We start from the raw sequence: 115343 nt of genomic DNA on the forward strand, positions 1-115343 counted from the left end.
ATAATTCCTAAGAGACCCTTCGGCTCCAAGGCTACGCCTTTGCGCTCAGGGTGACATTTGGGTTTTGATTTACATCTTGAATAAACATTCTAAAAAAAACTGCACTATCTAGCTTTACTATTATTTTTTAAAAACCAAGCCTGTCATCCTGAGCAAGTGAGCATAGCGAACGCGTCGAAGAATCTCATAGGTTAATATTATCTTCGGATAAAAATAGTACTACTCTAAAAGACCCTTCGACTCCAAGGCCTAGCCTTTACGCTCAAGGTGACATTTGGTTTTTGATTTACATCTTGAATAAACATTCTAAAAAAAACTGCACTATCTAGCTTTACTATTATTTTTTAAAGACAAAGCCTGTCATCCTGAGCAAGTGAGCATAGCGAACGCGTCGAAGGATCTCATAAATTAATATTAACTCCAGTTAGAAATTAGCAGTATCACAATCCTTTTCGGCTCCAAGTCTATGCCTTTGCGCAGGGTAACATTAATATTTTTAGATTTTTATTTTAATTCTATTTTTTTTACCTTTAAAGAGCCAACTGATTAAAAACCTCATCCTCATACTTATTCCAAATTATAAATCCTTGGGTCTTATCTTCTGCCATATCTTCTTTTTTATAATTATTATCAAGCCTACTATTTTCATTAGGTAGCAAAGAAGCCGGAGTACCTGGAATATATAAATAATAATCCGCATCAGGCTTTATCCCTAGAGCAAAGTCTACATTAAAATAAATATCATCATAACGCCCATATTCTGAAGTTATTTCAAAATTATCAAGCTTCATCTTATAAACATTATCATTTACTTGCTCAACAATATTAAATTTTCCTTTAAAGGCAGAAGTATGGATTTCCTCACCCCTATGCCAAATCCAAGCATATTCAGTAAGTCCTGCATCGAATCCATCATTTTTAACTTTTCCAAAATATGATCCCGTAAAGTTTCCATCTTCAGTAAATTCTAAATTTGTCCATCCAGTATCTTCACCATAGTTTCTAACTAATTGCTGCCCGTTTAGCTTTTCAAAAAGAAATTTTTGAAGTTCTTCTAAACTAGGTCCTTTTCCTTCTTTTTCTTCTAAATTTACAACTTCTGGAGTTTCTTTTTTTTCTCCTTCACAACTAGTTAATAAAAATATAGACATAAGCAATATAATTATTCTACTTCTATAAATTTTTAATCTTCCCATTAATTTTCAATTTCCTTTTGTACTAAATCTTGATGCCAAAGGCAACAAGCCTCCTTTATCTATCTTAAAATGTATTATACTATAATAAAAATATAAAATATCCTTGCAATTTTTATAACTATGTTCTATAATGTAGATGAAGCTAGGGGTGCTTCATAGCTGAGAGACTTTGGTCAACCCTTAAAACTTGATGCGGCTAATACCGTCGAAAGAAAGCTAACTATAAAGCTAAGTTTTAAAGACTCTCTCAATAGGAGTCTTTTTATTTTATAAATTTTTTAAGTCTCTTAGACAATTAAATATTTTTTAAAGTTGAGAGTGCACTAGGCGCGAAGGGGCATACCACCACGGGTATGGTATTTCCTTCGCGCTTTTTTAATAAGGAGGTGAAAAAAATGATAAAAGTAAACGCTAAAGAACTTTCTTTTATAGAAAATGAAAGTCTATATGACTTATTAGAACGTGCTAACTTTAACCCAGATTTTGTAGCTGTAGAAGTTGATGAAAAGTTAGTAAAAAGAGAAAACTTTAAAAACTTTCTTTTACAAGACGGCGCAAAAGTCGAGGTATTTTCATTTGTTGGAGGAGGTTAAAAATGGATGATATCAGAAAAAAAGTTTTAGGAAGACAAAATCCTATAGTAAACGAAAAGCTAAAAAATGCTAAGGTTTCTGTATTAGGATGTGGTGGTTTAGGGTCAAATATAGCTATGACCCTAGCCCGCGCTGGTGTGGGCGAGCTTTACCTTTATGATTTTGATACGATAGAGTATTCTAATCTAAATCGCCAAAATTTTACCCTTGATGAGCTAGGAGGAGATAAGGCTCTGCTTACTAAAAAGAAAATTGAGTCCACCCTACCTTATGTAAAATGCCACAACCAAAATATTTATCTAACAACTGAAAATATGGATACTATAGCCCATAATACAGATATATTTATAGAAGCCTTTGATAATAAGGAATCAAAAACTATGCTATTTGACTACTTTGTAGGCAGAAAAGATAAATATCTCATCTCAGGTACAGGAGTTTCAGGTCTAGGTGAGCTTAGTGATATAAAAATAAAGCAAATAGATAATGTAACTTTGATAGGTGACTTTACTTCAAATCCAGACCAAGGATTATACCTTGCCTATGTAGGAATTATAGCAAGTCTTGAGGCCTTAACAGCTATAAAAATTATAACAGGAGATTATAATGGAAAATAAAGACTACTTAGAGCTTGGTGGTAAGAAATTTAGATCAAGATTTATTCTAGGAAGTGGAAAATATTCGCCAGAACTCATAGACGCTGCTATAAAAAGTGCAGAAGCACAAATGATTACAGTGGCACTTAGACGTGCAAATACAAAAGATGTAGCAAACATTATAAACTATATCCCAGATGATATAACCATTATCCCAAATACATCTGGAGCTCGTAATGCAGATGAAGCTATCAGAATTGCAAGACTTGCCAGAGAGATGGGTTGTGGTGATTTTGTAAAAATCGAAATCATGAGAGATAGTAAATACTTGTTGCCAGATAATGCAGAAACCTTAAAAGCTACAGAAGTTTTGGCTAAAGAAGGCTTTATAGTCCTTCCTTATATGTATCCAGACTTAAACTATGCTCGTGACCTAAGAGATGCTGGAGCAGCAGCAGTTATGCCACTTGCTAGTCCCATTGGATCAAATAAGGGACTAGCTACAAAAGATTTTATAAAAATAATTATAGATGAAGTTGACCTACCAATTATCATAGATGCTGGTATAGGAACTCCATCTCAGGCAGCAGAAGCAATGGAAATGGGAGCTGCAGCAATAATGGCAAATACTGGTATAGCAAGTGCAGGAGATATAACAATGATGGCAGAAGCCTTTAAATATGGGATAAAAGGCGGCAGACTTGCTTATTTATCAAAACCAGGACGTGTCCTAGAAAAGGGTGCAGACCCATCAAGTCCATTAAGGGATTTTTTTGAGTAGTATGAATATAAAAAGTGTAGAAGAATATTTTCCAGGGATGGATATAATCGATTCAGATATAAAAGAAAAAGTAGATGCTATCTATGAAGAGGTAAAAATTTCTAAGGTGACAAATGCTGATATCCAGTCGTCTTTAGAAAAAGATAGCCTATCCTACCAAGATTTCTATAATATATTAAATGATAAAGATGGTGTATTTTTAGAAATTATGGGGGAAAAGGCACATAAAAAGAGAATGAGATACTTTGGTAACAATGTTACCCTCTTCTCCCCTCTTTATATAGCAAACTACTGCGAAAACTCATGTAAATATTGTGGTTTTAGGGTCCAAAGCGATATCAAAAGAGCAAAGCTTGACTTTGATGAAATAGAAGCAGAAATGGCAGCCCTTGCCGCAACAGGTATAGAAGATGTGCTAATCCTTACAGGAGAAAGCGCAAAATTTTCATCCATCGATTATATAGCAAAGACTTGTGAAATAGCAAAAAAATATTTTAAAGCAATAGGTATAGAAATATATCCTGCAAATGTCGATGATTATAAAAAAATAAGAGAAGCTGGAGCAGACTTTGTAACAGTATTTCAAGAGTCCTACAACAAAGAAACATATGACTTTTATCATCCAGCAGGACATAAAAGGTCTTTTAATTATAGGATAGATACCCAAGAAAGAGCAATAATGGGAGGTATGCGAGGAGTAGGATTTGGAACCCTATTTGGTCTAGGAGACCCAATAGAAGAAGCCTTTAAACTAGGAATCCACGCAAGCCTAGTTCAAAAAAAATATCCAGAAGCAGAAATAGCCATATCCTTACCAAGGATAAGGCCAGCAAAGGGTGCAGATGATAGTCTAATCTTTAAAAATATAGTAGAAGATAGGGAATTTTTCCAAATTATGCTAGCAATTAGGATATTTTTACCATACGCATCCATCACCCTATCCACTAGGGAATCCAGAGACTTTAGAAATCTAGCAGTAAAATACGCAGCAACCAAAGTCTCTGCATCAGTAGATACATCCATAGGCCACAGATCGAAAAATAACCAGCATAGCGGTGGTAGCCAGTTTGAGATAGATGATATGAGGACTACAAAAGATGTAGTAGATGATTTAAATAGTATAGGTATGACAGCTGTGTTTACTGATTATATAAATGTATGAAAAAACTCCCCTATCTTTAAGATAAGGGAGTATTTATTTGCGAATTATTTGTTTTTCTTGTATAGATTATAAAATATTATAATCATAACTATATTTATAATAAATACAAATATACTACCTTCCATTTTAAATATACCGCCTGATATAATGGTATTTCCTGTAATTTCAATATTATATAGATGAGGATAGTCTTCTGCTAAAGATACTGTGCCAAATATTATCCCACCCATAACGTTCCATATAAAATGCATAATTATAGGTATCAGCAAAGAATTAGTGTATTCTAAAATAATAGTCATTAGTAAAGACATTGTAAGAACATTTATAACAGCTATTGGACCTGCCTCAAATGCTCCTCCGTGCATAAAAGTAAATAGTAAAGTGCTTACAATTGTCGCAATCATAATACTATATTCTTTTTTTAATAATTGATAAATATATCCACGAACCAGTAATTCCTGCATAATAGTATTTATAAGTGCAGAAACCATCCAAATTCCTAGCATATTTATGTAGTTCTTATCAGTTATTTCAAAATATCCTAGACTATTAAGCAATAAGAATGGTATAAAAAATCATATTAATCCTAGAAATATTCCTGCTAAAGTTTGTTTAGATGGTTTTTCAAAGTGTATTATAGATAATCGATCTTTCTCAAATTTACTAAATATATATGTTAGAAATACTATAGCTAAAAATGGAACTAGTTCCGCTAAAAATCTCCACCAATTATCGGAAATACCATTAGGTATTGGAATTACTACAGCTAAAACCAGCCATAGTATAAAAAATATTAATGTTTTCAAAATAATTTTAATAGATTTTTTCATATCATAATTATACTTTTAAATTAATTAATTAAAATTCTAATTTCTTAATATTTCCAGCATTTATTTCAACCCATGGCAAGTTAAATTGTAAATCTTATCAAAAACTTGGTCTATAAACTCTCTATAGCGAGAACTGCTATAATTGTTCTTAAAGATTAAATCAAATAACCGATGATATAGCTATTTTCACAAATATAACCACCTAGCTTTCGTTCTTTTTTACAATAGACCTGTCTTCCCGTTGTCTTCCTCACCTATTGCCCCACCTTGTCTCCATCATTTAAAACAAAGTCAAAATCTTTTAAAATAAATCTATCATCTTCTCTTAAATTTATAGTTAAATTTTTTATATTAAGCATAATTCCTCCTCAAGGAAGTACACCATATCAAAAATAAAATATAAAAAAAAGGCCTAATCACAAAAGTGAATAGACCTCTCCTAACGTGAACGCAAAAATCTTATTCACAATATGGCATACTAAAACTAGCCTTAATAGGCTAAAAATAGTATCAAAATTTCCATATTGCTTATAAAATCAATGTACATTTACCTCCGTATTTTTTATTCAGTTATAGTATACCATAATTTTCTTAGAATACTTATTTTCTTTGAGTTGATAATTGAATTTGTTCTACCTTTAAATTTTTATCTGAATTATCATCATTTAACTTTTCTAACTCAGAGTTTCTAATATTTACAATAATTTCATCCCCAGCTTTTAAGTCAGAAAAGTCTATCTCACTCACTTTTCCAGTTTTGTAGTTACAATAAATAACAGGTGTATCTTTAGCATCTATTACAGAATGATTGCCAAAAATCCCATCCTCTGGATTATCCTTAACAGTTAAGATTTCTTGTTTTTCATCAATTTCAGTAATTACAGCATTTAGACCAATACTTAAATCATCTTTAGCTTGATTAGCACATGAAGATAAAAATAGTACAAATGATAATAATAAAATGATTTTAAATTGCTTTTTCATAAACCTACTCCTGAATTATTAGTTCTTTATTCAAGTTTTTTCGTTTAAGTTAGCTAAATAAAACTTACGGACTATTTTAATTCAAAATTTATCCATTACATACTAAATATGGCACTATAAGATAACCTACAACATACAGAACATTTGGATAAAGTTAAGGCGATATTGTTAAAATCTTCGATTTTTTCGTTTTAACATTTACTTTTATGCTTCTAATGGTACATTCAATAGCAAATATTTTTCAATTTTATCTTATTATAATCTTCTACAGAAACCTTTTTACTTGGTATAAATAACTCAGACTCCTTCCTATTAATGTTTGCCGAATAATTTAAAGTATAAAGATATTGTTTATATTCGTCGTACATCTCAGAAATTTCTATACAATTATCATAAGTAAGAACCCAATGATATTCGTTTAAGGTATCTATCTGATTTTTAAGACGATTGTGCTCTTCATATTTATAGTAATTTTTATAAAGATTTTTTCCTTGATTATAATATGGTGGATCAAAAAATATAAATACCTTATCGGGAGAGTAATTTAATATTACATCATTTATGAAAGTATTAGCCTCTAAGTTATATAATTTAATCTTGCTTTTATTTGATTCAATCTTTAGAATCTTCTTAATTAAATCAGACTTATTGAATCTGCAATCTATTAAGTACTTTCCATTTTGTGAAACTCCCCCAATAGGTCCACCAGATATAATTCCCGAAACATTTGTTCTATTCAGATAAAAAGTTGCAAAAGCTAGATTATAATTATAATTTTTTGAATCACGTAAACTTTCGTATATTTGCTTCTGTTCACGCCACTCATCGATAGTTATCTGGGTCTTTAAAATATCTTTTATAAATCTATCGGTATCGTATAAAATAGCATACCATACAGAATAAATAGCTACATCCAAATCATTTATAATAATTTCCTTTACATTACTTTTAAATAATAATTTAAGGCCAGCACCACATCCTCCAGCAAAAGGTTCAGCATACGACATATCATTTAAGTTATTTATATTTAAGAGATTAGAAACAAAATCAGCCATCTGTGTTTTCCCACCAGGATATCTTAAAGGTGAATAAGTTATTGGCATTGTTATCTCCTTTACGTTATAGCTGCTTTCATCCTTGTATCTATTATATTAAATACTTGAAGCGTTTTTTCTTTAAAATTTTCGAGTTCTACAATATTAACACTATAAAAATAATTAAATACTTGTGTATCCTCAATGAAAGCCTTAATATACCTCTTAGTTTGATCATCGAACACTTTCTTTATATTTTCATTACTTATATATCCGTCTTCGTCACTTTTTACTTTATCCAGTATATCTATTATTCTTTTTGAAGTGTAATCACTATTTAAATTAAATTCATCTAATTTAGTCCAAAATTTTCTATCATCTTTTATACTATTTAATATATAATAGTAGTATGATTCAGGTGCTAAGAATGTAGGTAGCGATAGCACATTATCCGCTAGATCTTTTGAATTTAAGCCTTGTACATCTTTATTAATGTAATTCATAAGTAAATTCTTATTCCCTTTCCCTTTTGCATCACCATCAACTAATATAACCACTCTCTCAAAGTAATCATCAAATTTTCTTAGTCCTTCTAATTGGGTGTGTCCAAGAGATAGGTTAAATATCTCATAATATGGTAATTTAAAACTATCACTTTTATTCATTACTTTTATTAGCTGTTCAAATATAAATTTTGTTTCCTTATCCTCACAATATACTTTTATCTTAGGTACATAAAATGAATTCATTTCGTATAAATCAGCTTTTATATCATTAATTGATACTATATTCTTTTTCAACCTAGGAATATTTGGATCTAGTATATAGTTTAATTTGTATGCTTGTGGATCTTTATTTTGTTTCTTAATAATTTTTTCGAGAATTGTCATCGAGTGAGTTGTTAAGAATATCTGGAGATTTAACTCATCTGATAATTCATCTAGTAAATTAAACAACTCATTTTGAGCACTAGGATGTAGTGAAGCATCCACCTCATCTATAAAAAGTATTCCACCATTATATTCTCTAGATGATTTTTTCTTTAAGTAATAGAAATCAGTCAAAGCAGAAATAATTGACCCCAAATTATCTTCACCAATTGATTGAGTTCTTGCACTTGAGTTCTTTAGTTCGACAAATAATCTACCATTTCTATTTACATCTTTTTTTATTTTGCTCTGTACTGAATACGATTCACTTATGGATCCAGACAATACTCTATTGTAATAAGATATGTATTGGTCAATAATTTTGTCGGTAACAAGCTTATTAAAATTAGTTATATTTGACTCCTCGATATCAGTTTCTCCCATAGGGAATAACCTAGATAAAGAAATAAAAATCGCTGGGACTGGTATTCTACTAGAATCTCCAATATCATATTTCGACTTAATATTCTTAGTGACTTCGCGTACTGTCTTTTCTGGGGTATAAAAATTAGTTGACCTAGGGAGTACTCTTATTCCTCTACCAATACTAGAGTCATTTTTTAAACCAATACGTTTCTGAATAAATCCACCTTCATCTGTTTCCACTTTTATGTATGCCTTATATTTAGTATCTTCGGCTTGGTCTTGGTTTAGAAATTCATCTTCAGTAATTATAAAATATTCATCAAATTGAGGTACAAAGTTACCTTTTGCTATTCTAGTTCCAGATGTTCCAAACATCATGGCAATTAAAGACATTATATTGGATTTCCCCACCCCGTTTATACCCGAGAAAACTGTTATCTTATTACCCAAGTCCAATTCTAAATCTGAAATCATTCTGAACTTATCTATGTAAATTTGCTTAGCCAAAAACCTCATATTATTATCCTTTCATAGATTTAAAATCAGTTGAAAACCATATTATAAAAATATAGCGTCACCCCTACTAATACGAGTTCTTGAACTCATTTTAACAAGTAAAGACAACGCTGTTATAAGTGTAGTTCTGCCTGATAGCTAGTTTTTTGTATCTTTATAATAAACTTCAAACTCTTTTTCAAAATCATTTAGTAATTCAACTAATTTTTATTGATTTCAATATAATCAAGTTTAGTTTGGGGATGCAGGTTGTTTAAACCTTTTAATGATAGTTTACTACTATTATCACTGCCATACCATAAATCTCTTAACGGTTGTACTTCTGGATCATGTAAAGTTAGACCCGTCCCTCTAACAACTAGCAGTCAATTAGGCTGTCTGTAGTTAGTTATAATGTGATTTTTTAACATGTTAAATTCTGTGATGTATTCCATTTTTAAACCTCCTATGTTGATAGGATTTTGATAGGGAATAAGATTAGTTTATATGGTTTTAAGTGGTTTTATGTTTGTTTAAATCGTTGAAAAATGGCGCTCCCCCACCTAGTCATATTATACTTTTACTCCCACTCAATAGTCCCAGGTGGCTTAGAAGTGATATCATACACTACTCTACCTACTCCAGCGACTTCGTTTATCATTCTGCTTGATAGGGTTTGTAGTAGTTCGTATGGTAGGTTGCTTGCTTCTACTGTCATGGCGTCTGTGGATTCTACTGCGCGGATTGCTATTACGTTTTCGTAGACTCTGGCATCTCCTTTTACTCCTACGGTTTTGATTGGGGTCCATACTGTGAAGTATTGCCAGATGTCTTCATTTAGTCCATGATTTTTTACTTCTTCTCTTAGGATTGCATCTGTTTCTCTAACTACTTCTAGTCTTTCTTCGGTAATTTCACCGATTACTCTTATAGCTAGTCCTGGTCCTGGGAATGGTTGGCGCCATACCATATCGTGTGGTACGCCTATTGCCTCTCCTAATTCTCTTACTTCATCTTTAAATAAATCTCTTAATGGTTCTACTAGGCCTTCAAATAGCATATTTTCTGGCAAACCACCTACGTTGTGGTGAGATTTTATTACACTTGACTTATCTTTTCCTGATTCTATTACGTCTGGATAGATTGTTCCTTGGACTAGGTATTTTGCTTCACCAAATTCCTTGGCTTCGCGTTCAAATACTTCTACAAAGTGGTTACCTATGATTTTTCTTTTTGTTTCTGGATCTTCTACACCCTTTAATTTTTCTAAAAATTCAGCGCTTGCGTCTACTTTTTTGACATTTAGTCCTAGGTTTTTGTAGGTTTGCATTACTTCATCTGCTTCATTTTTACGAAGAAGTCCATGGTCTACAAAAATACATTGAAGGTCATCGCCTATTGCTTTTGAAACTATGGTTGCTGCTACAGAGCTGTCTACTCCGCCTGATAGCCCGCAAATCATTTTTTCGCCAGCATATTTTTCTTTTATATCTGCTATGATTTTTTCTGCAAAATCATCCATTTTCCATGTTTTTTCTGCATGGCAGATATCTAGGATGAAGCTTGCTAGCATCTCTTTACCATAGTCTGAGTGGACTACTTCTGGGTGAAATTGGACTGCATAGATATTTTTTTCTTTATTTTCCATACCTGCTACTGGACAGTTTAAGGTCCAAGCAGTTTTCTTAAATCCATCTGCAAGTTTGCTTACCCTATCTCTGTGGTTCATCCAGATAGTGGATTCTTGTGGTACGTTTTTAAATATCTCGCTTTTATTATCTACTAATAATGGAGTTTTGCCGTACTCTCCATTTTTTGGAGTTTCAATCTCTCCTCCATAATAACTATTAATATATTGTAGGCCGTAACAAATTCCTAGAATTGGTACGCCTAGGTCAAATATTTTGCTATCTGCTTTTAAAGAATTTTCATCATTTACTGATTGAGGTCCACCTGTTAGGATTACTCCTGCTAGTCCTTCTAAATCTAGGCTATCAATATCAACATCGCATGGATGTAGCTCTGCATAAACTCCTAGTTCACGCACACGTCTTACAATAAGTTGATCGGTTTGTCCGCCAAAATTTAGTACAATAATTTTGTTTAAACTCATCATCTGTCCCTTTAATTTTCCTCTCCAAATTTGGATTTGTAGTATTCTACTATCTGTGTAGCTGTTTGTTCTATAGTATTGTTTGTAACATCTATGACTTTGCAATCGAGGTCTTTATAGACTTCTTTGGCATATTCTAATTCTGCTTGTATGCGATTTTCTCTAGAGTATACAGATTCGCCTATAAGTCCTAGTTCCTTTGAACGATCTTCCCTAATATTTACTAATTTTTCTGGATCAATTAATAGTCCTATAAGCCTATCAGAGTCTACCTCAAAAATTTCTTTGGGTAATCTTGATTCAGGCACTAGGGGTAAGTTGCTTACCTTATAGTTTTTGGTAGCTAAAATCATGGTTGTTGGAGTTTTACTAGTTCTACTTACTCCAAGCAAAACTATATCTGATTTTAAAAATCCCCTAGGGTCTTTGCCATCATCATATTGGATGGCAAATTCTATAGCCTCTATCATAGAAAAATAGTCTTTGGATAGAGCACGGGTAAGGCCAACTTCTCTAATTGCTTTTTGGCCAGTTACTTTTTCAAAAGTTTCTATGCCCTTTTCTAATATTGGTAGAACTTCTATATTTCTTTCTTCTGCTTTATTACAAATATAATCGGCCAAGTCCTTATCAGCCATAGTTGGAACTATTATAGAATATTCTGTTATACCAGTAAAAATTTTATCGATTTCTTCTATTGTTGTTACATCCGGTCTTCTTATTATCTTTGTTTCTAAGTCTGGAAACTGGGTTGTAACTGATTTTAAATAAGTCTGGGCGGTTTCTCCAGTGGAGTCGCTGACTATGACAATAGTTAATGGATTATCCATAATTGTCCCTTATTTAACTATTTGACTTACATCAAAGACTTTTTTAATTCTTTGAGCAAGCTCATTTAGCATTGCTAGCCTATTATTTTTAACTGCCTGATCTTCTACATTTATCATTGTATTGTCTAAATATTCGTTACCCACGCTGGCAGTATCGGCTACATTTTTTAACTCTTGTTTATAGTCTTCACTAGATTGGAAAGCCCTATCTTCTATACTTGCTATTTGGTTATAGAAGCTTGTTTCAAGGTCATTTTCAAATAAATCACTATTAATCTCTCCAAGGCTTTCTTCTTTTGCAAGATTATTTATCCTATTAAAATAGCTTAAGCAATCTTCATCTTCTTTTAAGAACTCACTTACTGCTGCTACTCTTTGGTGAATTCTAAATATATTTGCACTCTCGCTATTTATTACAGAGTTTACAATATCATATCTAAAGCCTTCGTCAATTAGCATATTCTTTAATCTATCTTTGATAAATTCTATAGTTTTTGCCATAGTTTGGTCATAGTCAAAAGGCAAGCCATTTTCTTCTGTATAGACTATTAGTGAGTCATTTATTAGATTTCTTAAGTCTACATCGATATTATTTTCTAAAATAATATTAATAAGTCCTAGGGCTTGACGACGTAAACCAAATGGGTCTTGGCTACCTGTTACGTATTTTTCAATAGCATATAAACCAACTATGGAGTCTATTTTATCAGCAATGGATAAAACTATACCTGTAATAGTTTTTGGAAGAGCGCCTCCTGCTGAAGTTGGCATGTATTGTTCTTCTATAGCATTTGCTACTCTTTCATTTTCACCAGAATTTAGGGCATAAATTTTACCCATAGTTCCTTGTAGCTCTGTAAACTCAATTACCATTTTTGTAACTAAGTCTGCTTTTGAAAGATAAGCTGCACGTGTTAAATCTTCCTTGATATCTTTGCCAAGGTTTAATTCTTGTTGGTATTTTTCGCTTAAATCTACAAGTCTTTGAGTTTTTTGATACATGGATCCCAGACCTTCAAAGAATGTTAGAGTTTTTAAGTCTTCTACATACTCATCTAAGTCTTTTGCAGTATCTATATCATAGAAGAATTTTGCGTCTTCTAGTCTTGCTACTAAAACTTTTTTGTTACCTAAAACTACATTTTCGCCATGGTTGCTATCACCATTGCGCACTAAAAGGAAATATGGCAATAAATTTCCATTTTCATCTAGAACTGGGAAATATCTTTGGTGGTCTTTCATAGGAGTGATGATAACTTCTTTTGGAAGCTCCAAATATTTTGTATCGATATCTCCTGCTAAAACTGTAGGATATTCCACGATGTTTATTACTTCATCAAGTAAGTCTTCATCGTGCATGTACTCCCCGCCTTTTTCCATGTTTATTTTATTTAGTCCACGGATAATGATATCTCGGCGGTCTTTGTATGGTAGGATTACATAATTTTCTTTTAATAGGTTTTCGTAATCATCAATTGAATTTATTACTATTTTATCTTCACCTAAGGTTCTATGACCGCGAGTTACATTTGAAACTGTGATTCCTTCTGCATCAAATTCTAAGATTTCATCATCTAGAATAGAAACAAAGTATCTAATAGGTCTTGCCCAACGGATAGATTTGCCACCCCAGCGCATAGATCTTTTAAAGTTTATTGATTTTACTAAATCATATACATTTTCTTTTAAAACTTCTGCAACTGATTTGCTTTCTTCTTTTTTTTCTACAAAGACATAATCAGATCCATTAAAATCTTTGATGACTACATCAGATAACTCTGCACCTTGGCCTCTTAAAAATCCTAATAATGGTTTGTTTGGATTGCCATCCTCATCATAGGCAATGGCAGCACTAGGTCCTTTTACAGAAATTAGAGAATCAGACTGGCTAGCATTTACATTTTCTAAAAATATCGCAAATCTTCTAGGTGTTGATTCTACTCTGATTTCATCTACTGTTAGTTTGTTTTCATCGATTAATTTTTGAAATTTTTCTTTTAATTGTCTTTTAGTTGATTCAATATAGTCTGAAGGTATCTCTTCTACACCGATTTCTAATAAGTATCTACTCATCATTATCCTTTCTTAGAAGAGGAAATCCTTGCTCTTCTCTTTTTGCAATATATTTTTCAGCTACTTTTGAACTTACATCACGTACTCTTTTGATGTAATGGCTACGTTCTGAAACAGAAATAGCTCCCTTGGCATCAAGTGTGTTAAAGGTGTGGCTTGTTTTTAGTACATTGTCATAGGCTGGATAAACTAAGTCAAGCTCGATTAGTCTATTGGCTTCTTTTTCGTAAATATCAAATAAATTCATCAAAACTTCATTATCAGCATCTTCAAAAGAATATTTGGAATTTTCGTACTCTGCAAGTTTAAATACATCACCGTAGGTTAGATTTTCTGACCATTTGATATCATAAACATTGTCTACATCTTGGAGATACATAAAAATTCTTTCAAGACCAATAGTAATTTCTCCACTTTCAATCTCACAGTTGATACCACCTACTTGTTGGAAATAAGTAAATTGGGTAATTTCCATCCCATCTAACCATACTTCCCAACCAAGTCCCCAAGCTCCAAGGGTTGGTGATTCCCAGTTATCTTCTACAAAACGAATATCATGCTCTTTTGGGTCAATGCCAATTCTTTCTAGACATTTTAAATAGATATCTTGGATATTATCTGGGCTTGGTTTTAGTAAAACTTGTAGTTGGTGGTGTTGGTAAAGTCTATTTGGATTTTCTCCATAACGACCATCTGCTGGACGTCTTGATGGTTCAACATACACCACTGACCATGGCTCTGGTCCTAAAGCTCTTAAAAAAGTGTGTGGATTCATAGTTCCTGCACCTTTTTCTGTATCATAAGAAAACATTACAGAACATCCCTGCTCTCTCCAGTAGTTTTCTAAAGTTAGTATTAAATCTTCAAAATACATACTAATTCCTTTCCTTAGCGTTTTTATAAACCCACTCTATGGATGAAAATCTCTTTATCTCTAGCCTTTCTAGGGTGTAGTCTATAATTAATCTTGTAATTTTATTATAATTTTCTGGTGGTCTTAGATTTTCTAAATCTTCTGATTTGGTATATAAAAGGGCCTTAAAGTAAGCAAATTCTTCTTTTGTCAAAAATATCCTATCACGTACCAAGTTTTTGTCCTCATCACAAAGCAAGGAAGCCTGGCTATTTGAGAAGAAAACTTCATTACTCTTTACTTTTTTACCGCAAATACCGCAAGTGCTCAAATTTGGTTTAAAACCTGAAAATGAAATATATTTTAATAAAAATGCCAAAAAAATGTTTATTTGATTGCTACTTGCAGTTTCAAAGGCTTCAAAAGTATTGTCTACTAATTTGTAGACTGTTTCTATTTGAATTTGGTCAAGAGTTCTTAGAAGCAAATCCGCGATAGCTGACTTATAAAGAATAACATCAAAATTTTTATTTGACTTGCTATATGATTTTATAAGGCTTGCTTCTTTTATCCCATAGAATTCCTTACCAGACTTATAAAGGCTGTAAGAAGCTTTTACAAATCTTTGGGTAACTCCCATGGTTTTGCTTTTCTTCCCTAGAGCCCCCTTGGCTATTATCGAAATTCTGCCTAAATCTTTGCTAAAAACTTCTATAATTTTACTAGTTTCTTTGTAGGCAAATTCCCTTAGGACAAAGCCTGTTATATCAGAAAGATCATTTGTAGCCAAACCTATCCACCAATTTTTCTTTTTTGCGCCAGTCTTTTTCGACTTTGACCCAAAGTTTTAAGTTGACCTTACTATCCAGAAATGTTTCGATTTCTTTGCGGGCTTCGATACCAATTTGTTTGACCATAGACCCGCCCTTACCGATTACAATTTCCTTGTGAGAATTTTTCTCAACTATGATAGTAGCATCGATATCGATTAGATTTTTATTTTCTCTTTGCTTAAAGTTATCTATACGAACTGCAATCCCGTGTGGCACTTCTTGGCTAAGATTATTTAAGGCCTTTTCACGGATGATTTCAGAAACGATAAATCTTTCTGACTTATCGGTGATCATATCCCTATCATAATAAGCTGGGCCTTCATCTAGCATTTCTTTTATGGTCTTTAGGTACTTATCTATGTTCTTATCTTCTAGAGCTGAGATGCCTATGATATGCTCAAACATATCCATGGACTCGTATTTTTCTCTGATTTGGTCAAATTCGCCTTCACTTAGTAAATCTGTTTTGTTGATTAATAAAATTTTTGGAACGTGGATGCCCTTTAGCATTTCAATAATTTCGTTATCTAACCTGCCTATTTCTAGAGAATTGTCCACTATAAAGGTTACTATGTCAGATTCTTTTAACGACTCTTCACTAAACTCGAAAAGTTTTTCTTGCAGCTTATTTTGAGGAGTTTGGATACCCGGTGTGTCGATAAATATAATCTGGCTATCTTCGTCGTTATATATTATTTGTATCTTGTCTCTAGTTGTTTGAGGCTTGTTGGAAATGATAGAAATCTTCTCTCTTAAAATCTTCTCCATCAAAGTAGATTTACCAACATTGGCCCTACCAACAACTGATATAAATCCTGATTTCATTAATTTTCTAAATCCTTACTTGAAAAACTGTGAGGCAAAAGATCATCAATGGTAAATATCTTGTAGTCATTTACGCTATTTGCTATCACAATTTTAGTTTCATCATCAGCAAATTCTTTTATAAACTGCCTACATACTCCACAAGGGAATGTATCCTGGCTATCTCCTGTTATTACAATATAGACAAAGTCCTTTTCTCCCTCGCTAATTGCAGTACTCATAGCTGATCTTTCTGCACATAGGCAAGGAGAATAGGCTGCATTTTCTATATTTACTCCCTTATAAATAGCTCCTGTTTTAGTTTTTACAGCACAGGATACCTTAAAGTTTGAATAAGGTGAGTAAGAGTTTTTCTTATTTTCTATTGCTATTTCAATTAAATTTTCTATTTCTTTCATGAAAATATCCCAAATATGGCCATAGCCATGGATGTACCAAGGATGGCTCCTCTAATTATTTCTGGTATGGAGTGGATGTCTGCCTCATACCTACTTTCTGCTATTATTAAAGCTAACAGTAAAAATAATAATTTTACCAAAACCTCTTGGCTTTGCATAATACCTATAGTTGCCAAACAAAATGCCAGTGAAGTGTGGCCACTTACAAATCCACCTTTAAAGGCTGTTCCGTGACCTTGATAAAATACACCCTTTAAAAATATTGTAACTACAATTACCAATGAAAGGGTGATGACTGCAAGGTGAGATGGTTGCTTAGTTATTCTTACAAAAACCGAATTATAAAAATCGATAAATTTATCAAAAAATATCAAATATGCTACAAAAAGCGCATTAAGGGCTGATATAAAAACTGCAGCTGCAGCCAAATCCTTACTTGCTTTTGCAAAAGGAGAATACTTACCCCCACTTGCTAAGTTTACTGCTTGCTCTAAGGATGTGTTTAAAAGTTCAAAGCCCAGTACAAAACAAACTGCAAATACTAGGCTAATCATCTCAACTCTTGATAGATTAAAAAATAGAGAGGCTATTAAAAGAATGGCTAGAGCAAGTAAATGAAATTTCATATTTTTTTCATGGTTTATCGCCCAAACTAGGCCCTCATAGGCGTAGTCAAAGCCTTTTAGAAATTTTTGCCCATGAGATAACTCTTCTTTTTCAAAGTTTCTGTCATTTAATTTCTGCTGGGCAGCTTCCTTACGCTCTTCTTCTCTTTTCCACTCTTCTAAAACTTCTTTTTTTATCTCTTCTTTTAGGACTTCTCTTTCTGTTTTGTCAGTCATTTTTAAAGACTCCAAGGACTTTCATAACTTCTTTTTCTCTTGCTCGCATTTCCGATTTTTCATCTTCTTCCATGTGGTCATAACCTAGTAAATGAAGCATAGAATGGGCGGTAAGATACATAATTTCACGATCTAGAGAATGACCAAAATCTTTGGCTTGATCTCTTGCTACATCCATGCATATTACAATATCACCAAGCATAGTATCCACACCTTCTATAGAAAAGTCCTCATCCATAGGAAAAGATAGGACATCAGTTGACCTATCTACATTCCTAAATTCTTTATTAAGCTTATGAATCTCATCCTTATCTACAAAAGTAATGGAAACTTCGTAATCTAAAGGCAGTCCTTCTGTTTCTAGGACTGTTTTTACAACACTTTCTAACTTTTCATCCATATCAATCTTTTGGTCTGTTTGATTTGCTATTATGAGATTCATATAATTTCCTTAGTTTTCTTTAGTTTCTGCTTCTTTTAATTTTCTTTCTTCTTCTCTTTTGGCATCTTCCTTGTCATAAGCATCTATAATTCTTTGAACAAGTGGGTGTCTTACCACATCTATTGATGAGAAGTTTTGAAATTCTATGCCGTTTACATTTTTTAAAATACGTTCAGCAGTTCTTAGTCCACTGTTTTTACCTCGTGGTAGGTCTACTTGGGTTTTATCCCCCGTAATAATGGCCTTTGATCCATAACCTAAACGGGTTAGGAACATTTTCATCTGCTCACTAGTTGTATTTTGTGCTTCATCTAGGATTACAAAAGCATTGTCTAAAGTACGACCTCTCATGTAAGCTAAAGGAGCTACTTCAATCATGCCTTTTTCTACTAATCCTTGGTAGGTTTCAAAACCTAATATTTCAAAAAGTCCGTCATAAAGTGGACGTAAATATGGATCTACCTTATCTTGTAAGTCTCCTGGTAAAAATCCTAGGCTCTCACCTGCTTCAACTGCTGGACGAGTTAGGATTATCCTATTTACCTCACCTTGTTTAAAGGCTCTAACTGCCATAGCAACTGCCAGATAAGTTTTACCAGTACCTGCTGGACCAATACCAAAAACCACATCATTATTTTTTATTTTTTCGATGTAGGCTTGTTGGCCTAGGGTTTTTGGTTTGATTGGTTTACCAGTTGCAGTTGTGATAACGGCATCATCTAGGGCTTGTTTTATTACATCTTTATTTTCACGCTCTAGCATATCTGCATAATATTTTATCTTTTGAAACTCAAGGTTGCCGTTTTTATCAACTTCATTTAAAAGCTCTATTAAAAGTTCTTTGGTAAACTCGGTATTGATACCTTCACCACTTACTTCTAGACTTTCTTCCTTAAGTTTAATTTTTGTATTAAAACGTTCTTCTATATATTTTCTGTTCTTGTCAAAATTTCCAAACAAAACTCTTACATTATTTGGATTTTCAATTTGTATAATTCTATTAATATCAATCCCTCCGATTGTTTTTTGTTTATTTATTATACCTTTTTTAGAATTTTTTTCTTTTAGCCAAAGGAGGGGCTTGGATTTCTGACATAATAATAGCTTTTCTAAAGCTTTCTTTATTTTTTAGTGTAGATTTATAAGAGGCAACTTTGGCATGTTTTTCTTCATCTCTTTCATTTTTTCTCTTATAATGAGCATCTCTTTTGTATTCTTTTTTAATTCTAGACTCTCTAAGCTCTCTTCTCTTTTTTTCTTCAAGCCTTCTCCTAAGGTCAGGGTTTATAGGGTCACCTTCCCTGCCCATGGCAGGATTTCCCTTAATACTTCCTCTTGAATTTACCTTGCCCTCATGGGATCTTTTATCCATTTGGCTTTGCTTTTTATTTTCTGGTCTAGGAAATTTTTCATCTACATCTTTGTTGTCAGAAATTTTTCTAAATACTGTTGGCTTTTTTTTACTCTCATAGGTAGTTTTTTTATTTTCTTCCTGTTTTCCATCTTCCATTTCCTCTAACTTTTTAAGAGTATCATTAGCCCAGTCTTCAAATGACTTGTATTTTGATTCTTGGTTATTTTTCTTATTTCTAAACATCATAATCACCCGCATCTACATCTGATAGGCTTTCGCGCATTTTTGTATCTGCGTTGATATTTTTCATATTGTAATAGTCCATGATTCCTAGGTTGCCACTTTCAAAGGCATCTGCAATGGCTTCTGGGATTCTTGCTTCTGCTTCTACTACTTTTGCCTTGTTTTCTTGTTCTAGGGCAATCGCTTGAGCACGGCGTTCTTCAGCTTTTGCTTGGGCAATATTTTTATCAGCTTCTGCTTGATCACGTTGTAGCTCTGCTCCTACATTTCTACCAACATCCACATCTGCAATATCAATTGATAAAATTTCATAAGCAGTTCCAGAGTCTAATCCTTTTAGTAAAACTGTTTGAGAAATATTGTCTGGATTTTCTAAAACTTGAGCGTGGGATGCTGCTGAACCTACTGTAGTTACAATACCTTCACCAACACGGGCTATGATTGTTTCTTCTCCTGCCCCTCCAACTAATCTATCTATGTTTGCTCTTACTGTTACTTTTGCAATTACTTTTACTTCGATACCATTTTTTGCAACTGCAGCTATTACTGGTGTATTAATTACTTTTGGTGTTACTGAAACTTGGACAGCTTCAAAAACGTTACGACCAGCTAGGTCAATTGCCGCTGCTTGTTCAAAAGGCAGGTCAATATTTGCTCTTTCTGCTGCAATTAGGGCATCAACTACTTGGTTGATATTTCCTCCAGCTAGGTAGTGACTTTCTAAGTCTTCTGTTCTAATTGGAATACCTGCTTGATGAGACTTTATTAGTGCATTTACAATTACATTTGGATTTAGTCTTCTAAAACGCATGGCAACTAATGATGCCATTGAAATATTTACTCCAGAAAACCTTGCTGTTATCCAAAGTCCTATTGGTACCATAGTGAAAAATACTATAAGTACAATTATAATTATTGCTGGTGCTAAGAATTCCATATTTTCTCCTTTACTATTATGTGGCCATCTTTTATGGCAACTACTTCTACTTCTTTGTCTTTACCTATAAAGTCACTTTCTGATTTTGCATCATAGCCAATACCGTCTACTTCAATTCTACCTGTTGGTCTTAAAATAGATTTAGTAAAACCACTTTTACCAAGTAGATTGCTGTGATCACTTTTGCTATTGTAGCCTCTAGTTGCTGAATTGGTATTTTTTAATATAAATCTGTCAAAAAGATTTCTATCAAAGCCTAGTTTTACATATATAGTTACTGTAAGAACTATAGCTAAAGCGCTAACAATTAAGATTATAATACCCATTTGACTATCAGCAAAACTATCCATTACCGAATATATCGTAAGAATTATTCCGGCTACACCTATTACCCCAAAGCTTGGAATAAATATTTCTAAGGCTAGGAGGGTAATTCCCATCACAAAGGTTATAATTGTCATATTATCAGCCACATTGTAAATGGAATTTTGGTAGTAAAAAAATCCAAACAGTAGCAGCGATAATATGCCAAAGAAAACCTTTTTATCTGTAAACAATATTGATATTACAGATATAACTGCCAAGACAAAGCTTAAGGCAATTATCAAATCATTTGCAAGCATAATTTCCGCCTTTCTTTTTCTCACCTCAATTATCTAATAAATTATTTAAAAATGCAATATTTTGGACAAAAAAAGACTAGGAAATCCTAGCCTTCTATAAGTTCTTTTAGCTCTCCTACTAGCTTATAATCAACTTCTTTAAGCTGATCAATAGTTCTTACTCCTAGGAGGGCCATAATTATTTTAATTTTTAGATTTATTTCTTTAAGGAAACTTTCACAGGCATCATAGCCTCCATGTAATAGGTAATTTAAGACTTCCCCAGACATAGCTGCCATATCAGCTCCAATTATAATTGATTTTACAACATCCATGGCAGTTTTGATCCCACCAGAAGCTATAATAAATGTATCATGTGATACACTTCTAACATCAATTATTGATTTTGCCGTTGGTATTCCCCAATCATAGAGGTCTGAGTAATCCACTTCAAAATCTCTTAAATCTTCTATTTCTATAAAGTTTGTCCCACCTTTACCTGCAACGTCGATGTACTTTACACCAGCATCCACTAGTTTTTTGGCAACTGCTTTTGAAATACCCGATCCAGTTTCTTTTACAATAATTGGATAAGGAAATTCTTTTACAAGTCTAGTTATTAAACTTAGAGATGAATGATAAGAATTATCTCCCTCTTTCATTACTAGCTCTTGGGCAAGGTTTAAGTGAACTTGCATGGCATGAGCTTCTATCAAATCTCTTGCAAATACAAAATCATCAAAGTCGCGTTCAAAACCTAAGTTTCCAACCCTAAATAAATCTTCTTTGTATTTTACAAGTTCAAAGGACTCGCGGGATTCTTCATCAGCTATAGCAATGGATTCGCTGCCTACTGCCATAGGTATATTTAAAGTTTCACAAATGGAAGATAAATCTTCATTTATAGAAACAGATGAGCTACCGCCACCTGTCATTGCATCTACCATAAGAGGCATGGCAATTTTTTTGCCCATAAAGTCAATACTTGTATCAATCTCATCAAGGGAAACATCAGATATGGCGTTATGCTCGATATAAACATTATCTAGCAGAGTAGATTCTTTTGATTTACTCCTTAAATAATTTTCTATATGGGCGTCTTTTCTTTCGCGTCGTTGACTATTCATCAGCTTTCTCCTCATCAGCTTCTTCTTTTAATGATTCATCTAGCATGTCTTGGCTGTGGTTCATATCGGGATCTTTAATAGGTTCTGGTTTTGGTTCTTGCTTGTAATTTATATTTTGATTCGGATTTACTTTTTCTTGATTTTGCTCAATTGTTTTTGTTTGAGGTAGAGGGGCTTCTTGTTTTTGCTCTTCTTCCTCTTTTTTCTCATCTTCAATACCTCTGTCGGATGATTCATCCTTTATTTCTTCTATATGGTCGTATTCCATGTAGCCAGAATCTTCTTTTTTCCAATTTTCTAACTTAAAGTTTGGGAAAACCTCATACACTATTTGCCAAGTTTTTTCATAATCAGGAATATAATAGCTTGTTCCATCTATAGTTTGCTCCATACCCGGAACTATGTGTGTATCCATCTTATCTGATGAAAAATTATTTATATTTCCTGCTAAATCCATAATAGCTGTCATTGGTAGGTTAGTTTTTACATATTTGAGGTAGTTGGTAATAAAAGTCATCAAATTCATATTTTTTGATTTTTTAACCATTTCATCTACCATAGCCTTTACGAAACCTTGTTGGGTATTTACCCTACCTATATCACCGTTATTATAAATATTTCTTGTTCGTAAGTACCACATTACTTCATTTCCATCTAAGTGGTTTGGACCTGGTTTTATTTGAACTTTACCTTTATCAATAGTAATGCCTTCTGGTACATCGTAATCTACTCCTCCTAGGGCATCTACAATATTTATTAGAGCTTGGTAATTTATTTGCACATAATAATCTATATCTAGTCCTAGAAAGCTTCTTAAAGTTTGCATAGTAAGCTCTATGCCGCCAAAGGCATGGGCATGGTTTACCTTATCAAACTTATCACGGATTTTTATACGGCTATCACGCGGAATACTCATCAAATCCATTTTCCCAGTTTTGGTATCCGCCTTTAAAAGCATGATAGTATCTGTACGAGTAAAGTCGGTGTTATCATCATCATCCCCATTTTTGTCTACTCCAACTAAGAGGATAAGATACTCTCCGTCTGCTGTTTTTACTGCATTATCATTATAATTTGGTATGTCTTTGTAGGCTAAGTCTGCTTGATTGGCATTTAATCTATCTAGGATAAATTTTGTTCCAAAAAATCCTACGATTATAACCAATAAACTTATAAAAAATCTTTTTGCTTTCATTAATTCTATTCTCCTAGTAACCTATTATACCAAGTTTTATGTATTAAAAAAGAGAGAAATCAATCTCTCTTTTATCTTATATTTTTTCTGCTAAGTTTCTTTGTTTTAGATTATCACGAGCTTGGCTCATCATTAGTTTGACACGGTTAATTTGGTTTACTTCACTAGCGCCTGGGTCATAGTCTATGGCTACTATATTTGCCTCAGGATATTCTTCTCTGATTTTTTTCATAACACCCTTACCTGTGATATGGTTAGGCAAGCATCCAAATGGTTGGATACAAACTATATTTGGTGCGCCAGCGTGAATTAATTCTACCATTTCACCTGCAAGTAGCCAACCTTCACCCGCCTGATTTCCTAAACTTGTTACTTCATCAGCGTATTCTACAATTTGGTCTATATATTCTGGTTCATTAAATCTTTTTGATTCTCTTAAAGCTTTTCTTACTGGTTTTCTATATTGTTCTACAATGTTTATACCAATTTTACCAACAGTAGCACTCATTTTGCTTTTACCATATAAGTCTGCTTTAAGCTCTGAGTTTTTCATGCAGTACATAAAGAAGTCTGTTAGGTCTGGTAAGATTACCTCAGCTCCTTCTGCTTCAAGAACTTTTTGTAAATTATTGTTAGCTTCTGGCAAGAATTTTACAAGAATTTCTCCCACTATACCTGCTTTTGGAATTTTGATATCTTTTACTGGTAAATGATCAAAATCTTCTACTATTTCTTTAATAGCTTTTTTATATGCCCTATCATTCATAGTTGGAGCTTCTTTTTCTAACCTAGAAATCCATTCTTCTTTCAGTCTATCTGTAGCACCTTTTTCTACTTCATAAGGTCTAGTAGCATTAGCAACTCTATTTATAAGGTCACCAAAAATTATTGCCCTAAATCCTCTTTTTAAAAATGGAATGGTAGATGGTTTTCTTAAATCAAGGCCTGAGTTTGATTCTATACCTTGAGCAGAAATTGCAATTACTGGAATATCTGGATATCCTGCATCTCTTAGACCCTTACGTATATATCCTACATAGTTACTTGCACGGCAAGCCCCACCTGTTTGTGTCATAACAATTGCAAGTTTATCTGTATCATATCTACCAGAATTTACTGCTTCCATAAATTGTCCCACAACTGTAATTGATGGGTAGCAAGAGTCATTGTTTACATATTTTAACCCTTGGTCTAATACTTTATCATCTACTGTATCTAAAAATTCTATATTCATCCCATAATGATGGAAAACTGGGCCTAGGATTCTAAAATGTTCTCTAGCCATTTGTGGAGCAAGGATTGTATAGCCTTCTTCTACCATTTTTTTTGTAAATTCTGGTGTTGAATAATCTAGGCGGTCCAAGTCTTTTTCAAAGACAATTCCTTCCATTTTCTTTTGGTTAAGGGCTTGGAGCAAGGACCTTATTCTAATTTTAATAGCTCCCAGATTTGAAACTTCATCTATTTTAAGAAGAGTATAAATCTTTCCGTGAGCTTCTAGTAAATCTTCTACCTGGTCAGTTGTTACTGCATCTAGACCACAACCAAAGGAATTTAATTGAATTAATTGCAAGTTTGGATTATCTGCTACGTATTCTGCTGCACGATAGAGTCTAGCATGGTAGGACCATTGGTCAAGCACACGGACTTCACTAGCTACATCTTCTATGTTATAAGCAACTGCATCTTCAGAAATAACTGGGATTTGCATTCCTTCAATTAGTTCTGGTATCCCGTGGTTTACTTCTGGGTCTATATGATAAGGACGACCTGCAAGGACAATGGCATTTAAGTTATTGCGATTTACATAATCAATTATTTCCTTACCACGGATTCTTATTTGATCATGGTAGTCTTGCAGCTCTTGCCAAGCCGCAGCTGTAGCATTTTTAATTTCTTTTTTAGTTAATATATTGCCATTATGGTTATAACCTTCAAACTCTTCTATAAGTCTTTTTGCAATAATTTTTTCACTTTCTAAAGATACATAAGGGTTCATATATCTTTTTTCCGCTAATGATTCTACGTTATTTTTTATTACATCAGGATACCCTGAAACAACTGGACAATTCATGTGGTTTTGGGCCTTGTCAAATTGCTTGTATTCGTAAAAGACTGCTGGATAGAAAATCAAATCTAAATCATCTCTTGCTGCTAAGTCTTCTATATGACCGTGGGCAAGTTTTGCAGGATAGCAAGCAGTTTCTGATGATATAGAAGATATACCTTTTTCATACATTTCTCTGTCAGATTTACCTGATAAGACCACATCAAAACCTAAAGATGTAAAGAATCTATGCCAGAATGGATAATCTTCATACATATTTAAAACTCTAGGAAGACCAACTTTACCCATACGAGCGGCATCGCCCAAAGTTTTTCTATTAAATAGTAGGTCATTTTTAAACTTATACATATTTAAGTCTGCTGCAGTTTCTTCTTTTTTAACTCCAGCCCCACGCTCACATCTATTCCCAGTTACATAGCGAGTTCCATCTGGGAAAACATTGATGATTAGTGCACAGTTGTTGGTACATAAACCACATCTGGCATTTTTTTGCTCATAGGTGAAGCTTTCTAATTCTTCAATATTAGATAAGGTTGATTGGCCAGTAGAATTGTCACGGGAAATAAGGGCCATACCCATAGCTCCCATTAAACCTGCAATCTCTGGTCTAGTGGTCTTTCTACCTGTAATATTTTCAAAGGCTCTTAAAATTGCATCCCCGTAGAAAGTCCCACCTTGAACTACGATATTATCTCCAAGAGATTTTGGATCACGAACTTTGATTACCTTTTGAATAGCATTCTTTATTACTGAATAGCAAAGACCTGCTGCAATATCAGCTACTTCTGAGCCTTCTTTTTGAGCTTGTTTTACCTTTGAGTTCATAAAAACTGTACAACGGCTACCAAGGTCTGCTGGTTCTTTGGAAAATAATGCTTTTTCTTGAAATTCTGCTGCAGACATACCTACACTTGCTGCAAAGGTTGATAAAAATGATCCACAACCTGAAGAACAAGCTTCATTTAATTGGATAGAATCTATTATCCCATCTCTTATGTGCATGGCTTTCATATCTTGGCCACCAATATCTAGAATAAAATCAACTTCTGGATTAAAAAATTTAGCTGCACGGTAGTGGGCAATAGTTTCTACTTCACCATTATCTATATGGAGGGCATTTTTTATAAAATCTTCTCCATAACCGCAAATACCAGAAGATGCTATATAAGCCTTTGGATTTTTCTTTGCGTAAGCATCTTTTAACATGCTTATAACAACTTCTAGGGGACGACCTAGATTCATCCTATAATCTTCATGGATAATATGAGCATCTTCTGTTATCCAAACCATCTTGCTAGTTGTAGATCCAGCATCGATTCCTACATAGATTGGCCCCTCATAAGTTGCTATATCATCATAAACTACTTCATCAGTTTTATGGTTTTTGACAAAGTCTTCGTACTCTTCTTTACTAGTAAATAGAGGTTCTAGTTTTTTTGTCATTTCCATATCTTCAGGTGCATCTTTTTCTAGTTCTTTTATCAAATCACTGTATAAAACGTAATCATCATTTTCAGCTGATAGGATAGCTGCACCCTTGGCAACGTAAAGTTGGGCATCTTCTGGAGTAGTAAATGTATTTTCATCCTCTCCTAAAGTTTCTACAAACCTATTTCTTAAGGCTGGTAAAAAGTGAAGAGGTCCACCTAAAAATGTTACATTGCCACGAATAGGTCGACCGCAGGCTAAGTTTGAAATAGTTTGGTTAACAACTGATTGGAAAACAGAAATTGCAATATCTTCACGACTAGCCCCTTGGTTCATCAAAGCTTGGATATCTGTTTTTGCAAACACACCACAGCGACTAGCTATTGGATAAATTTTCTTATAATTATTGCTTAAATCATTTAAACCAGAAGCATCAGTATCTAAAAGAGCTGCCATTTGGTCGATAAAAGCTCCCGTACCACCGGCACAAATAGAATTCATTCTTTGTTCTACTGATCCTGATAAATATGTAATCTTAGAATCTTCTCCCCCTAGCTCAATAACTACATCAGTATCTGGAACAAATTTTCTGATGGCAGCTGTTTCTGCAATAACTTCTTGGACAAAATTGATGCCCATATATTTTTCAAGGAACATCCCACCAGATCCAGTTACATTTATAGTTATATAATCATCTTTAAACTGGTCATAGGCTTCGTTTAAGACGATTTTTACAGTTTCCTTAACATCTGATTTATGTCTTCTATATACTTGATATAGGGTATTGAAGTTTTCATCTGTAATAACAATTTTTACAGTAGTAGACCCAACATCAAGTCCCATATGTAAATTCATAAAACACCTTTCTATATCTGAAATTTATCTATTAAATAAATATATTTTTTATATACGTAACACTTATATTTTACCCCAAAATCGAATTTAAAGGCAAGTAAAAAAGTAGGAATAATTTTAGTTATAAATTAGTTATTTTTTATTTTTATAATTGAGGTATAAACGGGAGGTATATTATGAGAAATATAATTGAAACCAAAAACTTGTCTAAGCAATTTGAGGACTTTAAGGCCCTTGATGATGTATCTATAAATATCGAATAAGGAAAGGTCTACGGACTATTAGGCCCAAATGGAGCTGGCAAGTCCACTTTACTTAAACTTATCACTCAAATAATAAAACCAACCTCAGGTAAAATATTTTATAAGGACCATCAGATTTCTCAAAAAGATTTAGCTGAAATTGGGTCTATTATAGAAAATCCAGCTATTTACCCAAATCTCACAGCTTATGAAAATTTAAAAGTACTTACTACCCTTTTAAATATTGAAGATGAAAAAATAAATGAGGTTTTAAAAATAGTTAGCCTGACAAACACAGGAAATAAATTGACCCGAGAATTTTCCCTAGGAATGAAACAAAGACTAGGAATTGCAATGGCTTTGATAAACAGTCCAAAACTTTTAATATTAGATGAGCCAACAAATGGACTAGATCCAGTTGGCATAGCAGAGCTTAGAGAGCTTATAAGATCATTTACAAATAATGGAATAACAGTTCTTATCTCTAGTCACATCTTAAATGAAGTTAACCAAGTAGCTGATAAAGTTGGCATACTTGTAAATGGGAGATTAGCCTATGAAGGTAACAATGATAAAGGAAGCAATTATTTGGAAAATCTTTTTATGGATATTTTAAGAAAAGAAGGTTATTAATATGAACAAATTTATAAAAACAGAATTTTTAAAGGAAAAAAGATCTGCTAATGGGAAACTTACAAAATTAGTCCCACTTATTTACGTGATTTTCACTAGTTTAGTTGTACTAGTGATGGTTAGGAGCATAGAAGGCAAGAGCTATCTTCTGGCTGCTGCTTATAACTGGTATCCAATCTTAATTCTCCCAATAGTTTTAAGCACTTTGGTAGTAAATATTATTACAAAAGAAAAAAATCACCATATTAATTTTTATAAAAGCCTTGGCTTAGATCAAGAAAAAGTTATTTGGGCAAAATTTATAGTGGTAATCTTTCATTTACTTATAATATTACTAGCCTCTGGTCTACTTTTATTTATAGTTGGCAGTTTTATATTAAATGATACTGTAAGATTGCTAGATATATTAAAAGCCACTATCTTAACGTTTGTAGGATCCCTACCAATAATTAGCTTTTCATTATTATTGATGATAACTTTTAGTAAATATTTCCTAGTGTATATTATCAATTTTATCCTATCCATCATTGGGCCAGTAATTGCTATCAAAAATCTTTGGATAATTTATCCCCATTCCTATACCTTTAGAATGCTTGCACCTGCTGTTGGTATTAATCCAAACGGTACATTTTTAGAGGAAGGATCCTATCTAGCTAATCCAAGCGCTATTTATATCGGAATAATATTAAGCCTTATAATTTCCTTAATATTTGTAGGGGCTAGTAGTAAAATTTATGGGAGAGCTAAAAATGATTAGCATCATAAAATCAAATTTTATTAGAAATAAAAGAAATACTCTTATTTGGGTTACTCTCCTAGCTCCTCTTATTTATAGTTTGCTTTTTTCTATGTATATAGCTGCTACAAATACCTTAAAAAATCAAGAAATTTTTACTTTTTTTGGATTTTTCGTAATTCTTGCTACATTTTCCTTAAGTTTTTTTGTACCAATGGCGTATGAAGCTGACAAAGAGGCAGGATACTATGTAAATGATATAAAAATTTATATATCTAGAAAGAAGACTTTTTTGGGGAAATTTTTGTTTATAACAATTTTATATGCACTAATTGTCGTCCTAGCAAGTTTAATAATTTTTACAGCTGCGAGAATAATCGGGATCTATATACCAAATTATAAAACAAACCTAACTCTACTTGCTACAAGTTTTCTAACCTTACTCCCATTAATACCAATCTACCAATATTTAACTCTAAAATTTGGTAAATCCATTAGTATATTAGCTGGGATTTTTTTCACCCTGGGAGCAATTTTATTTGGAACTACCGGTCTTATTGACCTTATCTGGCCTATTTTTCCATTTATCTGGCCAGTTAAACTTATTTTCTTATATAGTAAAATAAGTATAGAAAGTATAAGAATTTTTTTAAGTCTTGCCATCCTTCTTACATTAATATTTTTAATTTTCGCTATGGCATGGTTTAATAAATGGGATGTATATGCAAAAACGGAGGATTAGATGAAAATCTTGCTAATCGACGATGATGAAGATATCACAAAATTAATAAAAAATACTCTTAAAAAAGAATACCAAGTTCAAGTTTTTAATGATGCGTCAATTATTGATCCAGGTATCTTTAATCAATATAATTTAATTATCCTAGATGTTATGATGCCTAATATGAGTGGTTTTGAATTTTTAGAGAAATATAGGGATATGATTGATATTCCTATCCTAATTTTAACAGCCAAAGATTTTGAAAATGACAAGCTAGAAGGCTTTGCCCTTGGTGCTGATGATTATATAACAAAACCATTTTCTATAGAGGAATTGCGAGCAAGAGTAGCTGCCCATCTTAGACGAGAAAAAAGAGAAAAACACAATCGCTTAATTGATTATCCAGCTTCATGTGACCTTCTAGCAGAAAAATTTTATTGCTATGATTATGAAATGCCGCTTACAAAAAGTGAATATGACATTTGCCTCTTACTTCTAAAAAATAAGGGCCAAGTCTTTACAAAAGAAAATATTTATACTTCTATCTATGGATTTGATGCTGAAGGAGATAGTCAAACTTCCATAACTGAACGCATCAAATTAATCAGAAATAAGTTTGGAAAATATAAAATCAATCCTATAAAAACTATTTGGGGAGTGGGATATAAATGGGAAATAGAAAATCTTTAGGTAGACTTATAACAAAATATGCAATTTTGGAGATAATTTACACATTCTTCATCCTCCTAATTTCATACATTATATCAACCCTATTAATATATAATGGATATGTTTATCCAGCAAATTTTGCAGAACACAACATATCAAGAGTTGAAGATGTATTTTATGGGGATGACTTTGAAACAAGCAAAATCCCTTACTACTACGACTATATTTATAAGGTAGATGGGAAGATTAAGAAATATACTATAGATGAGAAAGATAGGGATGAAGTAAGAGAAGCTATCAAAGAACAAACAAATATGACTAGTAGTCTTTTTGATCCAATCTATATTACGGTGCTAGAAAATAACAGAGAAACGTTGATTCTAACCTACAGGGTAAAACCTATACTTTCAAACTCAGACTTATATAGGAGCTTTCCAAACATAGAAACACCTTATATAGTCATAACATTAGCCATTTGGTTAATTGGTTTTATGCTGATAGTTAGAAAATCTATAAGGATAATTAGAAGAGAGATTGATAAAATTACCCAGACAAATATGGAGATTAAAAATAAAAACTTGGATTATAGGCGAAAAGCATCTGCCTACGCTGAAATAAATGAAGTTCTAGACTCAATCGATCAGATGGCAGGAGACTTAAGAGAATCTTTGCGTGAGCAATGGCAGATAGAAAATAAGCAAAAAAATTTAATAGAATCAATAACCCACGACATTCGCACACCTATCACCCTAATAAAAGGAAATACGGAGCTTTTAAAAGAAGAAATCAACCCTGACCAAGTAGAATATATAAATGATATAGAAACTGGTATAGAGCGCTTAGATATTTATATTGAAAAGTTAACCAATTTCTCAAAAAATATGGCAAATAATCCACAATTAGTAGATGAAAATGTACTTAATTATTGGATAAACATTGCAATTTCTATATGTAATGGTGCAAATATAAATCTAATAGTTACAAGATCAGAGCCAGCAACAATAAAGTTAGATAAAGAACAAATAGCTGTAGCTATTCAAAATATAATAGTAAATGCTACAGAGCACAGTCCCAAAAATAGTAATATTTACCTAACATTTGAAAACAAAGAAAATTTCTACCAAATAACAATAAAAGACCAAGGCACAGGTTTTAAACAAGAAATCCTAAACCATTTTCCCAAAAAGTATCTAACCACAAAAAAAGATACAACAAACCACGGTCTTGGTTTAGCTATGGTAGATGAGCTTTTAAAAGCCAATAATGGAAAACTCAAATTGGGTAATTACCATAACGACGATAATAGCGGAGCACTTATAAGAATGATTTTTTATAAATAGATAAATAGTAGCTAAAAATTTAATATAATAAAAAAAGAGCCCTTGGGCTCTTTTTTTATCTTGCTCTCATTTCTTTCACAAGACCTGATATAAATTTAAAATTAGGATCTTTGGAGTCTCTTGCTAGGTCAAATAGGAGAGTTTCTGTTTCTGTTCTTACTGCACCCATTTCTCTTAATGTTTTAAGAGCCTCTTCTTTTTGATTTTCTTTAAAGCTTGCTAGGGCATCTTTTGCTAAAAATACATCTATACCTAAATTTAATAGGCTTCTTGTTGTTTGGTAAACGCAGATATGAGCCTCCGCCCCTGCTATTGCTACTTTTTTGATATTATTTTTTTCAATAAAATCTAATACTTCTGGAGTCGCTGCATCAAATATTGTCTTTTCAAAGATATGATTTTTATCTATTAGTTCTAAAATTCTGTCATCTGTACTGCCAAGCCCTTTTGGGTATTGTTCTGTAGCAAGAATAGGCATATTATATTTTTCAAAAGCTTTAATTAAAGTTAAGGTATTTAAAACTGCCTCTTCTCCATTTTCTAAAGCATTCATGAGTCTTGGCTGCTCATCGACTATTAGCAAAAGTGTACTATCTTTTTTATTATAAATGCGTGTTTCTTCATCAAAAGTATTTATAAAATATTTTTCGTCTAATTTTCTTTCCATAAGTCCCCCTGCCTATAATCATTTTCTTTCATTAACTTATCTATAGTTGATAATACTGCTCCCTTATTTTTTGACCAGCTTGGATAAGCGATATTTTGATTTACCCCATCTCCCGTTAACCTATTTATTACCATTTTAGGATTTAAGTTTCTTAGCATAGTAACAACTATATCTGCGTAGTCATCCTTAGACATCTTATAGTTTATATTATTAGTTTCATAATAATATTTTAGATAAGTGTTATTTTCAATATACAAATTGTGGATTTTGACTCCCCAAAAGTTTTTTTCATTTACATATAAAATATCATTTAAATAATCAACTTCCCTTTCACCTGGTAACCCTACTATAATGTGGGCTATGGATTTTATGCCAAGACTATTTAGTTTATCTATTCCCCTATCAAATGTCTTGTGGTCATAGCCGCGGTTTATAAATTCCAAAGTTTTCTCATTTACACTTTGCATGCCAAGCTCTACTGTTAAGTCTGTTTTTTGATTTAATTCATCAAGCAAGGCTAAAACTTCATCAGGCAAGCAATCGGCCCTGGTAGCAATTGATAAGCCCACTATATCAGGCTCATTTATTGCTGCAAAAAACATTTCACGCATTTTTTCAACTTCACCATAAGTATTGGTAAAATTTTGAAAATAGGCTATATATCCTTCATCTCTCCCGGGCTTTGATAATTTATTTTTTTGAAATGATATTTGACTTTTTATATTACCAGCTGACTTATAAGTCCATTCTCCTGCACCCTCATCTGAGCAATAAATACAACCTTTAAATGACAAACTCCCATCTCGATTGGGACAAGTAAAGCCGCCATCAAGTGGGAGTTTAATAATTTTTTTCTTATATTTAATTTTATAATAAGTATCTAAATCCCTATATCTTTTTTTATTAAGCTCCATAGGGAAATTATACCCTAGTTATCGTAGTCGTATGATTCGTAAACTTGGGTTTCTTTTACTTTTCTTCTATTAAATACCGCACCCCAGTGATTATCAAAGGTCCAGTCATAGTTACCAAGCTTACCCGTATCCTTATAATTTTTGTTAAAATCACGTACAAGCCATACTAATTGCTTTGAAAGTAATATCAAACCTATAAAGTTTGGTATTACCATCAGAGCATTAGCCACATCTGAGATTGACCATACAAATTTAAGTCCGCCTAAAGATCCTACTACTGAAAATATAATATAGATTGCTTTATATATATTACGGATGGCTTTTGATTTAGTAATATAAGATATACATTTATCTCCATAATAGTACCAAGAAACGAGTGTTGTAAAAGCAAAGAACATTAGACCTATACTTACAAGCATTTCTCCACCTACTGGCAAGGCTTTTTCAAAGGCTGCTGCTGTTAATTTGTTGGCATCTATATTTGCATCTGACCATAGGCCTGAACAAATTATTACAAGAGCTGTCATGGTACAAATTAAAATCGATGATACAAATACTTCTACAGCTCCCCACATTCCTTGACGCACTGGGTGGTCGGTATGGGCTGCTGCATGGGCCATAGGTGCTGAACCAAGTCCTGCTTCATTGGAAAATATACCACGAGCTAGTCCATGGCGGATAGTTATTAGTACTGTTGCACCTGCAAAGCCACCAACAGCTGCAGTTGGTCTAAAGGCATCTCTTACTATATAACCTAAAGTAGGGACTAACTCGTGCCTATATATTACTAAAATAACTATGGTTGCTCCTAGATATAGCACACTCATCAAAGGAACAATTTTTTCTGCAAAGGCTCCTATTCTTTTGATACCACCGATAATAATAACTATCATAAGAATCATAATAACAATTCCTATAATCCTAAGGTCTATACCTGTAATAGTATGGATAGAGTTTGCCATAGCATTAGATTGAACTAGAGATCCTGTACCAAGGATGGCAATAGCTCCAAAAACAGAAAATAAAATGGCTAACCATCTCATATTTAATCCATTTTCTAGGTAGTACATAGGACCCCCAGAAAATTCTCCGGTTTCATCTTTCTCACGGGTAGCAACCGCTAAGGTAATTTCTGCAAATTTCGTAGTCATATTTACCAAAGCTGCAACCCAAAGCCAGAATATAGCTCCTGGCCCACCAAGTTTTATGGCTGTGGCAACACCTACTATATTTCCTGCTCCTATAGTTCCCGCTAGGGCTGTAGATACAGCTTGAACTGGTGAAATCGATTTCTCATCTGCTTCAGTTGCTTCTGATTTTTCAAATAATCTACCAAATGTGTTTTTAAATATATAGCCAAAGTTTTTAAAAACCCAGGCTCGAGTCTTATAGATTAGAAATGATCCGCCTACTAACATAACTATTATCATAGGTATACCCCATAAAAAGTCACTTAGCGAACTTACAAGGTCGATAAACGTTTTCATATATCCTCCAGTAAGATTTTGTTAATATATTATTTATGTCTAATTAGCACAAAAGACACGCGCCATGCGTGCCCTTTGTTCACTAATTAATGATTCTTGTTAGATCTTATTTAAGTCCAAGGTCTTTGTATTCGTAACCTAGGTCTTCTGCTACACCTTCAAGTGTTACATAACCATCGTGGGTGTTGATTCCTGGGATTAATTCTGGGAATTTTTTAGCTGCTTCTAATACACCTAAGTTTGCGATTTGTACCCCATATCTTGTTGTAGCATTTGATAATGCGTATGTTGCTGTAAGTGCTGCAGCTCCTGGCATATTTGCTACTGAGTAGTGGATTACATCATGTTCAACAAATACTGGGTCATCGTGTGTTGTTGGTCTACCTTTTGTTAAGTCTGTTGAACCACCTTGGTCGATAGCAACGTCAACGATTACTGAACCTGGTTCCATTTCTTCAACCATGTATTCTTTTACTAATTGAGGAGCTTTACGTCCTGGGATTAATACTGTAGAAACTACTAAGTCAGCATCTTTAACTGCTTTTTCAATGTTTAGTGGGTTTGAGTATTCTGTTTCAATTTTTGATCCGTATACATCTTCAAGTCTTGAAAGCGCATCGATATTTACATCTAAAACTTTAACTCTAGCTCCCATACCAACTGCAATTTGTGTTGCAGCAGATCCTACGTTACCTGCACCGATAATTACTACGTATGCTGGAGCTACTCCAGGAACACCATTTAATAATTTACCTTTTCCACCATTTGTTTTAAGTAAGAATTTAGCTCCTTCTTGAACAGCCATTCTACCAGCCACTTCACTCATTGGTCTTAATAATGGAAGTACACGTCCTTGTTGAACTGTTTCAAAAGCAACACCTGTTACTTTTTTGTCCACTAAGTGTTTTGTTAATTCTGGGTCAGCTGATAAGTGTAGGTATGTGTAGATTATTTGACCTTCTTTGAAATATTTGTATTCACTTTCAATAGGTTCTTTAACCTTATAAATCAATTCAGCCTTATCCCAAACTTCTTCAGCTGTATCTAGGATTGTTGCTCCAGCTTCTACATATTCTTCATCTGTGATACCAGAACCTAAGCCTGCTCCTTTTTGAACATAAACTTCGTGTTTGTTTTTTACAAATTCTGAAACAGCTCCTGGTGTTGCAGATACACGGTTTTCATTGTTCTTAATTTCTGTAGGTACTCCAATAATCATAATTTCCTCCTATAATTTACAAAAGTATAGATACAAATCCCAAATTGTTTTATAAGCATATCTATTTTGTATCTCTAAGTACATTATAAATCGTTTGCAAATCGTTGTCAAACAATTATTATTAAATTAATTATTTAACATTTAATATGCGATTATTTAGCTATTATTGATTATCTTACCCAAATTAGGAAAAAGTATTCATTTTATTTTTTATTGTTATAAATACTTGCTTATTTTTAAATCATAAGTATTTCTACCTTTTAATAAAATAGATAATATAATATAATAACCTTATGATAAAGCTAATCACCATTGATGTGGATGGAACTTTAGTTACACCACTAAAAAGACTAACAAAAACAAATATTACTGCTATAAACAAGGCTAGGGATGCTGGTGTGCACATCGCTCTTGCATCTGGTAGACCCTATTCAGGAATGAAGGCCCTAGTTAATAAACTAAATCTAAACCAGGAGGGCAATTTTACCGTCTGCCAAAACGGGTCCTACATTTTCGACAACCTTACCCACCAACCGATTTCTGGTACCTACCAAAGTCCTACTGATTTAAAAATCATTGATGATTTATTGAAGGATTATAATGTGCAAATCTCAGCTATGGATCACAAAAGCTTTTATAGCCGCCATACTAATCCTAATATTTATACCAAAATAGATGCCAAAATCTCAAAACTTCCCCTTGAGATTAAATCCTATGATGACTTTAGCGATGATAAGACTTTTGGCCGCATTTTAATCATGGGCAAAAAATCTGAAATGGATAGGCTTTATAAAAATATGCCTAAAGACCTCACTGACAATTATTACGCTGTAAAAACCGCTCCTTTTTTAATTGAAGTTATGAATAAAAACACCAATAAAGGCTATGCTATAAGCGCTATGGCCAAAGACCTTAAAATCAGCCAAGATGAAATAATGAGCATAGGTAACGAGAGAAATGATATACCCATGCTAGAGCAAGCAGGTTTTGCCGTTGCCATGGCAAATGCTGTGCCAGAGCTTAAAACTCATGCTGATTTTATAACTAAAAGCAATATGCAATCTGGTGTTGGTTATGCTATAGAAAAACTATTAGCCAATAACTTAGAAAAATATTAAAATAACTGCAAGTTAACTTGCAGTTATTTTTTTAAAGATCCTTTATTTTTATCTTTTTGATATTCAGCCAATTCTCTTTCCTTAGAAATTTCATAGGCTGCTTTTTTTCTTTCGCTTTCTAATCTTCTAATAATCGTTTGAATAGTACGTTTTGATTTTGTAATATCAAACTCTTTTAAACGCATATTTGCTCTAATTGCAATATCAGAAGCCTTGCCATTAGCGGATGAGAATTCACTCATTTTACTTGGTAGGGAAATCTTATTTGCTAGTCTTTCATCAAATAATAATAAGTCAGCATGAAAATCTAATAAAGCTTGTTGGGCACGGTCCACGTTATTATTTACCGCACTTACCTTATTGCCCCTTAAAAAGTTTCCAAAGAAATTGCCTCTAAGTAGCCCATGGGTTGGGTAATCGTACTTGCCATCTATTTTCTTTTCTGCTCTTTGTAGTTGACTTTCAACATCTTTTGCTTGTCTTAATAAGTTTTCTATTTGCTTTAATTTTAATTTGTAATCTTCTCTATCGTATAGATTTGTTGTCTTAATAGCCATAGTTCCTCCGTGATAATCTCTTATTTTTAGTATATATACCCAAAAGCTAGGTTTGTTTATCATTTAAATTATTAGTATAATTACTATAAAAAGTGAGGTATTATGGCAAAAGTTTTATTATATAATATAGATGAAAATTATGATATGGAGAAATTTGAACTGATAGCAATAAAAAACAAAGTTCAAATTGTCCGTGCAGATAAGGAAGATATTGACCAATATGTTGGATATCTAGTAGGCCATGAAGGCTATGAAAAAAGAGATGAAAAGCTTGAAGATGACCCAAGCCTTGATTTTCCTTTTATTCTTTTTGAAAATTTTGATCGCGATCAATTATTTGGATTCTTAGATGAAATGAGACAAGCTGGCCTATCTATCCAGCACAAGGCTGGCGAAACAGAAAATAATGTTAAATGGACTTTAAGACAGCTTTTAACAGAAAATGACCGCGAAGGAAAAATGATGGGCCTAATTCACAAAATCAATGGCCTAGTAGAAAAAGCAGCTTTCTTAAAAGACCAATATGGAGAAGATCAAAAACTTGCAAATTTAATAGATGAAATGCAAGCATACTTTGATGATTCAAGTTTATTCGAACTAGAAGTAGCCCAAAATTATTATTTAAAGTTAGCTGATGAGATAAAAAGAGTAGAAGAAGAAAATAAGTAAGAGTTAGCATATGCTAACTCTTTTTTAATAGCTTTTTGTAAGTTTTATCAGTTAATATTGCCCCTAAAGGCGCTGTAAGCAAAATAGCTATCACAGATACTGACAATATTAAATTGCCGCTAGCAAGACCCATTTGAAGGGCTACAGGACCTATGGCAGCTTGTACAGTTGCCTTTGGCAAATAAGCAAAAGAAGTAAAAATCCTTTCATTTTTATTTAAGTTTGTTTTAATCAAAGAGATATTTACACCTACCATTCTAAAAATAAGGCCAAGCAGAATTAAAATCACAGCTAAAAATCCAGCTTCCCTCACATAGGCTAAGTCAACTGAAATACCTACAAGAACAAACAAAAATAATTCAAAAACCTTCCATAGCCTGTTGTAGGATGCAAGTAAATCATTGGCAAGCTTGGTGTTTTCCCTGTTAATAGTAATTCCAGCTACCATAATGGCTATAAGAGCTGATAAGGCTAGGTAATTTTCTAATAATTTTTCCAATCTAAGCATTAAAAACGAAGTACCTACAAAAACCATAGCTTTATAAATGTCATTCATTTTTACTTTTTCAAAAATAACAGCCACAATTTTTCCCACTATTATTCCAAGAATCACCCCACTTGCTATAGAAATTGGTATATTAAAAAAACTCATAGCGGATAGGGATCCACCCGTTTTAAGGGCCAAAAATGATGAGAAAAATACTATAACAAAAACATCATCCACACTAGCACCTGCTAATATCATCTGAGGAATATTTTTATCAGCCCCATATTCTTCGTCAATAAGTTTTATCATGCGCGGTACAACAATAGCAGGACTTACAGCAGCAAGAACCGCAGCCATAATTCCAGCATCAATGGTATCAATCTTAAAAAACTTTTTAGAAAAAAATATTAGAGCAAGCATTTCAACACTAGCCGGGATAAAGCTAAGAAAAATAGCGGGACGCCCTACTTTTTTAAGTTTATCAAAGCTTAAAGATAGGCCTGCACGAGTTAGTATAGCTACAAGGGCTATTTGCCTTAGATTAGCAGATATGTTTATAATTTCATCACTTACAAGATTTAATTGGTTGGGGCTAATGATAATACCAGCAATAAGCATACCTATAATTGGTGCCAGGCCAATTTTTTCAAAAATATAGGCCATAAAAATGCCAAAGATAAAAATAATAGCAATATCAGTTAACATAATCTCTCCTTTAGATAAATTTGTATTAAAAAAGCTGACAACCCCTGCAAAAGCAGAAGTCATCAGCATTTAGCGGTTTTGAATTGATTCATGGAAGTACTTCATTTCCTTTATTTAATATACTTCTAAGGATGGGATTGAACAACATGATTTGGTAATGAGGTTTAGGAATGTAAGACTTACAAGTAAATCTTTTGACTAGATAAGCTCCACTAACTTTGGATATTTATTCCTATAAGTAGAAAGATAGTGGGAAAGCTTTGAAAAAGCATTTACCTACAAATTCTTTGATTTTTTGCAATGGAGAGATCTTTCTTCAAATTAAATTTTATTTAAAACTGTTTAAATTTATTAAATTGTAAAATTAAAAGAGGTAGATTCCCCCACCTTTTACCCTATTCCACACGCTTGCTTAGCCAAACCATCTGCTCTATCGTTGTATTCATCATTGGAATGTCCTTTTACTTTTACAAAGTCTATTTCTATATTTTTTTTAGCATCTTCTATAAACTTTTTATAGGACTTGGTCAAATCATTATTGGCTTTCCAGTCTCCCGTTGCCCATGATGCTATACCTTGGTAGTCATGATAGATTACTATTTGGCTTTTTTTATCTTCTATGGCCTTTGCTATGGCTAGTTCACTCGCTTTTACTTCTCCTGCTACATTTCTGTGAGTGTGGTACTCATCATCGAAGGACTTCATTAGTTCTAACTCATCGCCTTCTGTTATGTAAACCACTCCTGCTCCATATACTTTTAATTTTTGATTATAGGAGCCATCTACATAGGCTATAACTGCATTTTCGCCTATTTCTATTTCATCTTTTATCCCTGTCATAAACTCATTGGCTTCTTCTAGGGTCTTAAATGATTTATAAATAGCTCCACTAAAGCCTTTTACTTCTTCTAAGCAAGAATCCCAGGATGTATATATCCCAGGATTTCTGCCTTTTTTTACTGCATAATATTTCATAGGGTTTCTTTATTAGCCCAATAGGTCACCTCACCTGGGCCAACCGTAAATACTCCATTTCCTTCTTCATCGATTACTATATCTTCATTTTTACCTGAAAGATCCACATAGGTTGCTCCTGCCTCAGCTTCTCCTACATGCATTTGTTTTTCTGCCATATCTCTTATAGAAATTAAAACTGCTAATGGTTTATGGTCTTCATCCCCACGTCTTACCCAGCCAATTACTGCTGGGTCATCAAAATAATCATCTTGCTCGCCATAATTATAATTTTTGCGAACTTTTATCATATTATTTATCATCTCATCAAGGGAATCTGTTTTCACTGGCCCACAAAGTCCATAATAATCTCCAGTAAATACACATGGGTAGCCATCTTTTCTAAATAAAATTAGGGAATAGGCTATTTCCTTAAACCATTCTTCTACCCACGATTCTAAACCTTGGCCTGGTTGGCTATCGTGGTTATCTACAAAAGTTACGGCTTGCTCTGGGAAATCTTTTACGATTGTATTATCAAATATTTTTCTCATATCGTAATTGCCCATAGACTTGCTGGCTTCTTCCATGTGAAAATGTAAAGGGACATCAAACAAATCTACTTGGTAAGATGTGGATTCTAAATATTCTGCCATGGCTTCTTTAGAATATTGCCAAAATTCTCCAAATAAATAAAAATTATCAATGCCACGCTCATCAATTATATGGTAAGATAAGTCGTTGATAAATTCTTCTGATATATGTTTTAAGGCATCGTAACGAAAACCATCTACCTTAGTTTCATCTATAAACCAATCTGCCCAATTAAATAATTCTTCGCGTACCTCTGGGTGTTTGTGGTCGATATCATTATTCATAAGATAATCAAAATTACCTTTTTCATTGGAAACGTCATCATCCCAGTATTTACCTTCTCCAACTATTCTATAAACTGCTGAGGTTTCTGATAAGGCATCGTAATCTACACCTGTAAAATGGTACCAATGCCACTGCATATTAGAATATTTGCCATCTCTACCAGCAAATGTGAAATGAGTCCATGCTTCTATCTCTGTTTCTTCACCCACATCATCGGTACGGTTATTTTGATCCACCATTATGGCTTTGAATTTTTCTTTTTCATCACCATTGCCTTTATGGTTTAAAACCACATCAGCATAGCATTTTATTCCTGCCTGATGAAGGGCATCTATGGCCTCGTGGAGTTCTTCTTTGCTTCCGTATTTAGTTCTTATAGTTCCCTTTTGGTCAAATTCTCCCAAATCCCATAGGTCATAGGCCCCGTATCCTACATCCATGTCAGATCCACCCTTAGTCATTGGTGGTAACCATAGAGCATCTATACCATTTTCTTTTAATTTTTGTGCGTTTTTAGTTAAATTTTTATAAAAACTGCCATCGGCTGGGGTATCCCATTCAAAGGATTGCATCATTACTTCATTTGCCATAACTTTACCTATTTACAAATATCTATAGACTTACTAGCACCTATTCTTGTTGCACCATTTTCTACCATTTCTAGGGCTTCTTCTTTAGAATGAATACCACCACTTGCTTTTACCCCTATATCTGGCCCAACTGTTTTTCTCATAAGGTCAATATCTTCTGCTGTTGCTCCTCCAGTTGAAAATCCTGTTGATGTTTTTACAAATTCTGCGCCAGCTTCGACTGCAAGCTCACAAGCCTTTACGATTTCTTCTTCTGTTAATAAACAAGTTTCGATAATTACTTTTAAAATATTATTTCCACAAGCTTCTTTTACTGCCTTAATATCTTCTAGGACATAGTCATAGTCTCCTTCTTTTAGGCGACCTATTTCTATAACCATATCAATCTCACTTGCTCCATCTTCGATAGCACATTTTGTTTCATAGGCCTTGGCACGAGTTGCCATTGCTCCTAGTGGAAAACCTACTACTGTTGCTATAGTTACTTGGTCATTGTATTCTTTGATAAATTTTACAAAAGATGAGTTTACACACACACTAAAAAAGTCATGTTCAATTGCTTCATCTACTAATTTTTTTATATCTGCTGTTGTTGCATCAGCCTTTAAATTTGTATGATCAATTAATCTATTTAATTGCATTTAATTCTCCTTATAAGAAATCATAGCTAGGGTAATGTCATCTTGTTGCTCACCCCAGGTAAAGTCATCTATCTCTTTATAAACCTTATTTAAATCTTTATGGTTGCTAAAAGAATCTTCTAATCTTTGCAAACCAAATTCATTTTTATTTTCATCAGTAGCTTCTATAGCTCCATCTGTGAAAAATAATATTTTATCACCATGTTCAACTATAGTACTAAGTTCGTTATATACATCTGGCTCTATTATATTTGAAATCATTCTGCCATTTGCATGCAAGTACTCACATTCTCCAGATTTTTTCTTATATATCATAGGTGGGCAATTATGACCAGCATTTGAATAAGTTAAAGAATGATCTTTAAAATCAAATATACCCAGCCAAGCCGTAAAATACTGAGATGAATCCATTTCTAACTCATAAAATCTTTTGCGCAATTTTAAAAGAGCTTGGGAAGGTGAAAAGTCTGGATATTTATCAAAAATTGAAAAAATAGATACTTTTATGAACATAGTCATTATAGAAGATTTTACCCCATGTCCCATAACATCAGCTATGTAGAAAGCATATTTATCATCATCTATTTTTACTATATCATATAGGTCTCCCGAAACATTTTCACTAGGATTATAAATACCTGATAAATCTATATTTCCATAAACCCTATCCTTAGGTAGGATAGATGATTGGACTTTTCTTACAAATCTTATATCATCAAGCATCGACCTATTAGCATCAAAAAGTTCAATTTTCATCATAGTTTCGCGAGTAATGTCTCGAAATACTTCTATAATGCCCCTATAGCTATCATCTATAAATATAGGAGAGGCTTTGATGCTGTAATATTTATTAGAAATTAATTTTTCTTCGACAACGGTTGTATCTCTTATAGCTTCATTTTCGGAAGTTAAATTTAGGGGTAGATTTTCATTTAGATATATCTCTAAATCTGGGGACTTGGCTTTGGCTTCTCTTAAAGATTGGTTAATGAAAATATTTTTTCCATCAGGGCCCACTATGCGCACCCAATCATCCATTGAATTGAATATTGTGAAATTTGATTCGTTTAGTTTATCCGCGAGTGCTTTTCCCATATAATCCGTTCCTTTTTTGAAAATCTAAATTACTTATTAATAACTATATCATTTTATTATTTAATTGGCAAATATTTTCACTAGTTACAAAGCTTGAAATTTTAACGTTTATTTGCAATATTTTATATAATAGGAAACCTGAATTTATCCTTATTGTAAAAACTTTAATATCAAAAGGTTACTTATTTTCGACAAAAAATAGAGTTTAAGATAAAGATATCCTTATCTTAAACTCTTTTATAAGCAAATTTATTATTTAAAATCAAATTTACTAGAACCATCTAAGGCTGCACCATTTACATATTTTTCATCTATACCAAAGAAATATGTGCAAACAAAACCTCCGATATATCCAGCTATTAATCCTAAAATATAACCTAGCCATTTGTTATTATAAATTAATGGTATAAGAGCAAGTCCAGATGGGCCAATAGCTGTTGATCCTACACCACCAATTGCTCCGATTACTGCTCCACCGATTCCACCGCCTATGCAAGCTGTAATAAAGGCTTTGCCCATAGGTAGGGTTAGAGCATAAATAAGTGGTTCACCAATTCCTAAAAATCCTACAGGCAGTCCACCTTTGGCAATAGTTGTAATTTGTTTATTTTTTCTACATTTTACAAGGATTGCTAGGGCAGCCCCTACTTGACCAGCTCCAGCCATAGCAAGGATTGGTAAAAGATATGTTGCTCCTTGTTGTTCTATCATTGCAACATGGATTGGCGTTAAAATTTGGTGTAAACCAAGCATAACCATTGGTAGGAATAAAGCTCCTAGTATAAATCCTGAAATAGCTCCACCAAGATTGATTACTCCATCAATAAATCCTATTAGAGCATTTGAAATAAGCCCTGCAAATGGCATTATTATAAACATGGTCAAAAGTCCCACTGCAAGTAATGAAAGCATTGGTACCAAAATAATATCAAAAGAATCTGGAATTACTCTGTGTAGGGCATTTTCAATTTTACTTAGTAAATAAACTGAAATTAAAACTCCTATTACCCCACCTTGTCCTGCTGCTAGCGGTGTGCCTAAAAATATGTTGTTTATTGGCATATCTGGATTCATTCCTGCTAGATAAACCATACCACCAACTACACCACCGAGTCCTTCATTAGCTCCAAATACCTTTGCAGCATTAATTCCTATAAAAATATTTAGATAAGCATATAGGCCGCCTTTCATTACATTTAATACTTGGATTAAATTTGTAACATTATCTCCACTAATTGTACCTGCAGTTAGCATATTTGATAAAACAGATGCTATTCCACCAATAAGACCTGCTCCAACAAATGCTGGGATAAGTGGTACAAATATGGAGGCTATGGCTGCTGTAAATTTCTTAAATCCACTTTGTTTTTGTTTTGACTTATATGCTTCTTTATTCTCTTTTGTAGTTCTTTCTAATCTTTCTTTGTCAGTTTCGTAAGTTTGACCTTCACTTTTTCCTATTTCTTCAGATAATTTTGTATTAGAAATTTCTGCCATAGCTTTGGCAACCTTTTCACTTTTACCAGGTCCTAATACTACTTGGATTTGATCTCCGCTAACTACACCCATTACTCCTTCACGGGTTTTTATTTTTTCATAGTCTACTTTGCTATCATCTCTTACTTTTACTCTGACCCTTGTCATACAATTAATAACTTCGATAAGGTTGCTATCGCCCCCAAAGTCATCGATTAATAATTTTGCTAAATTATTATTGTCCATTTATAAATCCTCTCTTATAAATCCTTTATTTTTCTCCAAGATTTCACTTGCCTTTTCATAGTCTACATCTTTTGTAGCCATGATTATAGCTAATTTTACATTATTATCAGCTTCTTTTAGTAACTTATTTGATTTTTCATAATCACATCCACTTATTTCGCTGATAATTTTTGTAGCCCTATCTACCAGTTTTTCATTTGTAGGTCTAACATCTACCATTAGATTATCATAAACTTTTCCTATTTTTATCATGGCAGTTGTAGTAATCATATTTAAAACTAGTTTGGTTGCTGTACCTGCTTTCATACGAGTAGAGCCACTTAAAACTTCTGCTCCTGTTTTAATTTCTATTGGAAAATCAGCATAGGAAGAAATTTTTGCATTTTCATTGCAGGCTATAGATCCTGTTTTTGCACCAATTTTTCTAGCATATTCTATGGCTCCTATGGAATATGGGGTTCTTCCACTAGCAGCAATACCTATTACAAAATCGTTTGCTGTAAGTCCTTCTTTTTCTAAATCAATCCTAGCCGCATCTGTTGAGTCTTCTGCATTTTCAATAGGATTTCTTAAGGCATCATCACCGCCAGCTATAAGACCTGTTACCATTTTTGGATCTACAGAAAAAGTTGGTACTGTTTCTGATGCATCTAAAACTCCTAGTCTACCGCTAGTGCCAGCTCCTAGATAAAATAACCTGCCACCGTTATCAAATGTTTTTATAACTTCATTAACCAAAGGCTCTATTTGGTCCATAGCCTCATTTACTTTTATAGCTATTTGTTGGTCTTCTTGGTTAATAATTTCTAGGATTTCTCTGCTAGTTTTCAAATCTAAATCATAGCTATTTGGATTTCTATCTTCTGTAGAACTCAATTTTATCTCCTCCTCTTATATAATCGATTATGTTTTCATAATTTTTATCAATCCTGCCGATTATATTTCTCTCTTGGCTTGTATTTAAGTCTTTTTTTATTATTTCAATCTCTCCAGCATATCGTCCTGAAAGATCATTTAAAATTACAACATCTCCGCGTTTTATCATTTGAGGATTTGAAGGTGTAATTTCTTTTTTATCTCTTTCATTTCTTATAAGATAATCACTTATATCTGGCCTTACCTTTATGCCATCTAGATTCTTATACTCATCTTTAAAGGTAGCTGGTAAAGTTAAAATATTTTGTTTTGCAAACTTTATAATATATTCTTTATCAGCATTTAGGGTATCTTCTGCCAATAAAATTAAATCCAAGTCAAATTTTCTTTGTAATTTTACAAAAACTTGGTAGGGATTTTTATACCTATCTTCTTCTAGAGTAGGCAATCCCTTATAAACCGGTCCGCGCAATTGTCCGTTGCCTGGAAGAAAGGCACCAACTTTCATACCAAAATCTTTTATCATTTTATTTTGACTTACAAAAAAATCTTCAGCCAGACCGCTATATTCTAGAGGATAATAGTTATGAATTGCTGTTATTTTTTCTAAGTTTACATTTGATTTTTTTAACTCATTTAAAAAACCTAGTGTAACTGTTGAGGCATTTATAGCTAAGTCAGTTTTTTTAGAAAGTTTTGCTATTTCTTCAAAAGAAAAACCAAAATCCAACCTAAGTATAAGACCCATTTCTAAAAGTTTTGGATAAGTTTTTAAAGTTTCATTATTTATATCGACACAAATTCTAATATTATTTGCTGAACACAACTCATAAAGTTTTAAAAATTCTTTATAGCTTTCATCACTTGCTGGATAGTGTAAAGAGGTGAAAACTAAGTCAAAATCTTTATTATTGCCTATAATTTTCTTAAAATCAATTTTTTCTTCAAAATATAATGAAAATCCAATCATTTATTTATCCTTTAACTTGCTTGTGAGCTCTTTTGAAGCTTTCATATTTTTTAAAACTAGATCCATATTGTTTGCTACATAGCTATAATATAGTATATCTGTGATAATTTGAGATGAAAATCGAGATGATACAGCACCAAATCTCATTTCTTTCTCAATGGCTGGTATAAGCAAAACCTCATCTGAAGATCTAGCCAGAAGATTATTTACAGATTTTGTTATACTAATAACTGTAGCTCCTACTTTTTTTGCAAAGTCTACAGATAATAAAATTTCTTTAGTAACCCCAGAATAACTAATGCATACCAAGACATCTTCTTTTTTTATATTTGTCAAAAGAGCCATATTAGTATGAGCATCTTTTTGGTAGAAAGCACTCTTTCCAGCCCTTTGAAGCTTATACAAAAAATCTTCACATACAAGACCTGAGCTTCCAACACCTGCTAGATAAATGGAATTGTTTTTATTAATTATATTACAAGCACTATACAAAACATTTGTATCTAATAGGGCATAAGTCTTATCAACGGCTGTCAAAACATTGCTTTTACTCTTTTCTATTATCTGGCTGATACTATCACCTGCTGCAATAACTTCATCTTTTAAAAACTCATTATCAACTTCCAGGCTTTTTGCAACATCTACTTTTAAATCGACATATCCCTTATAGCCAATTTTTTTTACAAATCTAATTATGGCAGACTGGGATGTATTAATAGCTTCAGCTAATTTTAAGGTATTGCTACTAACAATTTCTTGTGGGTGATTTATAATATAATCTGCAATTTTTTTATCAGATGGAGTAAACTCACTTCTTGATTGATTAATTTTTATTAAATAATCCATACTCACCTCATTGATGAAAAGCTTTTCTTACCCTTTATTATATATTATTAAATAAAAAATTCAACATATTTATATTATTTTTGAATATTTATTTTATTATTTCTATTACTTCATTTAAATCAGATGCTTCACTGTCAGCATCAAAGTCTTTATCAAAGTTTGAATCATGGATTATAATATAGTCCATACCACTTGCTTTTGCAGCTTTGTAGCCGTTGTAAGAATCTTCTAAGATGAGGGCTTCTTCTTTTTTGTATCCAGCTTGGGTTAAAGCTTCTAAAAATATATCTGGATTTGGTTTACCATTTTTAATTTCGTGACCTGATACGATAAATTTAAAGTAATGGTCTATATTTTGATTTTTCAATAGATATGAAATTTTTTCACGAGAACTTGATGATGCTACAACAGCTTCTATATTATTTTCTTTTAAAAATTCTAATAAATTTATTAATCCTTCTTTCTTTAAATCACCTTTAAAGTTTAAAAAATATTCTCTCCTATATTCTTCCAAGTTTTCACGTAATTCTTTTGCCTTTTGTTCACTTCCTAGTTCTTTGGCCAGAATATTTCTTATGGTTGGCCCATTCATACCAGCAAGTAATTTTCTTTTTTCATTGTTATATTCAAAACCATATTCTTCGCTAAATTTAAACCAAGATTCATAGTAGAACTTCTCAGTATCTAGCATAAGTCCATCCATATCAAATATTATTAATTTATAGTTCAATGTTTCCTCCTTTTACTATTACCTAGATTTTTACCCTAAAATTTTCAAACAAAAAAGCACCTTTGTGCGTTCGCAAAGATGCTAGAAGTTTTTATAAAATTTATTAATCATTTAAACTTATTTTAGTTGTCTAGTACTTATAAGGGTTATCATTAAACAAGTTCTAAGATAGCTCTTTCTGAACCGTCTCCTCTTCTTGGACCCATTTTAAGTACTCTTGTGTAACCACCGTTACGTTCTTCATATTCTGGTGCTATTTCATCAAATAGTCTTTGAACTGTAGATGGTTTGTAAATGTAGGCTGCTGCTTGTCTTCTTGCTTGAAGTGATCCATCTTTGCCAAGTGTGATCATTTTTTCAGCCATTTTTTGTGTTTCTTTTGCTCTGGTAACTGTAGTTTCAATTCTACCGTTATCGAATAAAGAAGTCACTTGGTTTCTTAGCATGGCATTTCTATGGTCAGTTCTTCTGCCAAGTTTTCTTTTATTAGCCATTTTTACCTCCTATTCGTCTGCTAGACTTAGTCCCATATCATGGACTTTGTCTTTTACTTCTTCTAATGATTTTTTACCAAAATTCTTGATTGTTTTTAGTTCTGCTTCAGATTTTTCTACTATATCACCAACTGTATCAAAGCCTGCTCTTTTTAGACAGTTAAATGAACGTAGGGATAGGTCCATTTCTTCGATAGTTTTCTCAAGCATTTGGTCTGTGTTATCTTCAATAACTTCTTCTACTTCTTCGACTCTATCATCCTCTTCAACGAAAGAAACATTTGGTAGGTCTTTAAAGTATTTAAAGTCATTAATAAGTACATTTGCTCCTTCTGATAGAGCTTCTTGTGGTGATATGGTTCCATTTGTCCATACTTCTATGATTAATTTATCAAAATCAGTAGCTTCTCCCACTCTTGTATTTTCTACATAGTAGTTTACTTTTTCTACTGGTGTAAATGATGAGTCAATAGCAATTGTACCTATAGGATCTGAATCAGATTTATTTTGGTCTGCTAATTGGTATCCCTTGCCGTTTGTAACTTCAAGTGAGATAAATAGATTTGCTTTATCATTTACTGTTGCAATGTAATGATCTGGGTTTGCAATTTCAATGGAGCTATCTTTACTTATATCCTTAGCTGTTACTATTTTAGGTCCTTCTATTTCTAAAAATAGGGTAACATCTTCATCACCTTGTTTTTTGATATCTAGACCTTTGATATTTAATATTATTTCAGGAACGTCTTCTACTACTCCATCTATAGTGGAAAATTCATGAAGGACTCCTTCGATAAGAATTTTTGAGACGCTAGAACCAGGTAAGGATGAAAGTAGCACCCTTCTCATACTGTTTCCAATGGTTGTACCATAGCCTCGTTCGAGTGGATATAGGGCAAACTTGCCGTAATGATCGCCTTCGTTTATATCAAGTATTTCTATATTTGTATCTAATTTTTCGATCATGGTAACTCCTTAGTTCTAACTTTTTAGTTCTTAATTATTTAGAGTAGAACTCTACGATCATACGTTCTTCTACTGGGATATCAATTTCTTCTCTTGTTGGAAGTCTATCAATAGTTACTTTTAAGTTTTCTAAATCAGAACTCATCCAATCAACTACTCCAAATGTAGCATTTGTTTCTTTAATTGTTTTGAATAATTCTTTATTTCTAGATTTTTCACGTACTTCAATTACATCGCCAACTTCTACTAAATATGATGGGATGTCTACTTGTTTACCATTTACTAATAAGTGTCCGTGAGTTACAATTTGTCTTGCTTCTCTTCTTGTTCTTGCAAGGCCTGATCTAAATGCAATATTATCAAGTCTTCTTTCGCAAAGAACGATTAATTGTTCACCTGTTTGTCCTGGCATTTTAGTAGCTTTTTCGTAGTAGCTTCTAAATTGTTTTTCAGACATGCCGTAGATGAATTTAGCTTTTTGTTTTTCTCTTTGTTGCATACCGTAATCTGACATTTTTCCACGTCTTTGTGGTAATTGTCTTTTTGATTCACCTGTATAACCTAGGTATGCTGGAGAAATTCCTAAAGCTCTTGCTCTTTTATAAACTGGATCTTTTGATACTGCCATAATTTCTCCTTATTAAACTCTTCTTCTTTTTGGTGGTCTACATCCATTGTGAGGAATTGGTGTAACATCTTTAATCATTGTTACTTCAAGTCCTGCAGCTTGTAAGCTTCTAATAGCTGATTCACGTCCGCTACCTGGGCCTTTTACGTATACTTCTACTGTTTTTAGACCTTGATCAATAGCTTTTTTTGCAGCTGTTTCTGCTGCTTCTTGTGCAGCAAATGGTGTAGATTTTCTGCTTCCTCTAAATCCTAATTGACCAGCTGAAGCCCATGATAATGCATTACCTTGCATATCAGTGATTGTTACCATTGTATTGTTAAATGTTGAGTTAATGTGAGCTTGGCCACGTTCAACATTTTTTTTGACTCTTCTTCTTTTAGAAGTGTGTTTGCCTTTAGTTGCCATTTATTCTCCTTAACCCCTTCTACCTTTTCTGGTTCTTGCGTTGTTTTTTGTGTTTTGTCCTCTTACTGGTAGGCCTGCTTTGTGTCTATTTCCTCTATATGAGTTGATTTCACGAAGTGCTCTAATATTCATAGATGTTTCACGACGTAAATCACCTTCGATTGTATAGTTGTTTAATTGTTCACGTAATTGACCTAGTTCTTCTTCAGTAAGATCTTTCATTTTTGTATCAGGGTTGATTCCTGTATTTTTTAATATTTCGTTAGCAGTTGCACGACCGATACCGTAAATATAAGTAAGGCCTATTTCTGCTCTTTTTTCTCTAGGTAAATCTATACCAGCTAATCTTGGCATTAAACCCTCCTAACCTTGTCTTTGTTTGTGTTTTGGATTATCGCAAATTACCATAACTTTACCGTTTCTTTTGATAATTTTGCATTTATCGCACATTTTTTTAACTGATGCTCTGACTTTCATTCATTTCTCCTTGTCTTTATTCGACTTCTTTTTTAATCCCTATGGGGTTAATCCTCTCGAAGTCCTTTTCAAGGCCTTCTCGCTTAGTTTTTCGGACTCACTCTGTTCGTCTCGAAAATGAAAAATCTTTTTGATTTTTCACCCAAGATGATGGGACTATTTCTTCCTCCAAGTAATTCTTCCTTGGCTAAGGTCATATGGAGATAGTTCTACTGTAACTTTATCTCCTTCTAGTATTCTTATGCTGTTCATACGTAGTTTACCAGATAGATGGGCTTGAATTTCGTGTCCATTATCTAGCTCTACTTTAAATATTGCATTTGGGAGTACTTCTTTTACTACTCCTGTAACTTCTATAGCATCTTTTTTTGACATATATAGAACCTCCTTATCTTATCTAATATGTCCTTAAACGTCGATCTCTTTTATAAGACATATTGGCCTAAAGAGATTCTTTATTTTCTCTTATTTTAACCATAAATTAGTTAAGTTCTCCTAATTTATCGTTAAATTCTTTAAATATTTCATCAACAGTTTGTGTGCCGTCAATACTCTTTAATATACCTTTATTTGTGTAATAATCAATGAGTACGGCGGTTTGTTCATTGTAAACATCGATTCTATTTTTAACTGTTTCTAGCTCATCATCTTTTCTGTGGATTAGTGGTGTACCACATTTATCACAGATGCCTTCCACATTTGGCGGATGGTTTTCTATGTGATATGTTGCTCCACATTCTGGACATACACGCCTACCTGTTGTTCTTTTAATAAGTGTATCATAGTCTACATCAAGGTAGATTACACCATCTATTTTTTGGTTTCTATCTTCCATTCCATCATCAAGTGATTTTGCTTGGTTTAATGTTCTTGGAAAACCATCAAATAGTACTAGTAAATCGTCTTCTTCTAATTTATCGAAATAATCCCAGAGTAGGTCGATGGTTACTTCATCTGGAACAAGTTCTCCCTTGTCCATGTATCCTTTTGCTTTTACTCCTAGAGGAGTTTCATTTTTGATATTGTATCTAAAAATGTCTCCTGTAGAAATTTGAACCGCATTTAAGTTTTCTAAAATTTTTTTTGCAAGTGTACCCTTACCTGCTCCTGGGGGTCCTAACAATATAATATTCATCATTTACCTATTTAAAAACCCTTTGTATTGCTTCATTGTCATCATTGCTTCTAGTTGTTTGATTGTCTCTATTATTACTCCTACTACGATGATTACTGATGAACCACCAAATGATAGGGATAGTCCTAATAGTTTTGATGCAATTGCTGGAATGATTGTTAATAGAGCTAAAGCAATTGATCCTATAAATGTTATTCTTGTTGCAACTTTTCCTAGATATTCACTAGTTGGTTTTCCTGGTCTGATACCTGGAATAAATCCACCATTTTGTTGCAATTGTTTTGCATATTCTACAGTATTAAATTGGATTTGATTATAGAAGTATGCAAAGATTAGAATTAATGCTGATTGGATTACTAAATATAGGATAAATCCTCCAGTTGTATTTTGGAAGAAGTTTGTTATCCCACTTTCTCCACCATTTCCAAAGAAAAGACTAACTGTTGATGGTATAGCTAGTACTGCTGATGCAAATACTATTGGCATTACTCCACCCATGTTTACTTTTACTGGTATGTGAGTAGATTGACCACCATACATCTTACGTCCTACAACTCTTTTTGCATATTGGACTGGTATTTTTCTTTCACCTTCAGATATTAGCACTACTGCAATTACTATTAAGATTATTAATATAACCATAATTATAATTGGTAGATAGCTTATTAATCCGTAGCGAACTTGATCTTGCCATCTAGATATAGTTTTTGGAAATGATGCTATAATACCCATAAAGATTAAAAGGCTTGTACCATTACCAATACCTTTTTCTGTTATGGTTTCACCCATCCAAGTTACAAACATCGTTCCTCCGATAAGGATTATATTCATAACGAATTTTTGAAATGTTGTTGCATTAGATAGGGCTGCTCCATACAAACCATTTGTTACAGCTACTGCTTGGAATATTGCAAGAATGATTGTCATATACCTAGTATATTTTTGTATTTGCTTACGTCCTTGCTCACCTTCACGTGTCAATTCTTCTAGTCTAGGTATTACAACTGTTAAAAGCTGCATTACGATACTAGATGTAATGTATGGCTGTACCCCTAGGGCAAAGATTGAAAGGGTTGATAGTCCACCACCTGTTAACATATTTAGGTAGTCAACTAGGGTTCCTTCCACAGATGAGTAAGCATTTCTAAGAGTTTCTTGATCAATAAATGGTATTGGAATATTATTTCCTAATCTATATATAACTAGCATTAGGATAGTAAACCAAAACTTTTTCTTAACCTCTGGCTCTCTTGATGCTTTTTTTATTGTTTCTAACATTGCTCACCTTCTTAGTTTTCTTCAGTAGTATCTTTCTTAGATGGTTTTACCCATTTTTTAACTTCTATTTCTTCAACTGATCCACCAGCTGCTTCGATTTTTTCGCGAGCAGATGCTGTGAATTTGTGAGCTTTTACTGTAAGTTTTGATGTAAGTTCTCCATCACCAAGGATTTTAACTCCATCTTTAGCTTTGTTCTTATTTAAAATTTTATTTTCAAATAGTAATTCCGGTGTTACTTCTGTACCGTCTTCAAAGATGTTTAATGTTTCAACATTGATAACTTCATATTGTTTTTTGTTGATGTTGTTAAATCCTCTTTTTGGAAGACGTCTGTATAGTGGCATTTGTCCACCTTCGAAACCTGGTCTTACGCCACCGCCGCTTCTTGAGTTTTGACCATCTTGACCACGACCTGCACGTGTACCATTTCCAGAACCTGGACCCCTACCTTTTCTTTTTCTCTTTTTTAGAGGCTCATTAGGTTGTAATTCATGTAATTTCATCTTACACTCCTAGTTTAATTCTTTTACTTCTAGCATAAATGGAATTTTATTAATCATTCCTCTTACTGCTGGATTATCTTCTTTTACAACGCTTTGGCCGATTTTTTTAAGTCCAAGGGCTTTAGCTGTTGCAATTTGATCATCTTTTTTACCGATAAAAGATCTTTTAAGTTTGATTTCTAATTGTGCCATACTCTCTCCTTAATAATCGAATTCTTCTACCGATTTACCACGAAGTTTAGCAACTTCTTCAACAGTTTTCATGTTTGAGAATGCTTCTACACATGCATTGATGATATTTCTAGGATTATTTGATCCTAGGTTTTTAGCTCTGATGTCTTTGTAACCTGCAAGTTCACAAATAGCACGCACTGGACCACCAGCGATAACTCCTGTACCTTCTAGGGCAGGCATTAGTAAAACATGTCCAGCACCTTTTACTCCTTCAACTCTGTGAGGAATTGTTGTTCCTACTAGTGGAACGCGGATCATGTGTTTTTTAGCATCTTCTGTTGCTTTTCTAATTGCTTCTGGTACTTCTGTAGCTTTTCCTGTTCCAACTCCAACTACTCCGTTAGAATCTCCTACTACAACAAGTGCTGAGAATCTCATGTTACGTCCACCTTTTACAGTTTTTGCAACTCTGTTTATAGCAACTACTCTATCTTCGAGGTTGAGTTTTTCTACTTCACTTCTTAATAAATAATTCATCCTTAACCTCCTATTAAAACTTAAGACCAGCTTCTCTTGCTGCTTCTGCTAAAGCTTTAACTTTTCCATGGTAAATATTACCATTTCTATCAAAAGCAACTTCTGTTATTCCAGCTTCGTTTGCTTTTTTAGCAATAGCTTCTCCTACTTTGCTTGCAGCTTCTGCATTTGATGTATTATCAAGACCTTCTGCAACTTCTTTTTGTAGGGTATTTGCGCTTGCAAGAGTTACTCCATTTACATCATCAATAATTTGTGCGTAAATGTTAGCATTTGACTTGTATACGGAAAGTCTTGGTCTTTGAGGAGTACCGCTGATTTTTGCTCTAACTCTTTTTTTACGAGTTTGAAGTCTTTGTCTTTTATTATCTTTAGCCATTTATATCTCCTACTTACCTGTTTTACCGACTTTACGTCTTACATATTCGCCTTCATATTTGATACCTTTACCTTTATATGGTTCTGGTTTTCTCCATTTTCTAATGTTAGCTGCATGTAAGCCTACTAATTGTTTATCAATTCCTTTTACAATTATTGTTCTGTCATTTGGAACTTCAGTTTCGATACCTTCAGGATCTTCCATAGTTACTTGGTGTGAAAAACCAAGGTTCATAACTAGGTTATTTCCTTGTTTTTGTGCTCTGTAACCTGTACCTTCTATTTGAAGGGTTTTGCTAAATCCTTCGGTAACACCTTGTACCATATTTGCAATAAGTGATCTAAATAAACCATGGTCTATGTTTTGTTGTTTTGTATAATTTTCTGGAATGTTAATTAGTAGTTGGTTATCTTCTTCTACTATTTCAATTGTTTTTGGAAAATCTTGAGTTAAATTTCCTTTTGGACCTTCAACTCTGATGTTTTGTCCATCAATTACAACTGAAACTCCATTTGGTATTTCAATTGGTTGTTTACCTATTCTTGACATATATTTCTCCTTACCATACGTAACAAATAACTTCGCCACCGATGTTTTCACTTCTTGCAGCTTTGTCAGTTAAAAGTCCTTTTGATGTTGAAATAATTGCTGTTCCAAGACCGTTTAGTACTTTTGGTACTTCGTTTGCTTTTACGTAAACTCTAAGGCCTGGTTTACTTATTCTTCTTAGTCCTGAGATTACTTTCTCACCGTTTTCAGTATATTTTAAGTCTATTGTAAGAATTCCTTGTTTGTTGTCTTCTTCAACATTAAATCCGTTTATGAAGCCTTCATCAAGAAGAATTTGTGCAATAGCTTTCTTTTCATTAGAAGATGGTAAGCTTACTTGTTTATGATTAGCTTTTACTGCATTTCTAATTCTTGTTAGCATATCCGCAATTGGATCTGTCATCATAATTAATATCCTCCCTAATTACCAGCTTGCTTTTCTTACTCCTGGAATTTTTCCTTCATTTGCTAGTTCTCTAAAGCAAATACGGCAAATTCCATATTTTCTAAGGTAACCATGTGGTCTACCACAAATTTTACATCTGTTGTATTCTTGTGTTGAATATTTGTGATGCTTCTTTTGTTTAGCTATCATTGACTTTTTAGCCATCGTTACTCCTTTATTTTGTAAATGGCATTCCCATTAATTGTAAGAATGCTTTAGCTTCTTCGTCTGTTTGTGCTGTAGTAACTATAGTAATATCCATCCCATGTAGGAAATCTACATCATCATATTTGATTTCTGGGAATATTAATTGTTCTTTGATTCCTAGTGAATAGTTTCCACGTCCATCAAATGAGTTTGGATTAATTCCTCTAAAGTCTCTAACACGTGGTAGAGAGATTGAGATTAGTTTATCTAGGAAATCATACATTTTTTGGCGTCTTAATGTAACTTTTGTACCAATAGGTTGTCCTTCTCTAAGTTTAAAGTTAGCTACTGATTTTTTAGCTTTTACTTCTATTGGTTGTTGACCTGTGATTAGTGCAAGTTCGTTTTTAACTGAATTTAAAAGGTTTTGGTTATCTTTTGCTTCTCCAAGACCAACGTTAATTACGATCTTTTCAAGTTTTGGAACTTGCATTACATTTTCATAGCCAAATTGTTCTATTAATGCTTGTACTACTTCATTTTCGTATTTTTCTTTTAGTCTACTGTTTGCCATAATGTCTCCTTAAACTCAATCGAATTTTTCGTTTGTTTTATGGCTTACTCTGATTTTTCTGCCATCTTCAAGTACTTTGTTTGTTCTTACACCTTTTTTAAGTTCTTCTGAATATAAAAGTACTTTTGAAGCATCAATTGGGCATTCTTTTTCGATTCTGCCGCTTTCTTCACCCATTTGAGTTGCTCTTTGGTGTTTAACACGAACATTAGCACCTTCAACTATAACTTTATTTTCTTTTGGATAAGCTTCTAAAACTTCTCCAACATGACCCTTGTATGAGCCTGATATTATTTGAACTTTATCGCCTTTTTTAACGTGCATAACTTCCTCCTATAGTACTTCTGGAGCTAGGGATATAATTCTCATGAATCCTTCCCCTCTTAGTTCTCTAGTTACTGGTCCAAATATACGGGTTCCTACTGGTGATTTATCTTCTTTTATGATTACTGCTGCGTTTTCATCAAAGTTGATTTTTGAACCGTCGTTTCTTTTTAAGCCTCTTTTGCTTCTTACGATTACTGCTTTTACAACGTCACCTTTTTTTACCGCTCCGCCGGGTGTTGCACTTTTAACTGAACAAGTTACAACATCACCTATATTTGCATATCTAATTCCAGTTCCGCCTAGAACTTTGATTACTTGTAATTCACGTGCTCCGGAGTTATCTGCAACTCTCATGCGAGTTTCTTGTTGTATCATGAATATCTCCTTAACCTATTAAACAATCTCAGCAGCTTCACTAACTCTAACTAGTCTCCATCTTTTTGTTTTTGATAGAGGGCGAGTTTCCATGATTACTACTTTATCGCCTACTTTAGCTTCATTATTTTCATCATGAGCTTTGTATTTTTTACTTCTGTTGATTCTTTTTTTGTAAACTGGGTGTGATATTTTATCTTCTACTAAAACTGTAATAGTTTTATCCATCGCATCAGATACTACAACACCACGTTCTACTCTTCTACTGTTTCTTTCCATGAAATTTAAGCCTCCCTATTTATATTAAGCTTTCTTTCAGTTTGAATTGTTTTAACTCTAGCGATGTCTTTTTTGACATTTCCAATTGCTGATGGATTTTCTAATTGTCCAGTTGCAAGTCTGAAACGAAGATTAAAAAGCTCACTTTGTAAATCATATAATTGTTTATCTAAATCATGGTCTGATAAATTTCTGATTTCTTTTGCTTTCATTATTATTCCTCCGTACCTGTAACTTCAAGTCTTTGTATGAATTTGGTTTTGATTGGAAGTTTTTGAGCAGCAAGTCTCATAGCTTCTCTTGCAACTTCTTCGCTTACACCACTCATTTCAAATAGTACACGGCCTGGTTTTACTACTGCTACCCAATATTCTGGGGCACCTTTACCAGAACCCATTCTTACTTCTGCAGGTTTTTTTGATACTGGTTTATCTGGGAATACTTTAATCCAGATTTGACCACCTCTTTTGATATATCTTGTCATCGCACGACGAGCAGCCTCGATTTGGTTAGCTGTCATCCAAGTAGCTTCTAGGGCTTGTAAGCCGTACTCACCGTAAGCTAGTTGGTTTCCTCTTTGAGCTTCACCTTTCATTCTGCCCCTGTGTTGTCTACGATATTTAACTCTTTTAGGCATTAACATAAGTTTGTCTCCTTATATAAATACTACTTGTTAGTATTTTCGTTTGCGTTTCTGTTAGGACGTCTATTGTTGTTTCTTCTTTTTTTGTTATTTCTGTTATTTGGTTTTTGTTTTAGTTTTGGTTCTCTAACTGCTTTTTCTCCTGGTAGGACTTCGCCTTTATAGATCCATACTTTACAACCAATTTTACCGTATTCTGTGTCTGCTTCAGCAAATCCGTAGTCAATGTCTGCTCTTAGTGTTTGAAGTGGAATTGTTCCTTCTGAATATCCTTCGCTTCTAGCCATATCAGCTCCACCAAGTCTACCTGATACCATTGTTTTGATACCCTTAGCTCCAGCTCTCATTGTTCTTTGGATAGGTTGTTTCATAGCACGTCTAAATGCCACCCTGTTTTCTAGTGCTGATGCAATGTTTTCTGCTACTAATTGTGCATTTAAGTCTTGGTATTTAATTTCTTCTACGTTTATGATTGTTCTTTTACCTGGAGCAACTTTTTCGATTTTTTTCTTAAGTTCTTCAATTCCTGCTCCACCTTTACCGATTACCATTCCTGGTTTTCCAGCATAGATTGTGATTTTAAGGTTGTTTACTGCACGTTCTATTTCGATATCTGCAATACCTGCATCATAAACTTCTTTTTTTATTACTTTTCTGATGTTATAGTCTTCAACTAATAGATCTGAGAATTCTTCTTTGTCTGCAAACCATTTTGAATCCCAATCTTTTATAACACCAACTCTAAATCCTTTTGGGTTTACTTTTTGGCCCATTTTTTCCTCCTATGCCTCTATATTCTCAAGAATTACACCGATGTGGCTACTTCTTTTTAGTATTGGGTAAGCTGCACCTTTAGCTTTTGGATGCCATCTTTTCATTGTTGGAGCATCATTAGCAAATGCATTTTTAACATATAGGTCTTCTCTATCAAGACCATTGTTGTTTTCAGCATTTGCAATAGCGCTTTTAAGTACATCTTCTAGTAATCTAGCACCTTTTTTGTTTGTAAATCTTAGGATATTTAGTGCTTCGTCTACTTGTTTACCTCTAATTTCTTTACAAATATAGTTTACTTTAAGAGGAGATATTCTTTGATATTTAGCTGTTGCTTTTACTTCCATTGTCATCTCCTAACGCATTTTACTTTTCATTTCAGTTGCCTTTTTAGCGTGGCCTCTGAAAGTTCTTGTTGGTACAAATTCACCTAGTTTGTGTCCTACCATATCTTCTGTTATATAGATTGGCACGTGTTTTCTACCATCGTGAACTGCTATAGTATGTTCTACAAATTCAGGGAATATTGTAGAACGTCTTGACCAAGTTTTTACAACTTTTTTCTCATTTTTTTCATTTAATTCGTCAATTTTTTTCATTAAATGATCATCGACAAATGGTCCTTTTTTAAGTGATCTAGCCATTATATCCCCCTATTTTTCATCTCTTCTTCTTACAATGTATTGTGAAGAAGCTTTTTTCTTGTTACGTGTTTTAACACCGATAGCTTTTTTACCCCATGGTGTCATTGGTGATGGACGACCGATTGGTGTTCTACCTTCACCACCACCGTGTGGGTGATCTACTGGGTTCATTACAGATCCTCTTACGTGTGGTCTACGTCCTAAGTATCTAGATTTACCAGCTTTTCCTAGCCTTACTAATTCGTGTTCAGAATTTCCTACAACACCTACTGTTGCCTTACAGCTTAAGTGGATAAGTCTTACTTCACCACTTGGTAATCTAAGTGTAGCAAAGTTTCCTTCTTTAGCCATAAGTTGAGCGCCTGTTCCTGCTGATCTTACTAAGATACCACCTTGTCCTGGTCTCATTTCAATGTTGTGTACTGTTGTACCTACTGGGATATCTCTTAATTCAAGTGCATTACCTGGTTTGATATCTGCTTCTGGACCTGAGATGATTTTATCTCCTACTTTAAGTCCTCTTGGAGCTAAGATATATCTTTTTTCTCCATCCGCGTATGAGATAAGAGCAATATTTGCTGATCTATTTGGATCGTATTCAATAGTTTTTACTGTTGCTGGGATGTTATCTTTATTTCTTTTAAAGTCGATAATTCTGTATTTTCTTTTTACTCCACCGCCTCTAAAGCGAACAGTTGTTCTACCTGTGTTATTACGTCCACCTTTAGATTTTAAATCTGTTAAAAGTGATTTTTCTGGTCTGTTTGTTGTAATTTCTTCGAATGTTGAAACAGACATATTTCTATGGCCGTTTGAGGTTGGCTTTAATTTTCTAGGCATTTAAATCCTCCTTATAAACCTTCGAAGTATTCGATTTCTGCACTGTCATCTGTTAGTGTTACGACAGCTTTTTTCCAGTCAGCTTTTTTACCGATACCATGACGAGTTCTTACTCTTTTACCTTCGTAGTTCATGGTTCTAACTTTTTTAACTTTTACACCGTCAAAAATTTGTTCGATAGCAGCCTTAATTTCTGGTTTATTTGCATTTTTATTTACTTCAAAAGTGTATTTGTTTTCATCAAGTAAGCTCATGCTTTTTTCTGTAATAATTGGTCTTTTAATTACTTCATAAGGTGATTTCATTATATAAATACCTCCTCAAGTTTAGCAATTGCATCTTTTGTAATTACTAGCTTGTTATGTCTTACTAAATCATAAACATTGATTAAGTTTGCAGCTGATATGTCAACACCTTCGATGTTTCTAAATGATCTATAAACTAATTGGTCATTTTCTGCTGTTACTACATAAGCTTTTTTACCAGCATCAATTGCATTTAGAATATTTGCTGCTTCTTTTGTTTTAGGAGCTTCAAATGATAGGCTGTCTAAAACTATTAATTCGTTTTCGTTTACTTTTGAAGTAAGAACTGAGTAAAGTGCTTTTCTTCTTAGTTTTTTAGGAACTTGATAACTATAGTCTCTTGGTTTTGGTGCAAATACAACTCCACCGCCTGTATAGTGTGGCGCTCTTATTGAACCTTGACGAGCTCTACCTGTTCCTTTTTGTCTAAATGGTTTACGTCCACCACCACGTACTTCTGCACGTGTTTTAGCAGATTGTGTACCTTGTCTTTTATTTGCAAGTTGGTTTTTAACTACTTCATATACAGCGTGTTCGCTAATTTCAGTGTTAAATAGAGTTTCATTTAACTCAATTTCCCCAACATTTTCTCCTTTTATGTTTAAAACATTAACTTTAGGCATCTAACTCCTCCTTAGTTTTGGCCCTTAACTGCTTGTTTTACTTGAACAAGTCCGCCTTTAGGTCCTGGAACCGCACCTTTAACTAGGATGTAACTATCATCTGCATTTACTTTAACTACTTGTAAATTTTGGATAGTAACTCTTTCATTTCCCATTTTTCCTGAGCCTTTTCTACCTTTGAATACTCTTGCTGGATCTGAACCTGCTGAACGAGCACCTGCTACTCTATGAGATTTTGAACCGTGAGATTCTGGACCTCTACCATAGTTCCATCTTTTAATAGCACCTTGGGTACCTTTACCCTTGCTTGTTGCAACAACGTCTACGATATCGCCTTCTTCAAAGATATCTACAGCTACTGTATCACCTACTATTAGGTCTACTGGGTCATTTCCGTAGTTAACTTCTTTTAAGTATCTTTTATAAGATGCGCCTGCTTTGTCAAAGTGTCCTTTTACTGGTTTTTTGACATTTTTTTCCTTTTTGTCCATATAGCCGATTTGTGCTGCGTTGTAACCGTCTGTTTCTTCTGTTTTAATTTGTACAACTACATTTTCTTCAGCTTTTAGAACAGTAACTGGAGTGATAACTCCGTCTTCATCGATGACTTGAGTCATGCCTACTTTTGTTGTAAATATACTCTTCATGAGTACCTCCTTAATTACAGCGGATTGATTATCCAATCATTCTAATTACAGTTATTATAACTTAATTTCGATATCAACACCTGCAGGTAAGTTTAATTTCTTAAGTGCATCTAATGTTTTTGCATTAGGGTTTATGATATCGATTAATCTTTTGTGTGTTCTTTGTTCAAACTGTTCTCTAGAGTCTTTGTATTTGTGAACCGCTCTTAAGATTGTAATCTTTTCTACTTCTGTTGGAAGTGGAATTGGTCCAGATACTTCTGCTCCGCTTCTTTTAACCGCTTCTACGATTTTTTCTGCTGAGCTATCGATAACTTCGTGATCGTAAGCTCTAAGTCTAATTCTGATTTTTTGTTGATTAGCCATTTTTCCTCTCTCTTTCTATACCACGCCTCCGGGCGTTTGATGTGTGTGGAAACCGCTTAGAATTATTTCTAAACTTGCTAGACAAGAGTTCCCTCATGGTTTTGGCTTAAGCCACAAGCAACATCTTGCTTCAAAGCACCATATTATAATACATCAAAAACATCTTAAAATCAAGCACTTTTACCAAATTTTACAATATTTTATGTAAATTTATAAACATTTATAAAACTTATAGCAAGCCTCTATTTTTAGACATTTTATGTTCAATATTTAGATAGTATACCGGCTGATAGGTCTATGTCAAATAAATTTTTGGATTATTTTTTTATTATCATATATAATAAATCTTATATTATTATAGAAAAGAATGGAGATGAAGATGAAATTTTTAAGAGAATTTACCATCCTATGTGCTTGCCTATTTGTAGGTAGCATACTAAAAACCTTAATACCCTTACCTATACCTGAAACTATCTATGGTATGGCTATACTTTTTGTACTATTTATTACAAAAGCGATAAAGACTGCTGATGTTAGAGGGGCAGCTAATGTCATTTTAAGTAATATGAGTTTTTTATTTGTTCCTGTTGGAGTTGGTATAATAGAACACTTTAATTTATTTAAACAAAATTTTGTTTTTATGTTTATTATTACCTTCCTAGCTACAGCTGTTGCTATGACTGTAACAATGCTTGTAGTTACACTTATACAAAAAAGGAGAAAAAATGTTTGATAATACATACTTTGGCATAGTTTTATCTTTTGTAGTTTTTGAACTTGCTAAAAAACTTAACTCAAAAATACATAACGGGATTCTAAGATCTATATTTAACCCCCTTTTAGTTTCTATTATTGTTATATCAGCTATTTTACATCTCATAGGAGTGCCTTACGAAGTTTATAACAAAGGGGGATCGTTGATATCTTTCTTTATAGGTCCTGCAACTGTATCCCTAATGGTAAGTCTTTATGATAATATTGACATTTTAAAGAAAAACTATGCATCCATTTTAATAGGTATCCTTATAGGTAGCTTTGTGTCTATGCTTTTAACAATTATACTTGCTAGGGTTTTAAATATTGATGAGCTAATGATTATTACATTATTACCAGAATCAGTTACCACCGCTATTGCAGTAAGTCTTGCTGGAGAATACGGCGGTATAGCTCCACTTGCAGCAATTGCTGTTATAATTCGTGGAATAATTGGTATTATAGTCGCACCAATTATTATGAAAATATTTAAAATAAATGATCCAGTTGCCCAAGGTATAGGCCTTGGTACTGCAGCTCACGCTTTAGGAACTGCTGAAGCTCGTGAAATGGGTGATGTTCAAGGAGCTATGGGTGGTTTATCTATTGCTGTAGCTGGAATAACGACAGTTGCTTTAATGCCACTTATGGTTTTAATTTTAAATGCAATATAAGAAAAACTGCAGGATTTATATCATGCAGTTTTTTTATTCTAAGACTATCTCATTGTAAGTTTTTTCAGTTAATTTAAATGTTAGTAAATAAAAAATAATATAGGCTGCAAATACAGAAATTAAACACATCATATATAATCTAATATTATTTAAACTTAACATTTGTAAAAATTTAGTAATAATTGGTATAGCAAAAAGCGAGTGCATAAAGGCAAAGGCTAGGGGTAGGAAAAATACTAGACCCATTTGCCTAGAAATAGATTTTTTAGCTTCCCTATCAGTCATCCCAAGTTGGCGCATTGTTTTAAATCTTTCTTTATCTTCCATACCTTCTGAAAGTTGCTTATAATATATTGCAAGCACTGTTGATACCAAAAATCCTAAGCCTAGGATTATACCCACAAAGAATATGCCAGCATATACTGCTAGAAGGTCATTTCTTTCAACTTGGCTATCTTGTAAAGAAAACCAATCATTATCCATATTGTCTTTTAGTTCATCCCATATTTTTTCTCTTAAATACGGATCATAATTTCCATCTACATCAAAGTTCACATTATTTACAGTCTCATAGCCACCACCATACCAGTCAGGTGTAAAACTACGTACAACTTTTTCAAAGATTTTAGCATCCTTAAAGATAAGCTGGTCTTTGTCATTGATTGATAAATCAGCTATGGATATAGGAGTAGGATAATTCTCTGCCAGTTCTTTTTTTATCTTTAAATCCATGCCCTCTATTTTTTCTATTTGTCTTTTGTCATTACTTTGTAAAAAGATAACATCATTGTCTTTAAAGTCATAAGCAGAATCGTGATCTAGGACAACATATACCACATCAATCTGACTGCCATCCAGAGATTGGTCATCTGTAATTTTCTTTTTTATGTTTGTTCCATCCCTATCGACTGGAAGTACTGCACTCTCGTAGGTCCAAATATGTCCTGTTTTATTATTTTCTTTTAAAACCTTATCTACTTCATCCCTAAACATATCAATGTCATTAGTATTAGGAAATGACAACTTATAGTCAGTTGCAAACATTTGTTCTTGGACTTCACTTGTTGCAAAGTAAAGAGAGAAACCAGATGTTAATACTATGATTACCATAGTAGATAGTATAGCAATGCTTGCAAGGGTTTTTGCACTATTTCTTACCCTATATATAAGCCCAGAAACTGCAGTAAAATTTGATTTTTTATAATAAAATTTCTTATTTTGTTGGAGAAGTTTTAGTACGCCAGACACTATTACTGAAAATGCTGCATAGGTTCCTACAATTACTAAAATTACAGCAAGGAAAAAAAACTTGAAAGCATCCATAGGATTTTTAGTTGTAAGGCTGATATAATAACCGGCACCTATGCAAAGTATACCAAATACGCCAAGTGTGATAGGATGTTTAGGAGCTTTTTGACCTGCTTTAGCCTCATGCATAAAGCTTAAAGGGGTAAAGTTCATACTTTTAAATATTTGCCTTGCTAATAGTAGAGCAAATATTAGGAAAAATATAAGAGCTGTCAATAAGAGCGGTTGAATTGTAGGCAGTATCCCAGTTTCTAAAACATTAACCTCTATATCCATCATTTGCATAAAACTAGCAAGAACTAGTTTATAAATAATCGCAGAAACTACCGTACCGATTACTACTGACTTTATATATAAGTTGATTAACTCGTGGATATATATCTTCGTCAAATGCCTTTTTTCCATACCCAAAGTCAAATATAGGGCAGATTCTTCCGCTTTATTTTTCTGTATGAAATTATAGTTGGTCAAAATTGTTAGGAGTGCAAATATAAATAGTATTATAGAACCCAAATTCATCAAAGTCCTTATAGTGGTCTGTCCAAAGAAGCTTTTTATTAATGGGTCTGCACTTATTGATAAGCATATATTTATAAGTACTATGAAAAATACTGTCGTGCCTACAAATGGTATATAGAGTCTTTTATGCCTTTTAATCCCATCTATAGCTAGTCTGTGATATAGGGAATTCATTTTACATCACCCCTTTGGAGCATTTGCATTGTATTTGCAATTTTTTCTGCCATTTCAAATTTTGTAAAGCCTGAATTATAAAGTTGGTGGAATATTTTTCCGTCTTTTATAAAAAGTACTCTTCTTGCTTCTGCTGCTGCCTGAATGGAGTGGGTTACCATTATAATAGTCTGTCCCTTATCATTAAGCTCTTTAAATACCTCCATTAATTCTCTGGATGAATTTGAATCAAGGGCACCTGTTGGTTCATCGGCTAAAAGTAACTTAGGATTTGTAATCAAGGCACGGGCTACTGCACACCTTTGCTTTTGCCCACCAGATACTTCGTAAGGATACTTATTTAAAAGCTCATTTATCCTTAGGGGTCTTGTCACTTTTAAAACTTTTTCTTCAAATTTATCAGGATTTTCTTCAGCTAGGATTAAAGGCAAAAGTATGTTTTCTTTAAGGGTGAGTGTATCTAGTAAGTTAAAATCTTGGAAAATAAATCCCAAATTATCTCTTCTAAATTTTGATATATCTGAATCCTTTATAAGTGAAAGATTATTGCCTTCTAAAATAATCTCTCCCTTAGTAGGCCTATCTAGTAGAGCCAATAAGTTTAAAAGTGTAGTTTTTCCAGAGCCAGACTCTCCCATTATAGCTATGTATTCACCTGCTTCTACTGAAAAGCTAACATTATTTAGTGCAATAACTTTATTGTCTGATAATCTTGTTTTATATATTTTTTCTAAATTTGAAACTTCAAGTAACATCTAATCTATTTCCTTTCTTATCTTTTCTATATAATACAATAGAAAAAAATAAAAATCCCTCGATTAAAATAACAATTTTTAGCTTAAAGTGACAATTTGTTATTTTAAAACACGGCTTAGATTTAATATGACTTTAGTTCCTACATCAACTTCAGATTCTATAAATACATCTATACTTAAGTTTTCGGCAGTATTTTTTACAAGATTTAGGCCAATTCCTGTAGATTTTTTATAAATACGTCCGTTATAGCCTGTATAAGATTTATCAAAGACCCTAGGCAAATCTTCTTTTCTAATCCCTATGCCAGTATCTTTAATTACTAAATTAGTCCCCTCTATATAAATAGAAATACAGCCATTTTGTGTATACTTATTGGCATTTGATAAAATCTGATCTAAAATTAAGCTAAACCACTTTTTATCAGTAGCTATAATCAATCCACTCGCTTTAAAATCCACCTTATTTTTTCTTCTAATAAATACTTTTGAATATTTTTTTATAGAAGAACTAACAAGGTCATCAAGGCTAACTTCTTCAAAAACAAAGTCTGTAGAAAGAGATTCAAGCCTCATATAGGATAAAAGATTATCTATATATTCTTCAATTTCAAAAACTTCGTTTTTTGCAGCATTACTATCTATTGGATGATCATTTAAAATCAAATCTAGAGAAAATAAAGGAGTTTTTATTTGATGAGTCCATATACTTATGTATTCTTTAAAGTCTTTCATCTTTAACTCAAACGCACTTTCCATTTCTCTATTTTCTTTTTCTAAGTTAACTATTCTTTTAGAAAAATTTGTATTTTTAAATACATCTGGTTCCTTTGTTAAAAGGTCTGTTGACCACTGATTGATTTCATCTATTAATCTTTTATATTTTACAAAAGAAATTACAATATTTACAGCAAACATAAAAATCGAGATAAGAATTATATATAGGATATAATTTTTACTAATACCAAACCATGTAGATATAAGTAGAATTAAAATATATACTAAAAATATAATTATAGAATGTATTTTTTCTTTTAAGAATTTATATATCCCTTTCAATATAATAACCCACCTTTTTCTTGGTTTTTATAAAGTCTTTTAGTCCTATATCCTCAAGTTTTTTTCTTAGTCTCATTATATTTACAGTAAGAGTGTTATCATCTATAAATTCATCCGTTTGCCAAATCTTATCCATAAATTCTTCTCTTTTAAAAATCTTTTCTGGATGTTTAAACATCATTTCTAATATTAAATATTCATTTTTACTTAAAGATATTTCTTTATTATCAAACTTTAAGACCATCCTATCCCTATCTATTATTAAGTCTTTGTAGGAAATATTGTTAGAAAAATCTTTATATTCATAAGATCTGCGTAGCAAAGCTTTTATTTTTGCCAAAAGAAAATCCAAATCAAAAGGTTTTGTAATATAATCATCTGCTCCCATGTTCATAGCCATTATTTTATTTAAATTTTCATCGGCAGAGGAGATAAAAATAATAGGCACATTCGAAGATTTTCTAATCTGCTCACACCAATAATATCCATTAAAAAATGGCAATGATACATCTAGTAAAACCAAATCAGGATTTGTTTTTATAAAATTTTCATAAACACTTGAAAAATCATCTGGAAAATAAACATCATAGGACCAATTTTTTAAAAATTTCTCCAAGGCTTTTAATATCACATCATCATCTTCAACAATAAATATCTTTAAAGGATCCATAAGCCACCTACTTTCTTACCTATAATTATAAGTTAAATGCAAAAAAATAAAACCGCCAAGTAGGCGGTTTGAGAGTTTTTGCTTATTTATTTTTCAATTTTCTAAAATCATATCCCCTATCATCCAAATCTTTAATTAGATTTGGAAAGGCTTTTAGTATACGCTTTTCTCCGTACCTTTGAAAACTTTCCTTAAACTCTGTGCTACGTTCATCAAAGTACTTGCGATTATAACTTGTTTTTTCTGCAGTTTCTATGCCCCTATGGGCAATTTTTTCGCCAATCTCAGTAGTTACTTCTCCTAGCTTTTCTTTTGATTTCTCTATTTCTTTAAACTTCTTATTAATTCCTAGAATAGTATTTACCGTTGATATTAGATCTATGATAAATATTATAGCTATAATCACATTTACAATTATTAAAAATCTTACAGGAAAGACTTTTACAAACTTTGCTATCATTGGATGGATGGCTTCATAAAGAATAAAGCATAAGGCTCCCCATAATAAAGAATACTCAGCACAAATATAGCCTCCTATATTAAATTTTTTATCCGAATAATCCCACCATTTTTTATGAAATACTTTTTCTAATATAAAGCCAGTTATTAACTCAATAACTGATGCTACAAGCATGCTGGCAAAAAATAAGTATATTTTACTGTTAGTATCAACTTTATTAAGTAAAAATAAAATAGCAACTGCTGCAAACCCATATATAGGGCACCATGGCCCGTTTAAAACTCCGCAGTTAATATATTTGCCAGCGCGAATACCATTATAGGTAACCTCTAAAATCCATCCAATAATGGCATATATAAAAAAGTAAATTATATAAACTTTTAACATATAAACTCCTGGTATAGTTATAAAATTTGTAAATATCCTGCTACTATTATTTTTTATTTCTATGCTCTATATTTTCCCATTTCGCTTCCAAATCTTTTAATAGATTAGGATAGGCACGTAAAATTCTTCTTTCTCCAGATGAGTTAAATAAACTTTTAAACTCAGCACTTCTTTCGTCAAATCCCTTAGCTAACTTTGAGCTTTCTAATTCCTTTTTCTTATCTAGGGCAATAAATGTTTTATCGGCAACTCTCCTGCCTATATCATCTGAAACTTTTCTAATATCCTTTGATTGATTTTCTATAGCTTTAAACTTATCGCTTAGACCCATTAGGGTTATCACAGTGGATACAAAATCGATTATAAAAACTACTAGCATTAAAATATTTATACTTAATAAAATTTTTGCTGGAATAAGAATTACTGCTTTTTTTATAAGTGGATGGATGGCTTCATAAAGTATAAAACATATTGCTCCCCATAATAATGAATATTCTGCACAAATGTAACCTCCAAGGTTAAATTTATAGCTAGTATAGTCCCACCATCTTTTATGAAATATTTTTTCTAAAATAAAGCCCGTTATAAGCTCTAATAAAGTCGATATAAACATAGCAGAAAAAAATAATAATAATTTATTACCATCCCCTACCAAATTTAAAAAAGAAATTACCGATAAAGCTCCAAATCCATATATAGGACAATATGGTCCATTAAAAAATCCCCTGTTTATAAACTTTCCTTTAGTTATAACATGAAATGATACTTCAAGTATCCAGCCTATAATGGCATATATAAAAAAATATGATATATAATATTGCATAAAAAATACTCCTAAGAATTACTTCTTAAGAGTATATCTTACAAATTTATTTTATTTCTTCAATAACTTTTATAGCTTCTTCTTTATCGATTGTACTTCTTGTATAGATGTGGTTTTCTCCAACCTTGATTACAATGTAGTTAAATGAACCATCATCCCAGAATTTTCCTGTGTTTTCGCCAATCGTGATATCTTCTGCATCTGCTGGCACTGTTACAATTTCTTCTAATCTTTCATCTTTTGGTGTGATTTGTATTGTAATTTTTTTAGCAGGATTTTTTTCTGCCATGTATTCTACAGTTCTTAGGTCATTTTTTTCATCTTTAAAGTTTTCTACAAATGTTTCTGGTAGGTAGCCAAATTCTAGGTCATAGATGCCCTTCTCTCCTGCATCTTTATTGTCTACTTCATTTGCTGGAACTGGCTCTACTGCAACATCACCAGTTTTTTCAGCTTCTTTTACTTCTTCGCTTGTTTCTTGAGCCGGTTTTTCTTCTGATGGCTGTGTATTGCCACAAGCTGTAAGTGGTGCAGATAAAGCTAAAATTAAAGCTAATGATAAATATCTCTTATTTCTCATAAAATCTCCCCTTTTATTCATACAGGCATAATTATACTACTTATTTTAAAAATAAAAAATTATTTATTATTATTCTTATCATATTCTTTCAAATGAGCTTTAGCCCTTGATAAAAATTCCTCCATTACTTTAATTCGTGCATAATGTTTCTGATTACCTTCCACTATTATCCAAGGAGCATAGTCGACATTTGTTCTATATAACATCTCATCCATAGCATCGATATAGCTATTCCATTTATCACGATTGCGCCAATCTTCATCTGTAATTTTATAGTTTTTATCAGGATTATTTTCACGATCCATAAATCTTTGATATTGGGTATCTTTATCTATTACTACAAAAAATTTCAAGATTAAAGTTCCATGCTCAGCAATTTGTTTTTCAAACTCTAGTATTTCATCATAGGCTCTAGCCCATTCATTTGTACTAGCAAATCCTTCTACTCTCTCAACCATTACTCTTCCATACCATGATCTAGAAAAAATCCCCGTATAACCATCTTCTGGTAATTTATTATAAAATCTCCATAAATAATTATATTCATTTTCTTCTTTGCTTGGTGCAGAGATAGCATGGACAGTATAAAGTCTTGGGTCAACTTTTTTTATCAAACGCTCAATAGCCCCATCTTTTCCAGCGGCATCTACACCTTCAAATGCTAAAACTGTAGAAATACCTCTTTCGTAAAATTGAAAAAGAATATCCTTGATTTCTTTTTCTAACTTGTCTTTTTTCTCATCATATTCTTTATCCGAGATACTTTTATTTAGGTCTAAATTTTCTATTACTTTTATTGGATTGCTATAAGATCTTTCTTCGTTTTTGCTATCAATTCTTTGAGTTGATACGCGTTCTAGTCCTATTGTAAGTTCTTCTAACATTTGATAGAGAGCTCCCTTGGAGGCTTTTTTCAAATTGTTACTGTCAATAATGGTCCAAGGACTAAAATCAAAATTTGTTTTTTCTAAAATATTTTCAAAGTGCTTTTGATATTCCTTATAGTTTTTATTTTGATCTTTATCAGACTGGGTTAAATAAAAGCTTTTTTGTTTACTATTTTCTAATTCTTTAATTCGTTTTTTTTGCTCATCTTCGCTTACATTTAAGAAAAGTTTTATAATTATTGTCTGGTCATCATAAAGCATTTTTTCAACTTTTTTTAATGACTGAATTCTATTTTCCAAATCTTTGTCATTAACATTTATATCGTCAAACAATTTATAATAAAATGACCTATCAAAAACTTTTATGTGTCCTTTTTTAGGGATGCTTTCAAAAAATCTTTTTGTAAAGGGATATTTTTTATCATATTCTTCATCTTTTTCAAAAACTTCAACATTGCAATATTTTGGATTGAGCTCTTCAGTTAAATCATTAATCACATAACCCTTGCCTGAGGACTCAAAACCATCTATCATCACCAATACAGGTATTTCCAAATTTTCACATATCCTTGAAAGTCTTGCAAGTCGCGTTTTTAAATCTGATTTGCTTATCTTATCAAAATCCTCTTGGTAATTTTTATTTAAATTCATAATCCTCTCCTTAATGCTTTGATACCCTGTTTTTTCTTAAATGATATCAGCTAAAAGACTACGATTTTTTATTTTTATAATTTTATCCTTAACTTCGATAAGTCCATCATCAACCATATTGGAAAGTTCTCTGGAAAGAGATGGTCTAGTAGTAGCTAATATATCAGCCCATTCTTCACGAGATAAATCAGTTTTTACCATTTCATTTTCTTCATTTATTATTAAATATTTTGCTATTTTTTGCCTTAGTGTAGATTGAGAAGTAATCTGATTTGATCTACTTAGTTGCAAGCATTTTTTAGAAACTAAGTTTGTATAGGAGATTAAAAAATTTCTTGGTATATCATCTGCAAAAAGTTTTTTAAAATCATGGATTACAAGTACTTTGGAATCAGTTTCTGCTTGAGCAGAAAAATCAAAGGGTTCTTCAAAATAGGAGTATACTTCCCCAAATATTGCTGGTTTATTAAATTTTCTAATGATAAATCTTTTGCCATTAGGATCTATTTTATAAACTAAAATACTACCTTCAATCAAGTAATACATAGCACCAGTAACTTCTCCAACAGTAAATATTTGCGAATCTTTTGAATAGATTTTTTCTTCAAATTTTGTTTTTTGAATCAATATTTTTAATTCTTCATCAGATAAGTTTTTAAAAAGTGCAATTTCTCTTAAATTCATATTTCACCTCAATATAAGTATAGAAAAAGAAAGTAAATTTTTCAATGTATTTTACTAATTACTCTACTTATCTAAAATATTTTGTATAAAAAAATCAGGTCCTTTTTAGAACCTGATTAATATATTTTATTAAGCTGTCATTGTTGCTAGGTCTTCTTCTACTGTAGAAATTGGGGCAATACCAAAGTTTTCTACTAAGAAGTCTACAACTGTTGGTGATAAAAATGCTGGTAGAGTTGGTCCTAGGTGGATATTTTTTACTCCAAGGCTTAGTAGTGATAGTAAAACTATTACTGCTTTTTGTTCATACCAAGCAATATTGTATTCGATTGGTAAATCATTGATATCATCTAAGCCAAAAGCATCTTTTAATGCTAGGGCAATTTGTACTAATGAGTATGAGTCATTACATTGACCTGCATCTAATACTCTTGGGATTCCATTTATATCGCCTAAACCTAATTTGTTGTATCTGTATTTTGCACAACCTGCTGTTAATATTACATGATCTTCTGGTAATTTTTGGGCAAATTCTGAATAATAATCTCTTTCTTTAAATCTACCATCACAGCCAGCCATTACTACGAATTTTTTAATATTGCCAGCTTCAACTTCTTCTACAACCTTATCTGCTAATTGAATAACTTGGTTGTGGGCAAAACCTCCAGTTACTTTTAAATCTTCTAGATTTGTTGGAGCTTCGCAAGTTTTAGCAAGTTCTATTATCTCTGAGAAATCTTTGTAGCCATTTTCATCAGCTTCGATGTGGGTGCATCCTGGGTAGCCTGCTTGACCTGATGTAAACATCTTATCTTGGTAAGAATTATCTTTTTTCATTGGTACAATACAGTTTGTTGTCATTAAAATTGGACCATTGAAAGCTTCAAATTCTTCATTTTGGTGCCACCAGCTGGATCCGTAATTTCCGTGGAAGTGATCATACTCTTTAAATTCTGGATAATAGTTTGCAGGTAGCATTTCTGAGTGAGTATAGATTTCTACCCCACTATCCTTACTTTGCTCTAAAAGCATTTTCATATCGTGAAGGTCGTGACCTGAGATAAGAATTCCTGGTTTATTTCCTGCAGAATAATCTACTTCTGTAATTTCTGGGTTACCATAGCTTGATGTATTTGCCTTATCTAAAAGAGCCATAGCTTTTACTCCATGTTCTCCAGTTGCCATTACAAGGTCAATTAGATTTGGTATTTCTTTATCAGCTTTTGTAGTTTCTTCTAAAGCTTTGGCAATAAATTTATCAACTTCTGGGTCTCTATAGCCTAAGACATTTGCGTGGTGGTTATAAGCTGCCATTCCCTTTAAACCGTAAGTAGTAAGTTCAGTAAGACTTCTTTCATCTTCATTTACTGTATTTAAAACGCCAACTTCGATAGCTTTTCTCTCTAATTCGCTATCATCCATTGATGAATAAAGAGCAAAATCAGATAAGCCTTCTTTATCATCTATTTTTTCTAAAAGTTCATCTTTCATTTTTATAGTTTCTTTAACTATTTTAAAGATTGCTTTAGTATCAAAGTTTGCATTAGTAATTGTTACGAATAAGTTTCTTGAAATTTTATCATAAACTTTTTCATTATCATCACCTAGTCTATTAGCAACTTCTGCGAGACCTTTTGTAACATATATTAATAAATCTTGGCTATTTGCAGTATCTTCTTTTTTACCACAAACACCTTGGATAGTACATCCTTCGTTTTTAGCTGTTTCTTGACATTGATAACAAAACATATATTACTCCTTTTGTAAATTTAAACATTAAATATCTACTATGATTATAGTATAAAATAGATTTTATATAAAGTCAGTAACATATGTTACAAGTTAGTCTTTTTCCTACAAAAAACCTATAATACTTATGGGTATAATTATAGAAAAGTTTTGAAATTTAAGGAGGAGTATATGGGACTTTTTGATATATTTAAATCAAAAACAGAGGAAAACACCCGCCCTAAGGCTAATATCATTCTAGCACCAATGAGTGGAGAAGCAAAAAATATAGCAGAATGTGACGACCAAGTTTTCGCTCAAAATATTGTAGGAAAAGGCGTAATGATTATTCCAAGTGAGGGCAAAGTTTATGCACCAGTTGATGGAAATATTGCGATGGTTGCAGATACAGGCCATGCTATTGGTATCACATCAACTAGTGGTCTTGAAATCTTAATTCATATAGGTCTTGATACAGTAGATCTTGCTGGAGCACCTTTTGATATAAAAATTAACCAAGGGCAAGATGTAAAAAAAGGTGATTTATTATTAGATTTTGATATTGAGCAAATAAAGTCCAGTGGCAAATTTACCCAATCACCTATCATAATTACAAACCCAGATGGCTATGAAATAAATGTTTTAAAATATGGTGAGGTAAGCCATGGCGACCAGCTAATAGAGGTAAGAGAAATTTAAGGTATCAGTTTTGATACCTTTTTATTAAATTAAGGAAAAGAATATGAAATTAATAGCTGTAGATGTAGACGGAACACTTTTAAATAGCAATAATGAAATCTCAGAAAAAACCAAAGATACACTAATAAAATCCGGTGAAATGGGTCATAAGATAGTTATAGTTTCTGGCAGACCTACTGCAGGTGTAGTCCACCTAGCAAAAGAATTAGAATTTGAAAAATACGGCGGTCTTCTTTCAAATTATAATGGTGGAGCTATTACAAATTTTGCAACTGGAGAAGTAATCTCAAACCACACCTTGGATTTAAACTTAGCTAAGAAAATACTAGAAGAAACCAAAAATTTGCCCCTAGAAATAATAATTCCAAAAGAAGATTACATTATATCTGATAGGCAAAATAAATTTTTAGATTACGAGAGGGATTTACTAAAGGTAAATACAGAAGCTATCAGAGGCCTACGCGAAAACATAGATTTTGCACCGAATAAAATAATATTTGCAAGTGAGCCAGAAATATTAGAAGAACATTTACCACTTTTAAGTGATACATATGGAGCAACCACTACCCAAGTCAGAAGCCAAAGAATATATTACGAAGTCATGCCTAAGGGTCTTTCAAAGGGCAATAGTTTATTAGAAATTGCCAAATACTATGAAATTGATCAAAAAGATATTATTGCATTTGGAGATGAGCTAAACGATGAAACAATGATAGAAGTTGCTGGTGTCGGTGTTGCTATGGGCAATGCAGTAGATAAAATAAAAGAAATATCAGACTATGTAACTTTATCAAATGATGAAGATGGTATAGCGGATTATTTGGAGAAATTTGTATTAAATTAAGTCTTTAGGAGAGGCTTATGAGAGTAATTAGAATATTAATTATAATAACCATTATTCTGGCTGTAATTGTTATGGCAAGTCATATAGCAAAGCTAAATACTTGGTTAAACGTAAAACTAGGCAATATGGATTACAGGCCAGATATAAAAGAAAACGCGGCCCTCCATGCAGGTGAAAAACACTTTGAAGACCGTGATAAAGTTTTAGCTATAGTAAATCATTACTCAAATATAATGGATGATGTCTTTATAAGAAGTTATGATTCCACAAAACTAGAAGGATCTTACCTTTTAGGAGCCAATAAAAATCTTTGGGTAATTTTAATCCACGGTTATACTGCTATAAATAAAACCATGTTTACCATAGCCGATGAATATTACAAAAGAGGTTTTTCTATCCTTGCTCCAAACCTGCGAGGCCACGGCAATAGTGCAGGAATTTTTACGACCTATGGGATAAAAGAAAAAGAGGATATCAAAGCATGGATAAGGTGGATAAAGGCTGACTACCCAGGTGCAAAAATAATTTTACAAGGCGAATCCCTAGGTGCTGCAACAGCTATGTTTCTAGCCGGAGAAAATCCCAAAGATATTATAGCCTGCATAGAAGATTGCGGGTATACCAGCTACTATGAAATGTATGCCCACCAAGTCCATGATAAAATAAAATTTTTAACTAAACCAGTAGCCCTAGTAGCAAATTTATTTATAAAACCAACAATTCGAGCAGACTTATTTAAATCAAATATAGATTCTATGAAAAAAACAAAAATCCCAGTTATGTTTATAAATGGAAGAGAGGATAAGCTAGTCCCAGTAGAAATGTGCCAAAACCTCTATAAAGCCCACCACGGCAAAAAAGACATTCACATAGCAAAAGGTGCAGGCCATGCTGAAAGTAAACTCTATGATGCAGATATTTATTATGAAAAGATTTTTAAGTTTATAGATGATTTATAAAAGCTTATTTAAGATAATAACAAATTAATAGTAAAGTAGTATTAGTTACTAAGATTTAAATATAAGGAGAATAATTAATGAATATTATAGTAGCTCAGTCTGGTGGACCGACTAGTGTTATCAATTCATCTTTAGCTGGAGTAATTTCTGCTGGAATTGACAATAATTTTGATAAAATTTATTTAAGCCTTCATGGCATCGAGGGGATAATAAATGATGAAATCAAGGAAGTAGATAAGGAAAAATATAAGAATAATAATATTAAAGATAAATTAATGGCTAGACCTTCTTCTATCCTAGGGTCATGTCGTTTTAAGCTTCCAGAATCATTTGATGATGAGGTTTTTGGAAAAATATTTAAGACTTTAAAGGCTTATGAAATATCAACCTTTGTCTACATAGGTGGAAATGACTCTATGGATACAGTTATGAAACTAAATGCTTATATGAAAGAAAATAATATAATAGGCATAAATATCATAGGTTGTCCAAAAACTATTGATAATGACCTAATGGAAATGGATCATTCACCAGGATTTGGATCTGCTGCAAAATACATAGCATCAACTCTTAGAACTTTAAGAACTGATGTAGATATTTACGATTTAAAATCAGTTACTTTTGTGGAAATCATGGGTAGGCACGCAGGATGGCTTGCAGCTTCATCTTTAACTGCAAATTATAAAATGGAAAAAGAGGTAGTAAATCTTGTTTATCTACCAGAAGATAAAAAATCTCTGGACCAAGTTTTTGATGAAATCGATGATGCTTTAAAATATGAAAGTAATCTTATAATTGCTGTGGCAGAAGGTTTTAGAGATAAAGACAATAAATTAGATGAAGAAACCTTTACTAATAAAAATGATGCTTTTGGCCACAAAATAGTATCTGGAGTTGCTAGTAGGTTGGCTGATATTGTTCGAAGTAGGTTAAAAATAAAATCTCGTGCAGTAGAACTTTCTATTGTCCAAAGAACAAGTAATCTAATTAGTAAAAATGATGCTAACGAAGCATATAATTTAGGATATAAAGCTGTTAAAATTGGCATGGAGAAAACCAATCTTATTCCCGTTTTAAAAAGAAAAGATATAGGCGGTTACGAAGTTTACTATGAAGCTGTAAGTCCTGAAAAAATTGCCAATAAAGAAATGAAAATACCTGAATCTTGGCTGATTGACAAAAAGACCCTAGAAGAAAAAATAACCGCCTACACACTTCCTCTCATAGAAGGAAGTATAGAACAAAGTTATGAAAATGGCATGCCTGTTTTTGTAAAACTGGATGATTTTATAAGATAAATAGAAACTCTACTTGGTAAAACCTAGTAGAGTTTTTTAAATCTAAACTTTCTTAGAAAAATTTTTATCCTTATTAATATTTAAAATTAAAGAGCCAAGTATTACTAATATAAGACCTATAAGTAGGTTAACAGTAAAGGTTTCTCTTAGAATAAATACAGAGAGAATAGAACCAAATATAGGAATAAATAATTTATACATGCCCATTTCTCCTGCTGCATGGTGCTTTAAAACTATGTTCCAAATTACATAGGCTGTTGCAGAAATGAAGGCCCCATAAATAAGTAAAATAATTGCAAGTGGTGTAAAAATCAATGTATTAGTATTCATAATAAGGCCAATAATAATTAATGGAATAGATCCTAGGATAAACTGTACAGAAGTTACAAAAAATTCATTTTGGCTGGCTCCATATTTCCTTACATAAACTGCAGAAAGAGCGTTAAAACTTGTCGCTATTAAAATAAAACCTTCGCCCATAAGGGTAAAACCACTCCTAAAATTAGTAAGCCCACCATTTACAACAACTATACCCAAGGTTCCAAGCAAAATTGCAAGAATGGTTCTACTATTTATTTTTTCACTTGGTAGCATAATGGCTGATAAAATAACTACTATAAATGAATTCATGGCTTGTATAATAGATGCCTTAATGCCAGCAGTATTGCTCATACCTATATAATAAATCATATATTGAATAAATGTTTGGATGAGAGAAAGAACAATTATATATTTCCAGTCTATACTCTCTTTTTCCACCTTTTTCTTATTAATGGTCTTGTAATAAATAAAGGCCAAAACTCCTGCTAGAAAAAACCTAATACCAGCTATTAAAATCTGAGCGCCAGTATCCGTTCCTGTAACATCGAGAATCCTATAAGTCGTTTTTATAGTTGGAACTGCAGATCCCCACAAAAACATAGCAAAAAGCGTAAATATAATTGCAGTATTCTTATCTTTTAAATTTACTTTCATTCATTCTCCTTAAAGTATAAAACTAGAAATTAGTAGATAGACACCCCCACTAGCAAGCATAATCTTTATAGGGTCAGTTTTAAGTTTAAACATAGCAAGAAGGCTAAGGGCAAAAATACCAACCATTAGATAGTCAAGATTTGCAAAAGCAATAGTATCACTTGTAAAAAATGCCGTCCTTAAAATCTGTATACCAGCTATTAAAATCATAGAGACAATGGCTGGCCTTAGAAAATATAGGACATTGGTCATGGCATCTAAGTTTTTATATTTTTTATAAAAATAAGAAATTGTACCAACAATAATTGCAGATGGCAAAACGCACCCTAAGGTTGCAGCCAAAGCCCCAGGTAAACCTGCCAGACGGGTGCCAACAAAGGTTGCAGAATTTATCGCAATAGGTCCTGGGGTCATTTGAGATATGGTAATCAAATCATTAAACTCACTTAAAGATAGCCAATTATTTAAATCCACCACTTCTTCTTGGATGATTGGAAGAGCTGCGTAACCTCCACCAAAGGAGAATAGGCCGATTTTCAAAAAACTTATAAATAATTTAATCAGCATGGCTACCTCTTTTCACAAATGTATAAATCATTCCAATTACAATTAAAGATAAGATAATATAAATCACATTTATATCAAAGAAAAATCCTAGAACAAAGCTTATAACCATTATAAAAGGAATAATTGGAGCCTTCTTTTTTAATAAATCTCTTGCCATATCAATTACAACTTTTATAATTAAAGCACCCACCCCAGCCTGCATACCCTTTAAAAATAAGGCTATATACTGGTTGGTAATAAAGGCCTCATAGGCCATAGAAATTAATGAGATAATAATTAGTGGCGGGATAATGGTTCCCAAAATTGCTACAAGCATACCAGCAAGTCCTAAAGTTTCATAACCTACAACAACAGCAGCATTTACCGCAACTGCACCTGGTGCTGATTGAGCAATGGCTGTCATATCTAACATTTCATCCTTATCTATCCATCCTAATTTTTCTACAAAGGTTTCTTTCATTAAAGATAAAATTACATAGCCCCCGCCAAAGGTAAAGGCTGATAGGTAAAGAGTTGATTTAAACAAATCCCACAAGTTTTTTTCTTTTTGCATCCATTCCTCATTTCTGTTTATCTAGATAATATTCTACCACAACTCCCCAGCAATTAGAGAATAAAAATATCCCCAAATTCTAGTCATTTGGGGATAGAGCTTATTTAATTATATTAATTAAAATATTTGCTAGTTATTTTTTCTGCTATCTTTTCAGGTGTAAAGCCAAATTCTGCTGTAACTTCATCACCTTTACCTGATAAACCAAATGTATCTATGCCGATATTTAGTCCGTCTGTTCCAGTCCATTCTGCCCAGCCAAATGTAGATCCCATTTCAAGAGAAATTCTATTTGTAACTTCTTTTGGTAAAACTTCCTCTTTGTAAGCTTCATCTTGCTCTTTAAATAATTCCATAGATGGCATAGAGACTACACGGATATTTTTTCCGTTTTCTGCTAATAATTTTTTAGCTTCTAGGGCAAGTTCTACTTCTGATCCTGTTGCAATAATAATAGCATCTGGACTTCCTTCACTATCAGAAATTACATAAGCACCCTTATTGATGTCTGTAATATTTTCTGTTTCAGCAAGGTTTCCAACATTTTGACGAGTAAGGGCCATCACAACTGGCTTTTCTTTTGATTCTAGGGCAAGTTTCCAAGCAAGTCTTATTTCATTTGCATCAGCTGGTCTTAGCATAATAGTATCTGGAATTGATCTAATCATTGCTAATTGTTCGATTGGTTCATGGGTTGGACCATCTTCACCAACTGCTATAGAATCGTGGGTCATTACATATGTTAAAGGTAATTTTGATAAGGCAGATAATCTAATAGCTGGTTTTAAGTAGTCTGTAAATACAAAAAATGTTGAAACATGGTGCCAAGTTCCGCCGTGGGCCATGATACCATTTCCTATTGCAGCCATAGCAAATTCACGTACCCCGTACCAAACATTGCGTCCTTCTGGTGTTCTATCTGTAAAGGCTACAGTATCTTTGATATTTGTTTTATTTGATGAGAATAAGTCTGCAGATCCGCCCCAGAAGTTTGGATTAATCTTTGCTAAATCTTGGATGATTTCTCCATTTGATGCACGGGTTGCTATTGCCTTATCATCTGCCGTGTATTTTTTAACTTCATCAATAAAGTTTTCTGGTAACTTGCGATTAATACCTGCCATTAGGTTTTTGTAATCTTCTGGATACTTTTGCTCGTATGTTTTTAGAAGCTCATCCCATTTTTGATTTTCTTCTTCACCAGTTTTTATAATACCATCAGCAAAGGTTTGGTAAACATCATCTGGGATATTAAAGTCATCTTCAGTCCATTCGTAGATTTCTTTAGCTTTTTTAAATTCTTCTGCTCCGATTGGCGCTCCGTGAACTTTGTTTGTACCTTGGTTAGTTGATCCGTATCCTATAATTGTTTTTACTTCAATAAGGGTTGGGCCATGGAAATTACCCTTGGCGTGGGTGATAGCTTCATAAATTTGATCAAGATTTCTGCCATCTTCTACCTTTAAGTAGTTCCAATTTAGTGATTCTGCACGTTTTTTTATATCTTCAGAGAAAGTAGTATTTGTAGATCCATCTAAGCAAATATCATTTGAATCATAAAGCACAATTAATTTTGAAAGATTTAAATGACCAGCAAGACTCATTGCTTCATATGAAATACCTTCCATAAGGTCACCATCACCACAAAGTACATAAGTATAATGGTCGATAACTTGCGCATCATCTTTGTTATAGATAGCAGCCAAATGTTTTTCTGCCATCGCAATACCCACTGCTTGGGCAAAACCTTGACCAAGTGGCCCAGTAGTTACCTCTACTCCATCAATGTGTCCACGCTCTGGGTGGCCTGCTGTCTTGGCATTTAATTGTCTAAAGTCTTTTAAATCATCAATACTTACATCATAGCCTGCTAAGTGTAAAAGTGAATAAAGCATAGAAGAGCCATGACCTGCTGATAAAATAAATCTATCACGGTTAAACCAGTTAGAGTTTTTAGGATTTGCCTTTAAAAATTTGTTCCATAAAACATAAGCCATAGGAGCAGCCCCCATAGGAAGCCCTGGGTGCCCACTATTAGCCGCCTCTATTTGGGCAAGAGATAGGGCACGAATAGCACTAATTGCACGATCATCATTTTTGTTAAACATAATTTCTCCTTTTTAGTTTTAAAAAAAATCTCTTGATTATATTATAACATCAAGAGATTTTTAATAGCAATTAAATCGACCAATCAAAAATGGGGAGGGTCCTTTGACCCACCCTGTTTATTATTTATTTCTAGATTCAAAATCATCCCAGTCTTTTACAAAAGCTTCTATACCAGCAGTTGTAAGTGGGTGTGTCCACAATTTTTCAAATAGTGAACCAGGAATAGTTGCAATGTGTGCACCAGCTAAAGCTGCTTTTTCAAGATGATTGATGTGTCTGATACTTGCAGCAATTATCTCTGATTCGTAACCGTAAATATCAATTACATCACGAAGTTCAGCTATTAATTGCGCTCCATCTTCACCCATGTCATCCACTCTACCCATAAATGGTGAGATGAAAGTAGCACCAGCTTTCATAGCCATGATTCCTTGGGAAACAGAGAATATCAATGTACAGTTAGTTTTTATTCCCTCTTTATTTAAAGTGTGTATGGCTTTTAGCCCATCTTCCGTCATAGGAATTTTCACAACAACATTATCCGCCCATTTAGCAAGGTCACGAGCTTGCTCTACCATGCCTTCATAATCATAGCTAGTTACCTCAGCAGAAACAGGACCATCAATTAACTCAGTAATTTCAGAAATAACTTCCTTAAAATCACGACCTTCTTTATTGATTAAAGATGGGTTAGTGGTAACCCCATCAACAAGACCAAGGTCATTAATTCTTTTAATTTCTTCAATATTTGCAGTGTCTAAGAAAAATTTCATCATCAAACTCCTTTTAAAAGATTCTAAGCCTATTATACCATGATAGAGTTTAATAAGAAAACGTAATTAGTTGTATAATTTTATTATATATTGATACAAATTAAGGATATCCCATATGTAAAAAAATATAAATGAGTATAGTATAAGGTAAAAAAGAGGTTTTATGAAACGTTTTGATAAATTTGATTCTAGAGTTACTATTGCTCTGCTAGCTACTATTTTTATTGGTATTTCTATTGGTATTATGCGTGTTATTGCTTTTGGAGTGGATCCTTTTACTTCATCTATTATTGGCATTTCTAATTCTTCTAAGATAGACTTTAGATATATCTATCCTATTGTAAATGCTGTTATTCTAATACTAATATTTTTCTTAAATAGACCTATGATTGGTATGGGAACTTTGATAAATCTTTTGGTAATTGGCCCTGTCACTGATTATAGTCAGATGTTTATCAATAATTTATATACCAATCCAAGCCTTCTTAAAAGCATAGGACTTTTAATTTTTGCCAATCTTTTGATGGCCTTTAATGTCTCCCTATATGCCAATGTAGATATCGGGGTTTCGGCTTATGATTCTTTGTTTATTACTATAAATAAAAAAAATCCTAAACTTAGCCTAGGACTTTCTCGTATTATTACCGATGGCGTTTCAATTTTGATGGGATATCTGGGCAAGGCTCCCCTAGGGCTTGGTACTGTTATAAATTTACTTTTGATGGGTCCTTTGGTTGAATTTTTTACTAAAACTTCTACTAAAAAAATCCTAAATATGTTTAATATTAGCCTGCCCTTGGCATAAAAAATCGCCCTTTTTAGGGCGTTTTTTTTTATCCAAATACTTTTTCTCCATTTAAGTAGGTGGATTTTAAATCTAAAGATTGGTCTAAGACTATAAAGTCTGCATCATAACCGATCTTTAATTTTCCACACACATCATCTATACCTACCGATTTTGCTGGTACTAGGCTTGCCATTTGGATTGCTTCAAAAACATCCGCTATTTCCCAATCGACAACATTTTTTACTGCATCTTTTAATTTTAAAATGGATCCTGCTAGGTTGCCACCTTCTTTTAGTCTAGCTGTTCCATTTGCTACTATTACATCAAATTCTCCTAGTTTATAATCACCATCTGCCATACCACCTGCTGACATGCAATCTGTAATTAGGGCAATTTTATCGCGACCCTTTGCATTCATTAAAATATTTGCACTGGCTGGATTTACATGGTAACCATCGCAAATTAATTCGCTAATGGCATCTGAATTCATAGCTGCTCCGACCATGCCAGGATTTCTGTGATGAAGTCCACTCATGCCATTAAAAGTGTGGACAAATATATTTGCTCCCTCATCTACTGCAGCTATGGCATCTTCATAGCTTGCATCAGAGTGGCCAAGGGCTACTGCAACGCCCATGGCATTTGCCTTATGAATAAAATCTGCTACTCCTTCGCGCTCTGGAGCTATGGCAATTTTATTTACTAAACCATTTGATAAGTCTTTCCATTTTTTTAATTTTTCTATATCTGGGTCTGACATATACTTTTCATTTTGAGCACCCTTATATTTTTCTGTGAAAAATGGGCCTTCTAGAAATATCCCACGTACTTTTGCCCCACTTACATCCTTATATTCTTCACCGACTACTCGGCATGCTTCATTTAATTTTTCTGTAGAATCTGTAAGGGTTGTTGGCAAAAAGCTTGTAACTCCCGTTTCTAAAAGACCTTTTGAAATAATTTCTAGGGCACCTTTTTTGGCATTCATGATATCTACTCCATGGTAACCATGAATGTGGGTGTCTACTAAACCTGGAGCAATTATTTCTCCCAAATCTTCATATTCTTCTGGTTCATCTTTGGAAAATGATTTGATTTTACCATTTTCTACTTCCATATAATAATTTTCTAAAACTTTATCTTCTAAAATAATATAATTTGCTTTATAAAACATATTCGCTCCTTTTCTAGTATTTTACCCATTGACAATGGGTATTATAAGTCTAGGAGTTAAAAAATGAAATTAATACTAGCAGTTGATGAAAATTGGGGTATAGGTAAAGATAATAAGATGCTTTTTCATATAAAAAAAGATTTAAAGCACTTTAAGGATACTACCTATGGAAAGATTGTGATAATGGGTAGAAATACCTATGAGTCAATAGGACAGGCTTTACCAGGTAGGAAAAATATTGTTTTAACAAGAAATCTAGATTACGAGGCTAAAAATGCAAAAGTTTTTAATAATCCAGATGATGTTTTAGAATATATCAAAGATAGCAAAAAGGAAGTTTTTGTAATAGGTGGAGCAGAAATAGTAGATATATTTTTGCCATATATAGATGAAGCCATTATTACAAAAATAAAGGCAAAAAAAGATGCCGATACCTACTTGCATAACTTTGACCAAGACAAAGATTTTAAACTGGTAAGTGAATCTCAAAACTACGAAGAAAATGGTATACATTTTTCTTATGTAACTTATAGGAGGAAATAATGAGTAAAACAGAAATTTTTGTAAGTAATAAATGTCCACATTGCCAAAGAGTTTTTAAAGACTATGAGGCAAATCCAGAAAATTATGAAGGTATAGAAATAATTAATATATCTGAAAGTTTATTAGATTTAAAAAGACTTTTAAAATACCGTGATAATTTAGATGGCTACAAGGAAGTAAGAGAAGAATCTAGAATCGGTATCCCATCAAGAGTTGTTGATGGTGAAAAGGTGGATTTCTTAGAAGAACTAAAAAAATAGAAAAAAACAAAGGGCTGGTAGTTTTGCTACCGGCCCTTTTTATGGGATTTATCGGGAATTTAAGTTTTATTAGTTAACTAATTCTAGTGGTGAGTCAATTTGTTCGTCTACTGTTTCACCTTTTAGGTATTTAATAGCAGTTTCTATGGCAAGTTTACCCATTTCTTTTGGTTGTTGGGCAACTGTTGCTGACATGGATCCTTCTTCTACTGCACTTATTGCATCATCGTTTCCATCAAAACCAACTACTACTATATCTTTACCAGAAGCTTTAATTGCTTCACTAGCGCCTAGAGCCATTTCATCATTTTGGCAGAAAACTGCTTTTACATCTGGATGAGCTTGAAGTAGATTTTCCATAACACTCATACCCTCTGCTCTGTCAAAGTTTGCTGTTTGGCTAGCTACTAGGTTAACTTTCCCATTTGTTGCTTCACTAAAGCCTTCTCCCCTTTCACGGGTAGAGCTTGCTCCAGGTATTCCTTCTAGTTGGATAACTTCTGCATTTTCTCCAACTTTTTCTAGGATATATTCTCCAGCCATCTTACCGCCTTCAATGTTGTTACTTGCTATAAAGCTTACTATATCTCCTGAATCTGTTCCCCTATCGACACAGATAACTGGAATATTTGCTTCATTTGCTTTTTCTACAGATGGTGCAATGGCTGTTGAGTCAACTGGATTTATTATTATTAAATCAACTCCTTGTGTAATTAGATCTTCTACTTGGTTACTTTGAGCTGAAGAATCGTTTTGTGCATCTGAAACTATTGTTTCTGTTTCAGAACCAGCACCTTCTTCTATACCTTCTCTAATAGATACAAAAAATGGGTTGTTTAGTGTTGAAAGTGATACACCTATCTTAAGATTACCCTCTGTTTTTGGTGCTTGGGCTGTATCACTTGTTTCTGTTTTTGTATCTGTGTTAGCATTATTATCTTCTCCCTCTAAAGAACAGCCTGTAAAGGCAAATAAGGCTAGAAAAGCTACTGATAAATATCTTTTAATTGTCTTCATATTACCCTCCTATTTGTTTCTCTTTCTGTCAATTAGAACTGCAATTAATATTACAATCCCTTTTACTATTTGTTGATAAAAGCTTGAAACTCCCAATAAATTAAGTCCGTTATTAAGCACTCCCAAAATCAAAATACCGATTAGGGTTCCTGTAAGTGATCCACTACCACCAGTCATACTTGTACCACCAAGGACAACTGCAGCTATAGCATCCATTTCGTAAGCTGCTCCTGCTGTTGGCTGAGCAGAATTTAATCTAGATGTTAAAACTAAACCTGATAAGACCGCCATAAGGGATGATATAACATAAACCCAAATCTTAACCTTATCTATATTAATACCTGAAATAAAACTTGCCTTTTCATTGCCCCCTACTGCATATATTTTGCGGCCTAGGGATGTTTTATTTAGGATAATCCATAGGCATAAAAAGGCTAGGATAAATAATATTACTTGAAAAGGGATGCCGAAAAATTGACCCTTACCTAAAAACTTAAAGGCAAAGTTATCCTTTGGTCCAGCTATAGGACGACCGTCGGTGTAAACTAGGGTAAGGCCCCTAAAAATTGTCATGGTAGCAAGCGTTACTATAAATGGAGCTAGCTTTCCCTTTGTAATTAAGATTCCATTTATTAAACCTAAAATTAAACCAAGACCTACAGCTACTAATATTGCAAGACCTGTGTTCATTCCATTTTGTAAAAGTCCTGCAAAAATTGCAGATGTAAGAGCTAATGTTGATCCAACTGATAGGTCAATGCCTCCAGTTAGGATTACAAAGGTCATACCTAGGGCAATAAATCCATTTATTATTAATTGCCTCATAAGGTTCATCAGGTTATTTGCCTGTAAAAATGTAGGATTTAGTATGCTTACAAAAACCATAAGGATAATTAAGGCTAATATCGTACCCAAATTCTGATTTTCTTTCATTTTTGTTTTAAAATTGCTCATAGCTTTCCTCCTGTAGCAAGAGTCATTACTTTTTCTTGGTCGGCTTCTTCTCTTAAAAGCTCTCCATTTACTTTTCCTTCATGAATTACGTATATACGATCAGAAAGAGATAATAATTCAGGAAGATCGCTTGATATTAGGATTACTGATACTCCCTTATGGGTTAATTGTTTTATCAAATCATATATTTCTCTTTTGGCACCCACATCTACACCCTTGGTAGGTTCATCTAAAATTAGAATCTCAGGACCTATGGCATACCATTTGGCAAAAACAACTTTTTGCTGGTTACCTCCTGATAAATCAAGTACCTTGCTTTCACTAGATTGGGTTTTGACTCTAAAAGAATCTACTAGGGAATTTGATAAGTCTCTTTCTTTTTTCTTATCTATAAAGGACTTATTAGTAAATTGGTTAAAGTTTAAAAGTGATATATTTTCTCTTATAGACTCATCAAGAACTAGGCCTTCTTCTTGCCTATTTTCTGTTACAAAGCCAATTTTATTTTTAATAGCATCAGTTGGTTTATTTATTTCTACCTTTTTGCCGTCGATATAGATTTCTCCGCTATCTTTTGGGTCAAGTCCAAAAAGGGATCTCATTATCTCTGTTCTACCTGCCCCCATAAGACCAGCTACACCCAAAACTTCACCTTTTTTGGCATTTATATTTACATTATCAAAATATCCATCCCTAGAAAAGTTTTTAAGTTCAATTTTGACATCAGAAACTTTAGCATCCATTTCTGGGTAAAAATCACCTATATCCCTCCCAACCATGTGAGAAACCACTTCTTTTTCGTTGGTAGCAAACGTGTCCATAACAGCAACTGATTTTCCATCACGCATGACTGTTATCTTATCAGTTAGAGAAAATATTTCCTCCATACGGTGGGATATGTAAATCATAGATACATTATCATCTCTAAGTTTTTTGATAAGTAAGAATAACTTATCTATTTCATTGTTAGTTAGGGCACTTGTTGGTTCATCTAAGATTAGTACATTTACCTTATTTAAATTTGCCTTAGCTATTTCCATCATCTGTCTTTGGCCAACAGATAATTTTGCAACCTTAGTATCTGGATCTATGTCTAGGTCAAATTTTTCAAGAAGTTCTATACATTTTTTGCGCATGGACTTTCTATCTAAAAATAGGCCCTTACTTAGCTCGTTATTCATAAAAATATTATCCATAACACTTAGCTCTGGCCAGTCACTTAGTTCTTGGTGGATAAAGCTTATACCATAATCTTTGGCGATATTGGTATCGGTAATATTTACTTTTTTGCCATCGATAATAATTTTTCCGGCATCTTCATTTAAAACACCAGATAAAATATTCATAAGTGTTGACTTCCCAGCTCCATTTTCACCAACTAGGGCGTGGATTTCTCCCTCACCCAAATTGAAATCTACACCCTTTAGCACATCATTTTTGCCAAAAGATTTGTAGATATCTTTCATTTGAATAATCATATATACTCCTAAAAGATATTTTTTGATCTTAAGATTATGTTAGAATATGGGGTATTTTCACCAGTTCTTATGACAAATTTAACTTCATCTAGTTTTTTCTTAAAATCTTCATGGCTTATATATTCGCTAGAGACACCCGCTAAAAGATTTTTGATAGCTGCTTCTTGGTCTGGGTTTTTTTCTTTTATTTCACTAGCTAGTATGTAATGCTCACAGCCAAAATCTTCTAACAAAACCTCTAGGACATCAATAAATTTTGGATCGCCTAGTTTTAGGGCAAGGTCAATTTTTTTATCGGAATCTATAGGCAGTCCACAATCACCAATAGCAATTAAGTCTGTATGGCCTAGGTCTGATAATCTTTTTGATATCTCGCTGTTTAATATTCCATGTTCTTTCATTAGTTTTCTCCCTTAAATTTTTCCACTTCTTCTAAAGACGGGATAGATATGCTCGCTCCTTTTTTCATAACAGATAGGGCTGAGGCCTTAGTTGCAAGCTCTAGGCATTTTTTAACCTCTGTATTTTTGTAAAACTCTGCTACAAAAAATCCTGTAAAAGTATCTCCTGCTCCTGTACTATCAACTGCTTCTACCTTGTAGGCTTCTTGGCTAATTTCATTATCCTTATCTACAAAAATTGACCCGCGACTACCTAGGGTTATTACTACCTTTAAATTTTCATAATTTTCCCTAAAATAAACAATGATTTTTTCTATATCTTCACACTCAGATATAGCGCACGCTTCAGTTTCATTTACTAAAAGTAAATCTACCTTATTAAAGTCAAAGTCTTTTACCTTATCTGTAATAGGTGATGGGTTTAGGACTATTTTCATTCCCTTTTGGTGAGCCTTATCTATTATGTAAGCCATATTGTTTATTTCATTTTGTAAGACTAGGATATCATCCTTATCAAAATCTGCTAAAACTTCATCTATAAAGTCCTTGTCATTATCAAAATTGGCACCCTTATATAAAATTATGGAGTTTTCGCCCTTATCATCTACTTGAATAATGGCATTACCTGTAGAAGCCTCTGATTGTCTTATGTAGCTTGTATCTATGCCTTCGCCAGATAAATATTCTTTTAAAAAAGATCCATCCATACCAATGCTTCCTGCATGGTAGACTTTATCAAAAGTTTTTGCAAGGGCTATTGATTGATTAAGTCCCTTGCCCCCTGCTCTTTTCTCGATACTTTGGGCACTAATAGTTTCTCCAGGTCTTACTATATGATTTACTCTAAAGAAAATATCTATATTTAAAGAGCCAAAATTAATTATTTTCATTTTTAAAACCTACACTTTCTCCTTCTACTATCTTTGGTTTCACCAGTATTTTTTCTTGGACGATGCCCTTCTTTATAAAAGCATCAGCCATTTTTATAGCTGCTGCTGCTATTTCTTTTAGGTTTTGATCCACTGATGTAAGCCTTGGTGGGATTATCTTATTTAAAAATAAATTATCATAGCTTATTAGAGAAATATCATAAGGGATTCTTATATTATTTTCAGCAAAATAATTTATAAGCCCATAAGAAGACATATCAGCAAAGGAAAAGATTGCATCTACATTTCTTTGCTTAAAAAATTTACCAGCCTTATAGCCTTCTTCGTAAGTATAGTCTCCGTGGATAATATTTTTTTGATCTATGTATATGTCATAATTCATGGCAGCTTTTATAGCTCCAGAAAGCCTTCTAGAAGAATTTGCAGTTGACCTTGGGCCTATTAGAAGGCCTATATCTCTAAAACCTCGTTTGATTAAATATTCCATGGCCATATAGCCACCCATTTCGTTGTTGCCAGTAACTATTTGGCTATCTCTGCCATTAAAGTCAACTTCATCCAAAAAGATTATATTATGTTTTTTTATTAAATCCTCATCTAGGCCCTTTACATTTCTATCAACAACTAGGGTTGCTGCAAAAAAATTGCTGACAATAAGACTTTCAAACTCTTGCCTTTTTATTTTTTTGTTGTTTGTATTGTGGATATATAAGAAATACGAATATTCTTGAGCAAAACCAGTTAGCTCTTTAACGAGTTGTGAAAAAAATGGATTATTTATATCTGGCACTATGGCCATAATTATATTACTTTTTTTGCTGGCCAAGGCTTTTGCATAACTATTTGGATTGTAACTTAGCTTTTTTGCAGCATCCATTACTTTTTTTCTAGTGGCATCTGATATTTTATTTTCAGTATTATTCAAAACCATAGAAACAGTTGTGATAGAAACACCTGCTAGCTTTGCTACATCTTTTATATTAGCCATACTATCCTCGTTAAAACGTTTTAATCGCATTTATAATAACATCCTAGACAATTATTGTCAATCTATTTTATAAAATAAACAAAAAAAAGTCCCTAAGCTTTACTTAGAGACTTTTTCGTTATTATAGATTAAATCTTCAAAAATTTTTATAACTTGAGTAATTATTAAAAAAATACACATGGTATGAAAACCATATAAAAATGGCGAATTGGAGTAGGTTATAAGATTATCCTCCCTAATAGTTTCAGGTGGGTAATTGTAAAATATAGCTACTCCTATAATTATAATAAATCTTACTATGGCCATAGCTTGACCTTTAGTTAGTTTTATGCCCCTAATATCTATATTGTCATCTTTCATCTTATCTCCTTAAAATAATAACCCCAAAATTTTTAAAATTTTGGGGTAAATTTACTAGGCTGTTGGTTGAGCCTTATCCTTATGCAAGAATGATAGTTTTGTTTCTGATATCATTATTGCAGCGAACATAAGCACGAATCCTACAACTGACATTGCTGTTAAACTTTCAATTCCTAGCATAACTGGGATTAGAATACCAAATACTGATTCAAATCCAAGAATAATTGCTGCTGATGATTCGTCGGTATATTTTTGTCCTATATTTTGTAATAGTAATGCTACTGTTGTACAGAATATAGCTAAGTATAGTAATTCAAGGATTGGTCTTGATGAATTAACTACCATGTTTGAGTTATCTTCAAATATTAATGTAACGATAGCAGAAAGAATTGCTGCTGATGTAAATTGGAAGATAGTCATTAAAATTGGGTCTTTACCTTTAGTAAATTGGTTTACTGCAACTATGTGTGCTGCAAATAAGAAACCACTTAGTAAAGCAAGACCATCACCTAGCCTCATTTCTCTACTAGCATTAAAGATTGAAGTTCCTTTTTCAACACCAGATTTTGAGATAAGATAAATACCTATAATTGCGATAATTGCTGCCCAAATATTGTATTTATCTGGTCTATGTTTGGTAACTGCCCATGATAAGAATGGTACTATTACACAATAGGATGCTGATAAGAAAGCACTTCTACCTGGATCTGCGTATGTAACACCTAAAGTTTGTGATGAGTAAGCTATAAATAAGAAAAATCCTACTATAAATCCAGATTTTAAATCATCTTTTGTAGCTTTTCTAACTTTTTTGTTAAAAATAATTGCTAGTATGATTGCTGATAAAGCAAATCTTACCATCAAAATAAAGTTTGGGTTAAAGGTATCTGCTGCACCCTTTACCACTGTTAAGGATGAACCCCAAAGGATTGCTGTGATTAGTAAGCCCAGTTTGGCCATCGTGCTACTATCACGTTTTTTCTTTTCTGTCATATTTCCTCCTTAGTGATATAGCTAAAATATATCACTTCTTTCGTTTTAGCTTTTCCTATTTATATATTTACCCTAAATTAGAATTAATATTAAATAAAAATAACAAATTATTATCTACTTTATTAATTTTTGCATCTATGTTATAAACTTCATCAAACATTTTTTTGGTAAATATCTTGTATTTATTGCCAATTGCATATATTTTTTTATCATTTATTAAAATAATATTGTCAGCATATTTTTCTATAAGTTCCATTTGGTGGAGGGTTATGAGGGTAGTTAGATTTAAATCATGGGTTAGTTTTTTTATTATAGCCAAAATTTCATATTGGTTGTGTAAATCTAAGGCACTTACTGGTTCATCTAATAATAAAATGTCTGGTTTACTTATAAGAGCTTGGGCAATGAGTACTTTTTGGACTTCTCCCCCGCTCATTTTATTTAATTTCTTATTTTCAAATTCTCTAAGTTCTAAAAGATCCATAATCTCATAAGTATCTTTTATATCTTCTTTGCTAACTTTAAAGTTAAGACTTTTTACCTTACCAAGGATAATAGTTTCAAAAACGGTAAAATTGACGTTTGTATTTATATTTTGGTTTAGGTAAGAAATTTTGCCGTCTGTTTTTATCTCTCCATCATAGTTAACTAAGCCATTAATAGCATTTAGGATAGATGATTTACCAGCTCCGTTTCTTCCCATAAGTACATGGAGTTTGCCAGGTTCTATATTAAAGCTCACATCATCAATAATTTTTTTATCATAATTTATAGTAAGGTTTTTAATATCAATCATCTTTGACTCCAAACAATATTATAAATATAAGTGGAAGGCCTATTAATGATGAAATAATACCTATAGGAACTACAACTCCAGGTTTTATGACTTTAGTAACCATAGATGATGCTACTAAAAGCATGCCACCTATAATAGCTGATAAAACTAAATAATATCTTTGGTCTTCACCAACCCAGCGTCTAGCAAAGTGTGGAGCAAGAATTCCTATAAAACCTATGATTCCTACATATGAAACAGAAATTGCAGCAAGGATTGAAACCAAGATAAAAGTTTTTACCTTTAGTTTCTTAGTATCAACTCCCATAGCCCTTGCCCTATCTTCTCCAAAACGCATGGCAGTAAGCTTCCAGGCATCTTTTAATGACATTATTAAGATAAATACAAAAAATGCTAAGATTAAAAGTATTTCTTTCATAGTTGTCTTTGTAACATTACCAAATAGCCAAAATACTATAGAAGCTAAGGCTTCGTCTGTAGCCAAATATTGTAAAAGTGAAGTTAGAGAGTCAAAGAAAAATTTTACAGCAATTCCTGCTAAAATCATATCCTCAGTATTCATAGCTTTCTTTTTTGATATGTAAAATACAAAAAACATGGATATTAAAGAAAATATAATAGACCCAAAGGCAACATAGGATAGGGATAAGCCTAAGATTAAAAATAGACTTGCCCCAAATCCTGCTGCTGAAGATATCCCTAGAGTAAAGGGATCTGCCAAGGGATTATTTAAAATAGTTTGCATAATAGCCCCACCTAGTCCTAAAGAAAGTCCCACAACTATAGCTGTAAGAACTTCTGGAAGGCGAATATCAAATAAAATTGTTCTTTGAATTTCATTTAAGTTTAAAATATCAGTTAGGACAATCTTACTATCACCAATAAATAGGTCTATTATACTTGCTATTAATAAAAGAATTATAGAAAAAACTATTTTCTTACTTCTCTTCATATTTATAGGACCACGTTCCTTCTAAGTCAATCGGCATAAATTTTTCGTAAAACTCTTTTAAATCTTTATCAGGGTCTAAATCACCATATATATCTGGATGTAGAGTTTTTGCTAGGTATTCATAAGCGTAAAAATCACTCATATCTCGTACTAGCTGCTGGCTAATTACATATACTTCATGATTTTTCATAGCATCTAAATCAGACCAACCTGGACGAGTTTTATATTTATCAATTTTTTCATGAACCCAATCAGCTGTTGTGTCATAACCCATTTTCATAGAGTGAGGTTTTTCTATCCATTGAGATCCTGTTAAGATAATTTTTTCTGGATTTTCTGATAATACAAATTCACTTGCAAGTGGGATAGCTTCATCAGCTCCTAATGCATCTGAACCTATATTGTGTCCTCCACAATCTTCTACAATTTTGCCCCACATCTTATTTGATCCGTAAGAGTTACCGTATTCTTTTTCACCTTCGTATCCATGTTCTACATATACTTTTGGTTTTTTGCTTTCATCAAATTTTCTTTCGATAATCGGACTTACCTTTGAGGTATAAAAATCAATTAATTCATCAAGATTCTTATCTAAACCTGTTACATCTGCTATAAGTTTTGTAGAAGCTATATGTTTGTCAAATTCTTGTGAATGATAGTCGACATAAAAAACTGGGATATCAATTTTCTCTTGGATAGCTTCTATTTGTGTTTTAAAACCGATTGGCGCAATTATTCCATCCGCATCTGTATTTAGGATAGCTTCATATGAAAAATCGTTATCCATAAAGTTTGCAATGCGTGGGACCTCTTCTATTTCAGGCATTACTTTTTCTAAACGTGTATAAAAATCGTTGCGATCTAGTTTTACACTATCATCCATAGCTGCGATTTTTGATAAGAAATTATCTTTATCTAAGTACATCATTGTCATAAATGGCCCACCTGAGCTGGATCCTTGGATAATTACCTTATCTAATGGTTTTTCTAAAGTAATTTCATTACCCGACAAATCGGTAATAGTTTTTGGATAACCTTCTTTTTGTGAGGTAGATTCTTCTTTTTCTTCTTTCTCTGCTTCTTTTAAGTCACTTTTAGTCTCTGCCTGCTCTTCTGTTACAGTTGATTCTTCTGGCTTAACTTCTTGGTTACTTGAACAACCCGCTAAGATTAAAGCTAAAGATAAGAGTAAAGTTTTGAAATATTTCATATCTCTTCCTTTTCTTTATCATATAATATTTTTAATAAATCAAAAGCAGTTTTTATACCTATACCTTTACTTTGAGCAAGTTCTTTGGCTGATTCAAATTCTGGATAGACATAGTTTTCACCTTTATGATTTACAATTTTATAATTGTACTTTCCACCCTCATAAGTAAGTACTTCTTTTTTGCGATCTAGTATATCTCTTGTAATAGGAATTTTTCTAATACCAATACTCGTCGTATGTTTAAAGATAATATCTTCTATAAGTTTTTCATTTTCTACATCGCAAATGACTGATAGCTTATAGGCCGGTCTATTTTTTTTCATATAAATTGGTGTATAAAATACATCAAGGGCATATTTCATACATTCATCTACTATAAAGCCTAAAACTTCGCCTGTGCTATCATCTATATTAGTTTCTAATATTTCTAATGTTTTTTTTTACTAGTTTCTATTTCCATTACTCGTAAAATATTAGTATATTTGGCAAAATCTTTATTACCAGCTCCAAGGCCAATATTTTTTACCTTGAAACTATCAACTTTTTCGCCTTTATCATAATATCTAACTATAGCTGCTCCTGTTGGAGTCACATGTTCGCCTTCTTCATCTAATAACTTTAAAGTTACATCTGACCCAGCTAGGATATTTACTACTGCTGGTACTGGAATAGGCATTTGCCCATGGGATGAATATTGGTAGCCATAGCCTTCGCTTAGGTCTGAAAAATAAATATTTTCAGCTCCCAAATCATCTATTAAAACAGCTGTGCCTATAATATCAATTATAGAATCTACTGCTCCAACTTCGTGAAAGTGGACTGCTGATTTTTCTATGCCGTGAGCTTTTGCTTCTGCATCAGCAATTATATCAAAAATACCTAGGGCATCTTTTTTTGCCTTTTCAGATATATCTGCCTTATTAATTAATTCAGTAATTTCTTTTAAATGCCTATGGCCATGATGATCTACTCCATGAGAGTGAGTATAAGTATTACCATTTTCATCCACGTGTTCATGGGTATGATCGTGGCTGTGCTCATGATCATGGCTATCATTTTCTGTTTTTTCACCTTCATGTCCATGATCGTGGTGGTGGCCCTCATTTGTTAAAATTACATCGAAGTTATTAGCATCTATATTATTTTTGATTTTTCTATCAAAAACTAATTCATAACCATCGATTCCTAAAGACTCGATAGCTTTTTCTAATTTTTCCTTGCTAGCTCCTAAGTCAAGTAGGGCTGCGATTGTCATATCTCCTGCTATACCGGAATTCATTTCAAAGTATAAATCCATTTACTTCTCCTCAATTAGTTTATTAATCTGACAAGCATTGTAGGCTGCACTATATCCATTATCAATATTTACTACATTTACCCCTTCAGCACAGGTATTTAACATAGTAAGTAGGGCTGAAAGACCATTAAAATTTGCTCCATAACCAATAGATGTTGGTACAGCCATAATTGGTTTATTTACTAATCCCCCTATTACAGTTGGTAGGGCCCCCTCCATACCAGCAATGGCAATTATTACATTTGCCTTTGCTATTTCATCTATTTTTGAAGTTAATCTATGAAGGCCAGATACTCCTACATCGTAGAACTTAGTAACATTTGCCCCAAAAAATTCAGCAGTTATCCTTGCTTCTTCAGCTACTTTTAAGTCTGCTGTTCCACCAGTACAAATGGCAATATTACCAATTTTTGGAGTTTGTTCATAAACTAGGGAAATTATCCTAGCTGTTGGATCATATGTTGCTTCTGGTACTAGTTCTAAGACTCTTTCATATTGGTTAGGAGTAGCCCTTGTTCCAATTACGGATTCTTTACGCTCACTAAAAGACTTATAAATTTGTGCAAGGGCAAAGTCTTCTTTGCCCTCACAAAATATTGTTTCGCCGAAACCACGGCGTTCTTTTCTTTGAAAATCTAATTTTGCAAAGTCTAGGTCCTTATAGTTAAAATCTTTTAGGTAGTCTAGACCTTCGTTTATAGATATTTCATTATTTTTTATTTTTTCTAAAAATTCTTTATTGTTCATTAGCTAACCATGGATTTACTTCTGTTTTTAAATTTTCATCTACAACTTCATCCATAGAACCTGATCTGTATCCCTCTAGGTCGATATTTACGTATTTAAATCCTAAATCTTTGAATTTTTTTACAATTTCATCAGCGTGTTCAAATACTTGGCCTAATTTTTCTTTTTCTACTTCAATTCTTGTGTTATCTCCGTAAATTCTTACTCTATTTACGGCAAAACCTAGGCTTTCTAAGTAATTTTCAGCTTCTTCAATCATTGGGAACATATCAATGTCGATTCTTGTATTGTATGGGAATCTTGTTGCCATACATGGTTTTGATGGTTTTTTGTGAGTTTCTATGCCTAACTCTTTTGAATAAGCACGTACTTCTGCTTTGCTAAGTCCTGCTTCATAAAGTGGTGATCTAGCTCCTAAATCTTTTAGCGCTTTAATACCTGGTCTAAATACTTGGTAGTCGTCTAAGTTTGTTCCATCAACTACGTATCCATAGCCAAGTTCATCTTTTAGGTTAAAGCAGTTTTCAAAAAGTCCACCTTTACAGTGGTAGCATCTGTAGTTTACATTGTTAAGTAGTTTTTCATTATCCATAATACTTACATTTGCTACTGTAAGTTCTACATCCATTTCTTCAGCTAGTCTTACACACTCATCTAATTCATCTTTAGGAGAAAACTCTGTTACAAATGTCATAGCAACTACGTCATCACGATTTTCTCTTAATTCAGATGCAAGTTTTAAAATAAGTGTACTATCTACACCACCTGAAAATGCTAAAACAAATTTTTCTTTTAGCAATTCTTTTATTATACTATCAAGCTTTTCTTTTTTTTCAGCACTAATGCTTGTTACTGTACTTTCCATAAAAAATCCTTTCTATAAGCAAGCTACAAATATAAGTATAATTGTAGCATTATTGACATTCTACAATATTATTTTATCATAGTTTGAATAAAAAACCTAACTAGTAAATTTTTTTCAAAAGAAAGTTTTTAATAAGAAAATAGGCTGATTCTACAAATCTAAGTGTAAAAATCAGCCTATTAATGTGAATCATATATGGATAAAAATAATTAATTTTTATCTATTTATTCTTAGGGCACGGAACCCTTCTTTTAAAGCTATTTAAATAACTTTTAGTTATTTAAAGCTCTGTCTACGTTTCTAATGAAGTCTTGGGTATTTGTTACCATAGTAACAGCTGTTACAGTACCCCTATCAGAAAGTTTATTTACAGCAAATTCTTGGATATCTACTGTGTACATGTAAACTGGTCTGATTTCACCATCAAATTCGTTGTATGATGGAGTCATGTTTCCTGTTGCAATTGTAAATAGGATTGCTGAAAGCATGATGATTGTAGATGTTTTTCTTGAGTGAGCTCTCATAGCATCTTGTGCTTCATAAACATTGTTGATAGTTTCTGGTAGACCAAATCTATCACGAATAGTACCAGCAATTACAAAGTCAACATCATTTTCAACGCAAGCTTTGATAAATCCATCTTTAACTTGTCCTGATTCTACTAATGCTTTTGTTGAGCCATATTTACGAGCTAAGTTGATTGTTTCAAAAAGATTTCTTGTTGAGTTTTGTTCTTTTTCAAAGTGTTCTTGTCCCCAAGATGTACCATATAGACCACGTTCAAGGTCAAATGCTGCTGTTTCTGTACCACAGAAGATTGCATTGATAAATCCATTTTCAATTAATCTTTGTAAAGCAAGTCTAGCATCTCTATCAAGGGCAATAGCAGAACCTACTACCATTGTTACATAACCATTGTTTTCTTTTTCATGTTTTAATACTTCGTATAGGTTATCATAGTCCATTGAGAAAGCTGTTTCTCTTGAACGTCCTGAACGGAAAGCAAATGTATCTTTTTCGCTACCTTCTTCAAGGAAACCTTGTGTCCATACGTAGATACCTTCTGAAGCATCTTCTGTACGTCCGATAGCTACTTTATCGCCTACTTTTAGGTTTCTAAATTCAACGATATCAACACTTTCTTCACCTGGAGTATCATTTACTACACAAACAGTATCCATTCTAGATTCTGTTGCAAGTACCCATTTGTCATTAACTTTAAAGTATTCTGGGAATACAGAAAGTGCGTGGTAGTGGCGTGGGCTGATACCTTCTTCTGTTACTTCTTCAAGTTTAACATTTGGGGCATTTTTCAAGAAATCTTGATCAAAATCAGGGTGATGATATTTTGGCATTTCAAATTTCATCTTATAATTCCTCCTTGCTTTGTTCTTTGTGGCCTGTTATTTGTACGTGTTCAGTTTCTGGTATTTCCATATCTTCAGAAAGTACTCCTTGAGCTGGAGAAACTAATGCTTTTTCACAGTTAACTACAAAGTCTTGTACGTTTGTTACCATTGGTACAAACCCCATGTATTCTCTAGCTGCACCTACTTTGTGTACTACGTTTTCTGTAACGTCTATTGAGTATAAGTATACTGGTGAAACTGTTCCGTCTGCTCTTTTTTTGTAACTTGAAGCTAAGTTTGCAACTGATACACTGTGAAGCATTGTAGCAATACAGATAACTAATGTTGCTTTGTCAAGTTCTTTTTTAGTAGCGTTTAAAGCATCATCTGTATCTCCGTGTACTTCTGGAAGTGGACCGTCATCTCTGATTGATCCTGATAGTACAAATGGGATATCCATATCAGAAAGTGTTTTGATGATACCATCTTTTACGTTACCACCTGCGATAAATTCTTTTATAGAACCTGCATCTCTTACTTCATTTAGTAAGTCTAAGTGGTTGTAGTGACCCATTGGTTGGTTTACTTGTGTGTAGATATTTTGTCCTAGAGCTGTTTGTAGGAATCCACCTTCAAGGTCGTGAGTACACATAGCGTTTCCTGCAAGTAAGCAGTTGATGTATCCATTTTCTGCAAGTTTATTTAAAGCATTTCTTGTATCATAGTCAAATACAACACTTGGTCCTAGAACCCAAACTATGTATCCATCTTCGCTGTCACGTTCATGTTCCATTAAATCAAATAATTTGTCATAATCGGTTGAGAAAGATGTTTCTACTGATTTTCCTGGTCTTGAGTAAACTTCTTCTGGGAAACCTTCAGCATTAACAACAATTCCGCTTTCTGCTTCATCATCGCCTCTAAGTACAACTTCTTCGCCTGCTTTTAAATCTCTAATTTCTTTGATAACTACATCACTACCTTCAACAACTGCTACACAGTTAATTGATGTGTGTTCTGGTAATACCCATTCGCCATCTACTTTGTAGTAAGTTGGCATGTAAGTTGTTAGATAAAATTCATCTGGTGCTACACCATCTTTTTCAACTTTACCTAGTTTTACATCCTGAGCATTTTGATACTTTTCATCTGAAAAGTTTGGACTAACATATTCTGGTACTTGAAAAGCCATTTTTACCTCCAATTTTTTTCTTTTGCTGTCAGATTTAGTTTTTCATCTTCAAATTTTAGGTTTATTTGCAATGGATTATCTGACTTCGTTGCTAAAATTTCTTTACTTATCTCTAGATAAACTTCTTGTTCGATAAATTTTTTGATATCTCTAATATCCATATCCATTTTTATAGTATAAGCGGTTAGATTTTTTATAAAATTATCATCATATACTAATTCGATACGGTTTTCTTTAAGATCATCTTCTAACTTATCTAAGTTGATAGTTATTAGTTTATCGATAGAATCTTTTTCTAGTTCGTTTAGATAAAAAACATAATCCACTACATTACTTATACCCGAGATATTGTTTTCTAAATTATTATCTTTAATATTTTCAGAAGTGGTCAGGAAAATCATAGTATTTTTTAAATCGATACTGCGTCCTTTATTATCCTTTAGCTTACCTTCACTTAGGATTTGTGAGATTAAACTTTGGATTTCAATATTAGCTTTTTCGATATTATTAAATACTACAACGCTATATGGTTTTGTTCTTATAGCCTCAGTAAGGACACCACCTACTTCATAGCCAACATATCCTGGAGGAGCTCCTATCAGTTTTGTTACAGATGATTTTTCGGTAAATTCACCCATATCAAATCTTAGTAAGCTAGTATCTCCATCAAATAAATATTTTGAAGTTAGCTCTGCTATATAACTTTTGCCTGCGCCAGTACCGCCAATTAGGAAACTTCCGATAGGTTTGCTCCTATTAAATAAACCACCTTCAGAAATTAAATAGGTATCTATGATTTTATCAATCATTTGATCATTACCTACAAACTCACTTTTCATCTTTTGCCTAATATCATCTAGGTTTTCGATTTTGTTTAGTTGTAGTTTTACCTTTGGCATGCCAGATAATTTAGAAATAATCTCTTTTATTTCAGAACTTGTTACGCTAGTTGATAGTGGATAGTAAGCTTCTTGACTATTTAACTTATCAAGTTTAGCTTCTACCAATTTCTTAGACTTCATCTTTTCGTCTAATTGGTTAATATCATGCTCATTTTGAGCTATTTCTATATCACTTAAAATGCCTTCAAGTTCTTTTTCGTATAGTAAAATTTGCTCTTGTCTTTCTTTTTCTTTGTTATATAACTGGGTCTTTTCTTCTAGAGTCTTTTTTAAATCCTCTATTTCATTCTCTTTATCTAGGATCCTATCTTTTGATATATTATCTGTCTGGTCGTCTAGGGCAATTTTTTCCATCTCAAGCTGGATTAATGCGCGGTTTAAGTTGTCTATTTCGACTGGTTTCTGATCTTTGGTCATTCGCGTTAATGCAGCTGCTTCATCGATTACATCTATGGCAACATCAGGTAATTTTCTGTAAGATAAAAATCTTTTTGAAAGTTTTACTGCATCTACAAGAGCAGTATCTGATATTTTTACCATATGGTGTTTTTCATATTTTGCCTTTATACCTCTAAGGATAGCAATAGATGTCTCAACGCTTGGTTCTGCTACCATAATTTTTTGAAATCTTCTATCTAGGGCCCCATCTTGTTCAATATACTTTTTGTATTCCTCAGTTGTGGTTGCACCTATTATAAAAATTTCACCGCGGGCAAGCATTGGTTTTAAAATATTTGCTGTATCCATAGTTCCAGATGTATTTCCTGCACCGATGATATTGTGAATCTCATCGATAAATAGGATTATTTTGCCATCTGAGTCTCTTACAGTTTCAAGGATTTTTTTAAGTCTATCCTCAAAATCTCCCCTAAATTTTGTACCTGCAACTAACGATGTCATATCTAGGGAAAAAACTATCCTATTTTTTAAATTGTCAGGCACATCGCCTTTTACAATTCTTTGGACAATCCCTTCAACAATTGCTGTCTTACCAACTCCGGCTTCACCAATTAGGATAGGGTTATTTTTTATCCTACGAGATAAAACACGGATTGAACTACGAGTTTCCTCTTCTCTACCAATAACTGGATCAAGCTTACCCTCAATAGCTTCTTTGGTTAGATTTCGACCGTATTTTTCAAGGCTAGCTATAGTTTCTTTTGCAACTCCATTTAGGAATTGTTCATTAAATTTCCTAGATACAAATTGCATAAAGTCATCATAGTTAAGCTCATGTTGGTTTAAAATTTTTGAACTTGTAGTTTCTGTTTCCTTTAGTAAAGCTAGAAAAATATGGTCAAGGTTTACTTTTTCTTCAAATAAATTACGAGACAATTCTTCAGCTACTAGCAAAACTTTTTGGTAAGACCTACTTACATAAAGCTTTGTAACACCCTTAGCACTTCTTATCCTAGTTAAAGCATTTTCTACGTCATCTTTTAATTGTTGGAAATTAACTGAAGATTCTTTTAAAAACTCTTCTATTTGATTGTTAGGATTTTGCAAAATTGCATAAAGTAAATGTAAGTCTGTCACCTCAGAATTTGCATACCTAATTGCAATCTTATTTGCATGATTTATAACATCCACAGATGCTTGCGAAAACTTTTTAATATCCATTAAGTTAATTACCTCCAAATGCCATGAAAAACATCAATATTTTTTTGCGTTAAAATTTAATGTTAGATAAATATTTACCTATCTTATATAAATTTTTACCCAAAAATAGAAATATTCTCCAGGTATAGAAACATCTTGCCATGGCAGAAACCAAATCCTTAAGTGTTAAAACTGATATTCTAAATATTTACTAAGCTAGTAAGTACGTTATTAAGTTTATTTAGTATGTACTCTTATAACATTAACAACATATTTAGCTTATAGATTTTTAGGATATAAGTTCTAAACTTACTAATATTACCACTTCTTCTAACATTATGTTTGGCTTTTGCCTATATGTAGTATAACACAACCAAAAACGATTTCCAATATTTTTTGTTTATTTTATTATATAAGCTAAGTATTTAGTCTATTTTTTATCAAAATTAAAAATATAATATATTTCTAAATTAAAGATGCAAATAAAAAGCTTGAAACCTCTTTGGTTTCAAGCCTTAGTTTTTATTTATATTTTTATACTTTAAATAAGCATTTGCCGTCATAAGGATAGATACTATAAGTATAATCCACCAATATGAACGGGACTTTTGATATTGTAAGTATGTTAACAAGTAAAGTAAGGCTGCCGTGACAGCACTTGTTATAAACTCCATATACTCTAAGTTATTTTTATTCATATTAGATAACTTGATCGAGGGTTTTCCAAGAAAGTAGGGCGCATTTTACTCTTTGGGGCATATTTTGAGTATTCATAAAAGCCACTGCATCTCCTAATTTCTCTAGTTCTTCATCACTTACTTCTTCTCTTTTAATCATTCTTATATAGATATCAGCCATTTCTTTGGCTTCTTCTTTGCTTTTACCAATGATTGTATCACACATTACACTTGTAGCTGCTTGGCTGATAGCGCATCCATCACCTGTAAAGGCTGCATCTACAATTTTATCTCCATCTGTTTTTAGTTCTAAAACTATTTCATCTCCACATGATGGGTTGTGGCCTGGTTCTTTGATGTTAGCATCTGCTAATTCGTGCTTATTGGCTTGGTTTCTAGAATGATCTAGGATTATTTGACTATAAATTTCTTCCATATTCATATTATAAACCCATTACCTTTCTAACATTTAAAAGTTCTTTTGCAAATATTTCTGCTTCTTCTTTGGTGTTATAAAAAGCAAAGCTTGCACGCGCTGTAGCACTTACTCCCAAATATTTGTGAAGTGGCATAGCACAGTGGTGGCCGCTTCTTACTGCAACTCCTTTACTATCAAGGATAGATGCAATATCGTGTGGGTGGATATCTTCAAAGGTAAATGATAAAACAGCTCCAGTTTTTGCATTTTCTGGATAGAAGATTTTGATATTTGGAATATCTTTTATTAAACCGTAGGCATAGCGAGTTAATTCTGATTCGTAGTTGTAGATTTCTTCAACCCCAATATTTTCCATATATTTTATCGCTTCTGCAAGTCCTACTGCTCCACCTACATCTTGGGTTCCTGCTTCAAACTTATAAGGAAGCTCTGCAAAGGTCGCTTCTTGTTCGTAAACATATTCTATCATGTCCCCACCAGTATTAAATGGAACCATGTCTTCTAGTATTTCCTTTTTACCATATAAAACTCCAGTACCCATTGGTGCAAGAAGTTTGTGGCCAGAAAATACTAAAAAATCACAATCAAGGTCAGCTACATCTGTTTTTAGATGAGGGATTAATTGGGCACCATCAACAATGGCAATCGCTCCAACTTCATGAGCCCATCCTGTAATTTTTTTGACATCGATGATTTCACTATTTACATTTGAAGCTCCAGTAAAGGAAACTATCTTTGTATTTTCGTTTATTTTTGATTTTAAATCATCATAGTCTAGGGAGTGGTCATCATTTAGGTAGGCATAAACTAGTTTTGCCCCAGTTTTTTTAGCTACTTGTTGCCAAGGAACTATGTTCGCATGGTGTTCTAGGATGGTGATTAAGATTTCATCGCCTTCTTCTAGATTATCCATGGCATAGGAATAAGCTATAAGGTTCATAGCTTCTGTGGCATTTCTTGTAAAGATTACTTCTTCACGATGAGCTGCCCCTATGTATTCTTTGATATAATCACGAGAATTTTCGTAAGCCTCGGTTGCCACATAACTTAAATAGTGGGCTCCCCTGTGAGGATTAGCATTTTGGTATTTATAGTATTTATCAACAGCTTCAAGAACCTGTTTTGGTTTTTGACTTGTTGCTGCTGTGTCTAAATAAATGATCTCCTTACCTAGACTTTTGCTATCTAGGTAAGGAAAATCAGCTCTAATTTTTTGTATATCCATTTTAATTCCTTGTATTCATTTGACGAACTCTTTGTTTTAGTTCATCTCTTAAAGATTCATCTTCAATCTTATCAAGGGCTTTTGAGAATGTTGCTTCTAGCATCATTGATTCTGCTTGTTTTTTATCAAAACCACGGCTCATGATGTAAAATAACATGTCTTTATTTAATCTACCTACACTTGCTGCGTGGTTTCCTGCTACTTCTTTTTCTGCACAAAGAAGGATTGGAGCAGTTTTATTTTTTACATTGTCAGAAAACATCATTGAGTAGTCCCCAATTTTACCGTCTGCTTCAAAGCAACCGTGTTTTAGATCAACAACACCCTTCCAGTTTTTATGAGCATTATCTTTTAGTGCTCCATTAAACATGGCATCTGAATCAGTATCATTTCCGTAGTGGTCGTTGTTGGCAAGGATATCTAGGAACTGGTCTTTTTCTTTAAAGTAAATTCCATCTTCGATAACTTGAGCCCTATCTCCTTTTAAGATATTTTTTACATTTACTATTGAATAATCAGCTCCAATTTCAATGTATGAAATATCTAAGAGGGCATCTTCACCTAAAATTGTTGTTATAGCTTGTAAGTTGGTTGAGTTTTCACCAAAGTTTGTAACTACAACTAATTTTACTCTAGCATTCTTTTCTACATTTACCCTAATTTGTGAGTTTAAATATAAATTTTCCCCTTCACCTAGGGCTGATACTAAAAATGATGATTCAGAATTTTCGCGGGCATTGATATCAATACCTGCTACTAGGATATTATTTTCATCATCAAGTTTTAGCTCAATAGATTCAAAATCTTTCTTACCATCTACATCTCGGTAGATACTAAAGTTTCTAAATTCTTGGTTTTCATTTTTTGTTTCATCTGAAAGACCGTATTCGTAAGCCTTAAAAGTATCATCTAATTCTTTTATGGCTTGGCCTTCACTATCTTTAAAGTATGCTTGTTTTTCACTTAGGCTAACATTTGAATCAACGTAATTTAGCCCTTGGGAATTCCAAGTATACATTCTCATTTCATTTAGTCTACTCATTAACCGTTTGCTCCTTCTAGTTCCATATCTATTAGGTGGTTCATTTCAACTGCATATTCTAGTGGTAGCTCGCGGCTAACTGGTTCTGCAAATCCACGAACAATCATTGATTTTGCTTCATCTTCTGGAATACCACGGCTCATTAGATAAAATATTTGTGATTGGTTTAATGATCCAATTTTTGCTTCGTGACCACAGTCTACATCATCGTTTCTAATGTCTAATACTGGAATTGTATCTGATTGAGCATTATCACCTAGCATTAAGTTTTCACAGTCTACTGTTGAACGGCTGCCTTTGGCATTTTTCTTCATTTGAACTAGAGATCTAGTCATTGATTTACCAGTACCAGCTGTAATTGATTTTGTAAGGGCTGTTGAATATGTGTTTGGAGCAAGGTGAATCATTGAGCATCCATTGTCAATGTATTGGCCATCAGATGCAAAAGTAATTCCTGTGTATTCTGCGCTTGCACCTTCTCCAGCTAAAACTGATGTTGGGTAAAGCATAGAAACTTTTGATCCAAAGGAACCTGATACCCAAATTACTTTTCCGCCTTCATCAACGATAGCACGTTTGGTATTTAGGTTATACATATTTCTTGACCAGTTTTCTATGGTAGAAAATCTTACTTCTGCATTTTTCCCAACAAAAATTTCTACTGATCCTGCGTGTAAGTTTACTACGTTATATCTAGGTGCAGAACATCCTTCGATAAAGTGAACTTTTGCATTATCTTCTGCAATTATCATTGTGTGTTCAAATTGTCCTGCTCCTGGAGCGTTTAATCTATAATATGATTGAAGTGGAATATCTACTTTTACCCCTTCTGGAACATAGATTAATGATCCACCTGACCATACTGCACCGTGTAGGGCTGCATATTTGTGAAGGGTTGGTGGGATTGCTCTTTGAAAATATTCTTTAACAAGGTCTTCATGTTCTTTTAGGGCTGTTGCAAAGTCCATAAAGATTACACCTTGGTCTTCCAAGTGTTTTTGGATAGAAAAATATACTTCCTCACTATCGTATTGGGCACCAACACCTGCTAGAGATTCTTGCTCAGCTTGTGGGATACCTAATCTATCAAAGGTTGCTTTGATTTCTTCAGGAAGGGCTTCCCAGTTTGATTTTTTATCTGTTTTTGGTTTTACATAAGCTGTAATATCATTTACATCTAGCTCTGATAAGTCTGGTCCCCAAGTTGGATTTTCTAGTTGATTAAAGATTTCTAATGATTTTAGCCTTCTAATTCTCATCCAATCTGGTTCGCCTTTTTCACGAGAAATCTCGTTTACTATATCAGCATTAATACCCTTTTCTGTTATCTTATCGTAGGTAAATTCATCTATAAAATCGTAAAACCCACGATCAAGTTCTTTTAATTTTTCTTCTATATTATTACTTGGCATAGTCTACACCCATTCGTATCCGCGTTCTACGATTTCATCCATTAGGCTTGCATCACCTTCGTGGGCAATTTTACCATCTTTTATGACATGAACGTAGTCAGCTTTTATATTTGCTAAAAGTTCTCTGTGGTGAGTGATGATAATTACTGCATTATCTTCTGATAAATAATCTTCAATTCCCTTACTTACTATTCTTACAGCATCAACGTCAAGACCTGAGTCTGTTTCATCTAGCATAGCAAGTTTTGGCTTAAGCATTTTCATTTGTAAAATCTCAGATTTTTTACGTTCACCACCTGAAAAACCAACATTTACATATCTACCAGCATATTCATCAGCTAAGTTTAAGCTATCCATTTCTTTGGATAATTTTTTAGAAAATGCTAGCATTTGTGGTTTTTCACCTGTAATTTGTTCTTCAGATATTCTTAGGAAATCATTTAATTTTACTCCCGGAATTTCATCAGGATGTTGGAAGCTCATAAAGATTCCACGGCGAGCTCTTTTATCTACAGATTCTTCTGTTATATCATCGCCTTCAAAATAAATTTTTCCTTCTGTTACTTCATAAACAGGATTTGCCATGATTGTATTCATAAGTGTTGATTTACCGGAACCATTTGATCCCATTACAACATGGACCTCACCCTTGTTTACTGTTAGATCTATACCTTTTAAAATCTCTGTATCTTCAACTGATACATGGAGATTTTCAATTTTTAATAACTCAGACATTTGTACCTCTTCTTTATAAATTTAGTAGTAAATTTCATTTAAAATATACTACTTTACTAGGAATTATCAATTATAATCCTTTACACATTGTACCTTTATTTAGATAATAAAAAAACGAGCCTAGGCTCGTGAATATTTTTATTAGTTATTTATTTGATTTTCTATAACATCAACTAAAGTTTTTACTGCTTCTTCCTCGTTATCTCCGCTAGCTCTTAAAGTTAACTCATCACCATTAGAAGCACTCATGCTAAGAACTGACATAATTGACTTGGCATTGTAGCTTCTTCCATTTCTTTCAACTGTAATATCACATGGAAATTTCACCGCTGCCCTTATAAAAATTGATGCAGGCCTAGCATGCAAGCCAATTTCATTAGTTAGTGTGACTTTTTGCTCGTACATAGTACCTCCTTTTTTAGGTTTTTTCTTATGTAATTATATTACAATATAATTTGTGAAAATGCAAACATTTTCCGAGCTATTTTAGCAAAGTAAAATAAAAATCCACCCATCAGGGTGGATCTTCTAGTAGATATTAGGCTCTTTTTAATAGTTCAACTAAGAATTTGTAATTTCTTTCTGTTGATTCTATATTTACTCTTTCACTTGGTGAGTGAGCGCCTTCTATAGTTGGACCAAATGAAATCATTTCTACTTCTGGTAGGACACCTTTAAATAGACCACATTCTAGACCACCGTGGGTTGTTTCCACTGTCATTTCTGATCCAGTTTGCTCTTTCCAAATATCATTGGCAATGTCTATTAATTTTGTTTCTTCTCTTTGCCATCCTGTGTAAGGATTGTTTACTTCGCAGTGAGCACCAAATTGTTCGGCAATTTTTTTAGAAATTGCTGCTCTATTAAATTTAGCAGAATCAATTTGTGATCTAATCATAGATACTATTCTCACTTCATTTTCGTCTTCTTCTAGTATACCTAGGTTTGAAGATGAAATAATTTCGCCCTCATGTTTTTTAATTAATCCATCAGGTAGGGTATAAAGGGTATTTATAATATTTTCTGAAAGTTCTTTTGTTAATACTTCCCCGTCAAAGCTTGCATCTTCAAGGATGATTTTTCCATTTGGATCTGTATCTTTTGATTCGTTTAAGACATCAGCAATTCTTTGTTCTAATTCTTTTTTAGCAGCTTCTTTATCAGCTACTGCAAAAGTAACTTGGGCTGTTGATGCGATAGCATTTCTTTTTACACCACCATTAATTGATGCAATTTGTACTCCATCAATACCAGCTAAAAGTCTACCAACAGTTTTTATAGTGTTTAAACGTCCCCTATCGATTTCCATACCAGAATGGCCACCTTCAAAACCTTTAAGATCAAGTTTTAAAAACTCGCCTTGGGCAGCTTCTTTTTCTTTTTTAAAGCTGATCTCTAAGTCACAACCACCAGCACAGCCGATTGTAAGTATACCATCCTCTTCTGTATCAATGTTGATTAAATAATCAGCTTTGATATCTGAAGTATCAAGCTTATTTGCACCAACCATTGAAGTTTCTTCACCAGTTGTAATGATTGCTTCAAGTGGGCCGTGAACTACATCTTCATCATCAAAGATTGCTAAAATGTAAGCAACTCCCATACCATCATCAGCACCTAAAGTTGTTCCATCAGCTGTTACCCAACCATCTTTAATTAATAATTTTATAGGGTCTTTGCTAAAGTCATGGTCAGAATCATCTTCTTTTACACAAACCATATCCATGTGACCTTGAAGAGCGATAGTTGGTTTATCTTCATAACCTTCTGTCGCATCTTTTTTAAAGACTACGTTTAAGGCATCATCTTGGCGCACTTCCAGGTTTCTTTCTTTGGCAAAATTTACCAAATAATCAGAAACGGCTTGCTCATCCCCAGAACCTCTTGGAATTTCACTTAGCTGGCTAAAAAATTTCCAAACAAGTTCAGGTTTTAAATCTTTAATTTCCATAATAAAAGCCTCCTTTTTTATTTATTATTTATTATACTCATTAATCAGCTTATTTTTAGCTTCTATACTTTCATTTATATGCTCATAATAGTCACGTAAATTACGGTCGTTTCTATACTTTTTACCATTCATAAGCTTACTATTAGCATTCATACCCAAGCCTATTACATTTTCAATCTCTTCATTAATAATTATATTATATCTTTGAGCAGTATTTCCACTTTGATAGCCAATATTTTCTAGGTTGCTGATAATATTTTTTTGGCGGTAGAGGTAATAGGGCTTGTAAGAATTTTTTTCTGTAAATTTTTTTATAGCTTCGCTTATAGCTAGGGCACCATCTATGGATCCCTTTTTATTTTTTTCCTTATACTTGCTGCCAGCTTTTGTTGCTAGAGCGTGAAAGGTTATATTACCCGGAGATAATTTTTCTAGAGTATCAAAGTTTTTTATAAAGTCTTTGCTAGTTTCTCCTACCAACCCTACTATAAAATCCATATTAATTATAAATCCTAAATCTTGAGCCAACTTATACATTTTTAGAAAATGGTCCATGTTTTGTAGTCTACCTACAGATTTTATTATTTTTTCATTAAAGGTTTGAGGGTTTAGTGATATCCTATCGACTCCATTTACCTTTAGGATTTCTAATTTTTCTTTATCGAGTGTATCTTCACGACCTGCCTCAAAGGTAAATTCTTTATAGGTAAATTTACTATTTATAGTAGATAAAAGTTTTTTTAAGTCCTCATGGCTAATATAAGAAGGAGTTCCTCCGCCTATATAAATAGTATCTAAATTTTGAGGTAGATTTATCTCGTTAATTTCTTTTATTAAATATGAAATATACTCGCTCTTATCGTGGTTGGGTCCTATTATGGTTGGATAGGAACAATATTCGCATCTAGTTGGACAAAAGGGGATATTGATATATAAATTAAAATTATCTTTATCAAATTCTAACTTATTTTGCTCGTTTTGAACATCTATTAACAAGTCCATTTTCTCATCAGAAACAAAATATTTTTCTTTTATCTGATTTGGACTTTGTTTTTGCAAAAGTTTGGATGGCTTAGACCCAGTAAGCATGCCCCAGGGAGATTTATAACCAGTTTCTCTTACTAGTATGTTATACAATGTAGCCTTAAGCTGATAATTATCCTCATAAAAATAAGTATGCCCACAAAATTTGATTTCACCATCTAAAATAATAAGATCACCATCATCGGCAAAAATTATTTCCTTATCATCATAAAATATATTTAAGATATCATATACAATTTTTCTTTTATTCTTATTGGTTAAGTAAATTTTCATGGGAAGATTATACCATTCATCCCCCGTATTGAACCACTTATCGCAAAACTATGGAAGCTTTCCAAACTTATATTTATAATATAAGCATAAGGAGGGCCAGAATATGGATGTAGAGATAAAAGTGGACAAAACCTTAAAGAAAAAAAGGTCTTAATCTTAGTCCCTGAAGTAGATAAAGAGGCGTTGAAATTAAAAGAAAAGATACAAAATTCTTCATTAAATGTCCTAACAGGTTTTTATAATGGCAAGTTAGAATTTATAGACCCGGATGACATAATTAGGGTTTATGCGAGTGATAAGAAAGTATTTACAGTAACTATGGATAAGAAATACTTATTAAGACTAGCCCTCTACCAAGTAGAAGATAGGCTTTCTTCCCAAAAGTTTATTCGTATATCAAATAGTGAAATAATCAATCTAGAAAAAACTAAAAGCTTTGATTTGGATTATATCAACACCATATCTTGTGAAATGGTGAATGGGGATGTCTGTTACGTATCTAGAAGAACACTTAAAAAAGTAAAGGAAATATTGGGCATATAAGGAGGAAATTATGAGGGAAAGAAAAAACAATTTATTTCAAGCAATAAAAATAAGTTTGACATCTATCGGATTCGTATTTTTGCTAAATCTTATCCCATCTTATTTAAGTGGATATGAGGGCTTACCAATGATAGCAGATGAGTTTCTAGCTGGCAAAACTATCTCAGAAGCCTACTTGAAAGCGTGTCTAGCAATGGGATTGACTTCTACAGTCATCTACTATGTAAGCTTTATTTATAGAAAATACGAATGGTCCCTAGCAAGAAGAACCATACTAGCATTTGGCATTAGTATAATTGCCTTTATCATAATGCTTAGTTATCTTAAAATACTGTCTAGTCCATATCTAGCAAACATAATTATAAGCTTACTGATTTTTCTAGGCATTTAC

General features: G+C 32.9%; 129 protein-coding genes, 1 pseudogene and 2 riboswitches (1 of these 132 only partly in view). Of the genes and pseudogenes, 22 read left to right on the forward strand and 108 right to left on the reverse strand.

Annotated elements, in window-relative coordinates:
• Positions 1 to 530: 530 nt before the first annotated feature.
• Complete coding sequence (locus tag AB9Q04_RS01800; protein WP_410023679.1) at positions 531 to 1196, reverse strand: hypothetical protein; 666 nt, start codon at positions 1194 to 1196, stop codon at positions 531 to 533.
• Between the two features lie 134 nt (positions 1197 to 1330).
• Positions 1331 to 1427: riboswitch (TPP riboswitch) on the forward strand.
• A gap of 164 nt (positions 1428 to 1591) precedes the next feature.
• On the opposite strand from AB9Q04_RS01800, the gene thiS reads away from it, so the two are divergent.
• From thiS to thiH, 4 genes are read left to right on the forward strand one after another with little or no spacing between them, the layout of a single operon-like run.
• Positions 1592 to 1789: a sulfur carrier protein ThiS gene (thiS, locus tag AB9Q04_RS01805; RefSeq protein WP_410023680.1), complete on the forward strand. Its 198-nt coding sequence runs from the start codon at positions 1592 to 1594 to the stop codon at positions 1787 to 1789.
• Between the two features lie 2 nt (positions 1790 to 1791).
• Complete coding sequence (gene thiF, locus AB9Q04_RS01810; protein ID WP_410023681.1) at positions 1792 to 2406, forward strand: sulfur carrier protein ThiS adenylyltransferase ThiF; 615 nt, start codon at positions 1792 to 1794, stop codon at positions 2404 to 2406.
• On the forward strand, positions 2396 to 3166 hold the full coding sequence (locus tag AB9Q04_RS01815; RefSeq protein WP_410023682.1) for a thiazole synthase: 771 nt from the start codon (positions 2396 to 2398) through the stop codon (positions 3164 to 3166). The genes thiF and AB9Q04_RS01815 overlap by 11 nt, the downstream gene beginning before the upstream one ends.
• Position 3167: 1 nt before the next feature.
• Positions 3168 to 4328, forward strand: a complete 1161-nt coding sequence (gene thiH / locus AB9Q04_RS01820) for a 2-iminoacetate synthase ThiH (protein WP_410023683.1) — start codon at positions 3168 to 3170, stop codon at positions 4326 to 4328.
• 44 nt (positions 4329 to 4372) lie between these two features.
• Here the strand turns inward: thiH and AB9Q04_RS01825 are convergent, their stop codons facing one another.
• From AB9Q04_RS01825 to AB9Q04_RS01920, 20 genes are all read right to left on the reverse strand, one after another.
• Positions 4373 to 4834 carry a CPBP family intramembrane glutamic endopeptidase gene (locus tag AB9Q04_RS01825; protein ID WP_410023917.1) on the reverse strand — a complete coding sequence of 154 codons (462 nt, stop codon included), beginning with the start codon at positions 4832 to 4834 and terminating at the stop codon, positions 4373 to 4375.
• A gap of 924 nt (positions 4835 to 5758) precedes the next feature.
• Complete coding sequence (locus tag AB9Q04_RS01830; RefSeq protein WP_410023684.1) at positions 5759 to 6142, reverse strand: hypothetical protein; 384 nt, start codon at positions 6140 to 6142, stop codon at positions 5759 to 5761.
• Positions 6143 to 6366: 224 nt separating this feature from the next.
• On the reverse strand, positions 6367 to 7245 hold the full coding sequence (locus AB9Q04_RS01835) for a DNA adenine methylase (RefSeq protein WP_410023685.1): 879 nt from the start codon (positions 7243 to 7245) through the stop codon (positions 6367 to 6369).
• 11 nt (positions 7246 to 7256) lie between these two features.
• Entirely contained in the window at positions 7257 to 8987 is a 1731-nt protein-coding gene (locus AB9Q04_RS01840) for an ATP-dependent nuclease (RefSeq protein ID WP_410023686.1), read from the reverse strand.
• A gap of 559 nt (positions 8988 to 9546) precedes the next feature.
• A complete protein-coding gene (gene guaA / locus AB9Q04_RS01845) occupies positions 9547 to 11079 on the reverse strand; it encodes a glutamine-hydrolyzing GMP synthase (protein ID WP_410023918.1) in 1533 nt (510 codons plus the stop codon).
• A gap of 11 nt (positions 11080 to 11090) precedes the next feature.
• Positions 11091 to 11909, reverse strand: coding sequence for a pyruvate, water dikinase regulatory protein (locus tag AB9Q04_RS01850; protein WP_410023687.1), 819 nt, complete (start codon positions 11907 to 11909; stop codon positions 11091 to 11093).
• 9 nt (positions 11910 to 11918) lie between these two features.
• Positions 11919 to 13985, reverse strand: coding sequence for a glycine--tRNA ligase subunit beta (gene glyS / locus AB9Q04_RS01855; RefSeq protein WP_410023688.1), 2067 nt, complete (start codon positions 13983 to 13985; stop codon positions 11919 to 11921).
• Positions 13975 to 14856 carry a glycine--tRNA ligase subunit alpha gene (gene glyQ / locus AB9Q04_RS01860; protein ID WP_410023689.1) on the reverse strand — a complete coding sequence of 294 codons (882 nt, stop codon included), beginning with the start codon at positions 14854 to 14856 and terminating at the stop codon, positions 13975 to 13977. Before glyQ ends, glyS begins: the two co-directional genes overlap by 11 nt.
• Position 14857: 1 nt before the next feature.
• Positions 14858 to 15625: a DNA repair protein RecO gene (recO, locus tag AB9Q04_RS01865; RefSeq protein WP_394010586.1), complete on the reverse strand. Its 768-nt coding sequence runs from the start codon at positions 15623 to 15625 to the stop codon at positions 14858 to 14860.
• Positions 15612 to 16493: a GTPase Era gene (era, locus tag AB9Q04_RS01870; protein WP_410023690.1), complete on the reverse strand. Its 882-nt coding sequence runs from the start codon at positions 16491 to 16493 to the stop codon at positions 15612 to 15614. The genes recO and era overlap by 14 nt, the downstream gene beginning before the upstream one ends.
• Entirely contained in the window at positions 16493 to 16891 is a 399-nt protein-coding gene (gene cdd, locus AB9Q04_RS01875; protein ID WP_410023691.1) for a cytidine deaminase, read from the reverse strand. The genes era and cdd overlap by 1 nt, the downstream gene beginning before the upstream one ends.
• Positions 16888 to 17733, reverse strand: coding sequence for a diacylglycerol kinase (locus AB9Q04_RS01880; RefSeq protein WP_410023692.1), 846 nt, complete (start codon positions 17731 to 17733; stop codon positions 16888 to 16890). The genes cdd and AB9Q04_RS01880 overlap by 4 nt, the downstream gene beginning before the upstream one ends.
• A complete protein-coding gene (gene ybeY / locus AB9Q04_RS01885) occupies positions 17726 to 18175 on the reverse strand; it encodes an rRNA maturation RNase YbeY (protein ID WP_410023693.1) in 450 nt (149 codons plus the stop codon). Before ybeY ends, AB9Q04_RS01880 begins: the two co-directional genes overlap by 8 nt.
• Before the next feature lie 9 nt (positions 18176 to 18184).
• The gene (locus AB9Q04_RS01890; RefSeq protein WP_410023694.1) at positions 18185 to 19135 is read right to left on the reverse strand and encodes a PhoH family protein; all 951 of its coding nucleotides are present in this window, start codon (positions 19133 to 19135) and stop codon (positions 18185 to 18187) included.
• Positions 19136 to 19223: 88 nt separating this feature from the next.
• On the reverse strand, positions 19224 to 19775 hold the full coding sequence (locus tag AB9Q04_RS01895; RefSeq protein ID WP_410023695.1) for a hypothetical protein: 552 nt from the start codon (positions 19773 to 19775) through the stop codon (positions 19224 to 19226).
• A complete protein-coding gene (gene floA, locus AB9Q04_RS01900; RefSeq protein WP_410023696.1) occupies positions 19765 to 20709 on the reverse strand; it encodes a flotillin-like protein FloA in 945 nt (314 codons plus the stop codon). The genes AB9Q04_RS01895 and floA overlap by 11 nt, the downstream gene beginning before the upstream one ends.
• Entirely contained in the window at positions 20697 to 21332 is a 636-nt protein-coding gene (locus AB9Q04_RS01905) for an NfeD family protein (protein ID WP_410023697.1), read from the reverse strand. The genes floA and AB9Q04_RS01905 overlap by 13 nt, the downstream gene beginning before the upstream one ends.
• Before the next feature lie 86 nt (positions 21333 to 21418).
• On the reverse strand, positions 21419 to 22438 hold the full coding sequence (gene fni / locus AB9Q04_RS01910; RefSeq protein WP_410023698.1) for a type 2 isopentenyl-diphosphate Delta-isomerase: 1020 nt from the start codon (positions 22436 to 22438) through the stop codon (positions 21419 to 21421).
• Entirely contained in the window at positions 22431 to 23633 is a 1203-nt protein-coding gene (locus AB9Q04_RS01915) for an LCP family protein (protein ID WP_410023699.1), read from the reverse strand. The genes fni and AB9Q04_RS01915 overlap by 8 nt, the downstream gene beginning before the upstream one ends.
• A 76-nt stretch (positions 23634 to 23709) precedes the next feature.
• Positions 23710 to 27984: an acyl-CoA dehydratase activase-related protein gene (locus tag AB9Q04_RS01920; protein WP_410023700.1), complete on the reverse strand. Its 4275-nt coding sequence runs from the start codon at positions 27982 to 27984 to the stop codon at positions 23710 to 23712.
• Positions 27985 to 28259: 275 nt separating this feature from the next.
• Between AB9Q04_RS01920 and AB9Q04_RS01925 the strand changes: the two are divergent.
• The 5 genes and pseudogenes from AB9Q04_RS01925 to AB9Q04_RS01945 form a co-directional block, all read left to right on the forward strand.
• Positions 28260 to 28859: pseudogene (locus AB9Q04_RS01925) on the forward strand (ATP-binding cassette domain-containing protein); the annotation flags it as partial.
• A gap of 1 nt (position 28860) precedes the next feature.
• Complete coding sequence (locus AB9Q04_RS01930; RefSeq protein ID WP_410023701.1) at positions 28861 to 29616, forward strand: lantibiotic immunity ABC transporter MutE/EpiE family permease subunit; 756 nt, start codon at positions 28861 to 28863, stop codon at positions 29614 to 29616.
• Positions 29609 to 30337, forward strand: coding sequence for an ABC-2 family transporter permease (locus tag AB9Q04_RS01935; RefSeq protein WP_410023702.1), 729 nt, complete (start codon positions 29609 to 29611; stop codon positions 30335 to 30337). Before AB9Q04_RS01930 ends, AB9Q04_RS01935 begins: the two co-directional genes overlap by 8 nt.
• On the forward strand, positions 30338 to 31006 hold the full coding sequence (locus tag AB9Q04_RS01940) for a response regulator transcription factor (protein WP_410023703.1): 669 nt from the start codon (positions 30338 to 30340) through the stop codon (positions 31004 to 31006).
• The gene (locus tag AB9Q04_RS01945) at positions 30985 to 32325 is read left to right on the forward strand and encodes a HAMP domain-containing sensor histidine kinase (protein WP_410023704.1); all 1341 of its coding nucleotides are present in this window, start codon (positions 30985 to 30987) and stop codon (positions 32323 to 32325) included. The genes AB9Q04_RS01940 and AB9Q04_RS01945 overlap by 22 nt, the downstream gene beginning before the upstream one ends.
• 55 nt (positions 32326 to 32380) lie before the next feature.
• On the opposite strand, the gene AB9Q04_RS01950 is transcribed toward AB9Q04_RS01945, so the two are convergent.
• The 4 genes from AB9Q04_RS01950 to ald all read right to left on the reverse strand — a co-directional run bounded on the left by AB9Q04_RS01950 (position 32381) and on the right by ald (position 36612).
• A complete protein-coding gene (locus AB9Q04_RS01950; RefSeq protein WP_410023705.1) occupies positions 32381 to 32992 on the reverse strand; it encodes an isochorismatase family protein in 612 nt (203 codons plus the stop codon).
• Positions 32977 to 33906 carry a tRNA modification radical SAM protein MnmL/YtqA gene (mnmL, locus tag AB9Q04_RS01955; protein WP_410023706.1) on the reverse strand — a complete coding sequence of 310 codons (930 nt, stop codon included), beginning with the start codon at positions 33904 to 33906 and terminating at the stop codon, positions 32977 to 32979. The genes AB9Q04_RS01950 and mnmL overlap by 16 nt, the downstream gene beginning before the upstream one ends.
• Before the next feature lie 14 nt (positions 33907 to 33920).
• The gene (locus AB9Q04_RS01960) at positions 33921 to 35393 is read right to left on the reverse strand and encodes an alanine/glycine:cation symporter family protein (RefSeq protein WP_410023707.1); all 1473 of its coding nucleotides are present in this window, start codon (positions 35391 to 35393) and stop codon (positions 33921 to 33923) included.
• 106 nt (positions 35394 to 35499) lie between these two features.
• Complete coding sequence (gene ald, locus AB9Q04_RS01965) at positions 35500 to 36612, reverse strand: alanine dehydrogenase (RefSeq protein ID WP_410023708.1); 1113 nt, start codon at positions 36610 to 36612, stop codon at positions 35500 to 35502.
• Positions 36613 to 36905: 293 nt separating this feature from the next.
• Between ald and AB9Q04_RS01970 the strand changes: the two genes are divergently transcribed.
• Positions 36906 to 37730 carry a Cof-type HAD-IIB family hydrolase gene (locus AB9Q04_RS01970; protein ID WP_410023709.1) on the forward strand — a complete coding sequence of 275 codons (825 nt, stop codon included), beginning with the start codon at positions 36906 to 36908 and terminating at the stop codon, positions 37728 to 37730.
• Positions 37731 to 37753: 23 nt separating this feature from the next.
• On the opposite strand, the gene AB9Q04_RS01975 is transcribed toward AB9Q04_RS01970, so the two are convergent.
• Positions 37754 to 38287, reverse strand: coding sequence for a hypothetical protein (locus tag AB9Q04_RS01975; RefSeq protein WP_410023710.1), 534 nt, complete (start codon positions 38285 to 38287; stop codon positions 37754 to 37756).
• Positions 38288 to 38389: 102 nt separating this feature from the next.
• On the opposite strand from AB9Q04_RS01975, the gene AB9Q04_RS01980 reads away from it, so the two are divergent.
• A complete protein-coding gene (locus AB9Q04_RS01980) occupies positions 38390 to 38956 on the forward strand; it encodes a DUF3783 domain-containing protein (protein ID WP_410023711.1) in 567 nt (188 codons plus the stop codon).
• Between the two features lie 13 nt (positions 38957 to 38969).
• On the opposite strand, the gene AB9Q04_RS01985 is transcribed toward AB9Q04_RS01980, so the two are convergent.
• From AB9Q04_RS01985 to rpsJ, 40 genes are all read right to left on the reverse strand, one after another.
• Entirely contained in the window at positions 38970 to 40148 is a 1179-nt protein-coding gene (locus AB9Q04_RS01985; RefSeq protein WP_410023712.1) for a cation:proton antiporter, read from the reverse strand.
• Positions 40149 to 40194: 46 nt separating this feature from the next.
• Positions 40195 to 40266: riboswitch (Fluoride riboswitch) on the reverse strand.
• Positions 40267 to 40538: 272 nt separating this feature from the next.
• Entirely contained in the window at positions 40539 to 41123 is a 585-nt protein-coding gene (locus AB9Q04_RS01990; RefSeq protein ID WP_410023713.1) for a ribonuclease H1 domain-containing protein, read from the reverse strand.
• Positions 41120 to 42571: an alpha-amylase gene (locus AB9Q04_RS01995; protein ID WP_410023714.1), complete on the reverse strand. Its 1452-nt coding sequence runs from the start codon at positions 42569 to 42571 to the stop codon at positions 41120 to 41122. The genes AB9Q04_RS01990 and AB9Q04_RS01995 overlap by 4 nt, the downstream gene beginning before the upstream one ends.
• Before the next feature lie 8 nt (positions 42572 to 42579).
• Positions 42580 to 43212, reverse strand: a complete 633-nt coding sequence (gene deoC / locus AB9Q04_RS02000; RefSeq protein ID WP_410023715.1) for a deoxyribose-phosphate aldolase — start codon at positions 43210 to 43212, stop codon at positions 42580 to 42582.
• Positions 43213 to 44307 carry a SpoIIE family protein phosphatase gene (locus AB9Q04_RS02005; protein WP_410023716.1) on the reverse strand — a complete coding sequence of 365 codons (1095 nt, stop codon included), beginning with the start codon at positions 44305 to 44307 and terminating at the stop codon, positions 43213 to 43215.
• A 252-nt stretch (positions 44308 to 44559) separates the two neighbouring features.
• Positions 44560 to 46029, reverse strand: a complete 1470-nt coding sequence (locus AB9Q04_RS02010; protein WP_410023717.1) for a PTS transporter subunit EIIC — start codon at positions 46027 to 46029, stop codon at positions 44560 to 44562.
• Entirely contained in the window at positions 46030 to 46905 is an 876-nt protein-coding gene (gene murQ, locus AB9Q04_RS02015; RefSeq protein ID WP_410023718.1) for an N-acetylmuramic acid 6-phosphate etherase, read from the reverse strand.
• Positions 46886 to 47875, reverse strand: coding sequence for a MupG family TIM beta-alpha barrel fold protein (locus AB9Q04_RS02020; RefSeq protein ID WP_410023719.1), 990 nt, complete (start codon positions 47873 to 47875; stop codon positions 46886 to 46888). Before AB9Q04_RS02020 ends, murQ begins: the two co-directional genes overlap by 20 nt.
• A complete protein-coding gene (locus AB9Q04_RS02025; protein ID WP_410023720.1) occupies positions 47876 to 48721 on the reverse strand; it encodes a MurR/RpiR family transcriptional regulator in 846 nt (281 codons plus the stop codon).
• A gap of 88 nt (positions 48722 to 48809) precedes the next feature.
• On the reverse strand, positions 48810 to 49451 hold the full coding sequence (locus AB9Q04_RS02030) for an HAD family hydrolase (RefSeq protein WP_394010620.1): 642 nt from the start codon (positions 49449 to 49451) through the stop codon (positions 48810 to 48812).
• 152 nt (positions 49452 to 49603) lie between these two features.
• Positions 49604 to 49945, reverse strand: a complete 342-nt coding sequence (gene rplQ / locus AB9Q04_RS02035) for a 50S ribosomal protein L17 (protein WP_394010621.1) — start codon at positions 49943 to 49945, stop codon at positions 49604 to 49606.
• A 9-nt stretch (positions 49946 to 49954) separates the two neighbouring features.
• Positions 49955 to 50911: a DNA-directed RNA polymerase subunit alpha gene (locus tag AB9Q04_RS02040; protein ID WP_410023721.1), complete on the reverse strand. Its 957-nt coding sequence runs from the start codon at positions 50909 to 50911 to the stop codon at positions 49955 to 49957.
• Between the two features lie 34 nt (positions 50912 to 50945).
• The gene (gene rpsD, locus AB9Q04_RS02045) at positions 50946 to 51539 is read right to left on the reverse strand and encodes a 30S ribosomal protein S4 (RefSeq protein ID WP_410023722.1); all 594 of its coding nucleotides are present in this window, start codon (positions 51537 to 51539) and stop codon (positions 50946 to 50948) included.
• A 12-nt stretch (positions 51540 to 51551) separates the two neighbouring features.
• Positions 51552 to 51947, reverse strand: coding sequence for a 30S ribosomal protein S11 (gene rpsK / locus AB9Q04_RS02050; RefSeq protein ID WP_410023723.1), 396 nt, complete (start codon positions 51945 to 51947; stop codon positions 51552 to 51554).
• Positions 51948 to 51956: 9 nt separating this feature from the next.
• Complete coding sequence (gene rpsM / locus AB9Q04_RS02055) at positions 51957 to 52301, reverse strand: 30S ribosomal protein S13 (RefSeq protein ID WP_410023724.1); 345 nt, start codon at positions 52299 to 52301, stop codon at positions 51957 to 51959.
• A 9-nt stretch (positions 52302 to 52310) separates the two neighbouring features.
• On the reverse strand, positions 52311 to 52424 hold the full coding sequence (rpmJ, locus tag AB9Q04_RS02060; protein WP_101539529.1) for a 50S ribosomal protein L36: 114 nt from the start codon (positions 52422 to 52424) through the stop codon (positions 52311 to 52313).
• 156 nt (positions 52425 to 52580) lie between these two features.
• Entirely contained in the window at positions 52581 to 52799 is a 219-nt protein-coding gene (gene infA, locus AB9Q04_RS02065; protein WP_410023725.1) for a translation initiation factor IF-1, read from the reverse strand.
• Positions 52800 to 52905: 106 nt separating this feature from the next.
• Entirely contained in the window at positions 52906 to 53559 is a 654-nt protein-coding gene (locus AB9Q04_RS02070) for an adenylate kinase (RefSeq protein ID WP_410023919.1), read from the reverse strand.
• A 3-nt stretch (positions 53560 to 53562) separates the two neighbouring features.
• Complete coding sequence (secY, locus tag AB9Q04_RS02075; RefSeq protein WP_410023726.1) at positions 53563 to 54837, reverse strand: preprotein translocase subunit SecY; 1275 nt, start codon at positions 54835 to 54837, stop codon at positions 53563 to 53565.
• Positions 54838 to 54848: 11 nt separating this feature from the next.
• On the reverse strand, positions 54849 to 55343 hold the full coding sequence (gene rplO / locus AB9Q04_RS02080) for a 50S ribosomal protein L15 (RefSeq protein WP_410023727.1): 495 nt from the start codon (positions 55341 to 55343) through the stop codon (positions 54849 to 54851).
• A 9-nt stretch (positions 55344 to 55352) separates the two neighbouring features.
• A complete protein-coding gene (gene rpmD, locus AB9Q04_RS02085; protein WP_410023728.1) occupies positions 55353 to 55535 on the reverse strand; it encodes a 50S ribosomal protein L30 in 183 nt (60 codons plus the stop codon).
• Positions 55536 to 55544: 9 nt separating this feature from the next.
• Positions 55545 to 56054 carry a 30S ribosomal protein S5 gene (gene rpsE / locus AB9Q04_RS02090; protein ID WP_410023729.1) on the reverse strand — a complete coding sequence of 170 codons (510 nt, stop codon included), beginning with the start codon at positions 56052 to 56054 and terminating at the stop codon, positions 55545 to 55547.
• A 13-nt stretch (positions 56055 to 56067) separates the two neighbouring features.
• A complete protein-coding gene (gene rplR, locus AB9Q04_RS02095) occupies positions 56068 to 56433 on the reverse strand; it encodes a 50S ribosomal protein L18 (protein ID WP_410023730.1) in 366 nt (121 codons plus the stop codon).
• Positions 56434 to 56442: 9 nt separating this feature from the next.
• Positions 56443 to 56982 (reverse strand): 50S ribosomal protein L6, encoded by a 540-nt coding sequence (rplF, locus tag AB9Q04_RS02100; protein ID WP_410023731.1) that lies wholly within the window; start codon positions 56980 to 56982, stop codon positions 56443 to 56445.
• Between the two features lie 10 nt (positions 56983 to 56992).
• Positions 56993 to 57388 carry a 30S ribosomal protein S8 gene (gene rpsH, locus AB9Q04_RS02105; RefSeq protein WP_101539538.1) on the reverse strand — a complete coding sequence of 132 codons (396 nt, stop codon included), beginning with the start codon at positions 57386 to 57388 and terminating at the stop codon, positions 56993 to 56995.
• Between the two features lie 18 nt (positions 57389 to 57406).
• Entirely contained in the window at positions 57407 to 57592 is a 186-nt protein-coding gene (locus tag AB9Q04_RS02110; protein WP_410023732.1) for a type Z 30S ribosomal protein S14, read from the reverse strand.
• Positions 57593 to 57602: 10 nt separating this feature from the next.
• On the reverse strand, positions 57603 to 58148 hold the full coding sequence (rplE, locus tag AB9Q04_RS02115) for a 50S ribosomal protein L5 (protein ID WP_410023733.1): 546 nt from the start codon (positions 58146 to 58148) through the stop codon (positions 57603 to 57605).
• A 15-nt stretch (positions 58149 to 58163) separates the two neighbouring features.
• Positions 58164 to 58472, reverse strand: a complete 309-nt coding sequence (gene rplX, locus AB9Q04_RS02120; RefSeq protein WP_410023734.1) for a 50S ribosomal protein L24 — start codon at positions 58470 to 58472, stop codon at positions 58164 to 58166.
• Positions 58473 to 58481: 9 nt separating this feature from the next.
• A complete protein-coding gene (gene rplN, locus AB9Q04_RS02125) occupies positions 58482 to 58850 on the reverse strand; it encodes a 50S ribosomal protein L14 (RefSeq protein ID WP_394010635.1) in 369 nt (122 codons plus the stop codon).
• An 18-nt stretch (positions 58851 to 58868) separates the two neighbouring features.
• Positions 58869 to 59129, reverse strand: a complete 261-nt coding sequence (rpsQ, locus tag AB9Q04_RS02130) for a 30S ribosomal protein S17 (protein ID WP_410023735.1) — start codon at positions 59127 to 59129, stop codon at positions 58869 to 58871.
• A gap of 5 nt (positions 59130 to 59134) precedes the next feature.
• Positions 59135 to 59341 carry a 50S ribosomal protein L29 gene (gene rpmC / locus AB9Q04_RS02135; protein WP_101539544.1) on the reverse strand — a complete coding sequence of 69 codons (207 nt, stop codon included), beginning with the start codon at positions 59339 to 59341 and terminating at the stop codon, positions 59135 to 59137.
• 2 nt (positions 59342 to 59343) lie between these two features.
• A complete protein-coding gene (rplP, locus tag AB9Q04_RS02140) occupies positions 59344 to 59772 on the reverse strand; it encodes a 50S ribosomal protein L16 (protein ID WP_410023736.1) in 429 nt (142 codons plus the stop codon).
• Between the two features lie 23 nt (positions 59773 to 59795).
• Positions 59796 to 60545 (reverse strand): 30S ribosomal protein S3, encoded by a 750-nt coding sequence (gene rpsC / locus AB9Q04_RS02145; RefSeq protein ID WP_410023737.1) that lies wholly within the window; start codon positions 60543 to 60545, stop codon positions 59796 to 59798.
• Between the two features lie 9 nt (positions 60546 to 60554).
• On the reverse strand, positions 60555 to 60893 hold the full coding sequence (rplV, locus tag AB9Q04_RS02150; RefSeq protein ID WP_410023738.1) for a 50S ribosomal protein L22: 339 nt from the start codon (positions 60891 to 60893) through the stop codon (positions 60555 to 60557).
• Between the two features lie 9 nt (positions 60894 to 60902).
• Positions 60903 to 61190, reverse strand: coding sequence for a 30S ribosomal protein S19 (gene rpsS, locus AB9Q04_RS02155; RefSeq protein ID WP_203126086.1), 288 nt, complete (start codon positions 61188 to 61190; stop codon positions 60903 to 60905).
• Positions 61191 to 61199: 9 nt separating this feature from the next.
• Positions 61200 to 62030: a 50S ribosomal protein L2 gene (gene rplB, locus AB9Q04_RS02160; protein ID WP_410023739.1), complete on the reverse strand. Its 831-nt coding sequence runs from the start codon at positions 62028 to 62030 to the stop codon at positions 61200 to 61202.
• Positions 62031 to 62041: 11 nt separating this feature from the next.
• Positions 62042 to 62335: a 50S ribosomal protein L23 gene (gene rplW / locus AB9Q04_RS02165; RefSeq protein WP_410023740.1), complete on the reverse strand. Its 294-nt coding sequence runs from the start codon at positions 62333 to 62335 to the stop codon at positions 62042 to 62044.
• Positions 62335 to 62958, reverse strand: a complete 624-nt coding sequence (gene rplD, locus AB9Q04_RS02170) for a 50S ribosomal protein L4 (RefSeq protein WP_410023741.1) — start codon at positions 62956 to 62958, stop codon at positions 62335 to 62337. The genes rplW and rplD overlap by 1 nt, the downstream gene beginning before the upstream one ends.
• Before the next feature lie 11 nt (positions 62959 to 62969).
• Positions 62970 to 63605 (reverse strand): 50S ribosomal protein L3, encoded by a 636-nt coding sequence (gene rplC / locus AB9Q04_RS02175; RefSeq protein WP_410023742.1) that lies wholly within the window; start codon positions 63603 to 63605, stop codon positions 62970 to 62972.
• A 54-nt stretch (positions 63606 to 63659) separates the two neighbouring features.
• Positions 63660 to 63971: a 30S ribosomal protein S10 gene (rpsJ, locus tag AB9Q04_RS02180; protein WP_044565289.1), complete on the reverse strand. Its 312-nt coding sequence runs from the start codon at positions 63969 to 63971 to the stop codon at positions 63660 to 63662.
• Positions 63972 to 64350: 379 nt separating this feature from the next.
• On the opposite strand from rpsJ, the gene AB9Q04_RS02185 reads away from it, so the two are divergent.
• Together AB9Q04_RS02185 and AB9Q04_RS02190 are read left to right on the forward strand one after the other, a co-directional pair.
• Entirely contained in the window at positions 64351 to 64704 is a 354-nt protein-coding gene (locus tag AB9Q04_RS02185; RefSeq protein WP_410023743.1) for a CidA/LrgA family protein, read from the forward strand.
• Positions 64697 to 65398, forward strand: a complete 702-nt coding sequence (locus tag AB9Q04_RS02190; protein WP_410023744.1) for an LrgB family protein — start codon at positions 64697 to 64699, stop codon at positions 65396 to 65398. The genes AB9Q04_RS02185 and AB9Q04_RS02190 overlap by 8 nt, the downstream gene beginning before the upstream one ends.
• A gap of 33 nt (positions 65399 to 65431) precedes the next feature.
• Here the strand turns inward: AB9Q04_RS02190 and AB9Q04_RS02195 are convergent, their stop codons facing one another.
• From AB9Q04_RS02195 to hcp, 10 genes are all read right to left on the reverse strand, one after another.
• The gene (locus AB9Q04_RS02195) at positions 65432 to 67399 is read right to left on the reverse strand and encodes an FtsX-like permease family protein (protein ID WP_410023745.1); all 1968 of its coding nucleotides are present in this window, start codon (positions 67397 to 67399) and stop codon (positions 65432 to 65434) included.
• Positions 67396 to 68154, reverse strand: a complete 759-nt coding sequence (locus tag AB9Q04_RS02200) for an ABC transporter ATP-binding protein (protein WP_410023746.1) — start codon at positions 68152 to 68154, stop codon at positions 67396 to 67398. The genes AB9Q04_RS02195 and AB9Q04_RS02200 overlap by 4 nt, the downstream gene beginning before the upstream one ends.
• A 99-nt stretch (positions 68155 to 68253) precedes the next feature.
• Complete coding sequence (locus tag AB9Q04_RS02205) at positions 68254 to 69210, reverse strand: sensor histidine kinase (RefSeq protein WP_410023747.1); 957 nt, start codon at positions 69208 to 69210, stop codon at positions 68254 to 68256.
• Positions 69194 to 69880 (reverse strand): response regulator transcription factor, encoded by a 687-nt coding sequence (locus tag AB9Q04_RS02210; protein WP_410023748.1) that lies wholly within the window; start codon positions 69878 to 69880, stop codon positions 69194 to 69196. Before AB9Q04_RS02210 ends, AB9Q04_RS02205 begins: the two co-directional genes overlap by 17 nt.
• 82 nt (positions 69881 to 69962) lie before the next feature.
• Complete coding sequence (locus AB9Q04_RS02215) at positions 69963 to 70727, reverse strand: putative ABC transporter permease (RefSeq protein WP_410023749.1); 765 nt, start codon at positions 70725 to 70727, stop codon at positions 69963 to 69965.
• A 46-nt stretch (positions 70728 to 70773) separates the two neighbouring features.
• Entirely contained in the window at positions 70774 to 71550 is a 777-nt protein-coding gene (locus AB9Q04_RS02220; protein WP_410023750.1) for a putative ABC transporter permease, read from the reverse strand.
• 46 nt (positions 71551 to 71596) lie between these two features.
• Positions 71597 to 72130 carry a DUF4367 domain-containing protein gene (locus AB9Q04_RS02225; protein ID WP_410023751.1) on the reverse strand — a complete coding sequence of 178 codons (534 nt, stop codon included), beginning with the start codon at positions 72128 to 72130 and terminating at the stop codon, positions 71597 to 71599.
• Positions 72131 to 72189: 59 nt separating this feature from the next.
• Positions 72190 to 73668, reverse strand: a complete 1479-nt coding sequence (locus tag AB9Q04_RS02230; protein WP_410023752.1) for a hypothetical protein — start codon at positions 73666 to 73668, stop codon at positions 72190 to 72192.
• 36 nt (positions 73669 to 73704) lie between these two features.
• A complete protein-coding gene (locus AB9Q04_RS02235; RefSeq protein WP_410023753.1) occupies positions 73705 to 74352 on the reverse strand; it encodes a Crp/Fnr family transcriptional regulator in 648 nt (215 codons plus the stop codon).
• A gap of 129 nt (positions 74353 to 74481) precedes the next feature.
• Entirely contained in the window at positions 74482 to 76101 is a 1620-nt protein-coding gene (gene hcp / locus AB9Q04_RS02240) for a hydroxylamine reductase (RefSeq protein ID WP_410023754.1), read from the reverse strand.
• Positions 76102 to 76272: 171 nt separating this feature from the next.
• Between hcp and AB9Q04_RS02245 the strand changes: the two genes are divergently transcribed.
• From AB9Q04_RS02245 to AB9Q04_RS02260, 4 genes are all read left to right on the forward strand, one after another.
• Positions 76273 to 76779 (forward strand): PTS sugar transporter subunit IIA, encoded by a 507-nt coding sequence (locus AB9Q04_RS02245; RefSeq protein WP_410023755.1) that lies wholly within the window; start codon positions 76273 to 76275, stop codon positions 76777 to 76779.
• Positions 76780 to 76822: 43 nt separating this feature from the next.
• Positions 76823 to 77623, forward strand: coding sequence for a Cof-type HAD-IIB family hydrolase (locus tag AB9Q04_RS02250; protein ID WP_410023756.1), 801 nt, complete (start codon positions 76823 to 76825; stop codon positions 77621 to 77623).
• Between the two features lie 17 nt (positions 77624 to 77640).
• Positions 77641 to 78582, forward strand: coding sequence for an alpha/beta hydrolase (locus AB9Q04_RS02255; protein ID WP_410023757.1), 942 nt, complete (start codon positions 77641 to 77643; stop codon positions 78580 to 78582).
• 77 nt (positions 78583 to 78659) lie between these two features.
• Positions 78660 to 79880 carry a diphosphate--fructose-6-phosphate 1-phosphotransferase gene (locus AB9Q04_RS02260; RefSeq protein ID WP_410023758.1) on the forward strand — a complete coding sequence of 407 codons (1221 nt, stop codon included), beginning with the start codon at positions 78660 to 78662 and terminating at the stop codon, positions 79878 to 79880.
• Between the two features lie 42 nt (positions 79881 to 79922).
• Here the strand turns inward: AB9Q04_RS02260 and AB9Q04_RS02265 are convergent, their stop codons facing one another.
• From AB9Q04_RS02265 to fsa, 5 genes are all read right to left on the reverse strand, one after another.
• Positions 79923 to 80855 (reverse strand): DMT family transporter, encoded by a 933-nt coding sequence (locus tag AB9Q04_RS02265; protein ID WP_410023759.1) that lies wholly within the window; start codon positions 80853 to 80855, stop codon positions 79923 to 79925.
• A 9-nt stretch (positions 80856 to 80864) separates the two neighbouring features.
• Positions 80865 to 81422 carry a chromate transporter gene (locus AB9Q04_RS02270; protein WP_410023760.1) on the reverse strand — a complete coding sequence of 186 codons (558 nt, stop codon included), beginning with the start codon at positions 81420 to 81422 and terminating at the stop codon, positions 80865 to 80867.
• Complete coding sequence (locus AB9Q04_RS02275; protein WP_410023761.1) at positions 81412 to 81975, reverse strand: chromate transporter; 564 nt, start codon at positions 81973 to 81975, stop codon at positions 81412 to 81414. The genes AB9Q04_RS02270 and AB9Q04_RS02275 overlap by 11 nt, the downstream gene beginning before the upstream one ends.
• A 113-nt stretch (positions 81976 to 82088) precedes the next feature.
• Positions 82089 to 84083: a transketolase gene (gene tkt / locus AB9Q04_RS02280; protein WP_410023762.1), complete on the reverse strand. Its 1995-nt coding sequence runs from the start codon at positions 84081 to 84083 to the stop codon at positions 82089 to 82091.
• Positions 84084 to 84203: 120 nt separating this feature from the next.
• Entirely contained in the window at positions 84204 to 84857 is a 654-nt protein-coding gene (gene fsa, locus AB9Q04_RS02285) for a fructose-6-phosphate aldolase (RefSeq protein WP_410023763.1), read from the reverse strand.
• A 163-nt stretch (positions 84858 to 85020) separates the two neighbouring features.
• Between fsa and AB9Q04_RS02290 the strand changes: the two genes are divergently transcribed.
• Entirely contained in the window at positions 85021 to 85662 is a 642-nt protein-coding gene (locus AB9Q04_RS02290) for a YczE/YyaS/YitT family protein (protein WP_410023764.1), read from the forward strand.
• A 28-nt stretch (positions 85663 to 85690) separates the two neighbouring features.
• Here AB9Q04_RS02290 and nagA read toward each other — a convergent pair whose 3' ends face one another.
• Positions 85691 to 86818 carry an N-acetylglucosamine-6-phosphate deacetylase gene (gene nagA / locus AB9Q04_RS02295; RefSeq protein ID WP_410023765.1) on the reverse strand — a complete coding sequence of 376 codons (1128 nt, stop codon included), beginning with the start codon at positions 86816 to 86818 and terminating at the stop codon, positions 85691 to 85693.
• Positions 86819 to 86881: 63 nt separating this feature from the next.
• Between nagA and AB9Q04_RS02300 the strand changes: the two genes are divergently transcribed.
• Together AB9Q04_RS02300 and AB9Q04_RS02305 are read left to right on the forward strand one after the other, a co-directional pair.
• A complete protein-coding gene (locus AB9Q04_RS02300) occupies positions 86882 to 87361 on the forward strand; it encodes a dihydrofolate reductase (RefSeq protein WP_410023766.1) in 480 nt (159 codons plus the stop codon).
• Positions 87361 to 87621, forward strand: a complete 261-nt coding sequence (locus AB9Q04_RS02305; protein ID WP_410023767.1) for a hypothetical protein — start codon at positions 87361 to 87363, stop codon at positions 87619 to 87621. The genes AB9Q04_RS02300 and AB9Q04_RS02305 overlap by 1 nt, the downstream gene beginning before the upstream one ends.
• A 69-nt stretch (positions 87622 to 87690) precedes the next feature.
• On the opposite strand, the gene AB9Q04_RS02310 is transcribed toward AB9Q04_RS02305, so the two are convergent.
• The 26 genes from AB9Q04_RS02310 to hemZ form a co-directional block, all read right to left on the reverse strand.
• Positions 87691 to 88638 carry a D-ribose ABC transporter substrate-binding protein gene (locus AB9Q04_RS02310; RefSeq protein ID WP_410023768.1) on the reverse strand — a complete coding sequence of 316 codons (948 nt, stop codon included), beginning with the start codon at positions 88636 to 88638 and terminating at the stop codon, positions 87691 to 87693.
• Between the two features lie 9 nt (positions 88639 to 88647).
• Positions 88648 to 89592: an ABC transporter permease gene (locus AB9Q04_RS02315; protein ID WP_410023769.1), complete on the reverse strand. Its 945-nt coding sequence runs from the start codon at positions 89590 to 89592 to the stop codon at positions 88648 to 88650.
• Positions 89589 to 91070, reverse strand: a complete 1482-nt coding sequence (locus tag AB9Q04_RS02320) for a sugar ABC transporter ATP-binding protein (RefSeq protein ID WP_410023770.1) — start codon at positions 91068 to 91070, stop codon at positions 89589 to 89591. Before AB9Q04_RS02320 ends, AB9Q04_RS02315 begins: the two co-directional genes overlap by 4 nt.
• 8 nt (positions 91071 to 91078) lie before the next feature.
• The gene (gene rbsD, locus AB9Q04_RS02325) at positions 91079 to 91471 is read right to left on the reverse strand and encodes a D-ribose pyranase (protein WP_410023771.1); all 393 of its coding nucleotides are present in this window, start codon (positions 91469 to 91471) and stop codon (positions 91079 to 91081) included.
• Positions 91471 to 92361, reverse strand: coding sequence for a ribokinase (locus AB9Q04_RS02330; protein ID WP_410023772.1), 891 nt, complete (start codon positions 92359 to 92361; stop codon positions 91471 to 91473). Before AB9Q04_RS02330 ends, rbsD begins: the two co-directional genes overlap by 1 nt.
• Positions 92348 to 93349, reverse strand: a complete 1002-nt coding sequence (locus tag AB9Q04_RS02335; protein ID WP_410023773.1) for a LacI family DNA-binding transcriptional regulator — start codon at positions 93347 to 93349, stop codon at positions 92348 to 92350. Before AB9Q04_RS02335 ends, AB9Q04_RS02330 begins: the two co-directional genes overlap by 14 nt.
• A 99-nt stretch (positions 93350 to 93448) precedes the next feature.
• Positions 93449 to 93709 (reverse strand): hypothetical protein, encoded by a 261-nt coding sequence (locus AB9Q04_RS02340; RefSeq protein ID WP_410023774.1) that lies wholly within the window; start codon positions 93707 to 93709, stop codon positions 93449 to 93451.
• Positions 93710 to 93763: 54 nt separating this feature from the next.
• Positions 93764 to 94702, reverse strand: coding sequence for a DMT family transporter (locus tag AB9Q04_RS02345; RefSeq protein ID WP_410023775.1), 939 nt, complete (start codon positions 94700 to 94702; stop codon positions 93764 to 93766).
• Between the two features lie 67 nt (positions 94703 to 94769).
• Complete coding sequence (locus AB9Q04_RS02350; protein WP_410023776.1) at positions 94770 to 95498, reverse strand: ABC transporter ATP-binding protein; 729 nt, start codon at positions 95496 to 95498, stop codon at positions 94770 to 94772.
• Positions 95491 to 96450: a FecCD family ABC transporter permease gene (locus tag AB9Q04_RS02355; protein ID WP_410023777.1), complete on the reverse strand. Its 960-nt coding sequence runs from the start codon at positions 96448 to 96450 to the stop codon at positions 95491 to 95493. The genes AB9Q04_RS02350 and AB9Q04_RS02355 overlap by 8 nt, the downstream gene beginning before the upstream one ends.
• Complete coding sequence (locus AB9Q04_RS02360) at positions 96437 to 97660, reverse strand: ABC transporter substrate-binding protein (RefSeq protein ID WP_410023778.1); 1224 nt, start codon at positions 97658 to 97660, stop codon at positions 96437 to 96439. Before AB9Q04_RS02360 ends, AB9Q04_RS02355 begins: the two co-directional genes overlap by 14 nt.
• A complete protein-coding gene (larC2, locus tag AB9Q04_RS02365) occupies positions 97657 to 98085 on the reverse strand; it encodes a nickel pincer cofactor biosynthesis protein LarC2 (protein ID WP_410023920.1) in 429 nt (142 codons plus the stop codon). Before larC2 ends, AB9Q04_RS02360 begins: the two co-directional genes overlap by 4 nt.
• Positions 98086 to 98087: 2 nt before the next feature.
• On the reverse strand, positions 98088 to 98957 hold the full coding sequence (gene larC, locus AB9Q04_RS02370; protein WP_410023779.1) for a nickel pincer cofactor biosynthesis protein LarC: 870 nt from the start codon (positions 98955 to 98957) through the stop codon (positions 98088 to 98090).
• Entirely contained in the window at positions 98958 to 99704 is a 747-nt protein-coding gene (gene larB / locus AB9Q04_RS02375) for a nickel pincer cofactor biosynthesis protein LarB (protein ID WP_410023780.1), read from the reverse strand.
• Entirely contained in the window at positions 99694 to 100569 is an 876-nt protein-coding gene (larE, locus tag AB9Q04_RS02380) for an ATP-dependent sacrificial sulfur transferase LarE (RefSeq protein WP_410023781.1), read from the reverse strand. Before larE ends, larB begins: the two co-directional genes overlap by 11 nt.
• Positions 100570 to 100841: 272 nt before the next feature.
• Positions 100842 to 101936 (reverse strand): putative NPN-dependent ornithine cyclodeaminase, encoded by a 1095-nt coding sequence (locus tag AB9Q04_RS02385; RefSeq protein WP_410023782.1) that lies wholly within the window; start codon positions 101934 to 101936, stop codon positions 100842 to 100844.
• Between the two features lies 1 nt (position 101937).
• Positions 101938 to 103110: an ornithine cyclodeaminase family domain gene (locus AB9Q04_RS02390; RefSeq protein ID WP_410023783.1), complete on the reverse strand. Its 1173-nt coding sequence runs from the start codon at positions 103108 to 103110 to the stop codon at positions 101938 to 101940.
• 2 nt (positions 103111 to 103112) lie between these two features.
• The gene (locus tag AB9Q04_RS02395) at positions 103113 to 105632 is read right to left on the reverse strand and encodes an ATP-dependent Clp protease ATP-binding subunit (protein ID WP_410023784.1); all 2520 of its coding nucleotides are present in this window, start codon (positions 105630 to 105632) and stop codon (positions 103113 to 103115) included.
• Positions 105633 to 106310: 678 nt separating this feature from the next.
• Positions 106311 to 106730 (reverse strand): Fe-S cluster assembly sulfur transfer protein SufU, encoded by a 420-nt coding sequence (gene sufU, locus AB9Q04_RS02400; protein ID WP_410023785.1) that lies wholly within the window; start codon positions 106728 to 106730, stop codon positions 106311 to 106313.
• Position 106731: 1 nt separating this feature from the next.
• Positions 106732 to 107952 carry an aminotransferase class V-fold PLP-dependent enzyme gene (locus tag AB9Q04_RS02405; protein WP_410023786.1) on the reverse strand — a complete coding sequence of 407 codons (1221 nt, stop codon included), beginning with the start codon at positions 107950 to 107952 and terminating at the stop codon, positions 106732 to 106734.
• Position 107953: 1 nt separating this feature from the next.
• Positions 107954 to 108994 (reverse strand): SufD family Fe-S cluster assembly protein, encoded by a 1041-nt coding sequence (locus AB9Q04_RS02410; protein WP_410023787.1) that lies wholly within the window; start codon positions 108992 to 108994, stop codon positions 107954 to 107956.
• On the reverse strand, positions 108994 to 110406 hold the full coding sequence (gene sufB, locus AB9Q04_RS02415) for a Fe-S cluster assembly protein SufB (protein ID WP_410023788.1): 1413 nt from the start codon (positions 110404 to 110406) through the stop codon (positions 108994 to 108996). Before sufB ends, AB9Q04_RS02410 begins: the two co-directional genes overlap by 1 nt.
• 3 nt (positions 110407 to 110409) lie before the next feature.
• Positions 110410 to 111141, reverse strand: a complete 732-nt coding sequence (gene sufC, locus AB9Q04_RS02420; protein ID WP_410023789.1) for a Fe-S cluster assembly ATPase SufC — start codon at positions 111139 to 111141, stop codon at positions 110410 to 110412.
• Between the two features lie 141 nt (positions 111142 to 111282).
• Positions 111283 to 111546 carry an HPr family phosphocarrier protein gene (locus AB9Q04_RS02425; RefSeq protein WP_410023790.1) on the reverse strand — a complete coding sequence of 88 codons (264 nt, stop codon included), beginning with the start codon at positions 111544 to 111546 and terminating at the stop codon, positions 111283 to 111285.
• A gap of 133 nt (positions 111547 to 111679) precedes the next feature.
• Positions 111680 to 113092, reverse strand: a complete 1413-nt coding sequence (gene pepD / locus AB9Q04_RS02430) for a beta-Ala-His dipeptidase (RefSeq protein ID WP_410023791.1) — start codon at positions 113090 to 113092, stop codon at positions 111680 to 111682.
• A 24-nt stretch (positions 113093 to 113116) separates the two neighbouring features.
• Positions 113117 to 114409 (reverse strand): coproporphyrinogen dehydrogenase HemZ, encoded by a 1293-nt coding sequence (hemZ, locus tag AB9Q04_RS02435; RefSeq protein WP_410023792.1) that lies wholly within the window; start codon positions 114407 to 114409, stop codon positions 113117 to 113119.
• Positions 114410 to 114592: 183 nt separating this feature from the next.
• Here hemZ and AB9Q04_RS02440 point away from each other — a divergent pair, with 183 nt between their 5' ends.
• Positions 114593 to 114952: a LytTR family DNA-binding domain-containing protein gene (locus AB9Q04_RS02440; protein WP_410023793.1), complete on the forward strand. Its 360-nt coding sequence runs from the start codon at positions 114593 to 114595 to the stop codon at positions 114950 to 114952.
• A 10-nt stretch (positions 114953 to 114962) separates the two neighbouring features.
• On the forward strand, positions 114963 to 115343 hold the 5' portion of the coding sequence (locus tag AB9Q04_RS02445; RefSeq protein ID WP_410023794.1) for a DUF3021 family protein. The gene runs 84 nt beyond the window's last position; only the first 381 of its 465 coding nucleotides appear in the window; it begins with the start codon at positions 114963 to 114965; the stop codon falls past the right edge of the window.

Origin of the sequence: Anaerococcus groningensis, from assembly GCF_046365465.1 — a bacterium.
Classification (GTDB): domain Bacteria; phylum Bacillota; class Clostridia; order Tissierellales; family Peptoniphilaceae; genus Anaerococcus; species Anaerococcus groningensis.

Coding starts and splice junctions, on each gene's coding strand:
- AB9Q04_RS01800 (WP_410023679.1), bottom strand. CDS start 1,196: ATGGGAAGATTAAAAATTTATAGAAGTAGAATAATTATATTGCTTATG.
- thiS (WP_410023680.1), top strand. CDS start 1,592: ATGATAAAAGTAAACGCTAAAGAACTTTCTTTTATAGAAAATGAAAGT.
- thiF (WP_410023681.1), top strand. CDS start 1,792: ATGGATGATATCAGAAAAAAAGTTTTAGGAAGACAAAATCCTATAGTA.
- AB9Q04_RS01815 (WP_410023682.1), top strand. CDS start 2,396: ATGGAAAATAAAGACTACTTAGAGCTTGGTGGTAAGAAATTTAGATCA.
- thiH (WP_410023683.1), top strand. CDS start 3,168: ATGAATATAAAAAGTGTAGAAGAATATTTTCCAGGGATGGATATAATC.
- AB9Q04_RS01825 (WP_410023917.1), bottom strand. CDS start 4,834: ATGCTAGGAATTTGGATGGTTTCTGCACTTATAAATACTATTATGCAG.
- AB9Q04_RS01830 (WP_410023684.1), bottom strand. CDS start 6,142: ATGAAAAAGCAATTTAAAATCATTTTATTATTATCATTTGTACTATTT.
- AB9Q04_RS01835 (WP_410023685.1), bottom strand. CDS start 7,245: ATGCCAATAACTTATTCACCTTTAAGATATCCTGGTGGGAAAACACAG.
- AB9Q04_RS01840 (WP_410023686.1), bottom strand. CDS start 8,987: ATGAGGTTTTTGGCTAAGCAAATTTACATAGATAAGTTCAGAATGATT.
- guaA (WP_410023918.1), bottom strand. CDS start 11,079: ATGAGTTTAAACAAAATTATTGTACTAAATTTTGGCGGACAAACCGAT.
- AB9Q04_RS01850 (WP_410023687.1), bottom strand. CDS start 11,909: ATGGATAATCCATTAACTATTGTCATAGTCAGCGACTCCACTGGAGAA.
- glyS (WP_410023688.1), bottom strand. CDS start 13,985: ATGATGAGTAGATACTTATTAGAAATCGGTGTAGAAGAGATACCTTCA.
- glyQ (WP_410023689.1), bottom strand. CDS start 14,856: ATGTATTTTGAAGATTTAATACTAACTTTAGAAAACTACTGGAGAGAG.
- era (WP_410023690.1), bottom strand. CDS start 16,493: ATGAAATCAGGATTTATATCAGTTGTTGGTAGGGCCAATGTTGGTAAA.
- cdd (WP_410023691.1), bottom strand. CDS start 16,891: ATGAAAGAAATAGAAAATTTAATTGAAATAGCAATAGAAAATAAGAAA.
- AB9Q04_RS01880 (WP_410023692.1), bottom strand. CDS start 17,733: ATGACTGACAAAACAGAAAGAGAAGTCCTAAAAGAAGAGATAAAAAAA.
- ybeY (WP_410023693.1), bottom strand. CDS start 18,175: ATGAATCTCATAATAGCAAATCAAACAGACCAAAAGATTGATATGGAT.
- AB9Q04_RS01895 (WP_410023695.1), bottom strand. CDS start 19,775: ATGATGTTTAGAAATAAGAAAAATAACCAAGAATCAAAATACAAGTCA.
- floA (WP_410023696.1), bottom strand. CDS start 20,709: ATGGAATTCTTAGCACCAGCAATAATTATAATTGTACTTATAGTATTT.
- AB9Q04_RS01905 (WP_410023697.1), bottom strand. CDS start 21,332: ATGCTTGCAAATGATTTGATAATTGCCTTAAGCTTTGTCTTGGCAGTT.
- fni (WP_410023698.1), bottom strand. CDS start 22,438: ATGAATAGTCAACGACGCGAAAGAAAAGACGCCCATATAGAAAATTAT.
- AB9Q04_RS01915 (WP_410023699.1), bottom strand. CDS start 23,633: ATGAAAGCAAAAAGATTTTTTATAAGTTTATTGGTTATAATCGTAGGA.
- AB9Q04_RS01920 (WP_410023700.1), bottom strand. CDS start 27,984: ATGAATTTACATATGGGACTTGATGTTGGGTCTACTACTGTAAAAATT.
- AB9Q04_RS01930 (WP_410023701.1), top strand. CDS start 28,861: ATGAACAAATTTATAAAAACAGAATTTTTAAAGGAAAAAAGATCTGCT.
- AB9Q04_RS01935 (WP_410023702.1), top strand. CDS start 29,609: ATGATTAGCATCATAAAATCAAATTTTATTAGAAATAAAAGAAATACT.
- AB9Q04_RS01940 (WP_410023703.1), top strand. CDS start 30,338: ATGAAAATCTTGCTAATCGACGATGATGAAGATATCACAAAATTAATA.
- AB9Q04_RS01945 (WP_410023704.1), top strand. CDS start 30,985: ATGGGAAATAGAAAATCTTTAGGTAGACTTATAACAAAATATGCAATT.
- AB9Q04_RS01950 (WP_410023705.1), bottom strand. CDS start 32,992: ATGGAAAGAAAATTAGACGAAAAATATTTTATAAATACTTTTGATGAA.
- mnmL (WP_410023706.1), bottom strand. CDS start 33,906: ATGGAGCTTAATAAAAAAAGATATAGGGATTTAGATACTTATTATAAA.
- AB9Q04_RS01960 (WP_410023707.1), bottom strand. CDS start 35,393: ATGAAAACGTTTATCGACCTTGTAAGTTCGCTAAGTGACTTTTTATGG.
- ald (WP_410023708.1), bottom strand. CDS start 36,612: ATGATTATTGGAGTACCTACAGAAATTAAGAACAATGAAAACCGTGTA.
- AB9Q04_RS01970 (WP_410023709.1), top strand. CDS start 36,906: ATGATAAAGCTAATCACCATTGATGTGGATGGAACTTTAGTTACACCA.
- AB9Q04_RS01975 (WP_410023710.1), bottom strand. CDS start 38,287: ATGGCTATTAAGACAACAAATCTATACGATAGAGAAGATTACAAATTA.
- AB9Q04_RS01980 (WP_410023711.1), top strand. CDS start 38,390: ATGGCAAAAGTTTTATTATATAATATAGATGAAAATTATGATATGGAG.
- AB9Q04_RS01985 (WP_410023712.1), bottom strand. CDS start 40,148: ATGTTAACTGATATTGCTATTATTTTTATCTTTGGCATTTTTATGGCC.
- AB9Q04_RS01990 (WP_410023713.1), bottom strand. CDS start 41,123: ATGAAATATTATGCAGTAAAAAAAGGCAGAAATCCTGGGATATATACA.
- AB9Q04_RS01995 (WP_410023714.1), bottom strand. CDS start 42,571: ATGGCAAATGAAGTAATGATGCAATCCTTTGAATGGGATACCCCAGCC.
- deoC (WP_410023715.1), bottom strand. CDS start 43,212: ATGCAATTAAATAGATTAATTGATCATACAAATTTAAAGGCTGATGCA.
- AB9Q04_RS02005 (WP_410023716.1), bottom strand. CDS start 44,307: ATGGGAAAAGCACTCGCGGATAAACTAAACGAATCAAATTTCACAATA.
- AB9Q04_RS02010 (WP_410023717.1), bottom strand. CDS start 46,029: ATGGACAATAATAATTTAGCAAAATTATTAATCGATGACTTTGGGGGC.
- AB9Q04_RS02020 (WP_410023719.1), bottom strand. CDS start 47,875: ATGATTGGATTTTCATTATATTTTGAAGAAAAAATTGATTTTAAGAAA.
- AB9Q04_RS02025 (WP_410023720.1), bottom strand. CDS start 48,721: ATGGATTATTTAATAAAAATTAATCAATCAAGAAGTGAGTTTACTCCA.
- rplQ (WP_394010621.1), bottom strand. CDS start 49,945: ATGGCTAATAAAAGAAAACTTGGCAGAAGAACTGACCATAGAAATGCC.
- AB9Q04_RS02040 (WP_410023721.1), bottom strand. CDS start 50,911: ATGATCGAAAAATTAGATACAAATATAGAAATACTTGATATAAACGAA.
- rpsD (WP_410023722.1), bottom strand. CDS start 51,539: ATGGCAGTATCAAAAGATCCAGTTTATAAAAGAGCAAGAGCTTTAGGA.
- rpsK (WP_410023723.1), bottom strand. CDS start 51,947: ATGGCAACTAAAGGCAAACACACTTCTAAAAGAAGAAGAGTCAAAAAA.
- rpsM (WP_410023724.1), bottom strand. CDS start 52,301: ATGCCAAGATTAGCTGGTATAGATTTACCTAGAGAAAAAAGAGCAGAA.
- rpmJ (WP_101539529.1), bottom strand. CDS start 52,424: ATGAAAGTCAGAGCATCAGTTAAAAAAATGTGCGATAAATGCAAAATT.
- infA (WP_410023725.1), bottom strand. CDS start 52,799: ATGTCAAAAAAAGATGCTATAGAAGTTACAGGAGTAGTAAAAGAAGTA.
- AB9Q04_RS02070 (WP_410023919.1), bottom strand. CDS start 53,559: ATGAATATTATATTGTTAGGACCCCCAGGAGCAGGTAAGGGTACACTT.
- secY (WP_410023726.1), bottom strand. CDS start 54,837: ATGTTAGAAACAATAAAAAAAGCATCAAGAGAGCCAGAGGTTAAGAAA.
- rplO (WP_410023727.1), bottom strand. CDS start 55,343: ATGAAATTACATGAATTACAACCTAATGAGCCTCTAAAAAAGAGAAAA.
- rpmD (WP_410023728.1), bottom strand. CDS start 55,535: ATGGCACAATTAGAAATCAAACTTAAAAGATCTTTTATCGGTAAAAAA.
- rpsE (WP_410023729.1), bottom strand. CDS start 56,054: ATGAATTATTTATTAAGAAGTGAAGTAGAAAAACTCAACCTCGAAGAT.
- rplR (WP_410023730.1), bottom strand. CDS start 56,433: ATGGCTAAAGATAATAAAAGACAAAGACTTCAAACTCGTAAAAAAAGA.
- rplF (WP_410023731.1), bottom strand. CDS start 56,982: ATGTCAAGAATAGGTAAACAACCAATTGAAATACCAAATGGAGTTTCA.
- rpsH (WP_101539538.1), bottom strand. CDS start 57,388: ATGATGACAGATCCAATTGCGGATATGCTAACAAGAATTAGAAATGCA.
- AB9Q04_RS02110 (WP_410023732.1), bottom strand. CDS start 57,592: ATGGCTAAAAAGTCAATGATAGCTAAACAAAAGAAGCATCACAAATAT.
- rplE (WP_410023733.1), bottom strand. CDS start 58,148: ATGGCAAACAGTAGACTAAAAGAAAAATACGAAAATGAAGTAGTACAA.
- rplX (WP_410023734.1), bottom strand. CDS start 58,472: ATGCACGTTAAAAAAGGCGATAAAGTTCAAATAATATCAGGCTCATAC.
- rplN (WP_394010635.1), bottom strand. CDS start 58,850: ATGATACAACAAGAAACTCGCATGAGAGTTGCAGATAACTCCGGAGCA.
- rpsQ (WP_410023735.1), bottom strand. CDS start 59,129: ATGGAAAGAAACAGTAGAAGAGTAGAACGTGGTGTTGTAGTATCTGAT.
- rpmC (WP_101539544.1), bottom strand. CDS start 59,341: ATGAAAGCAAAAGAAATCAGAAATTTATCAGACCATGATTTAGATAAA.
- rplP (WP_410023736.1), bottom strand. CDS start 59,772: ATGTTAATGCCTAAAAGAGTTAAATATCGTAGACAACACAGGGGCAGA.
- rpsC (WP_410023737.1), bottom strand. CDS start 60,545: ATGGGCCAAAAAGTAAACCCAAAAGGATTTAGAGTTGGTGTTATAAAA.
- rplV (WP_410023738.1), bottom strand. CDS start 60,893: ATGGAAGTAAAAGCAACAGCTAAATATCAAAGAATATCTCCTCTTAAA.
- rpsS (WP_203126086.1), bottom strand. CDS start 61,190: ATGGCTAGATCACTTAAAAAAGGACCATTTGTCGATGATCATTTAATG.
- rplB (WP_410023739.1), bottom strand. CDS start 62,030: ATGCCTAGAAAATTAAAGCCAACCTCAAACGGCCATAGAAATATGTCT.
- rplW (WP_410023740.1), bottom strand. CDS start 62,335: ATGAAATCACCTTATGAAGTAATTAAAAGACCAATTATTACAGAAAAA.
- rplD (WP_410023741.1), bottom strand. CDS start 62,958: ATGCCTAAAGTTAATGTTTTAAACATAAAAGGAGAAAATGTTGGGGAA.
- rplC (WP_410023742.1), bottom strand. CDS start 63,605: ATGAAGAGTATATTTACAACAAAAGTAGGCATGACTCAAGTCATCGAT.
- rpsJ (WP_044565289.1), bottom strand. CDS start 63,971: ATGGCTAATCAACAAAAAATCAGAATTAGACTTAGAGCTTACGATCAC.
- AB9Q04_RS02185 (WP_410023743.1), top strand. CDS start 64,351: ATGAAATTTTTAAGAGAATTTACCATCCTATGTGCTTGCCTATTTGTA.
- AB9Q04_RS02190 (WP_410023744.1), top strand. CDS start 64,697: ATGTTTGATAATACATACTTTGGCATAGTTTTATCTTTTGTAGTTTTT.
- AB9Q04_RS02195 (WP_410023745.1), bottom strand. CDS start 67,399: ATGAATTCCCTATATCACAGACTAGCTATAGATGGGATTAAAAGGCAT.
- AB9Q04_RS02200 (WP_410023746.1), bottom strand. CDS start 68,154: ATGTTACTTGAAGTTTCAAATTTAGAAAAAATATATAAAACAAGATTA.
- AB9Q04_RS02210 (WP_410023748.1), bottom strand. CDS start 69,880: ATGGATCCTTTAAAGATATTTATTGTTGAAGATGATGATGTGATATTA.
- AB9Q04_RS02215 (WP_410023749.1), bottom strand. CDS start 70,727: ATGTTAAAAGTTTATATAATTTACTTTTTTATATATGCCATTATTGGA.
- AB9Q04_RS02220 (WP_410023750.1), bottom strand. CDS start 71,550: ATGCAATATTATATATCATATTTTTTTATATATGCCATTATAGGCTGG.
- AB9Q04_RS02225 (WP_410023751.1), bottom strand. CDS start 72,130: ATGAGAAATAAGAGATATTTATCATTAGCTTTAATTTTAGCTTTATCT.
- AB9Q04_RS02230 (WP_410023752.1), bottom strand. CDS start 73,668: ATGAATTTAAATAAAAATTACCAAGAGGATTTTGATAAGATAAGCAAA.
- AB9Q04_RS02235 (WP_410023753.1), bottom strand. CDS start 74,352: ATGAATTTAAGAGAAATTGCACTTTTTAAAAACTTATCTGATGAAGAA.
- hcp (WP_410023754.1), bottom strand. CDS start 76,101: ATGTTTTGTTATCAATGTCAAGAAACAGCTAAAAACGAAGGATGTACT.
- AB9Q04_RS02245 (WP_410023755.1), top strand. CDS start 76,273: ATGGGACTTTTTGATATATTTAAATCAAAAACAGAGGAAAACACCCGC.
- AB9Q04_RS02250 (WP_410023756.1), top strand. CDS start 76,823: ATGAAATTAATAGCTGTAGATGTAGACGGAACACTTTTAAATAGCAAT.
- AB9Q04_RS02255 (WP_410023757.1), top strand. CDS start 77,641: ATGAGAGTAATTAGAATATTAATTATAATAACCATTATTCTGGCTGTA.
- AB9Q04_RS02260 (WP_410023758.1), top strand. CDS start 78,660: ATGAATATTATAGTAGCTCAGTCTGGTGGACCGACTAGTGTTATCAAT.
- AB9Q04_RS02265 (WP_410023759.1), bottom strand. CDS start 80,855: ATGAAAGTAAATTTAAAAGATAAGAATACTGCAATTATATTTACGCTT.
- AB9Q04_RS02270 (WP_410023760.1), bottom strand. CDS start 81,422: ATGCTGATTAAATTATTTATAAGTTTTTTGAAAATCGGCCTATTCTCC.
- AB9Q04_RS02275 (WP_410023761.1), bottom strand. CDS start 81,975: ATGCAAAAAGAAAAAAACTTGTGGGATTTGTTTAAATCAACTCTTTAC.
- tkt (WP_410023762.1), bottom strand. CDS start 84,083: ATGTTTAACAAAAATGATGATCGTGCAATTAGTGCTATTCGTGCCCTA.
- fsa (WP_410023763.1), bottom strand. CDS start 84,857: ATGAAATTTTTCTTAGACACTGCAAATATTGAAGAAATTAAAAGAATT.
- AB9Q04_RS02290 (WP_410023764.1), top strand. CDS start 85,021: ATGAAACGTTTTGATAAATTTGATTCTAGAGTTACTATTGCTCTGCTA.
- nagA (WP_410023765.1), bottom strand. CDS start 86,818: ATGTTTTATAAAGCAAATTATATTATTTTAGAAGATAAAGTTTTAGAA.
- AB9Q04_RS02300 (WP_410023766.1), top strand. CDS start 86,882: ATGAAATTAATACTAGCAGTTGATGAAAATTGGGGTATAGGTAAAGAT.
- AB9Q04_RS02305 (WP_410023767.1), top strand. CDS start 87,361: ATGAGTAAAACAGAAATTTTTGTAAGTAATAAATGTCCACATTGCCAA.
- AB9Q04_RS02310 (WP_410023768.1), bottom strand. CDS start 88,638: ATGAAGACAATTAAAAGATATTTATCAGTAGCTTTTCTAGCCTTATTT.
- AB9Q04_RS02315 (WP_410023769.1), bottom strand. CDS start 89,592: ATGAGCAATTTTAAAACAAAAATGAAAGAAAATCAGAATTTGGGTACG.
- AB9Q04_RS02320 (WP_410023770.1), bottom strand. CDS start 91,070: ATGATTATTCAAATGAAAGATATCTACAAATCTTTTGGCAAAAATGAT.
- rbsD (WP_410023771.1), bottom strand. CDS start 91,471: ATGAAAGAACATGGAATATTAAACAGCGAGATATCAAAAAGATTATCA.
- AB9Q04_RS02330 (WP_410023772.1), bottom strand. CDS start 92,361: ATGAAAATAATTAATTTTGGCTCTTTAAATATAGATATTTTCTTTAGA.
- AB9Q04_RS02335 (WP_410023773.1), bottom strand. CDS start 93,349: ATGGCTAATATAAAAGATGTAGCAAAGCTAGCAGGTGTTTCTATCACA.
- AB9Q04_RS02340 (WP_410023774.1), bottom strand. CDS start 93,709: ATGAAAGATGACAATATAGATATTAGGGGCATAAAACTAACTAAAGGT.
- AB9Q04_RS02345 (WP_410023775.1), bottom strand. CDS start 94,702: ATGACAGAAAAGAAAAAACGTGATAGTAGCACGATGGCCAAACTGGGC.
- AB9Q04_RS02350 (WP_410023776.1), bottom strand. CDS start 95,498: ATGATTGATATTAAAAACCTTACTATAAATTATGATAAAAAAATTATT.
- AB9Q04_RS02355 (WP_410023777.1), bottom strand. CDS start 96,450: ATGAAGAGAAGTAAGAAAATAGTTTTTTCTATAATTCTTTTATTAATA.
- AB9Q04_RS02360 (WP_410023778.1), bottom strand. CDS start 97,660: ATGAAATATTTCAAAACTTTACTCTTATCTTTAGCTTTAATCTTAGCG.
- larC (WP_410023779.1), bottom strand. CDS start 98,957: ATGGATTTATACTTTGAAATGAATTCCGGTATAGCAGGAGATATGACA.
- larB (WP_410023780.1), bottom strand. CDS start 99,704: ATGAACAATAAAGAATTTTTAGAAAAAATAAAAAATAATGAAATATCT.
- larE (WP_410023781.1), bottom strand. CDS start 100,569: ATGGAAAGTACAGTAACAAGCATTAGTGCTGAAAAAAAAGAAAAGCTT.
- AB9Q04_RS02385 (WP_410023782.1), bottom strand. CDS start 101,936: ATGAAATTTGAAATGCCAAAATATCATCACCCTGATTTTGATCAAGAT.
- AB9Q04_RS02390 (WP_410023783.1), bottom strand. CDS start 103,110: ATGGCTTTTCAAGTACCAGAATATGTTAGTCCAAACTTTTCAGATGAA.
- AB9Q04_RS02395 (WP_410023784.1), bottom strand. CDS start 105,632: ATGGATATTAAAAAGTTTTCGCAAGCATCTGTGGATGTTATAAATCAT.
- sufU (WP_410023785.1), bottom strand. CDS start 106,730: ATGAATATGGAAGAAATTTATAGTCAAATAATCCTAGATCATTCTAGA.
- AB9Q04_RS02405 (WP_410023786.1), bottom strand. CDS start 107,952: ATGGATATACAAAAAATTAGAGCTGATTTTCCTTACCTAGATAGCAAA.
- AB9Q04_RS02410 (WP_410023787.1), bottom strand. CDS start 108,994: ATGAGTAGACTAAATGAAATGAGAATGTATACTTGGAATTCCCAAGGG.
- sufB (WP_410023788.1), bottom strand. CDS start 110,406: ATGCCAAGTAATAATATAGAAGAAAAATTAAAAGAACTTGATCGTGGG.
- sufC (WP_410023789.1), bottom strand. CDS start 111,141: ATGTCTGAGTTATTAAAAATTGAAAATCTCCATGTATCAGTTGAAGAT.
- AB9Q04_RS02425 (WP_410023790.1), bottom strand. CDS start 111,546: ATGTACGAGCAAAAAGTCACACTAACTAATGAAATTGGCTTGCATGCT.
- pepD (WP_410023791.1), bottom strand. CDS start 113,092: ATGGAAATTAAAGATTTAAAACCTGAACTTGTTTGGAAATTTTTTAGC.
- hemZ (WP_410023792.1), bottom strand. CDS start 114,409: ATGAAAATTTACTTAACCAATAAGAATAAAAGAAAAATTGTATATGAT.